Raw genomic sequence first — 115343 nt, forward strand, 5'->3', positions numbered from 1 at the left:
CACGACGCGACGACGCTACGCGTCGTTACCATCGCTTCGCGATGGAGCACTGCGCTCCGCGCAGTGCGGCGGAACTCCATTCCGCCTGCCCGGAATCGCTCCGCGATCCGGACGGCTTCGGTACAGGCCTGCTCCGCAGTCCCGTACCGAAGCTGACGCACCCTCCGGGCGCGTCAGGAAAGAAGCCGACTACATCAGGGGTGACTTGCCTTCCGTCACCGGTTCGCCCAGTTGGAGATCAGTAGGCCGCCGAAGACGGTACCCATGAAAAGCCGGGTAGAGGGCCTGGCCTGTGTCGCCCTCAACTATTCGCCACACCATCCAGGCCAGGCATAAGCCGAGCATCGGCCAGCACGCCCAAGCGACCCAACGGGCCCCTGGCTTGGTCCAGGCCGGCGGGTCGTGCATTTTTGATGATCGGGTCACGGGTGCACCTCCCGCCGTACGGGTGCCCGCATTCACCGCAGGCAGGCCGGAGTTCCGGGTCTCTTGTTGGATTCGGTCACCTCCGAACAGTAATATTCACTTCCGGTCAGACCCTGTGCGTCACTTTCACAAGCGGCTTGGTTCTGGGATAATGGCTCGGTACCGATCCCCTTCGATGAAGGGGCAAAACACCACTCTTACCGGATTCAAGTAATTCGTCATTTTGAGCCTGGATGGAATCTGGGTTAAGGGAACATCATCTCTCCGAATATCGAGAATGTGAGGTCTTGTGACTCAGATGGAATTGCGTCCGCATCAGGCTGAGGCGGTCGATAATGTCGTTCATATTCTCGGTGTGCCGCCCGGTGGTCGTATGCCTCCCGAGGGTCTGCGGACGCAGGTAATCGCCGCTATCGGCTCCGGTAAAACCCTGATCGGTGCGGAGTCGGCGTATCGCAGCCTGGACGCTCGCGCGTCGAAAGCGTGGAATCTCGTGCGCCCCTCTGTCTCCACTTCGCGTCGAAAGCGTGGAATCGGTGCGCACCTGAGAACCGTCGGCCGTCCGGGGCGGGCATTTCCACCCTGACATCTGTCAGGTACCCGCCCGGCAACGCCCCCTGGTAGGCATGCAACATGTCAAAAAGAGCCAGGGCTGAAACGGCCGGACCCCCTACCCACCCGGTGGCGGATCGAATCTCCCGCCGAGGACTTTCGGCGTACGACGAAACCGATTGTCGCCGGAACGCGGCCCAGGTGAGTCTTCTCGGCAGGCCCGGCCCACCCGGCCGGACCACCACCGACAGAGGCGGGGAACTCACCATGCGCACCTCGCGTTCACTGCGGTTGCTCGGCGCGGCGGCTGGCGGCCTGTCGCCCATCGCACCGGACGCGGCCCACCCGGCCGCCGTGGGCCACGGCACCGGCGACAATCCCGACGGGCGGATGTCCCGTGCTGCGCCGGTGTGCGGCGGCAACGTCCTCGACCGTACGAAGCGGTACTGAGCCATGTTCCGATGGAGCAGATGGCGTTCCGTAGCAGTGCTGTGTGCCGTGGTCATGGCCGTGATGACCGCCCTGCTCAGCCCTTCGGCCACGGCGGCAACGAACGCGGCGACGGACGCGGCGTCGTCCGCGCCACGTGACGCGGCCGGTGTCACCGTGCCGGCCGGTGTGACGGCGGGAGTCGCCGTCTTCGACCGGCAGACCGGCACCTTCACCGAGCAGCTGAACCCGAACATGCAGTTCCGGTCAGCCTCCGTGGTCAAACTGCTGATCGCGCTGGACTACCTCTGGAACCGCGGCCCGAACTACCAGATCCCGTCCGGTGACCAGGCCAAGTGGAACTCCATGCTGCGCAGCAGCGACGACGACGCGGCCAGCGAATTCTGGGTGCGCAACGGCGGGGGCTCGATCGTCACCCGGATGGCCCGTGAGCTGTCCCTCTCCAGCAACACGACCCCGCCGCCGGCCAACCAGGACGGCATGTGGGGCTACACAGCCTTGACGGCCGCGGACACGGTGAAGATCTACCGTTACCTGCTGGACACGGCGCCCGCCCGCGTCCGCGAACTGATCATGGGCAATCTGAAACAGTCCACACGCTGCTCCGCCACCGATCACTTCGACCAGCACTTCGGTATCGTGGGCGCCTTCAACAAGCCGTGGGCCGTGAAACAGGGCTGGTCGGGTTTCGGCGACATCGAGCAAGGTACGTGCCGCCCCGCCACGTCGGCCCTCAACGGCAAGGCAGCGTCCGTCGACCTGACGAAACCGGCGCTGCACACGACCGGGACGGTGGGTTCCGGTGACCGCTCCATCGTGGCCGTGTACACCCTGCACGACGTCGGCACCTCGTACGGCAAGGCGTACACCGACCTGGGCAGGCTGACCCGTTCGCTGAACGTTCCCGGTGGCGTACGACCGGCGGGCACGTGGTTCGGCACCTGGAGCTCCGGTGTCAACGTCCGCCCCGAGCCCAACACCACCCGCGACCCGCTCCTCCAGCTCCCCGCCGGGGTCGAGGTGCTGGTCGGCTGCCAGACGCGAGGGGAGACCGTCTCGGTCCCGCCCTACACCAACGAGTGGTGGGCCTACCTGCCTCAGTACGGGGGCTATGTCAGCAACATCTACATGAGCAGTCCGGACAACCAACTGCCCGGCGTCGCGCAGTGCTGAGCAGTGCATCACGGTGCTGCGAAGGGCCTGCGGGAAGAGCCGGGCAGGCACCCGGCACCTTTCGGTCGAACTCGAAAACCAGTGAGAAAAGGACAGGTAGATGACCAGGACCAGGAAGTATCTCTCCCTCTGGATGGCAGCCCTCGCCCTGACGGCGGGCGGTGTGATCGCCGCCCCTTCGGCCAGTGCCGCTGCCAGCGCCGAGTGCGGAGTTCGGGCGAGCGACGGCCGGCTGTGGTGCGGGAACGGAGCCCCCGCCATTCTGCGCTCGGGCGCCTACCACGAAGCGAACATAACGGGGCAGCTCTATTCCACCTTCAGCTGGTTCGACTGCTGGACCTATGGTGGACTGCACGGCGGCGGCAACACCACCTGGTACCACACCAAGGGTGACTGGACCGCTCCTGGCTACGACGGGTGGGGCTACGTCCCGGCGGACTGGGTCAACACACCGTCCTCGTTCGACGCCGATCCGAGCGCGCGCGGTCTGCGGCACTGCTGAGAGCAGCACTGCCGAGCTCGCCGGACCACTCCTTGATGTCGTCGGTCTCATCCACGAGACCGGCGGCATCGTCGTCGTGGCGTCCCATAGCCAACCGTGCGCTCCATCAACTGCGGATCCGCAGGAAGCTTCGCCATAGGGGGACTACCGCAGGTCAGGGCGAGGTACGGCATACGAATAAGGAGCGAGGGCTCAGTAGCCGGCCAGAGCATCGCTTGTCATCGGCAGCGGTCAAGGGCGTCATTCGGGCCGAGGCGGGCAGATGTGTCTCGGCCAGCGCCACACCGTGCGCTCCGAAACACCCACCACCTCAGCGACCGCACGCACATGCCGTGTGGCCAGTTCCCCCGCCTGCTGCCGCTCCAGCAGACGACGCACCACCAGCCCTCTGGACGGCACAGCCCCACGGCCGGCCCTTACCGCTCGATCCACCCCACGATCACACCGACCGAGCAGACCTCACCGCGTGAGAACTCTCGAACCTGAGACAGCATCAACTGACATGCGATAAAGCCCCACGACAGTGATCCCACCCATCAATCTCTCACCCCGCGACAGCGCCAGCCCTACCCTCAAGACCCCACTGACCAGCACCAAAACACCAACCACCAAACCAACACCACCGACCCTCACCACCACCGACCCCACACCGAGAGATCGCAGAAAAGAACCTGACTGAGCCTTTTCCATCATCGGTCTGATCTGGCCAGATGCAGGGCGAGGACGGCCTGGACGAGGGCGGTGATCCGGGTTGTGGAGCACCGGAGCTTACGCAGGAGCCGCCAGCTCTTGAGGGATGCCATAGCCTGCTCGACGAGGGCGCGGATCTTGGCGTGCGAGCGGTTCACCGCCTTCTGTCCTGGGGAAAGCGTCTTCCAGCGTCCCCAGTACGGGACGCGGACCGTGCCGCCGGCGCCCCGGTAGCCCTTGTCGGCCCAGCAGGTGACGTCGGCCTGAGCAAGGGCGTCGATGATGCCGTGTTCGCGGGCCGCGCGGACGTCGTGGACGGCTCCGGGCAGGGCCGGCGAGACCCACAGCAGCCGGCCGAACGCATCGGTGAGGACTTGCACGTTCATGCCGTGTTTCTTGTGTTTGCCGGAGTAGAAGGGCTGGTCCGCGGCGATGCGGTCGATCGGCAGCAGCGTCCCGTCCAGGAGGACGAACGCCTTCGTCGACGCGGTGCGGACGGCATCGGCCAAGGTGGGTGCGAGGGCGGCCAGGAGGTCGACGGCCTCGGTGACGTAGCGGTATGCGGTCGTGGTCCCGACGCCGAATCCGGCGGCGAGCTGGGAGTAGGTGTGCCCCATGCGCAGGTGGACGAGCGCGAGGAGGGCCTGGCGGCCGGCGCTCAGCCTTCGCCAGCGGGAGCTGATCGCATGGCGGTGCCCCCGCAGATGCTCGGCGAGGAAGCGGAGGGTGGAGCTGGAGACGTCCGCGCCGGACGGGTAGACAAGCATGCGAAGCCTCTGGTGGACACGTTTCTCTTGGTCGAAGACTCGTCTACCAGGGGCTTCGCCTGGCTGTCAGCTCAACCAGCGGGCTCGCCACACAGGTTGGGCAATACCGTTCACTGGCACACTGGTTGTCGTGTCCAACTCCTACGCGCAGCCCATCCTGAGAACAGCGGACCTCTCCGAGGGGTTGTGCACCGTCGAGAGGTTGCTTGGAATCGCTGACCTGGGAGGCCTTGAAGTCGATTTCGATGTGCGGATCTCCTCGACTCGCTCGCTTTCGGCGGTGCTGGCCGTGTTGCCGGATGCCGAATGGTGGGCGGAAGGGGGGAGAAGCGGCTCGTCGGAGCGTAGGGATGATCCATCCGCCTTCTTGCCCATCCGGCTGCGAGGCTGGGCTGGGGCACCGGAGACGGTGAAGCCATTCCTCCAGGCGGTTGGCGACAGCCCAGCGACGGTGCGATGGGACTTCAACGCCTGGCCCGAGGCTCCCGAGGTAGGTCTGGGAGTGGGGGGTACCCGCGGAGCATTCGTCACGCTGTGTGTCCGTGCCCGAGACCTCGACCTCGACCTCGACCTCGAGGAGCCTGCGGCCGACTGCATCGTTTTCGTCCACGTCAAGCAGGTCGAGGCCGAACGTGCACCGTGGCTAGCAGCCCAAGTCGGGTTGCGGGTGATCGGCGACTTGGTGATGGCGCCGTACTGAGAAGCTGTGGCAGAACCGGCAATCCGTGACGCTCTGGAGCCGGGGGCAGGATCGCCTGACTGGGCGGTCGGTGATGCTCTGACGGATTACACAGCTCTAGGGAGTGTCCGTCCTCGATCACCCTGGGCCGTGTATCGAAGGCCTTCAGGGGCCGAGCAGGCATGGTGCGGAATTGAGGAGTTGGCCGGAAGGGTTCAGCCGGTGAGGGTGGGGCCGATGAGGGGCAGTAGGACCTGGTCCACCAGGCGGGCTATTCCTTCGGGGTCGAGAACGGTACCGAGCAGGTCCTCCTGCAGGACCGTCACCCCGATAGCTGCGGCGATCTCCATCCTGCCCGGCGCCAGCAGCAGCTCGACTCTCTCCGCGGTGATCTCGCCGCGCTGTTGAGCGCGGTGGAGGCAGGCGGCGATGTCCTGGCGCTGTCCGGCGATGGCCCGCTCGCGCAGGGTGTCGGCGATCTGAGGGTGGGAGGCAGTGGCGGCGGCCAGTACGGCCGAGAAGTTGCGCGCTTGGGGCTGCAGGCACACGGATCTGTGGGTCAGTGTGCCGATGAGGTCCTCGCGCAGTGTCCCGGCGGCCGTCGCCTCGGCCGGGACGGCGGCGGCAAGCATGAGGCTTTCCAGGGCGTCGGCGACCAGGTCCTCGCGCGAGGCCCAGCGACGGTAGACGGTGGCCTTGGCCACCCCTGCGCGTGCGGCCACCGCGGCCATGTTGAGACCTGCGTAGCCGCTCTCGACGATCAGGTCCAGGACCGCTTCGATGATGCGGGCATTCCGCTTCTCGTCACGGACGGGGCCGAAGGCGCCCCTGGGGCGCTGGCGTCCAGAGGGGAGGGTCGACCTGGTCATACGCACGACGGTACTGCATTCGCTTCCCCCGCCATCGGGTTCTCCCGCCCGGCCTGAGGGAAGCCGCGGACCGGGTCGTGGTGCCGTCCGCATAGACCGCGGCGCCCAGCAAGAACCCTCAACCGCACCGACTCACGCTGCTCGTGAAGCGCGGGCTACCGGCCAGTCTTTGCCTGACCAGCAACTAGATACTCACAAGACTCGATACTGTACAGTCTCTACTTGTTGAACGCTTGAGCCCAGATATCGAAAAAATAGAACTAATCGAAGGAGAGGCGTGCTGTGGCACACAACGACAAGGCGAAGGTGCTGATCACCGGGGCGACGGGAATGCAGGGCGGCGCCGCCGTCCAGGCACTTCTGCGCGCGCGACACCCCGTGACCGCGTTCGTGCGCAACCCCTCCTCCGAGCCTGCCCAGGCGCTCGCCCGGCAGGGCGTCGCCCTCGCGAGCGGAAACATGGACGACCTCGCATCCCTGGAGGCTGCCGGCGCCGGACACGACGCGGTCTTCTCCGTGCAGATGCCGGGCCTCGACCCGGCCGACCTTGGCGCCGAGTCGCGCAAGGCCCGCAACATCGCCACCGCAGCCAAGCGGTCCGGCATCACGCAGATCCTCCACACGTCCGTGTCAGGGACCGGATGGCGCAGCCAGCACCCGGGCTACGAGCAGTCCGACCTGTTGAAGGCGTACTGGGACGAGAAGGAAGCCGCTGAGGACGCGATCCGGCAGTCGGGACTGGAGGACTGGACGATTTTCAAGCCCGCCTTCTACATGGACAACTTCCTCTCGCCCAAGCGGGAGTACCTGTCCCCCGACCTGCCTCAGGGCAAGATCTTCACCGCGACGAACCCGCAGACCAGGCTGGCACTCATCAACTCGGACGACCTCGGAGCAGCGGTCGCCGCCGCCGTGGCCGAGCCCGGAAAGTTCCACGAGGCCGAGATCGAGTTCGCGGGCGACGCGCTGACGTATCCCGAGATCGCGGATGCCCTCTCCAAGGCCGCCGGCCGCGAGATCACCGCCGTCTCCGTGTCCTGGGAGGAGCAGGCGCAGCGCCTTGGCGCGCCCTCGGCGGACACCGAGATCTGGTACGACCACGTCGGCTACCCGGCACGCCCCCACGACGCCGCCCGCTACGGCCTGACCACGACTACCTTCGAGCAGTGGGCAGCACAGCAGGACTGGACCATGCCGGCCGCCTGAACTGAGACACCCCTTCGACTTCACCGGCGGGAGGTGGTGTTCCCGGCGGCGACCCGCCGCGCTGCCGGGAACACCATCTCCCGGGCGAAGATGACCGTGTCCGTACGGGCGGCGGCTATGTCAGCGCAGGGCGGTTGGGGCGAGACGGACCGTGTGCGGCCTGGCCCGAATCCGGACAGGGGCGGGCCCGGAGGTCGTCTTCACGGGGGCGAGCGAGTGGGGCACGGTGCGGGGCGGCCGCGGGGGCCGGGTCAGACGGCGGACCATGAGGGTGATGACGGTCCAGGTGAGGTGGGCCTCGCTGTGGGAGATGAGCCGCTCGTAGTCCCGCACGTTCCTTCTGGCCCGCATGATCCAGGAGATAGCGCGCTCGACGCGCCACCGCTTCGCCAGGACGGCGAAGCCGTCCTGGTCCTTGCGGCGGGGCACCGTTTTGAGTGTGAGGTCGAGGAAGGAGTGGGCCCAGGCGATGAGGGGTCCGCCATAGGCGCAGTCGGCCCAGACGACGGTGACCTCGGGATGCGTGAGCCGCAGCCGGAAGAGCAGGTCGCGGGCGGGAACACTGTCGTGCAGTGAGGCGACGCCGACCATCACGGCCAGCGGCATGCCGCGCATGTCCACGACCAGATGCCGCTTGCGCCCGTTGATCAGCTTCCCGCCGTCGAACCCGCGGGTGTCCGCGCCCACCGTCTCCGCTCCCTTGACCGATTGCGAGTCCAGGATCACCGCCACGGTGCGGGGGTTGAGGCCGTCATGGACACGGAGCCGCTCGTGGAGCTCAGCATGGATGCGGGCCAGGTCTCCGCTCGCCCGCCACCTGCGGAAGTACCCGTAGAGAGTGCGCCAGGGGATCTTGAAGTTGGTGGAGCGCACCAACCGTTTCAGGCTCAGACCCGCGGGCCGTGCTTCTTCCAGGGCCCTGCGAACGGCCTCGGCGTGCACATGGGCGGGCTGTCCGGCCGCCCGCCGCGGCATGACTACTGGCCCCGCAGCAGTTCGGCCAGAGCCTCGTCCAGATCGACCCTGCCGGTCGCCACGGCCGATTCGATCCAGTCGGCGGTGGCGCGGATCTTCTCCAACTGCCTTCCCACCAGTTCTACTTGCGACTCGGTGAACTCGCGGCCTCGTAAGCGCGGGACCAGGCGGCTGGCGCCGGCGACGAAGCCCTGACACACCCCGACCAAATCGGTGAATTCCATCGCCCGGTGGAAGCCCCGCACGATCCGGGCCGGATCAGCGCTGCCCCCGTCCTCTGCGGCGTCCCCCTCACGGGGCTCGTCCCACCAGTCCTCCCCGCCTTCCTCGACAAGGTCGGCCCGGTCGAACTGGGCCTGGTTCACCCGCTCCCTGGCCTGCCGGTCTCGCATAGCCCGAAAGGCCACCTCGGGACGCTGAAGCAGCTCACAGGCCGCCAAGGCCGCCACGGTCTCGTCGGCGGCCAGGTCACGGATGCTCTCCACCTTCTCCTGCGCCGTCACCGGCGTGGCCGTCGACCAGCCCGCGACCCGCTTGGCCGCATCCCCGCTCCACTGGCGCCGCCCCGTGCGCTCGTTCAGCGGCGGGTCCTTGATCTGCTCGAACGCATCCGGCGCGGAGGCCAGGATCCGGTGCACCTCGAACGACACGCCCTCCTGACGCTGTTCGGCAGGCCACCGGGCAGCCACCCAGCGATACGTGCGGACCGTATGGAAAGACAGCCCGATCTCCTCCGCGAAGATCCTGAGCGAGGCTTCCACACTCAGCGTGTCCTCGCCCTCGACGGGCTGGTGACCGCCGTGGCCGCGCAACGGCTCGATCTCCAGAGCCATGTCGCCCACCTCGAACTGGCACCGAGTCATTGTGTGCACCAGCTTCACCGACTCCGTCACCAGCTCCTCGAACCGGTCGCGCAACACGCTGCCGATCGTCTGGGACACGGCACTCACCCCCAGCGGGCCAAAACGCCGGCACCTTGCCGAACGGGAGAGGCTCCGGCCCGTACACCGCAGGCTCCGCCGCGCCTTTCATGGTCACCACAGAGGACCGAAAGCGCCCCCATCCACACGCGAAACGTCCCACCTGCGCCCGAACCCAACCCCACCCCGACCTCAAAATGAACGAACCTGCCCAGCCATCACAGCAGGTCACCGATCAAGGGATGTGACACAGCTTCTGAGAAGGCTGTGGCACCGGTGCGTCGCTGCCGGGATCGTCCCAGTGGGGATGCACGGCGGTCGTCAGAAATGCTCAGGCTCTCCTGATGACAGATCGCCAGTCTCGGATGCAGGAAAGGCGCTGAGCAGCCGAAACGACAAGTTGGAAAGGCTCACTGGCTACCCCTGTGGCAGATGAGATGCTGCGCCTACTGGACTGCCATGACGGTCCGTTCTACGGGCCCATCTCCTTCTTCGCTGTCGGCTCCCGTGACCCGCGGCCTCGGAGCTTGGACGAAGAACAGCAGGAGATGCTCCGGGCAGCCCACGAGGTAGCCCTGAACCGAGTTGGCCCGCACTGACCCAACGACATCACGACGCCCATCAATCGTGATACCTACCATTTAGAGTTCCAGGGCCCAAACTCCACATAAAGTGGCGTGCCCAATAGAAGCTTCATACCGCATTCTTCATTACAGACGGATAGGGCACGCGCCATACCACTCAGTCGAGCCCTGGTGAAATGCACCGCTTCCACCTTTGTCTCCGATGCGCGTTGTAGCTGCTGCAGGTAAATTGCAGCGGTATGGGAAACTCGGCAGCTCCTCAGACTCGGAGTGGGATGCTCGCGTTCGGGGTCCAGTTGGGTGAGGAAGTGCATGAGACCAGTGAGAGCCGAGTAGCGGACTTCTCCCTGCTCTCCCGCCCGGTCGGTCAGGTTACTTCCTGTACCGCACAGAATTAGGCCGCCGTCGCTGGAATCGGTAGCTGAGGGGGCGAAGAAGAACGCGCATCCCCAGTTGTTGGAAGCGCCCGAAATTCCAGGTACGACAGATCCATACTCCAGTTCCTGATCAAAATAGAACCACTCGCCTCCGAGCAAGGACGGGTCACCGGAAGCTTTTGCTTTTCTCCGTATTGCTTTGGCAGCTACTGCCAGCATTTGGCCAGCCTGAGTCTCTGTGTCCAACTCAAGATCGGGACCAAGGTGGAACCCTGTCCCGAGCGCTGTGATCTCTACCTCCCGTCGAAGGAAGGGGAACCTCCTGGGCGGGATGTGGAGACCTTTCAACTTGTCACGCGACAGGTACAAGAGATCCCTCATCCGTCCATCAACTCATATCCAACAGCGCGGGCGTTAGACCCTGGGAACGGGTTCGCTCTGCCTGCCGAGGTGGGCGAGCTGGTCGTGCAGGGCAAAGCCTCGGGCCACCGCTTCGGCCATCGAACGGATGAGGTAGCGGGCCGCTGTGTGCAGTGGATTTCAGGCGGCGAAGCCGACGTTGGTGACGTACTCGTACTGGCCCCACTGCGAGCCGAGGTCGACGACCTGGTCCACCCACGCATCGTCGAGCTCCTGGTTATCGTCGGCCGCCCACGCGGCAACGATGCGGTCCCAGCGGCGGACATTCATGGTCCGGAACTCCACCGCGCGCAGGCGGGGCCGGTCGACCTGCGACTGGTTGAGCGGGTGGATTTCCACGCGGGTGCCGCGGCCTTCGCGGTTGAGGCGGGCGGTCAGGTAGCGGGCGACGTTCTCGCGGCGCACGGTGCGGTAGGCGCGCTCGATCGCGGCAAGGTTGCGGCGGGAGGGTGTGCGGGTGCCGGCTTGCCAGGCGCGCAGGGTGCGGTCGGTGACGGTCAGTCCGGCCGCGCGGGCAGCATGGCGGGCGTGGTCGGTGCGTGTGAGGTAGTGCAGGCGGGCGAGCAGGCCTCGCCGTGCGGTGATCGGGGTGGCGATGTAGCCGGCGAGCGCGTCCAGCTGGCGGGCGACCGCTTCGTGGCCTTTGAGGCCGCGGGCGCCGTACTTGCCGAACTCGATGTTCCGCTCAGGCATGGTCTCTTCCGAATCCCTCGGGTTGGTGGATCACGGTACGGGGCTGCGGGCGCCGTTCTCCCGCCCCGGCGGGGAACTTGGCGCCGGGGCGGGAGAACAGCGCTAGGAGGCGCTCTCAGGTGGCTCGTTGGCGGTGCTGGGGTCGATGCCGACGGTGTAGGTGTCCTTGACCTTGACTTCGGTGACGCCCCGGCCTTCGGGGAACACCACCCGCCAGTCGCCGGCCACATGCAGTTCGTCGGTACCCATCGCCCGGACCACCAGCAGGCCCTCGTCATAGGCGCGGTGGGCCTTCCACCACAGGTTGGCGAAGGCCTGGGAACGGATGAGGTGCATCCAGTCGGTGCGGTAGAGCTCCCGGTTGTAGTTCGACTCCCCCAACGTGGACACGAACTTCGAGTACATCGCCTTCACGTACTCCAGCGTCACCTCGTCGCCGTCGGCGATCGCCCGGTCCCGGGCATCCTTCAAGGCAATGCGGAACTTCTCCAGCAGCCCCTCGGTCGCCCCCGACGTCCACGACTCGTGAATCTCCGGGGGGTCGCACAGCCCGTACTTCGGGCCCGACACGCGCAGCAGCAGGCGCAGCGTCGGCTCGGTCACCCACAGCGGGCCCGGTTCGTCGCGGTTGCCGATCGGGTTCGGCAGCACCGCCTCGTGCTCCCATGCAGGTGGGGTGATCAGGTGCAGGCCCGCGCGGCGCCGGTCGTGGTGATTCCCGGTGGAGTGTTCGAGTTGCCCGAGCGGCAGATGCGTCTTGAGGGCGGAGAGGTAGGCGCCGTTGACGTCCAGCGCCGTGATCTCGTGCACGCCCGTCGGGAGCTCCGGCCGGCTCCACTTCGGGCGGGCCTCCCACACCTGGTCGGCGCCGCGGGCACTCTGCTTGCGCAGGATGTCCGGCAGCCACGGGTGGGCGACGACGTCGTAGCGGCCGCCCTTGCGGGTGTCGTCCAGGAGCGCCATCGCATCCGGGATCGCCCGCTTCACCAACGCCGCCGTCGCCGCGTCGACATCACCGGCGTGTTCAGTGAGCGCGGCCGCCACCGCAGCGCCGATCCGGTCGGGGGCATCGGCGGTCTGCAGACGGCGGCCGACGGGGACGACCTTCACGCCGGACGCCGCGGGGCGCGGCTTCCTGGCGGGCGCCGGCTGCCGCGGTGCCGCGCGGGGCGCGGGCTTCTCTGCCTGCGCAGGGACGGGAGCGGGCGCGGCCGGGGCGCACTCGGCAGGGTCCAAGTGCTGGGGGAAGCCTTCGACCTGATGGCGGGCCGGCTGCCCGCACAGCACACACGGCTGCGCGACTGCCAGGACGACAAGGAAGTACGCGTACTTCTCCCGCACCTCCCCGCTCGGGTCCCGCCCGGCCTCCCAGCCCCCGACGGTGGACGGGCCCACTCCGAGGGCCTGCGCGAGCTGCGCGCGGGACAGGTTCAACCCCTCACGCAGGGCGCGCCGTTCCGCGGCGGGCGGCAGCGGGGTCTCCTGCCCGGCCGCGGCGAGGAGGGCGTCGATCGCGTCGAAGTCCGCCATCAGGCCGTCCCGTCCACGGCCGCAGGGCGGGCGCCGGAAGTCGGGGGGCCGGGGATCCGGCGGCGTTCCGCGGGGAGGGCTTCGACGGCGCGGGTGGGGCCGTCCAGGAGGTCGTACGCGGTGATGCCGTAGTGCGCGGCGACCGCCTCGCAGTCGGCCAGGCTCCAGGCGGCGGTGCCGGCCTGACGGCGGCTCACCTGCGCCTGGCTCACTCCCACCGCGGCGGCAAGCGCGGTCTGCGACTCACCGGCCGTTGTCATCACCCACATCGGTGAACCCGCGCCAGACCGCCGTGCGAGCTCCGAACCACTGGGCTGCCCTCGATGCGTTGGGGGGGCACACTGGCAATTGCTTCGTCGGCGATTGCATTGCAATTGAGTTGACGGTTGTTCCCGCGGCTGCTGTTCGTCCTGGACGGCACCGGATCGGCCAGCATCGAGCACCGTGTCCGCGCCCTGAACGCGGCAGCCAAGGACACAGCCGCATCCGGCTTCCCCTACCAGGTCCCCATCCTGTCGGCCCCGTTGACCGATCTGCTGCGCGAGGGGCCGTCAGCGCCCGTCTGGCGGCCCGTCCAGACACCCACCCAGAAAGTGAGTTGGATGCACCCTCAGGCGTGATTCCGCTGACCACCCCTCAGGACCTGGATCAAACTGTCAGCCTGCGTTGTCAGTGAGGGGTGACACGCTGCGGTTATGACTGAACCTGTGAAGGGCCCGGCCAGCTACTTTCCGTCGATCGAGAAGAAGTACGGCCGGCCCATAGCCGAATGGAAGAACCTGATCCGTACATCACCCCTGTCCAAGCACATGGAGCTGGTCAGGTGGCTCAAGACCGAACACGGCCTGGGACACGGCCACGCCAATGCGCTTGTCGCCCACACCCTCGCGGAGACCGACAGAGCGTAGAAACCCGTTGGTCGGCCCCGACAGAAGCCCGACCACGATCTGCGGTGTCCCAGCACTGCGTTTCCTGGGTTCAGGATTCAGTCGAGCGCGTCGAGTGCAGCAGTGTCCGCGTGACCTTCCCCCAGGCTGCGCCGGGCTCTCGGTGGCGCCGGGGGGAAGGCGCCCCATCACCCCGCGGGCCCGAAAAGCTCATCGAGGTCTGTGATGCAAACGCCGGGCAGCGCGTCAAGGAGGTCGGCCTGGGTGGCACGGATACCCGGGGCAGGAGCCTCGGGGCCGGCGCCGAGTGTGCGGCGGGTGGTCACGGAGATCATCGTAGGGGCGCGCCAGGTTCGGTATCCGTTGATTGCCTCGGTCGCGGGCAGCAACCGTCACGCAGCAAGTGAGCTCGCGCCATGACCGGCGGGCAGGCCCCGGCAGGGTGCCGGGTAGGTTCGAGTGTGGGTCCGTGCCTGTCGGAGCAGGCACGGACCCACCGTCGCCTTTTGTAGAGCGGTCAACAGCGTGTCCAGCCGACGACAGCGTCGTTGACGAAGTAGCGCGCACCCGCTTCCTCACAGCGGGTGCGTAGTCTCCGAGGGTCCAACTCCCGTCATGGCGTTGGGCCCTCACTCCATAGGCGTCTCCCCCGACGTGACGTCGGACCCAGATCCGACGGAGGTCGGTTCGGCAACTGGGACAGTGCTGGCCGTCGGGCGGGGTGAAGGCGTCGCTGTCGCCGAACAGTTCGGTGATGGGCAGCCCGCACCGTTCCACACGGGGGCGGGGCCGGTCATTGGGGAATGCAGTACCCAAGGCCGTATGCCAGCTGTGGGGCCGGCCCTGTCGCCGTGGGGCGGGCGGCTGCTGACCGCGGTCGAATGCGAGGACTGCGGTCACGTCATCCGGCGCGGCACGCTTGAGAGCACGGCAGGCCAGCTGGTACATCCAGAACCGGTGCGGCTCGGGGCGTTCCTCGACAGCACCCGCCGCCGGACCGCCACGCTCAGCCCCGAACGCCGTGCGCAACTCCATGAGTTGGGGATGCGCTGGTAGATGATCCCGTGCGGCTGAATGCCCCGTACCCGTCAGGTGGCGGGTACGGGGCGCCCCCGCGCAATGCCGGCTGAGGCAGCAGCCGACAAGGTTGCGCAGTGTCCTCCCCCGGCTCCTGACCCTCCGGAGGGGAGAGAGAGGGTCAGGAGCCGGGGTCCGGGGCCCTGAACCGGCCCCCTCCTTCCTGCAAGGGGGCCGTCCCTGTCCGTGTCTTCCGGTACCGAGTGCGGGCCGGATGCGGCCGTAGGCGCCATCTACGCCTGCCGCAGGGCCACCTGATACGTCGACGGGCAGAAGCGGCCCGGAGCGTTCTGCCGGGCAGCCGCCTGTACAGGGCAGAAGGGGTGTGGATCTTGTAGGGCGAGGGTGCGGTGACGGCCGGTGTCACAGCTGCCGGTCTCCTGCGCACGCAGGCCAGAGGCGGTTCCGGAAACGGTTGCGCCCGGCCTGGTCCATCCGTGCCGCGGGCTCCCACACCGATTGCGGTGTGGGAGCCCGCAGCCCTGGTGACGACGTGATCACGATGGCGGGACGGAGCATTGCCGGGGGGCGGTGCCGGTCGTTGAGATCGGTATGAGGACAGGAGACCAGCAGAACGTGGCGCCGGTGGCCTTCGCCTCGCTGACGGATGCGTACTGGCTGGCCCACGACAATGCCGACTTCGGCGGCTGCCGTGAGTTCCCGGGCGCTGATGACAGCGGCAGCCGGGACGGCCGTCCGGCCGCACCGGACAGCAAACCGCCCGGGCGAATGGAACAGGCCCGGACGATCCTCGTGGCCGTGGCAGCCCTCACCGTGATCGCCGCACTGGTGATGGCCGCGAGTTGACCCGCCCGAACGAAACGGGCGGCAGCCACGCGCACAACGGTCGCGGGTGAAGACATAGACGTGCAAGCGGGCCATGGCCTGGGCTGGGCCGTGTCTCTCTGATCAGATCAGGCCCGGGGCGCCCGGCATCGCAGGCTGATCCGAAGGACACCGTCCCAGGCGGACCGAACGCGCGGGCAAGGGCGCCGAGCCAGCCGTTGACAGCCGATTTTCGTAGGCAAACCGTTGTCGGCGCGTCGTTGCCCGGTGGGCCCGTCACCCGCATCCTGACGGTTGAGCACGATCACGATGAAGAGAATGAGGGTTTCCCGCACATGCAGCAGATCCCCGACCTCGGAAAGAACTCGCTCGGCAAGCCGGATCCGTGGGCCAGGGTCCGGGGGCTCGCCTGGTGGCAGTTGGTCCTCTCGATCGTGCCGATCCTCCTGCTGTCGGTCGGCGGGGCGATGGGCGGGGCCATCGGGACGGCGGGCCTCTTCGCGAACCTCTCCCTCGCCCGTAAGCCGTTCGGGACGCCGGTCAAGCTCCTGGCGATGCTGGGCGTGGTACTCGCCTCTTATCTGGGGTACCTCCTCGTCGGTCTCGCCTACAACCTGCTCAAGGGCTGACCCCCTCCGGCCGGGATTCCTGATCTCGGCGGCCTGGGCGATGGGCCCGGGGCGTCCGGCCCTGATCCGCCGGACCGCCCGTGTCCGACTTGTGGCACAGCCCCAGGGCGTGGCCCAGTTCGTGTGCCGCGGTCTGCCGACGTTTCCGCCAGCGGCGAGGCCGTCACGGCGGCCGCCCACCCGGCTTCGACCGCGAGGCTTACAAGCAACGGAACACCGTCGAACGCTGCATCAACGGCCTCAAGCAGTGGCAGGGCCTGGCCACACGAACCGACGAACTCGCCATCGCCCAACAGGCCGCGCTCCACCGCTCCGGCATCCTCATCTGGACCCGACACTGACCAACGAGACAGAAACCTAGGGCCTGACAGAACCTAGTACTGCAACGGTGCTTGCTCTGAGTGCTGGGCAGTTTTCAGGGCCTGTGTCCACGTCGTTTGTAGTGGCTGGTGCGGGCTTGGTGTTGGCGTCGTCGGCGCCATGCCGACCAGTGCAGGATGTGGTCGACCGGGGTGGGGCGGCGGTGGGTGAGGCGGGTGATCAGGCGTCGGATTTCGGCGAGGCTGAGGTGGATGAGCTGGGAGGATCCGTTTCTGCTTTGTCCGCGTCCAGCTGGCGGGCTCGCAGGACGGTCAGGCAGGCGTGGGCGGCCATGGCCAGGGTCATGTGGCGGTGCCAGCCGGGATAGCGGCGGACCTGGTAGTCGTCCAGGCCGCATTCCTGCTTGGCGCTCTGGAAGCATTCCTCCACCGCCCAGCGGCTGCCCGCGATGCGGATCAGTTCATCCAGCGTGGTGCCGGCCGGGCAGTAGGCGATGTAGTAGGAGATTTCCCCGGGCCGGCTGACGCTGCGGCGGGCGAGAACCCAGTGCCGGCGGTCTTCGCGGTGCCAGGGCCGCACCTCGACGCGGGCCCAGTCATAGATCCGCCGGCCATGAGCTCCCTCACCGCACGACCGGCGCTTCCACTTCTGCCGCGGCAGACCGGGAAACAGGTCATGGACGGGGTGGTCGAGTGCCCAGCGGGTGACGACGGTGTCGTGGCGGGTGGTGGCCAAGACGTGGAAGACATCCGCCTGCTCCAGCTCGAACCGCCAGCCCTTACTGAAGCCATAGGCGGCGTCCGCCGTCACCCACCGGAACGGGACCTTGTCGGCGATGGCCTTGCGGACCATCGCTTTGGCCATGGCCACCTTCGTGGCGAAGGCGACACTGTCGTCGATGCCCGCCCGGCGGCAGCGTTCCCGGTCATCCGTCCAGGACGTGGGCAGATACAGCCGGCGGTCGATCAGCGTGCGCCCGCGGCCACTCGCATAGGCGACGAAGACCCGATCTGGGAGTTTTCCGTCCGTCCCGCGGTGCCGGAGTACTGCCTTTGCACCCCGGCCGAGCGGATGCCCTTCTTCAGGAACCCGGTGTCGTCGACGATCAGGACGGCATCTGGGTCTGCGAGGTGTTCGACGACGTAGTCGCGTACGTCGTCCAGAACCTCGTCAGCGTCCCACTCGATGCGGTTCAGCAGCCGGTGAAGGCGATCTGGACCGCCATGGCCGGCCTCCTCCGCCAGCGTCCAGCCGTTCTTTCGCTCCAGCGGAGCTATCAGCCCTCGCATGTAAGCAAGCGCCGACTGACGCGGCTCCTCGCGGCTGAACCTGTGCACGAACCGCTCATGTACGGCCTCGAGTTCACCCGCCCACACCCTGACATCAGCAAGGTCCCCACCCATGACCACACCAACGACCGAACTGGCCAACAGTCACGCCAAGCACCGTTGCAGTACTAGGGCCTGGCCGACGGAGAGGCAGAGGCAAGCGCTGAAGACGCAGCTGTGGCTGTCGGCCGGCGTGAGCCGCAGGCTGCGTGCGATCGCCGCCCGCACCGGCCTCGCTCCCGGGCAGGTCCTTGCCCAGCTCGCCGACCGAATCCGCATCGACGACGACGCGCCCTGGCCGTCGACGCCTTCACCCCGCACTGACAGGTCGTGCGCATCAGGACGGTGCCCCGCACCCGCGGTCCCAGTGAGGGTGCGGGGCACCGCCGCCAGCAGGTCGCCTGACGGCGCGCGGCCCGGCCGCGCTCACACGACCGGGCTCCCACGTGGCTTTTGGCCGAGCGTCCCGCCAAACCCGCCCGCTGTCGTCACCCACAACGGTGAACCTGGCCGGGTCGTCATCAAAATGCGTCCTTTGCCATCAAAAAGTTCAGGCAGCACAGCCAATGGTGGCGACGTACTCGTACGGGCCCCACTGCGAGCCGAGGCCGACGACCTGGTCCACCCATGCCTCGTCCATTTCCTGGTCGTCACCCGCCGCCCACGCCCCGACGATGCGGTCCCAGTTGCGGACGTTCATGGTGCGGAACTCCACTGCACGCTGGCGCGGCCGGTCGACCCGGGACTGGTTGACCGGATGGACTTCCACACGGGTGCCGCGGCCGTCGCGGTTGAGGCGGGCGAGCAGGTAGCGGGCGACGTTCTCGCGCCGCACGGTGCGGTATGCCTGCTCGATCGCGGTGAGGTTCTTGCGGAAGGGCGTGCGGGTGCCCGGCCTGCCAGGCGCGCACGGTGCGGTCGGTGACGGTCAGGCCGGCTGCTCGGGCGTGGGCGCTGCGGGTGAGGTAGTGCAGGCGCGCCTGGAGGCCTCGCCGGGCGGTGAGGGGGGTGGTGATGCAGCCGACGCGCGCGAAAGGCCGGCGGGCGACGGCTTCGTGGCCCTTGATGCCGTGGGCGCCGTACTTGCCGAACTCGATGTTCCGTTCAGGCATGGAGTCGGGTCCTTCGGGTCGCGTGGATCTGCTTTTCCTGTGCCGGGCGCGGCTGTTGCCAGCAGGCGGGCGTTTGACCGGTCCGGGTTGCTGGTCAGCTCATGGCTGTGAAGAGGTGGAAGGCATGAACACAGGTGTGGGAAGCCTTGACGACTGGCTCAGTGAGATCACCGCGCAGGCCCGCAAGGCGAGGCGGAGTCTCGGGTGTCTCCGTCAGCGTGCCGCTGAACAGCCCTCTCACTCCGCAAGATGCGCCCGAATACCTGGTCGCGGCTGCGATCGAGCATGCCGGAGCCCAGAACTGGCAGCTGGACAGCGTCAGCACGTACGGCTCCACGTACCAAGATCGTGGGATCGGCTCCGTTTCCGATGCCTGGGCGCTCCTGTGGTTGCGGTCAACAGTGCTGGATCGCGGCTGGAACAACAGCACCGCCGACAAAGGAGGCTTCATCCAGGAGGCAACGGGTTGGAAGCCGTCCCCGAAATCGTTCGGGCAGCCGGCCTGTACACACCGGACCTGTAAATGACCAGCGGGTGTCGCCCAGCTGTTGCGTCTTCCGCAACCGGACCAGGGACAGCGCAAGGCCGTCGTACGTCACTGCGGTGACGTACGACGGTTACTGAAGACGTACTCCGGTAAGCGAGCCCTGCTTCGGCTGAGGCAGCACCGTCGGCGCGTACGGGTGCTCACTGGGAGAGGTGATCGGCCAGGGCGAGTCGGTCTCCTTCGGTCATGTGATCCCGGAGGATTTGGTTGATCGTCTGGAGGTTCCCCAGGGGAGACCAGACGTACGGGGCCGGGGGACAGCTGAGTCATCTCCCCTGCCACCCGACGGGTTGGGTAGCCGGGGCGGTCGGGAGCAGGCGGGTGTGTGCAGGTTGGGTCAGCGGTGGATAAACAGTGTTACCCCCGTCGATCCGGCAAGGGTGGCCAGGAAGGTGGCAAAGCGGATGGGAAACCGCTGGAGGGTCAGGTAGAGGGACCCAACGCGTATCTCGATGAGGGGAGCGGGGGCCAGGGGGCGAGGAAGGTGCTTCATGGTGTGCTCCTGTCTGCCGTCTGGACGAGTTGTTCGCAAGCTTCCGCCGCAGGGTCTCTGTCGGGAACGGAAAGACCCGGTGAGGCGGGTCTTTCCGAAGGTGTCATGCAGGGGGCTTTTCGACTTACGTCGCGAAGTTGGACAATTAACCTTCCATGGCCTGCCGCATGACGGGGCAAGGTCGCTCAGCTCCTCAGGGGGACGACGTGTGGAAAGCGGCCGAGAACTGGTTTTCCACCAGCGGGCCAGCAGCGGTCCGATCCGTGACTACGCCGCCGCGCTACAAGAGGCGTGGGCTCCCGCCAGGCAGCGCGGGGCGACCCAAAAAAAACTGGCGCGCTTCAGTCACGTCGCCGAGTCGACGGTGAGCAAGTACCTGTCGGGCGAGCGCATCGCTCCGGCCGAGTTCGTTGACGCACTGCTGGCGTTCAGGGCCATCGTCACGGACGGCGCAGTGGCCGAGCGCGTCGGAGAAACCGCACCGGTACACGCCTTACGGGCCAAGGCAGAAGATGTCGGCTCCGCCAAGACACAGCTGAGGCAGGCCAAGGAGCAGATACAAGAGCTTGAGAAGCAGTTGGAAGCCGCCAAGGCTGCTATCAACGCCGATGCTGCCTATCGTGTGAAAGAGCTTCAGGAACAACTGTCACACAGCAAGAAGGAGATCGACGACCTGTCCAAACAGCTGCACAGGGTGCAGGAGGAACTGCAGGCAGAGCGCGACCGCGGCCGCAAGGCCGCGCTGGCAAACTCCGTGGCGAGTACCGCTCTGGTGGTGAAAGGACTCGATGGCGTCACCCGTGCCGCCCGGCCCACGGAAGAGATCGACGACGAACAGAAGATGGTCAGTGAGCTGTTGGTGCTGGTAACCCAACTACAGCAACAGGCCAGCCGGCTGAGCTCCGACGGGCCCGGGAGCCTAGTCACCCAGGAGCGGGACGCGGTTACGCCCTGGCTACGGGAACGCGACGGACTTCTCTTCCGCCACCTTCTGCCCGTGCGGATCTGCACCGTGTCGGCAACCCTGAGTGCCTGCGTCATCTTGAACGTCGACGTCGCCTCCTTCGTCGTCACCTGGCGCAGCGACGCCGGCCTGACCATCGCCCAGCTCATCGCCTACATCATCCTGGTCTTCCCTCTCACCCTGATCCTGTCAGGGCTGTTGTTCGGCTTCGGAGTGTTCCTTGCTCACGGACACAGTGACGACTTCGGCAAGACCGCCGACAGTCTCGCTCTATGGACTGGTGGGGCGGCCCTGCTGCTGGGGATCAGCGGGCCGTTCTTCCTGCCGCCACTGACATGGGTGGGGCATGCATGGGCCGTCTACATCGGGATCCTCTGACCCGGATCCGCGTCCGTCACAGGGAGCTGCCCCCTACGTGGGCGGCTGCTATGAACTCGTCTGATGTTCTTCTCCCACACCGGGGAGCCGAGGACTTCGCCGACCCGGACAACGCCGCCGTGGGTGCCGGGCGGGTCGGTGCGGATCTCGATGTCAGGGAAGGACCGTCGAACCCGGAGGCCTTGATCCCCTGGGTGACGAGCCGCCATTCCTCGCTTTGAGGGGCACCGCGGCGGCCGCGATGGCGCGGCCGGCCTGGCTCAGGCCGTAGAAGGCCTGAACAGGGCGCGTGACGGCACCCACGACGGCGGCGCGGAACATCTGCTCGGTCCGCTCGGACCAGACCGCCGCCCGGCCGGGCGTGAGGAGCATCGATTTCGGCTACATGCGCGACCTGCTGCGAAGACGTCCGGCGGAACGGCGCGAGGTACGTCTCGGCACCTCGCGGGCCGAGGCCGTGATGGTCCCGCTGTTCACCACGGCAACCGCCGACGCACCGCCCGCCACGCACCCCGAGGCCGACTGCGACCCACTGCGCAACCTCGGAAAACGCCGGCAGCACCCGCCCGCCGCCCTGATGAAGGCCAAGCAGCAAAAGAAGGAGACCGCTCCGGCCTGACCTAGATGTGCCACTGGCAGCGCCGCGACCGGCTCGCCCTCGCCCACGTGAAAGCCGGCGGCACCCTCCCCGCCGGAGCGGAGCGGGCGAGCTGGCCGTCCAGGGCGAGAACCTCGGAACGTGGATCACCGCACAGCGGGCCGGGTGGGAGCGGCTGCTGCCCGCACAGCCGTACCCGCTGGAAACCCTCGGCATCGAACCACCTGCGGACAGGTGGTGCTCAGTAGGCACCGACATAGACGGGGGCCGGCTCCCTGCCTTCGCCGTCGACGCTCACCACGTAGAAGAGCCCGCCGGCCCCCGGGACCCGCACCTCCCCGTCGCGGGGGGAGGAGGCGGCAAGGAAGGACCATGCGTACGGGTCGGGGTCCCGGGCGTAGACACGGTAGCTCTGGCCCATGTCACCGGAGTGCCCGTCCCACGAGACGAGGACCCCGTTCCCGTCGCGCCGAGCCATCAACCCGCTGGGCTTCGGCGCGGTGCCCGGCACGGGCCGCGTGGCGTCGACCGCTCCGGAGACGCCGGAACGCTGCCCCGATGTGTCGACCGCCTCGACGGTGTAGGTGACGGCCACATCCTGCGGAGCCCGCGGGTCGGTGTAGGCGGCACCGCCCACATCGTCCGGCCCGTCTTCACCGCCGCGCCCACCGCCGTCTGGATGACGACCGCCCGCACGGGCCTGGACGCGCAGCCGCGCACGCGCGGCCGACGGCCTGCCCGACCGCGACGTCCAGAACGGATGCCACCACAGGCGGGACGACAGCACCACCAGGCGCCGCCGGAGCTCCGCGGTCCCGGCCGTGGGGCGGGTGGCGGCGAGGGCGGCGTAGGTACGGTCCCATGCCGCTTGACGCTGGATGAGGTCGTGGAGGAAGGGGGTGCGTTCCATACCCACATGTTATCGAACTCGTATTCGAACATGTGAGTAGCGGGGCCTGCTCGGTCCCCTCGGAGCAGGAGCTGTGACTGAGCGCTTCAGTTGGCCCCTGAGCGTTGTACTTGGCCCGGCTGAGCGTGATGGTTGGCCGGACCGTTTTCTCGTCACTCCACAGCGCGGCCGATGACTTTGCGGCCCCCGGCCGGTCCAAGCTCGTGACACCCGAGGAAAGGACACCGCCATGTCGGAGCTTCTCGTCGACTTCATCACCTCCCTCGACGGCTATGCATCGGGAGAGGGGTGGCCCGGGTTCTGGGGCCTTGAGGGCCCGGAGTACCTCGCATGGCTCGGCGGGCAGCCCGAGGCCGCCTATCTGATGGGAGCGAACACCTACCGCCTGATGTCGGGCTTCGCCGCAGGCGAGGTCCCCCATGGCCAAGACGAGTTCAGGCCTGAAGAGGAGGCGTCCGTCGACGAGCTCACGCAGGCTTCCAAGGTGGTGTTCTCCTCCTCTCTCAAGGAGCCACTGGCGTGGGCCAACTCCACGCTCGTCCGCGACGACGCTGTCGAGGCGGTCCGCGTCATGAAGTCGAGTGGCTCAGGGCTCCTCACCACGATCGGCAGCCTCAGCCTGTGCCGGTCCCTGCTACGAGCCGGACTCGTCGACCGTTTTCGGGTCGTGATGTTCCCGGTGATCACCGGGGCCACCGGCGAAGAACGCATCTACGACGGTTATCCGGACGTTGCCCTCGAGATGATCGAGCACCGCACCTTCGACGGCCGCATCCAGCTGGTCGAGTACAAGCCCCGCGTGCTCGATCACCCGCCGCTCGGCGTCCCTGCTTGACGTTGCCCCGCCCGCCGGTCCGAACGGCCGCCAGGCCGACGCCGGCGGACAGCCAACGTCAGGGCGCCCGGCCCACCTGGCCCCGAGCCCTCGCAGATCAGCCCAGGCACGCCCTCCCAGGCCGCGGTCTGCACAAAGAACCACCTTCCGGACACGGATGCGCCGCTGGACGCTTCCCTGGGCAGAGCCTCGCGAGCTGAGCCCTCTCCATGGCCGACGGGACCAACTGAAGCGCTCAGTCATACCAGTCCGTCGGCGGGGAACAGCCGCCCCGTGCGCGCACCAAGGCCCACTAGGGTCCGTCTTCAAACGGATCTTGCCCAGAGCAGGAATGACGCGAGTGTGACCGCTGCTTCGCAGGAGGTGGCGGTCTTGTCGTATCGGGTGGCGAGTCCGCGGAAGCCTTGGAGCCGGTTGAAGCAGCGTTCGACGACGTTGCGTTGACGGTAGACCTGCCGGTCGAACGATGGTGGCCGCCCGCCGCGACTGCCGCGACTGTGCCGGTGTCGCTGCTGGTCGGTCTTCTCCGGGATGGTGCATGCGAGGCCGCGTTTGCGCAGGTAGGCGCGGAACCCGCGGGAGCTGTAGGCCTTGTCTGCGATGACCTGGTCAGGCCTGCAGCGGGGGCGGCCCGGTCCGGTGCGCGGGACATGGATGCGCTCCAGAAGAGGTCGCGCGCAGATGCTGTCGTGGCGTTGCCCTGGGGTCACCAGGACGGCGAGCGGGCGCCCCTTGCCGTCGCAGGCGAGGTGGATTTTGGTGGTCGGTCCGCCTCGGGACCGGCCGAAGGCGTGATCGTCCGGTTCGTCCGGCCTGTTGATCGATCGGCAACCGGGTCTCGGCATCCACCAGCAGCGTCCCGTAGACGTCCGCGTACAGCGCGAAGTCGTCCCCGCCCAGAACCCGCGGGATCGCGGCCGGCGGCAGCGGCAGGCGCATCAAGTGGAACAGCACGCTGGTCCGCGACAGCGGCACTCTCAGGATGTGTAGGAGCCGGGCCCCGCCGCAGCCGGTGAGTAGCACCCCGGCCATCTCCACCCGCTGCTGCAGCAGCGGGCTGCGGCGCTGGTAGCGCACAGTCAGCCCCTCGACCTGCTCTGCAAACGTCCGTCTGCCGCACTCCGGGCTGTCACAGAACAACCGCCGCACCGACAGCCCGGTCATCTCCGGGCGTCCTCCGACAGCGACATCGGCCAGCGCGCGGCCATAGCGACTGTGCACCCGCGCAGAACCGCAACCGCAGTCCGGACAACACCGCCGTCAACTCGCGGATGCAGGCAGCGATGCGGACCACGCCTCCCACCACCCACACTCGTTCCACCCGCACCGCATCAAGGTGCGGAGACAGCATCCGTACGAGGTCACCACACTCGCTGACAGTACCGCTTCCTGTGACGGAGCGTCACCGGCGCACGGTGGCACACCCCGGGGTTACCGAAATCTTGCCAGGTCCACTTCAGCAAGTACGCCGACACCGCCTGCCGGAGTCACTGGACGAGCTGCGCGGGCCGACCCATGGTGGCGTGAAGCTGCCGCTGCACATGGCCCGGTCCGGGATCAGGGCCCCTTGCATGATCGACGTCTGTGCGGATTCATCCGGGCCGGACGGTGACGATCTGCCGCACCAGTGCGCAGAGCTCACCAGCCGGGTCGGTCAGCTCCACGTCGACGACCGTCGATCTTCCGAGGCGAGCAATACGGGCTTCAGCCGTTGCGGCGCCGTGGACGGGCCGAAGGAAGTTGGTCGAGGACTGCATAGTGGCGGGAGCAGCGGTGGGATCACCGCTCGCGAGGACGGCCACAACGGCGGCGCTGATGTCGGCAAGCGCCATCAGCGCGCCGCCGTGCACACCGCCGCCGATCGTGGCGAGGTCGCCGCTCTCGGATAGGCGGGCGACGACGCGGTCGGGTTCGATCGTTGAGAAGGTGACGCCCAGGTACCGGGCGAAGGGCACGAGGTGGTGGATGGTATCGGTGGTGATGGGCGGCGTGATGCTCATGCTCATGTCTCCAGTGCTGAGCCGTGGTCGTTGAGGTGTTGCCGAAGGGTCGGTAAGAGGTCCGCGGTGCGTCGCTGGAGGTAGCCGGCGAAGTCAAGTTGGTCGCGGAGGGATCACCCCTGGTGGACGAGGTCGCCCCTACGCCGTGTCGATGCGTTGGATGCAGCTGGCGAACTAAAAGACTCGGTTGGCCTGCGCTGGTCTGATAAATGTGACGCCGTCGTCGGCGACGACGGCGTCCCCGATGGCAACGGGAACAGGGTCCAGGGTGGAGGTCCGTACCGGCGGGACTACGGGCGGTACCAGCGCGGCCCGGAAAAGGCCGATCCGAGACTCAATAGCGGGAGGCCGGTGTGCCGCAATTGCGCGGTGTCCCGGTGGGCGCCCCACAGCACGATTCCGGCGAGCGCGGCTTCCGCAAGCCACAGATCGGCGATGCGCCTCTCCTCGCGCCTGCCTCCGTTGTCGACGACGAGGACGTCGCCCCTGCCCGACTCAGCGATCACTTCGAGGACCGAGTCCACGCTGCCGAGGTGAGTCACGGACCGCGCGGATCCAGAAAATAGTGCGCCCGGCAGGAGCGGCCGAAGCGACGGCGGCGCCCACCTCACGGGGCGATCCACACGGACGGACACATCCGCGATCGCGGCCGTCGGCACCTGTTCGTCTCCGGCAGCAATGGTGCTCATGACGGGGTCGCTGTGGGGTGGTCGGCGAGCTCTCGGATGACGCCGGCGACATCGTCCAGCAGATCGACGGGGCAGCCCCAGTAGTCGTAGATCCCACCGTGATCACTGTTGCTGCCGCACACGACGAACAGTCCGGTCCCCAGACGCTTCTTCAACTCGGTGGCGAGCCAGCCGACGAAGCCGCTGTTGTCGAGGCCGGGTGGGAAGTGGAAGGACAGCAGACCGAATCGTTCTCTCCCCTTGTCACTCCCGTCGTCCGGGCGAAGGGCGCTCCAGCATTCGTCGTCGCGGATGACCGCGAGGACGTGCTCATCCAAGCGGGGCAGCAGGTACACGCCCGTTGCGTGAATCAACATTCAAGCTCGGCGTTCCAGTCCTGCCAGCAGCGTGAGCCCACCTTCGATCACACGGTCGAACGCTGCCTGGCTCCGGTCTGCGCGAGCAAGAACGTGCGCTCCTTGCACGATGGCAATGATCGTGGCAGCAACGGCCTCGGCGGAGAAGTCGTCTCGCAGCTCCCCTCGCGCTTGCCCGTCGATCAGCAGATGTTCGATGCGTCGGCGATACCAGGCCAGGCTGTCCGCCACCGGCCCCCGCAGCCGCTCGTTCTCCAGCACGGCGTTGTCAAGGGTCATCCGCCCGAACCGGCAGCCTTTCTGGCCGTCGCGCGGCTTGCTCAGATAGCTCTTGACGCTTCCAGCTGGTGATGGCGTCTGCTTCAGGTAGTCGTCCATTGCACGCTCGAGTTCGGCACTGTTGCGGAGCATCGCTTCGGCCGCGACGTCGGCCTTGGTCGGGAAGTGGTGGTACATGCTTCCCTGTCCGACGCCCGCGCGCGCTCGGATCTCCGCAGGGGTGGTCGATGTGTAGCCCTGCTCCCACAGCAGCTCCCGGGTGGCCTCGACGAGACGCTCTCGTGAGCTGGCAGCCGGGTGGTGGCGTTCCGTGCTCTTCACCTGGTCGGTCCCTCCTTGCAGGCCGGCAGCTCTTGCCGTTCTGTACCTACCTGCAGGTACAGTATCAGCATGGCAAGGACGGGACCGGGGGCAACTCCTCGATCGTGCGGGTACCGCGGCTGGACAGGATGAGGCCGGATGCCGTCGCGGGCTTCGGTGGCGGCCCAGCTCTCCAGCAGCTGCAAACGCTCCCGAGCCGACTCGTCGGCCGGGTAGTAGACGAACAGGCTCAGCGTCGTGGAGTCGGGCAGCGCGAGCGCCTCGAACCCGAAGTCGAGGTCCCCGACCACCCGGTGGCGGAGGACCTTGCGGCCCGTGCGGTGGTACTTCACGTCGTGGACGGCCCACCGGCGGGAGAAGTCGTCGCTGCGCGTGACGAGCTCGCCCACGAGATGGGAGAGGCGCCGATCCGCCGGGTTCGCGCCGACGTCGCCACACAGGACGGCAACGACATCGTTGGCGGTCTGCCCCCAGTCGACGTAGAAGTCGCGTGCGAGCGGGTCCAGGAACGCGGACCGGGCATTGCTGCCGTCCGCGATCCGGCTCTGCAAGAGATCGGAGTAGAGGGCTTGCGCGAGCGGGTTAGTTGCAATGATCTCGAAACAGTGGTTGCGCGCCCACGCCGGAAGTCCCTGCATCGAGTCGATGATGGTCCGCAGTCCGGGGCGCAGAGCCGGTCGCGTAGCGCGGGCGCCGGATCTACGCGTCGAGCTGCGGGCCGCCCGCGCCAGGTCGTGCAGGTGAGCGGCCTCGGCGTCGTCAAGTTGCAGCGCAGCCGCGACGGCGTAGAGGACCTCGTCGGAGACGCCGGTGAGGTTGCCGCGCTCGATGCGCACGTACCGGTCCACGGACATGGATGCGAGAACCGCCACCTCTTCGCGCCGCAGCCCCGGCACGCGTCGTCCGCCGCCCGTACCGAGCCCGGCCTGCTCGGGCGTGATCCGGGCCCTGCGCGTGCGCAGGAACTCGGAAATCTCGGTCCGAAGGTCCATGCCCCACCGCACGCGGCGCCGCCGCCTTGTGGGAGGTAGCACCAGTACCCCGATCAACAGCCACTCCCGCACCACCTCACTCAAGAGTCTGATGGAGACATGGACACAATCACTCTCAACAACGGCGTCACCCTCCCGGCCCTGGGTTTGGGTGTCTATCAGAGCTCACCGGAGGAGACCGCCGAGGCGGTGGCGACCGCGCTCGAGCTGGGCTACCGCCACATCGATACGGCCGCCGCGTACTTCAATGAGAAAACGGTCGGAGACGGCCTGCGCCGAGCTGCACTCCCCCGGAATGACGTATTTGCCGAAACCAAGGTGTTCCCGAGCGACTACGGGCTCGATGAGACTGCGGCGGTGCGGAGACCGACTGCTGGGCAGATGCGGCGCCTGCACGGCACTCCGACGCCATGAGGTGCAGGAACGTGACTGCACCGTCCCACGCCCCAGAAGAACACGACCTTCCACAGAGGCTGGCCCGGTACATGTCAGCTGATCGTTCGCACGTCGATTCGGCAGAATTCATGACCGATCGAGTTCATATTGTTCCGTTGCAGGGCGGTCGTTGCGTCCCGGGTTGATCACCGAGGTGCTGCTTTGGCGTGACGGGCAGCAACTCCGCCGCGCCTGCCGGGGTTGGGGCGGGCATGAGCCAGCATCCGCACCAGCGTGACGAATACACATCCGGCGTGCGAGCCGAACTCCTCGGCGCCTACTGGCAGGACAGCCCGCCCTCGTGCACTACCGACTGCCGCTGGTGCACCGAGATGCAAGAAGCCGGTCAAGACGCCGCGCGCGAAGACAGTACCTGCGTTCCCGAGGCCGCCGTCGGGCCGGCTCCCGCCTCCCCTGCCCGGGGCTCCACGGGCATGACCGGCAGTGTCACCGGATCGTGCGCCCCGTCTGCGAACCCTCAACGGGAATGACGCGTCGCACCTGGTGCTGAGGGCCGTGGTTCCAGGAGCCGGTGCGCAGGACGGCCGACACCGTCGCAGCGATGATCCTGACGGTGGCGGAGACGATCAGCACCGCTCTCGCCGCGACCGTCCACCGGCTTGTGCCGGGAACGGCAGCCGTGTTCTGTGCAGTCCGTCTGAGCCCGCTCCTTCAAGCCCGTCTCGCGGAAGAAGTCGGCACTCATCCGGATCTAGTCGCTCTTCTCAGGGCATGGCGAGCGAAACGTCGTCGTAAACGACACGGATCTCTTCCTTTCTACAGAGGTCAGGAACACCCCACAGGGCAGGGTCCCATGATTCCACCCTCCCTACGATCGACCACTTCCCGCAAATAAGTCCAAGGTCACCGAACCTGCAAACCTTGATGGCGGCACTCGGATTAAGCAACCCTTGCGGCGGGACTTCAGGTGTTTCCAAGCGCGGACCGAAGAAGTACACGAGCACGATACCCTTACCGTCCGCCCTGGCCGCCACACCCAACGCGTATCCGTGATCGCGAAGAGACACTGCGAAGGTATCCCCCGGGGGGTATGGCAACTTTCGGGTCACACCCAGCCACATTGCCCTGGGTACCATTTGGCAAAGAATTTGCCAGCGACATCCATGTACTTGTTGTAGTTCCGATTCCTCACATTAACTCCGGATGCCCTTCTCACACCGGGCAGCGTAGGACGCCTATTCTGAATCCAAACGATCTAGGCGTGTCGTTCAGACGAAGGCCAAGGGCAACGTCACTTCCATCATCAAGCCGACCCGCCTGAAGCGCGTCCGTTAACTCCGTCGGCTCCCGGTGATTGGCGCTGCACCTTCTCGTGCAGCGCCAATGTCGTACGTGCTGCACGGACTGCAACAGCCGTGCGTAGATCTCGCCCGGAATGTCGCAGATCTGCGATGTCATGCAACCGCCGTTGCCTCGGCGCTGACCTCGGTGTAGCAGCTGCTGCACTCGCGGTTGCTGCACGACAGGGCTGGCCTGCTGCCCGTGCCTAATTCCGGGGGGCACGAGGCCCCCCCGGTGCCGTTCAGGTGTGACCGTCGGCGTCATTCGGCCCAATTGTTGCCGCAGGTGGGGCTGGTGACCCAGCGGTGCGAGCTGATGGCGTTGTTCACCGTGACACCACTGCTGAATTCGTCGTCGGAGAGGTTGGACGCGAACCACTCGCTGCGGGCCAGGCAGATGTAGCCTCCGGTCCACGTGCTGGTCCCGTTGAAGAACTGGACTTCGAGATCGGTGCCCGCGTTGAGGATCGACGTGGCCTTGTTGGTGTCTCCGCCCTGAAAACTCCCTGAGCTGTCGCCCCAGTTGGAGTCCGAACCCTTGGCCTTTCCGAGGAATCCGATGCAGTTGGCGGAGTCATAGGCGTACATGTAACCGGCATCCGGTTCGCCGTACCACGCGTCGTAGCAATCCGCGGCCGCGGCCGCGTGCGCGGTAGAGACGGGGAGCGCAGTTCCGAAGGCGGCCATGGCCATGACGGTCAGGGCGGCGGCGAGGTTTCTCATGGGGACTCCTTGTAGATTGATGCTCTCCGTGACCGTCCGGTCACGGGCGTCTGGGCAGGGGTATGAGTAAGCTTCAAAGGCTCCGTGCCCGCGCGAGGGCGGACATCCTCATCTGCCGGTACGCGGTGAATTCCGCCGCGTAGTCGCGTGCCATTTTGTTTCGGTATTCCATCTCCAGGGCACGCGCGGTCTTCCCCAGGGATGTCCGTTGGGCGCACGTGGCCTCTGTCACGGCCAGAGCGGATTCGGATCGCAGGGCCTGTGACTCGCTCATGCCGCGAATCAGGTTTTCCCGTTCGCGACGGATCGCGTCGGGGCTCTGGAAAGGCCGGCCAGCTGCCTTCATGCAACGTGACCACGCTGCCACCGTGTTGGTCAGACGTTTGTCCCGGAGGATGCGCGGAACGTACAAGGGCGTCAGCGAGGTCACGGCCTTCTTGGCGCGGAACCAGGTTGGATAGTCGCCGTAGAGTTCTTCCCTGGCCTGGGCGTAGCAGCCGTCGCGCGGGGTGCGGACCGAACCGCCGGACGGCAGTTCGGCAGTGATGGTGCCGGTGAAGTTCCCGTCAAGCGCCCTGGAGTATCGGACGCGTTCCTTCTTGGGGAGCGCGTTGGCGTAGGTGATGTTGGGGTGATCGCTGTGGGTCTTCATGGCTGCGGTGTCGAAAGGCCGACCGTAGCCGTACTGGCGCGCCCAGCTGATGTCGTCCACGACGTAGGCGCCGACTTTGCGTTCCGCGACGCTCGCGACTGGGACGGGCCAGTAGCGGAAGCCCTGGCGCTGCATGCACTGCAGGACGAGGTCCTGCTCCGCGCGGTCTATCTCCACTTCTTCTGCGGAGGTCAGGTCCCGGAGTGGTGCTCCCCGCGCGGAGGCAGCGTCTTTCTGGTGTGGCCGGCCGGCGTCCGCAGGGCTTCCAATGTCGGTGCTGCTGCACCCGGCAGCCAGACAAGAAAGGAAGGCAACTGAAAGGAGCATTTTTTTCTTCCTGCGCACTCCGTGCCCCTCATTCCTTCGGAATGACTTCTGATTTCTTCTAGGACTTTCTCTGCGGGCGTTCCGCGTTTTCGTTTCAGAAATGTAGAGGGTGGCGAGGGGGCTAACTTTGTCGTCCGTGCAGGGAACTTGGTCAGTCGTGCATCACCCTGCGGGTGAGGTCACCGCCACGGCCGGTGTCAGCCCCGCACGACGGGGACAGTAGCCCGGCCCGGTCGCTGAGTGTGCCGGTCGTTTGACCCACAAAGAACAGCCGCCGGAATACGGGCAAGGCGGCGGTCGAGACCGCCTCTGGTTTACTGCCGCGACCTTGTTGAGCTCGACTGCCGCTGCCGCGGAAACCACGAGAAGCCGCCCTACGAGTCCGTCAGATCCGTGGCTCGCAGCGAACTCACAGGTCACCGCAGAGCGCGCGATGTTATGCAGCCGCTGGGACGGTCCCACGGACGTACTGCTGGCCGCGAGCAGCAAGTGTCGGGGAGGCAGTACCGTCCGAGCAGTGTGCAGCAGCTGCCCGTCGCTGCGTGGCCGAGGCCGGCCTGCTGCCCGTGCAGCACCCGTGTGCCGCCTGGCCCATGCAAATACTGCGCCCCAGTCGCAGCACCACCCCAACCACCATCAGGGATCAGCTCCGCGACGTCGTCGCGGAGCTGGAGATGGCGATCAGGGCGCGCTGAGGCAGGCCGTAGTCGGGCGCAGCTGCGCCCGGACAGGTATTTCGCGTGCGAGACAGCCCGTGCCGGCGTCGACGGCGCCGTGGATCGCGGCCCGGGCGCAGGCGACCTCCAGGAACCAGTACGCCTGCGCGCGGGAGATACCGAACTCCCTGTCGCAGTACGCCTCCCAGCTCGGGTAGCCGAGGGGTGCCCAGACGCGGGCGGCGAGCACCGCCACAGAGCGCCGTATGTCGTCCATCGCCTCGCGCAGCCCGGTCGTCATATCCCGGGCGCGGGCCGCGGTGAGCGGCGGTCGCGCCGGTTCGGCAACGTGCTCCTGCTCCTCGTTGTGCTCGCCCACGACTCCATCGTCCTCGGGGACGGCGGGAGGACCGGGGCGTGCGGAAGCGCGGGCGCGAGTTCCACTGTCATGTTGCCCCAGACCAGCACCACCGACTCTCACCATTACTGACCCCTGACCGAGAGATCGCAGCCACGGGAACAGACGTCACCACCGCGACCGGCTCGAACCGGACTCGCCGCCGTGTTCTCCCAGGTACGGAGTCTCTGAGCATTTTCAGTACGACCACCGATCAGGTCACGCCAAGGGGATGCGCAACGCACGAGGCTCCCGTGCCGTTGGGGGAGGTGTTCGAAGTCTCAACCCACAGGCACAGGAGCTGCGTTGGTTCCCTATTCTGCCGCACTCGACCTGTCCCATGCCCTGGTCGAGTGGGCCACGATGCTCATCGTCACCCGCGAGGGTGACCGCCGCTGCAAGCTCCCGCCGCAACGGGCCGTGTGCCCCCGGCTGAGGAACGCACAGTTCGCGCTCTCTCGGATACTGGTGTCTTCGCGGGTCGGTTACATGTCGCCTGAATCGTAGGGGCGCAGTGCGTCGGTGTTTTTGTAGGCTCCGAGGGAGACGCAGCCGGCCCGGTCGTTGAGGTGCAGCGTCGTGGTGGTGACACCCCAGCGCTTCGACTTGGACCACTTGCCGTTCTTGTAGAAGTAGCCGTACCGCTTTGCCTGGCCGCTTTGGCTGTTGAGGGAGTTGTAGGGGTTGTTGCGCCGGAAGGAAAGGCCTTCCGTTTCCCGGTTTCCCGCGTAGCCGCACTGGTCGTTGTCAGTGAACAGGTAGGCGGTCCAGCCCAGGTTGGGGGCCCTCATGTAGGCCGAGGAGGGCTTGTCCCGTGCGGCGTGGTTGCGCAGCGGGTGGTCAGTGCGGGCCTCGGTGATGGGGAAGACCCAGACCCTGGCGTCCTTGCCCTTGTTGAGGCTGACGTCCTCGTACAGGCACAGACTCATGCTCGGACAGTCTTCCGATCCCTGCCCGAGCAGTTCCTTCACTTCCGGGGCCGCTTGTGCGGTGGCCGGCTCCTGGCTTTCGGCGATGCCCGGCAGGCTGAGCGCGAGGACAGCAGCAGCGATGGCCGTGGTGACCGTGACTCTCTTCATGATCCACTCAACGTTCCGGCCGCCGACCAGTCACCGCGCAACCGGATGTACCGCAGGTCCCTCATACGGTTAAGACCGCGCCATGACCGGCAGGAATACCCGGCAACGGCAGGCGCAGCGGGAGGCGTCCCAGGAGAAGACCAGACGCATCGTGGCCTCGCGGCGGTAGTCGCGTTCCACACGGACGGCGCCTGCCGGGATGCCGCGGCTGGCGAGTTCCTGGTCGACTGCTTGGGCGTAGGGCCAGTGCGGCAGCGAGGCAGGATCCAGCATTCCGGGTGGATGGGGCAGCACCAACTTCTCGCTTCCAGAGCAGATCGGGCCGGTGTAGCCGATGGGCGGAGGTGGGGGGTCAGGAGGCGCGGCGAAAGGTAGCAGCCGGGCCGATCGCACCGGGCCCGAACTTCCTGCGGATGCGGTCGGTTATGGACCGGAGATCGGGGATCGCTGCCGGGCTGCGAAGATTCCTGATCTGCGGGAGTTCGCCATCAAGGGCGACCTCGCAAAAGCGATGGTCACCCGTTGCCTGGCCGGAGGTTCGCCGGCAGCGTGGGTGACAGCGGAGGATCCTACGGCTAGAAGGCGCTGGCCACTTCGATGAACTGGTCGAGCAAATCGTGCACTCACACGTGATCGGCTTCGAGAAATCGGAGTCCTCATAGCCGAGAAGCCGGGGCATAGAGCCGCGATGGACAGGCGTCGCCAGAAGATGATTCGTTGCTACCAGTGCTGCCGGTTCAGCTGGTCCAGCAACGCGCTCTCCGCCCGGCCCGGAGTGCGCCGCACGCCCGCTATCACCGGTGCCGAGAGGGCGGGGTGCAGGGGGCGGGTCAGCCGTTCGAAGCCGTCGGGGATGGCGGACGACGGCGCGATGGTGACACCCAGGCCTTCCGAGACGAGCCTCACCGCGGTCGAGATCTGCGAGGCCCGGCCGACCGTTGCTGGAGCGAGCCCGTGGCCGGAGAGCAGGCCTGCCAGATATTCGTCGAGTTTGCTGGTGCGTTTGAAGCGCACCCACCCCTCGGCGGCGAGGTCTTCGAGGAGGAGCGGCTCGTGCCGGCGAAGTAGCGGGTGGTCCTGCGGCAGGACTGCGACGTACGACTCCGTGCCGAGCGTGTGGATGTCGAAGGTGCATCCCGGTGGAACGTCGTGCACCAGGAGCATGTCGAGGGTGCCCTGGCGTGCGAGTCGCTCCATGTCCGCGGGATCGGGTTCCTCGTGGATCGTGACCTGCAGGTGCGGGTGTCGACGGCGTAGCTCGCCGAGCGCGCGAGGCAGCTGACGGGTCCCGAGTCCCATGTGGACAGCGATGATCATCTCGCCTGTCAGGTCACCGTCGGCGGCGCGGGCCGCAGTGAACGCGCGCCGGGAGGCGGTGGTGGCGATCTCTGCCTCCGCGAGGAAGGCCCGCCCCGCCACCGTCGGCGTCATTCCCTGCCGGGTCCGCGTGAACAGACGCACTCCCACCTGCTTCTCCAAGGCGCCGATCTGCTGGGACAGAGAGGGCTGGGTCAGTCCCAGACGCTCGGCCGCCACCGTGATGCTGCCCTCCTCGGCCACGGTCAGCGCGTACTCGTACTGCCGCACGTTCATTCAGCACCGCCTCGTCACATAGAAGCTTCCTATAGGGAACATACCAAGAAGCTCTTTGCGCCTATGTCTGGCGCATGACTACCTTCTGGACCGCAAGCGGCATGTGTGTACCGACGTGAAGGAGAGAAAATGCGTCTCGCCGACAAGGTCGCCCTGGTCACGGGCGGAGGAGCGGGCCTCGGCCTGGCGATCGCCGAGAAGTTCGCCGAAGAAGGTGCCCATGTCTACATCACGGGGCGGCGTAAGGAAGTTCTCGACGACGCGGTGGCTTCCATCGAAGGCCGTGTCACGGCGGTCGCCGCCGACTCCACGTCGTCGAGCGATCTCGACGGTCTGATCGAGACGATCCGCGGGGACCGAGGACGCCTTGACGTGCTCGTCGCCAACGCGGGCATGATCGAGCGGGTCGACTTCGGCGACGTGACCGAGGCTCACTTCGAGCGCACGTTCGGCATCAACGCGCGCGGGACGATGTTCACCGTCCAGACGGCGCTCCCCCTCATGCCGGTCGGCGGCTCGATCATTCTGGTGGGCTCGATCCAGGGCTTCAAGGGTCTCCCCGGATCCACTGCCTACAGCGCCGCGAAGGCGGCGGTGCGCTCCTACGCGCGCGTATGGGCGGCCGAGTTCGGCGACCGCGGCCTTCGGGTCAACGTGCTGACCCCAGGACCGTTCGACACAGCCATCATCGACGGGCAGGCCGCGTACTTCGGGCAGGACCCGGCGGTCCTGCGAGCCGGGATGGCCGCACACGTTCCCCTGGGACGCCTCGGGCGCCCCGAGGAACTCGCCAGTGCGGCCCTGTTCCTCGCCTCGGACGACAGCAGCTTCATGACAGGGGCCGAGCTCTGCGTCGACGGCGGCATGGGGCAGGTATGACCATCGCCATGCACATCCCATATCAGGGGCGCGCAAGGCCGCCCGTAACCAGTTTGCCTCTGCCCGGGCAGCACCGAGGACTCGTGCCACCACCCGTGATCCGCTCAATGAACAGGAGCAACAAGCATGACAAGTAGGCCAGGGGTTCGCCACGGTGACGCAGCGCCGCGAAGGAACGCCGACGCGAGACTGGCGGGAAAGGTCGCGCTCGTAACGGGCGCGTCCAAAGGCATCGGGGCGGCCATCGCGCGGGAGTTCGCTACGGCCGGAGCGTCGGTCGTCGTCAACTATGCCTCCAGCCCTGCTGACGCCGAGCGAGTGGTACAGGACATCCAGGATCGAGGAGCGAGCGCAACCGCCGTGCAGGGGGATGTATCGGTGCCGGCGGACGTCGAACGCCTCTTCGCCAAGACCATGGACGCTTACGGCCGATTCGACATTCTCGTCAACAATGCCGGCGTGTACTACCCACAGCCGCTGGAAACCGTCACGCAACAAGAGATCGACCGACAGCTGTCGGTCAACCTGACCGGGCCGATCCGTACGATCCAGGAGGCTCTCAAGTACTTCGGGCCCGACGGTGGCTCCATCATCAACATCGGATCACTGGACAGCGCCCGCGCGGTACCGGGAATGGCGGTGTACGCCGCGACGAAGGGGGCCATCGACGCCTTGACACGCGTCTTGGCCGCCGAGCTCGGCCCTCGCGGCATCCGGGTGAACACCCTGGCTCCAGGCGGTGTTGAGACAGAGGGTATCCACGCGGTCGGCTTCATCGGCAGCGACGCCGAGACAGGCATGATCGAACGCACTCCCCTGGGCCGTATCGGCCAGCCCAGAGATCTGGCACAGGTGGCGGTCTTCTTCGCCTCCGACGAGGCCGCATGGGTCACCGGAGAGCGCCTCACCGCCTCCGGAGGCCTGCGAACCTGATACACCCTCGACGCAGGCCATAGGCCCGTGCCGCGAAATCCAGCGGCGCACATCCCTCGTGTCGAACTCGCACTGAAATGACGTCAAAGCCGGAACGTACCAGCACTGCCAGATGGTGCGGGTTCGGCAAGCGAGACGAAGAGGAGTACGCAAGGAACCGACGTAACTACGTCCTTCAATCCCGACACCTGACCAGATCCGCCAGTGGCTCTGTCGATGACGAAGAGCAGCACTTCTCTGGCAGGTCAGGAGGTGCTGCCCGCGCCGAACGTCCACGGCATCGGACAGCAAATCGGTGGTGACCGGCGAGACTCCGTCGACCGCCCCGTCCGGAGCTCGGGGGAAAAGCGGTGGCTACGGGCGCAGGTGACAGCCGGTACGGTCCGTCGCCGGGTACCGGCAGGTGCCTCCCGTTCTTGTCGACAACGACATCCCGGCGAAGTAGGTGCCATCCGCGGTCGTCAACAACCGCTGTGTGAGACGTCGATAAAGCCAGCCTCGGCCTGGGCACCGGGCCAAGGCCGACGCGTGCTGGTCGAGCCTGAGACCCCTGCGGCCTCGCCGGCCGGCCGTGTCGCGCCGAACTCGGCGGAGGCGAGGACAGAGTCCAGTCGGGCTCGCGTGGTGGCAAGGTCCCGCATGTGCTCGTCGAGGCGGTCCCGCTCCGCACGAAGCCGGGCGATCATCTCCGGGCCGGCGATACCGGTGTGCACGCACGGCAGGAACTCCACGATCGTCCGGCTGCTCAGCCCGGCAGCGTAGAGGAGCTGGATCCACCGCACCCGCTCGACCGTGTCCGGGGGGTAGAGGCGCTGCCCGCCTGCGCTGCGGCTCGACGCGATGAGCTGCTGCTGCTCGTAGTAGCGCAGCGCCCGCGTGCTCACTCCCGCGGCCGATGCCACCTCGCCGATACGCATCCCGTCGCTCCCTCTGCTCCGCATGCCGCTGGGTCCCGATTGCTGCCGGGCCGTCCCGGGGTTCGTCACCCGACTTGCCTTTGACGTTAACGTCAACTTTTACACTCCGGAAGCCGGGCATCAGCACCGGCGGAACCGACCATGACGGAGTAGGACCTCATGAGCACTGACGACACGACACCCGACGGCCTCATCCCCGCCGCCATCCTCGCCTCGGACACGCCGGTCGCGGTATATGGATACGCCCGGGCCAAGGCGGGCGAGGAGGGCCGGATGCTGGGCGAGATCCAGGCGATCATCGGCCTCACCCGTAAGGAGGACGGATGCGAGCAGTACGTGGTGCACACCACGCCGGACCGGCCGGGCGCCTTCGCCTTCTACGAGCGCTGGTCCTCCGGCGCCCACCTGCTGGCGCACGTTTCGCAGCCGTTCATGCAGACGTACTTCGCCGCCATCGCGGACCTGGTCGAGGGGGAACTGGAGGCCCACTGGCTGCACCCCCTCTCCTGACCCACGGCACACGGCTGGCCCCGCGCCACGCGGGGCCAGCCGCATCCGGATCGCCGTCCGCGGTGGCGCGGCATGCGGGCAGAGTATGGCTGCTGGCTGGGCGTACGAAAATGCCCCGCCCCCCGGTCGTGCGGGGTAGGGCGGGGCTGTTCGGCTATCTGGTCCACCACCCCGGACGACTGCACCGGAGGGGTGGCGGACTGCCGCGAGAATTCCACGTCAGCCGGGCGCGGGCACTACGTCGCGCAGAGCACTTGGATCACGAAGTCCTTGTTCTGACGGATGTCGTACTTTTCGTCTCTGACGTCGCCCCAGTGCGGCCCGTCCTGGTGGTGGTACAAGCCGATCTTGTAGGTGCCACACGTCTTGATCCGCATAAGGTCGCCTCCACGGCGGTGCCAGGCCCCGATGTCGTCGCCGTTGGCGAGAGCACCGGTGAGGGTCTGCCCCTCGCGGTGGCCGCACCGCCACCACACCGGCCCGAGCGGCCCCTCGCCCCGTCACGGGCCAGCACACCGCGCTCCTGCAGATTACGCAGGTGGTAGGCGACCGTGCCCTTGCTGCGCAGCCCCACCGCCGCGCCGATCTCCACCATGGTCGGACCCTCACCGCGCTCCGCGATCGGCAGGCCAGGATCTGCTCCTCCCGCTCAGTCAGGCACCCAGGACGCCCGCTCACCACTACGCATCCCCGTGCAGTGCGCGGGCCTGGATGCGCAGCTGCGCACGCGCGGCCGACGACCAGCCCGACCGCGACGTCCAGAACGGATGCCACCACAGGCGGGACGACAGCACCACCAGGCGCCACCGGAGCTCCGCGGTCCCGACTGCGGGCGGGAGTGCGGCGAGGGCGACGTAGGTGCGGTTCCAGGCCGCCTGCAACTGGATCAGGTCGTGGGGGAAGGGTGTGGACTGCACGCCCGCACGTTATCGAACTAGAATTCGAATACGCGAGTGGTCAGCCTGTGCCGCCCGCCGGATCAGGAGCGAGAATATGTTCGATGACCTACCCGCTGACCTGAGCCGACTACTTGCGCTGAGGACCTGGCACGCCATGTGGCTGGAGCGCATCGACGCAAAGATCGCTGCTGTCCGGCAGCGGGAAGCCGAGCGGGAACACCGTCGGCTTACCCGGCCCCCGGGGCCGGAGTGGGTGGTCGAGCTGGGTATCGGTGACGGCCGCCCGCCCGTGGAAGTTCACGCCGGGCACTGCTACACCATCGGTAAGCGGCGTAAGCCCGTCAGCCGTGACGAAGCCCGCCGGCTCCTCGATGCCGGACTGCGCGTGTGCAGCCACTGCACCCCAGACACCCTGCTCGACATCCCCTTATCCAGCCGCCCGGCCCTTGCCGCCGCGGCGCACTGACGGCTTCCCGCACCTTCACGGCCTGCCACGCTGCACCGCGGTGTCCACCCACTTCCCCGCCCCCGGACAGGACACCCCCGCGATGACCAGCACTCCCCCGCCACCGATCACCGAACCCGACCCGTCGACCTTCACCATCTCCAGCAGCTACGTCGAGCCGTGTTCCGGCTGCCAACGATCCACGCACAAGTACGGCTCCGGCGGACTGCCCCTGTGTCAGTGGTGCCTGGCTACCGCCCGGGACAACTGGGGGCCGGCCGTGCGCTTCACCAACACCCGCGCACTGCCGGGATGACAGCCGGGGCGCGCCATCGTCCGGTCGTGTGTGATGGACAGGCGTCACGCCGTGACGCATACCGCAACGATCGCGCCCACGCATCGCGGGGTGCCAGGAGTTGCTTCGCGGCGCTGTCTCCAGGCCTTCGTGCAGCACTTGGCAGCCGTCAACCGTCTTCATCCGCACCCAGATCTGCCCGCATCGCCGTGTGTACGAGTTGCATGGCCTCCAGGTACTTCCGCATGCGCTCCCCGCCCTGGCTTTGGATGTTCGTGCCTTCGATGACGATGTCTCGTAGATCCCGAGCGCGCTTGTCGAAGTCCCTGGCAGAAATCAACACTGCCTGAGGGGCCAGCACTGCGAGCTCGTAACGCGGGGCGTAGCAGGCGGCGTACGCGGTATAGGCCCGGTACCCGCGCTCCTCATCGGTCAAGGCTGCGGCAACTGAGAGGACCCGCAGTTGGGTGCGAGTCTCGGCATGGGCGGCGAGATAGCGCGCATACACCTCTTGCTTGGTCTTGCGGCGTTCGATGCGATCTTCCCGGCGTTCTCGGCGCCGCTCGACAAAAAGGGTTGAGCCAAGAGCGATGACACACCTAGAAACGTTGCTAACGAGCTCGTGCACCACAAGCGGTGAGACGTCGAGAACCTCGGTGGGGCCCGTGCTCACGTCTGCCGTGTCGAGTGCAGGTCCGCGGTCTGCTGGTGAGAGAGCAGGCCGGCGATGGCCTGGACGATGTCGCTCATGTGCTCGCGGCGGCCGAGGTGCCGGGCCAGAGCCCGCCAGTTCTTCAGATGGACGATGCCGTGCTCGACCCGGATACGACGCGAGGAATGTGCCTTGCGCTGACGCTCGTACATCTCCTCATACCAGTCGGGGGCGTTCTTCTTGAACTTGCGATGCGGGGGCGTCACCACCCGGCCGCCGGTCTGCGCGCCCAGGCCCTGGTAACCGGCGTCAGCGAGGATCTCGAGCGCGGGCGCGTCGGCCAGGAGCGTGACCAGCTCCAACTGGCGGACGTGGGTGATGTCCGCGCAGCTCGCGGGACGAGCGGGGCTGCACCACAGCACGCGCCCCGCGTGGTCCGTGACCACCATGGATTTGACGGCATTCTGCTTGTTCTTGCCAGAGATGAACTTGTCCCGGTCCTTGCGCCCTGCGGCCGGTCGCCGGACACGGATCTCGGTGCCGTCGATGATGCCGGTCGTCCCGCTCGAGCCGAGGTGATCGACGACCTCGGCCAGGGTTTGCAGCCGCACGTCGGTGCTGACGGTGCAGCCTCGCTCGGCGAGCAGCGGCCGCACCTCGTTGACAGCTCGTGTGATGGTCGAGCGGTCCACTCCGAACCAGCAGGCCAGTACGTCGTGAGTGACTCCGTGCCGAAGATGGACGAGGGTGGCCAGCAGGCGGTCGACGAACACCAGGCGGTGTTTCGGCCCGCCGCCCACGGTCCGCTTCCGTGGCCGGGAGGCCAGCTTGGTCTGGTGCCGCTCATGCCACAACGGGCCTATCTCGGCTACGAGTTTAGCGATCAAATCGCTTGTCAGCCCCGTGATCCGACGGTTGCTGATGATCACTGCGCGAGCCCTGTTCTCCACCACCCGACCATGATCAACCATCGCGAGCTCGAGGTCTCACCGCTTGTCGTGCACGAGCTCGTTAGCCACCGGCCGACGGAGCTCCACTCCCGGGCCCTCACTCGAACTGGGCACGCGCGGGCGCCTGTACCGCCACGTTGTTCAGTCGAGTGCGTCGGGCGAGGCAGTATCCGCGTGACCTGCACCTAGGCTGCGCCGGGCTCTCGGTGGCGTGGGGCGAAGACTCCCCACGACCCCACGGGCCCTCAGCGCATCGAGGTCTGTGATGCGGGCACCGGGCAGCGCAAGCAGGTCTGGGTGGGAGTGTCCAACAGACGGCCCTGTCTCACATCCGATAGTAACGCAAAGTGAACTTGGGAGCACCGGGTAATATCTGCAGGTCAGGCAGTAATCGAAACTGCCCGAAGGTCCTCGATGACCGTCACGCCGTGCCCCACTGCCCTGGAGAATTGCCTCTGCGCTGCGAAATCGGCCAGGCCGTGGGCCCTCCTGACGTTATGACAATCAGTTACCACCGGATGTGAGACAGGGCCGTTGACTGGACAGACCCCCCGGCCGGGGCTGCAGCGCTTGGCCGGGGGGATACCTTGTGGGCTCAGGGAGACGGCGGCTTCAGGAGCCCGGACGCGTTCGCCCATTGGCTCGCTCGTTCGAGGATGTCTTCCTCGGTAGAGTCGAAGAGTGTGCCGTCGTCGTAGTGAAGGTAGTTACCTTCCTCGAGCCACCCGAACGATACTCTGGTCATCTCCAAGCGGTTAAGCGCGTCAGCGTCTGTGGGGCCTTTGAGCTGATCCCAGTAGATGAGCCAGCCGGCGGTGCGAGCGATGTCCGAGGCTGCGCCCCAGTTGTTGTTCTGTTCGCCTTGCTGCCGAATGTCCTTTAACAGCGCGTCCACCGGCGTCGTGAGCTTCTTATACATCCCCGATTGCAGGTTTTTCAGGACATCCGGGACAGTTGTGCGTACGGGGCGATAGTTCCTGTCGAGGATGTCACCTCGCCTTATCAATCTTTCATAGAAGTCGTCAACGGCCTTCTTCATCGTCCGTGACGTCTCACGGAGCTTTGCTGCCGCTCGCGGCTCCATGAAACCCACAATTGCATCCAGGACTTCCGGGGCCATTTCTTCGAATGCTGGCTCTGGCATGTCGGGCCTTTCTTGTAGATCGCTTCAGCTCATCCGGGTCGCACAACATGCATCCGGTGGGAGTACGCCCCGGAAAGACGGTGACGGTGTGGGGTGCGGGTGGTCAGTCGGCTGCGGGGATGGTGACGGGGAACTTGTAGGTCCACGTCCAGGGCTTGCGCAGGACGTCGGGCTTGACGACGAAGAGCTCGAAGGTCTTCTCGATGCGCACGAAGTGGCCGGTGACGGTGACGGCGAGATTGACCGTCGAGGGGCCCAGGATCTTGTCGGTGGCGAAGATGCCGGTGCTCATCAGCGGCATGTTCGCCAGGGACAGGTCCGGTACGTGGAACAGCGGACAGCCCTCGACCTGCCCCTTGGCGCTCATGTCGATCAGGTCCGTGGGTGTCTCGTAGGCGGCGCCTTCGGAGGCGGCCATGCGGTAGCTCTGGTTCATCCTCTTGCCGTCGGAGAGGTTGACGGCCTTCCAGTCCTCCAGGCTGCGGCTGAAGGAGGTACCGATCACCAGACCGGTGCTGACCCCGGTGGTGGGGACAGGACCGAAGGTGCCGGCGCTGACGTCGAGCTGGAACTGGGAGCTGGAGGTCACCGACGAGACACCCGATGTGGTCTGCGGACTGTCCGTGCGCAGCGTGAACGCGGAGCTGTCCAGGGACATCGTCACGTCGACCTGGTCGCAGAAGTAGCCCCGCAGGTCGTCCTTGTCGTACTGCATCGTCCCGTCGATGCTGGCCGCGACGTTCGAGCCTTCCAGGCTCACCGACAGGAAGGTGCGCTTCATGCTCTTGATGTTGGTGACGACGGCCTCGCCGTTCAGCCGCAGGGCCGCGACCTGCGACTCGTAGCCCTTCTTGTCGTACCTGGCGAACGACGTCGTTTCCTGCGCCATGTCAGTTCCCTTTCACTCTCATGACCTGACAGCCGCCCCTGCGGCAGCCACTGGTCCAGGAACGTAACGAGAGCCGATAAACAAAAAATGAAAGGACCCGACAGGGAGAAAGAAGCGCAAAACCACCAATAAGATCATGTGTTGGCACACGCGATACAGGATGTATAACGAATAGGCTCTCCATTCCGTTTATCACCGGATCGCCCTTTCTCAAAAAAAGCTCAAGCAATAGGTTCCGACCCTTCGGGCGCCATCACATTCCGGCCGGCCCTTACCCACATGAAGGGCAGCGGCGCCTTCCCAGCGCGCTGAGTGGGCGACGAGCTGGTACTCCAGGGCCAAGGCATCGAGGTGCAGATCACCGCGAAGCGGGCCGGGCGGAACAAGCTGATCCCCGCGCGCAGCGGGCAGAGGCAGTAGCCGGCGAGTTTGCGCGGCGGTCCTCCCCCGGCTCCTGACCCTCCGGAGGGGAGAGGGAGGGTCAGGAGCGGGGTCCGGGGCCCTGAACCGGCCCCCGTCCTGCAAGGGGCCGTCCCTGTCCGTGTCTTCCGGTACCGGCCCCAGGCCGGATGCGGGCGCAGGCGCCATCTACGCCTGCCGCAGGACCATCTCGTACGCCGACGGGCAGAACCACTCCGGAGCCCCCGCACAGGCACCAGCCGGAACGATCTCGAAAACCAGGCCCTGAAGCCTTCCCGTCGCCAGCGCTGCCGGCTTCACTTCGCAGTCTCTTCGCGATACGACCGGCGAGCACGGATCCGTCCACATCCAGGACCCGGGGCTGGACACGCAGCTGCGCACACGCAGCCGACGCCCGGACCGGGCCCGAACGGATGCCCTCTCAGGCTCGCCGACAGCACCCGCAGGAAGCGGCCCGTTCATAGTAGGACGGGGCGTGGCCGGCGGGCCCGGGCGAGGAATACAGCGAGATCGCCGACCGCTTCGGGCGCCGGCGCGGACTGTTCTCCTACCGCCTGGAGTTCATTGGCTCGGGCGGCGATTCGGGTGGCTTCGCGCAGCTCCGCTTGCCGGACGGCCGAGGCCGCGGCGTCCGTAGCCCGACCTGACGATGCCGTCGGTGCCTGGGGCGTAGACAGTGCCCGGCGGCGTAGCGACGAGCAGCTGGGACAAGGCGGTCGCCTTTCCACAATGGACGACCGCAGTTGCCACATCATGGTCTGGGCGAACATGCTCGCCTTGACTGTGGTCAGTCCTGGTCCGTGCCTCCTTGGCGTAGGGCCCGCAGGGTCGTGCCCCGGCGGCGGCGGACCAGATTCCGCAGAGTGCTGGTGTTGCGGTAACCGACACGGTCAGCGATGGCGTCAGGGCTCAGGGATGTGGTGCGCAGCAGGAATGTCGCCTCGTCGAGGCGGATTTCCTGGAGGAAGTCCAGAGGTGACATGCCGATCACCGACTGGGTGGTGCGCTGCAGTGTCCGTTCACTTATGCCTAGAGTCTGGGCAGCTGTCCTGAGTGAAGGTGGGTCGGACATGTGATTGCGTGCCCAGCGCTCGAACGCGGCTACCACAGGATCTGCTTGGGCCAGCAGGGTCGGAGCGGCGAAAGCGGCTTGCGAGGGACGGTCCCCGATCAGGAGATGTCGGGCAACTGTATCGGCCAGGGTGGGGCTGTGGCGGTGCACTACGGACAACGCAAGGTCGATGTGCGCAAAGGCCGCGCCGGCTGTGGTGACGGAGCCGTCGTGGACCAGGGTTCGCGAGTCGTCCAGGTGCACCTTCGGATAGCGGGTGCGGAAGGCCGACCCCGCCCACCAACTGGTGGTGGCACGCCTCCCGTCAAGAACTCCGGACTCCGCCAAGAAGAAGCTGCCCGTACACGCAGCTGCGAGTTCAGCCCCGGTCGCGTGTGCCTCGCGTGCGAGCGCCGGAACCCACGCGTTGGCGTCTGATCGCACACTCGCGGTGATCCGGTCGACGCTTTCGAGCCCGACCGCAGGCAGCAGCAACAGATCTGGGCTGTCGGCCAGTTGAGCAACGGGCCGGGTTGTCAGGAGCAGTCCATTGCCCGTGCGGAACCTGAGAACCGACGCCCACCGTGGTTACGGTGAACGGGACAGAAGCCGGCCCATGCTCCCTCACCAGCATGTTGGCCGCTGCAAGCACATCAAGGACGGCACAGAGTCCGGAGTCGAAAATTCCGTCAACAACAGCAACAGCAATCCGCATGACGGAAACAGTACTCAAGGAGTCGCTTCCGCCACTTCAAGACGTGTCACGCTCCCCATACCTTCATCAGCAAGCGGTGCGGAACGACCATCTATCCCTGATCCGCCCACCCTGAACCAAACCCTCCGGACGAGACGTCCGGGCAGAACGAAGGACAACGACATGACGCTCAAACTGGGTGTGCTGGCACTGCTGAAGGCCAAGCCGGGCAGCGAGAACGAGCTCGCGGCATTCCTGGAAGGCGGGAGCAAGATCGTGGCCGACGAACCCGCTACCCGCACCTGGTACGCATTCCAGATCGACGACCACACCTACGGGATCTTCGACACCTTCGAAGATGAAGCCAGCCGCCAGGAACACCTCAACGGGAAGATCCCCGCCGCCCTCAGCAAGGTCGGCGACTCCCTGCTCGCCGACGCCCCCGACATCCGCCTCACCACCATCCTCGCCACGAAGAACGACTCCTACTGAAGCCTGCAGAGCGGAGCCGGCGGTGTGAGGGGGTGCTGTTACAGGCTCGGGGTGGGGGCTGTCCGACCTCTCGTAGATGACTCCGCCGGTCAGCGGGCCAGCGCCGGAGACCTCCTCGGTGGCCCGTCCCTCGTCGTGCGCGCACCTCTGTGGGTACCTAATCTTAATGCTTTGAGCTGGGATGATTGAGCTCTGGGTACCCCGGCAGTACGCTGGCCGTATGGCAGCACTCAATGTGGATTTCTCCGACGCGGAACTCGAAGACCTCCGGGCTGCCGCCCGGGAGCACGGCATGACCTTGAAGGCTTTTGTGAAGGCTTCGACGACCGACGCGATCGCACGTCAGCGGAGCCTGAAGAGGGCGGCGACGGAGTTTCAGCGGGTCTTCGCGGATCCCTCGCTGGCCGAAGCTATCGAGGCGGCAGGCATCGACGACGGCCCGGTGGCGAACACGACGGGCAGGGCTGCCTGAAGCCATGGCGCCTTCCTTGCACATCGACGTGCGCTGGCTCCTGGAGCAGCATGAGACAGCTCTTCCCGACCAGCCCCACATCAGCGACTTCTCCGCCATGGTCGCGGCCGTGGCGCGCCATCGTGCCGATCAGCCCCGCCTCGGCGTCGACCCGGACGCGTCCTGGCGTGCTGCCGCGCTGCTGCACACCCTGCTGCTGCTCAAGCCCCTGCCCTCGCTCAATGTCCGGTTCGCGTGTGCCGTCACCATCGCCTACATGCACGCCAGCGACGAGGGCCTCGACGTCCCCTACGGCGAGCTGGTCGAACTCTGCAAAGATCTCCTGGCGGGCAAGGACAACGTGTTCGGTGCCGCCGACCGGATCCGTTCCTGGCGCCTCTGACCGTCCCAGCTCAGAGCTGCAGCAGCGCATCCTGCGCGCAGATCCGGCATTGTTCAAATCCGAGATGTTCCGGGACACTGAAGCCGCTGCGGCTACGGGTATTCGACCGGCGCAACTTCCGCCAGGCATTCCGGACTTCACGGGACGTGCGGCTGTGGCTGTGGCTGTGGCTGCGGAGCTGGTCGGCGTACTCAGCGCCGCCACGAACGGGAACATGCCGCTCGTCGCCGTCCCCGGGGCCCTTCGACGCTGAGGCGTACAAGCAGCGCAATGCCGTCGAACGGTGCATCAACCGACTCAAGCAGTGGCGCGGCCTGGCCATGCGAACGGACAAGCTCGCCATCGCCTGCCAGGGCGCACTCCACCTCGCCGCCATCCTTATTTTGGACAGCCGCATGACTGCTGAAGCACCTTGCCCGCGAAGATGGCCACATGGACGACCTTGTGGAGTTCCTCATCGCACGCATCAGTGACGGCAACCACGCCTACGCCTACGTGGCTGGCACCCTGGGCGGCGAAGCCCTTCTCGACAGGCACCTCCCCATGCTCGACCTGATCGAGTAACTGGCGAACGACCACAAAGCCACGGACCCCTCGGACTCCCGCTCGGCCGGCTTGGCATACGCGCTGCGAGTCCTTGGCCAGTCATACGCCGAACACCCCGCCTAGCAGCAGGAATGGCGCCCGTGGCCTTTCAAGGCGACAGGCCCTAGGGCTGGCCTAGGGCACTCCTAACCCAGCCTTTCGGAGTCAACACCAGCACCCTCACCAGGGTCGTTCACCAAGTCCAGCCTCTCCTGGCTGAGCACGGCTGCACGATTCCACCCTCGACAGCCAGGTTCCGCACACCCGCTGACGTCACCGCGTTCCTCGCCAACAGCAACCCCACAAAGATCGATCCAGCATGTTGATTTTCTGCGGGCCCTTGTCAAAGAGGTGTGCCCGGCCGCACGGCGATCAGCCGATGGGCTCGGCCACGATGAGCTGGAACCGCTCGAAGGACAGCTCCACGGTGTTGTGCTGAGCAGTGGCAGTTCCGAGTGACTTGCCGGTGAACGGGTCGGTCAGGCGGTACCGCGTGCGGCCCAGACCGCGCAGCTCGACTGTCCCGTCCCACTGGTCGGCGTAGAAGGCGTAGTGGAGGGTCCGCTTCTTGGCCACGACATGTGCCTCGGGCTTGTCGAAACCGATGTCGTACAGCTCACCGCGGTACTCGCCGGTGGGCAGCATGTTCTTCTCGTACAGCGACACCCACTTGCGCCACAGGACCTCCTTCTCCGGGGTGAGGTCGGTCGCCTTGTCCGGGGCTCCGGTTCCGGGGAGGGTGAACTTGGTCGACAGGACCGCTCCGACCCCGTAGGAGGACGCGAAGTCGTCGCCGTTGTCGCTCAGTTCGACGTGGTCGCCGGCGTAGCTGCTGCCCTCACCCATCAGCGCCTTCACCGACTTGCCCTTGCTGCGGACCTGGTAGGAGGACTCCGGGTCCGAGCCGGGGTACTGGTCGACGTAGGGCAGGTTGTGGAAGGCGAAGGCGGTGCCGCAGGGACAGAGCTCGACGAGGGCGTCGGGGTTCGCCACGTGCGCGGCTTCGTGGATCGCCTTCCAGAACCGGGCCACGCCCTCGGTGGATTCCTCGGGGCGGGCGTGCCGGTGCCTCGGGTTGTAGCAGGGCGCGACGCTGTTGAGGTGCTGGCCGTCGATCTTGAGCCCCTCGTAGCCCCAGTCTCCGATGAACCTCTTCGCCTGCTCCACGAAGTAGTCCACAGTCGGCTGGTAGGCCGGGCAGAGCGTGTAGGCGTCCCACCAGGTGACGTCCTGTTTGTTGCCGTCGCGGTCCAGCAACAGCATGTCGGAGTGGTCCCGGATCAGGTTGCTGTCGGGGTCCGCCGCCAGCGGGGCCCACCACAGGCGCGGTCGCAGGCCGGCGTCCCGTATCTCCTTGGTGAAGGCCCGCATGTCCGCTTCGCCGCGCGGGAATTTCGCCGTGTCGATTTCCCAGTCACCCTCATTGGTCTGCCAGCCGTCGTCGAGCGCGGCCCAGCGCAGGCCGACCTCGCGCGCCTTCGGCAGGGCTGCGGTGATCTGCTCGGTGGCGAAGTCGCGCTCGTAGCCCCAGGCACACCAGATGGGCTCGAAGGCCGAGGCGGGGACCTCGGGGGCGCGCTGGCCGATGTCGCTCATGTAGTCGCGGTACCGCTGGAGCGGCACGAAGTGGTCGCCCGGGAGGGCGGTCAAGAACGTGGTGCTGGTGCTGAGCCGACGGCCCGGCCTCAGGGTGCGGGCGGTGTCGTCCTGGATGGCGATGCTCGCTCCGGCGGCCGTTCTGCGGACCGGCATGCGCAGGATCGTCGCCACGGGCTCGACGTGTCCGACGGAAAGGCCCGCGCCCCGGCGCCAGACGGTCGCCAGCGGGGTGCCGCCGCCGTAGTCGGAGGAGTCCATCCCCAGCGAGTTCTCCTGGACGTAGCCGTCCTTCACCGGCATCACCCAGTCGCGTCGGTCCGTGTGCGTGGTGCCGGAGAAGGTGTAGAAGCCGCTGGGATCTTCCAGGAGTTCGTGGGCTGCGTTGCGCCATCCGGTGACCTTGAGCGCGGTGGAGGACCTGTTGATGTAGGTCACCTTCATGACGATCATGCCGGCAAGACGCTCGAAGGAGGTCAGCTCGACCGTCTTGTGCACGCCTTCCTTGGACGTGCCCTCGATCGTCACCCGGATGCCCGCGCCGTGGCGGGTGTGCCGGGTGGCGCGGGTGCGGTGTCCGCGGTAGGCGAACGCCTCGATGGTCCTGTCGCCCACCAGCAGGGCTTCGCCGGCGTCGAAGCGGGTGAGGTCGACGCCCTTCAGCGCCACGCGGCTGCGCAGTTGGTCGTCGAACTCCAGGGTGATGGAGGTGTCGCCGACTCCGACGACGTCAGGATCCGAGTTCGGTGCGGCGGCCGCGGGTGAGGCGCCCATGGCCACGGCGGGGAAGGCGGCCAGGCCGGCACCTCCCAGCGCCACCTTCAGTACGCTTCGCCGGTTCATGTCCGTCATGTCGAACTCTCTTTCGGTCGTGCGTGCCCGCTTGGGGCAGCCGCCTTTGGTCCGTCGTCGTGGATCGTCGGAGTCGAGCAGCGTGCTCGCGACGAAGCGACCGCCTGCAGGGCTGGTCGATGCCTGGTCTGCTACCGGTTGTCGCAGGGGGTCGGATGAGGTTTGGGGGAAGGCATGTCGTCCGACGGCCACCCCGGTGCGAGGTCGCCTCCGGCGGCAGTGCGCGGCCGTCCTCGGTGAGCTGCGCCAACGCTGCCTCGATCACCGGACGGTGCCCCGGGGTGCGACGAAACGGAAGGTCACCCAGGGGCGACTTCCTCATCGCTGGGCGGTCTGCATCGAGAACGTAAGTGGTATTCGAGTGGCATGTCAACGGGTGGGCGGCCTGGACGAAGGATTCGCGCCGTCGATCGGATTGGTATCTTTCTGGTATGACCGATGCGAGAACGCCGATGCCCAGAGGCCTGTTCGGGGACGACGTCCTCCCCTTGTACGAGCGCACCGCCACGCAACTGCTCGACGACCTGCGCGCCGCTGCCGCCCGCCCGGGTGACCGGCTGCCCTCCGAACGGGCTCTGGTCGACCGGTACGCCGTGTCGCGCGTGACGCTGCGAGCGGCCCTCGCGCAATTGCAGTCGCGGGGCGTCGTGCGGCCGTCGTCGTCGCGCGGGTGGTTCGTCGCCGAGCTCGGTCTGCTCCCCGAGGCGACCGTGACGCCCGCCTCGACGGCCCCGCAGGTACAGGGGTTCGCCGATTACGCCCAGGCCAACGGCTTGACGACAGCCGGCAACGTGCTCTCCTCCACCGTCCGCCCGGCCACCGTGTACGAGGCCGAGCAGCTCCGGATCGCTCCGGGCGCCGACCTCTTCGACCTCCACCGGCTGCGTTTCCTGGACGGCCTGCTGGTCGTGCTTGAGCACAACCGGCTCCCCTTGGCGGCCTGCCCGGCCCTGGCCGAAACCGACTTCACCACGGCCTCGCTGTACGCCACCCTGCGCGCCGCCGACCCGCCGCAGCTGCCCCGCGTCGCCGACTATTCGGTCGAGGCCCGCCACCCGACGCCACGGGAGATCGAGCTGTTCGAGATCGGGGAGACCATGCCGATGCTGGTCGCGACCCAGCTGACGTCGAACCAGGATTCACGCCCGATCGAACTGACCGTCCAGGTCTACCGGGGGGACCGCTATCGGTTCCGGGCCTCCATCACCAACCAGACGTAAACGCCCACCAACCGGTCTTGAACGATCGCCGCGGACCGCCCGTCGGCAGCTCAATACCAGATGCATACCAGAATAAGACTATTGACGACCCTAAATAAGACCAGTACTGTCCGAAATGAGCCATAGGCCATGACGGCACATGGGCTTGAGATGCGCGTCGAGTGAGGGGTTGGCAATGCAGAGCCCATTGAGCGAGGTGGTCCGGCGCCAGAAGGCCGGACAACCGCAGGGCATCACCTCGGTGTGTTCGGCTCATCCGCTGGTCATCGAGGCAGCCGTGGTGCAAGCACGGGAGACCGGCGGTCATGTACTGGTGGAGGCGACCTCGAACCAGGTCGACCAGTACGGCGGTTACACGGGCATGCGGCCCGCGGACTTCCGCGACCTCGTGCACGGCATCGCCGCCGAAAGTGGTCTGTCACTGGACCGCGTGATCCTCGGCGGCGACCACCTCGGACCGAACCGGTGGCAGTCCCTGACGCCCGACGAGGCGATGGAGCGGGCCGACGCCCTGGTCGCCGCCTACGTGGCGGCAAACTTCACCAAGATCCACCTGGACTGCAGCTTCGCATGTGCCGGAGAACCCGCACCGCTGACCGACGACGTGGTCGCCGAACGCGCCGCGCGGCTGATCCGGGTGGCCGAGGAGACGGCCGGCCCCGAGCGGGCCGAGCGGATCCGGTACGTGATCGGTACCGAGGTGCCCACGCCCGGCGGCGCGCACGAGACGCTCGGCGCCCTCGCCCCGACCACTCCCGAGGCGGCACGCACCACTCTGGAGCAGCACCGCAAGGCGTTCGCCCGACACGGCATCGACGAGGTCTGGCCGCGTGTCATGGCCCTCGTCGTCCAGCCGGCCGTGGAGTTCGACCATCTTCAGGTCGTCGACTACCGGCGGGAGCTGACCGAGGAACTGCGCAAAGTCCTCGACGACGAGCCCACCATGGTCTACGAGGCCCACTCGACCGACTACCAGACCGCCGAGGCGCTCAGCGCGCTGGTCGAGGACCACTGGGCGGTCCTCAAGGTGGGCCCCGGGCTGACCTTCGCCCTGCGCGAGGCGCTGTTCGCCCTGGCCGCGATCGAGGACGAACTGGTGCCGGCCGCCGAGCGGTCGGGGCTTGCCGAGGTCGTCGAGCGGCGGATGCTCGCCGAGCCGGCCAAGTGGGAGGGCTACTACCCGGGCGGCGCCGCCGAGCAGCGCCTCGCGCGCCGCTACAGCTACAGCGACCGGATGCGCTACTACTGGCCCGACCCCGAGATCGAAAAGGCCCAGGCCCGGCTGCTGGACAACCTCTCGGCCGTGGACGTCCCCCTGCCGCTGCTCAGCGCACATCTCCCGCTCCAGTACGCCCGCGTCCGCCACGGCGAGCTCGCCGCCCGGCCGCGCGACCTGGCCGTGGACCACGTCCGCGATGTTCTGCGCGACTACGACCGCGCCTCCCACCCGCACCAGAAGGAGCACGTGTGACCACGCCCTTTGGCACGCTGTCCTCGGACGACGGCGCTGCCCACACCGTCCGCGAGATCGCCCAGCAGCCCGCGCTGTGGCGCGAGGTCGACAAGATCGTCGCGGCCTCCCGGGACTCGCTGGACGCCTTCCTGCCTCCGCTCCTCGCCCGCGGCGACCTGCGCGTGGTGCTCACCGGCGCCGGCACCTCCGCCTTCGCCGGCCAGGTGCTCCAGCCCGCCCTGGCCCGGAGGCTGGGACGGCGCGTCGACGCGGTCCCCACCACGGACCTCGTCGCCGACCCCCGCGGTTGTCTCGCCGAGGACCTGCCCACGCTGTTGGTCTCCTTCGCGCGCTCGGGTGACAGTCCCGAGTCCGTGGCCGCCACCGCCTTGGCCGACCAGGTTCTCTCCGAGGTGCACCACCTCGTGATCACCTGCAACGAGCAGGGCCGCCTGGCGCGCGAACACGCGAAGCTGCCGAAGTCGCACGTGCTGCTGATGCCGCCCGAGTCCAACGACCACGGCTTCGCCATGACATCGAGCTTCACCTGCATGACGCTCGCGGCACTGCTCGCCCTGGGCGGCAGCGCCTACGACGGCGTCGCCGAACGCCTGGCCCGGGCAGCCGAGTCGATCACCGAGAGCAGCGCTGTCGACCGCACCGTCGGCGCCCTCCTGGAGAGCGCGCCCGAGCGGATCGTCTTCCTCGGCAGCGGCCCGCTCAAGGGCCTCGCCGAGGAGTCGGCGCTGAAGGTGCTTGAGCTGACCGGTGGGACGCTCATGGCCGTCGCGGAGTCCGCGCTGGGGTTCCGGCACGGTCCCAAGGCGGTTCTCAACAACCGTTCAGTCGTAGTGGTGTACATGTCGAACGACCCGTACACCCGCAAGTACGACCAGGACATCTACGCGGAGCTGTGCGGAAATCTGCCCGCCGGCAGCGTCGTCACGGTCTCCGCGGACTCCGGCGCGGGAACGCAGGGCACAGACGCCGACGCCTGGCCGCTGCCGGGCCTCGACGGCGTCGAGGATGTCGCCCTGGCACTGTCCGCCGTGGTGTACGCCCAGCTCATCGCCCTGCGCGCCTCCCTGGCCCGAGGTCTGCGGCCCGACAACCCGTTCCCCTCGGGGGAGATCAACCGCGTGGTGCAAGGCGTGACCTTGCACTCCTTGCACCACTGATCAAAGGCATCAACGGCGCGGATCGAGGGCGCCGGACGGAGGTACAACGATGTTCCTAGGTGTCGACGGTGGCGGTACCAAAACCGCATTCTGCATGGTCGACCGGTCCGGACAAGTCGTGGCGCGAGCGCAGGCGGCAAGTTCGTACTACTTCTCCCACGGCATCGAGCTTGTCGAACGTGTGCTCAAAGAAGGCGTCGAAGCTGTCTGCACAGCGGCTGATCTGGCCCCCGCCGACATCGAGTACGCCTTCTTCGGACTGCCCGGCTACGGGGAGGCGGCCCGCGATCTGCCCGTCCTGAACGCGACCCCACGAGCGGTGCTCGGGCACGACCGCTACGCCTGTGACAACGACATGGTCTGCGGCTGGGCGGGTTCGCTGGGCGCGGTCGACGGCATCAACGTCATCAGCGGCACCGGCTCGATGACCTACGGCGAGCGGCTGGGCCGAGGCGTGCGCATCGGTGGCTGGAGCGAGATGTTCGGCGACGAGGGATCGGCGCACTGGATCGCGATCCGGGGCCTCAACGCCTTCTCGCGGATGGGCGACGGGCGGCTCCCCGAGGGCCCCCTGGCCGAGGTGCTGCGGCGCCACCTGCGTCTCGCGTCCGACCTCGACGTGATCGACGTCGTCCACAACCAGTGGCAGGGCGACCGGAGCCGGATCGCCGCGCTCAGCCGCTCGGTGGCCGACGCTGCCGCTCTGGGCGACGCGGTCGCCACGGAGATCCTCACCGACGCGGGCCGGGAACTCGCCCTGCTCGTCGACGTCACCCGCGAGCGGCTGGAGTTCGGCCCGGACGAGACCGTACCGGTCTCCTACTCCGGCGGCACCTTCGGCGCCCACATGGTTCTGGAGGCGTTCACCTCCGGACTGAGAAATCGTCCTACCCACTACGAGCTGCGACACCCTCTCTACGAGCCTGTCGTAGGTGCTGCTCTGTACGCGGCAAAACTCGCTGGAACCGCGCTCGACCAGCCCGCGCTCGACGCGCTGCGGCTGGCCTCCAGGACCCCTGCCTCAGGAGAGGACGACCGATGAACAGAGGTACGAAGAGCTGGATCGTGTACGCGTCGCTACTGGTCCTGTTCTGGGGTGTGTGGGGTGCCTTCTCCAGCGAGCCGAACAGCAGGTACGGCTATCCCAACGAGATGATCTACATCATCTGGGCCTGCACGATGCTCATCCCCGCGTACTTCGCGATGCGCGGCAACACGTTCGACCGCCGGCCGATCGCCGCGGGGTACGGTTTGATCGCGGGACTGACCGGCGCCGGCGGACAGCTGCTGCTGTTCCACGCGCTCGCCAACGGCCCGGCGTACCTGATCTTCCCCCTGGTCTCGCTCTCCCCGGTGATCACCGTCCTCATGGCGATGGCGCTGCTGCGTGAACGGATCAACCGGCTCGCCCTCATAGGTGTCGTCGCGGCGCTGGCGGCGATCGTGCTGTTCAGCATTCCCAGCAGCAAGGACGACTCGAACTCACACGGCCCGTGGCTGCTGATGGCCATCGTGATCTGCGTCGCCTGGGGCGTGCAGGCGTTCTGCATGCGCAAGGCCGCTGTGGTCGGGGTCAACGACGCGACGACCTTCGGCTGGATGACCATCAGCGGACTGCTGCTGGTGCCGGTGGCGTTCGTGATGATGGGCGATTTCCCGTCCGACGCCCCGTGGCAGGCGCCCGCGCTCACCGCGGTGACGCAGGTCCTCAACGCGGTCGGCGCGCTGTTCCTGGTCATGGCGTTCAGCCGGGGCAAGGCCACGGTGGTCGCCCCCGTCACCAACGCACTGGCGCCGGTGCTGACCATCGTGCTGTCCCTGGCGGTCTACCAGAGGCTCCCCAATGTGTGGGGCACCCTCGGCATCGTGCTGGCCCTCGCCGGCTCCACCCTCATGGTCTACAGCGACGAGAAGAGCGGCGAGAGTGCCGTGGCCCCGGGGGCCGCGGACGGCGGCGCGCACGTGAGTCCGGCCCCGCAGAAGTCCTGATCGCCCGTATATCCGTACCGGCCGAACCACGTATCCGTAGCGGCCGAACCACATGGTGGTACCGGCCGAACCACATGGCGGTACGGGCCGACACCGGCCCGTACCCACCGAACCGACATGAAAGCGAGGGGACACCCTCATGCCCCTGGTTCCCACGCGCGAACTCGTCTCGCAGGCCGCCGCCGCGGGCCGGGCCGTCGCCGCCTTCAACGTGATCACGCTGGAGCACGCCGAGGCGATCACCACCGGCGCAGCCGCGGCGGGCGCCCCAGGGGTGATCCTGCAGATCAGCGAGAACGCCGTACGGTTCCACGGCGGCCGGGTCGAGCCGATCGCGCGGGCAGCGGCCGAGGTCGGCAAGGCCTGCGAAGTCGACATCGCACTCCACATGGACCATGTGACGGACATGCGGCTGCTGCGCACGGCGGCCGACGCGGGGTTCTCCTCCGCGATGTTCGACGCCGGGGCGCAGCCGTACGCCGAGAACCTCGCCGCCACCCGCGCCGCGGTCCAGTGGGCCCACGGTGCGGGCCTGTGGCTGGAGGCCGAACTCGGCTATGTGGGCGGCAAGCCCGACGCCCCCGCGAGCGCCCACGCGGCCGGGGTGCGCACCGACCCGCAGGAGGCGGCGCGCTATGTCGCGGACACCGGCGTGGACGCCCTGGCCGTCGCCGTCGGCAGCAGCCACGCCATGACCGAACGCTCCGCGACCCTGGATCACGCGCTCATCGAACGCCTGCGGGAGGCCGTCCCCGTACCTCTGGTGCTGCACGGTTCGTCGGGCGTCGGCGACGACGATCTGCGACAAGCCGTTCGAGCGGGCATCGCGAAGATCAACATCGGTACCGCTCTCAACGTCGCGTTCACCGGCGCGGTCCGCGAGGCGCTGGCGGAGCGCCCCGACCTGACCGACCCCCGCCCCTACATCGACAGGGGTCGGCAGACAATGGCGGAGACGGTCCGGGTCCTGCTCGGTGTGGTGAGTGGCTCAGCCGGGCCCGAAGCTTTCCCCGCACCCGAGGTCGCCCACCGAGCTGGTCCACAGTAGGCAGTGAGACGTCGTGGACCTCAGCGGCGCTTGGTGATCACACTTGCCGTACTGGAATCAGGTCCGCGGGCAGCTGATGGACAGCAGCCCGGCGACAGCCTGGACGAGGCTGGGGATGCGGGTGGTTGAGCACCGGAGCCTGCGGAGGAGCCGCCAGGCTTCGAAGGTGGCCATGGCTTGCTCCACGAGTGCGCGGATCTTCGCGTGGGACCGGTTGCCAGCCTTCTGACCGGTGGAACGGGTTACCCAGCGGCCCCAGTACGGGGTGCGGACGGTTCCGCCGGAACCCCGATATGCCTTGTCCGCCCAGCACTTGATGCCGGCCGCGGCAAGGGCGTCGACGATGCCGTGCTCGCGGGCCGCGCGGACATCGTGGACGGCGCCGGGCAGGGCCGGTGAGACCCACAGCAGCCGGCCGAAGGGATCCGTGAGGACCTGCAGGTTCATCCCGTGCTTCCCGGAGTAGAAGGGCCGGTCCGCGGCGATGCGGTCGATCGGCAGGAGTGAGCCGTCGAGGATCACGAACGCCTTCATCGACGCGACCCGGATCGCGTCGGCCAGAGTGGGCGCGAGACCTGCCATGAGCTCGACAGCCTCGGTGGCGTAAAGGTAAGCGGTCGTTGTTCCTATACCGAATCCGGCCGCGAGCTGGGCATACGTGTGTCCCATCCGCAGGTGGGCGAGTGCGAGCAGGGCCTGACGGCCGGCGTTCAGGCGCCTCCAGCGGGAGCCGATCGCCCGACGGCGCCGGCGCAGACGGGCGGACAGGAAACGCAGGACGGAACTGGACACCTCGACGCCCGACGGGTAAACAAGCATGCGAAGCCTCTGGTGCAGACGCTTCTCTTGGTCGAAAACCCATCTACCAGGGGCTTCGCCACGTTGTCAGCCCAACCGGCGTGCTTCTGCTACAAGTTGGAAAGGGCTCACGGTAGAGGTTGTCCCGTATGGGGGTTAACCCGTGAGGGCTGGCGGCGGCCACTGGAAATTCCCCACGTACGGCCAGATGTGGATCTAACCGTTTGTGATCATTCACAAGACTGGGGCCGTACTCGAAGGCTGGTGCGTGGTGGGCGAGTTCAGTAGACGTCAGCCCTATGCGGCCTGAGTGTGGTGGGGCGCGGGAGGTGTGCCGATGCCGGTGGTATCGGTGAGGTCCGCGCCGGTGAGGTTCGCGTCGGTGAGTGTGGCGCCCGTCAGGTTGGCGTTCTTCAGGCTGGCGTCGGCGAACGTCGTGTGGGAAAGGTTGCAGCCGGTGAGGTTGGCTCCGTCGAGGTTGGATCCGGCGAAGCAGAACCTGCTCAAGTCGCGGTCGACCAGCTCGGCGCCGCGCAGGTCGACCTTCTCCAGCTCGATGTTGTCTCCCGGCAGAATCATGCTGCGTCGGCTCAGCGCCGCAATGGCTCCGCCGACGTCGTCACGGAGCCCTCCGGTGTAGCGCGACCGTTCGGCATCCACCTCACCGGGCGGACGGGTCGGTGGCCAGGGGGCCCGTTGCCTGACGAAGGAGGCCAGGAGTGCGGCCACGTGGCCGCGGTAGTGCGGTGCCGCGTCGGCGATCTGCTCCATGGCATACACGCCGCCGTGCCGAACGGACACCTGCTCGCTCGACAGTTGCTCGATGGCCCGCGCGAACAGCTCGATGAACTGCCCCTCCCTGCTCGCGGATCTGCCGCAGCGTCATCACCGCACCCAGGCCGATGCCGCCCACCGCAATCAGGCCTGCCGCACCTTGCAGAAGCACCACGCGTACGTCGTTCACCGTTCTGAGCCGGTCGGCCGCCGATATCTGGAACCCGCCCTGGACGCCGACGTCGTGCCGCACGATCCACGCGGGCGCAAACACCACGCACCAGCCCAGCAGCACACCAAGCCCCACCGTGATCACCACTGCCAGCACCACAGTTCGCCGCATGCCCAGAGCATGAAGGCCGTACCCAGCTGCTGACAAGAACGGGGCCGACTGACAGTGCGCCGTATCGATCACACGTTGTGACACTCACCGCCAGATAGTTCCCCACTAATCTTGCCCTTTACCTTCGGACGTCACGCAGGGCAATCGATTGCTCGTCTGCGTCAGGCACATGGTTTGTCGCCGCCGGAACGGGCCGGATGTCGCACACGAGCCGTGTGCGACGGGGGTTCAGAAGGTACCGACATGAGTTCTGGCACCTCTTCGAGTGTCCGGTCAGCAACGAGACGAGACGAGTCGTATTGCATCACTCCGGAGGTATGCGTCATGATGACGACACAACATGACGAGACGGCTCGTCTCGTCATCGAGTCGTGGATGTGGAGAACGGTTCCATGAATCAGCGGTTTGTCCAGGTTGACCCGGCGGTGCGGCTGTGGTCCGAGGTGCGCGGCGACCCCCGGGATTCCACCCTGTTGCTGATCATGGGGGCCGGGGCGTCCGGGCTGGGCTGGCCGGAGGGACTGGTTGATGCGTTGGCCGTGCGCCACCGCGTCATCCGCTACGACCACCGGGACACCGGCCGCTCCAGCTTCAGTTTCGACACGCACCCGTACCGCATCGTCGACCTCGCCTCGGACGCGCTCGCCGTCCTCGACGCGTACGAAGTGGAGCGGGCGCACATCGTCGGCCACTCCCTGGGCGGCATGCTCACCCAACTGCTGATCGCCGATCACCCCGAACGACTGCTCAGCGCGACAGTGATGGGCACCGGCGCTCTCAGCAGCACCCCACTGGCGCACCTGGACGGCTCCCGAACTCCCGTAGACCAACTCCCGTCCATCGACGCACGGGTGCTCGAATTTTGGTCCCGACCCCACGAGGACCGCGGCCTGGAGGGCGAACTGGACCACCGCGTGGAGCACTGGCGGCTGCTCAACGGCGATCAGATCCCCTTCGACTCCGAGGAGTTCCGGGCCTCGGAGCGCCGCATCATCGAGCACGCCGGGCGCTACGAGGCGCCCATGACCCACGGGCGCGCGGACCACTCCAGCATGGACCGCACCGAGGAACTCGCGCGCACCGAGGTGCCGACCCTGGTTATCTCCGCCCCGGCCGAGCCCGTCTTCCCACCGCCGCACCCCGAACATCTCGCCCAAGTGATCGCCGGGGCACGGCTGGTGGAGGTACCGGGCATGGGGCACGCCCTGCCCCGCGCCGTCCACGCACCCCTGGCCGCGGCCGTTCTCGACCACACCCTGGCCACGGACGCCGGCGCCCGACCCGAGGCGGGGACGTAACCTCGATCTGCGGGTCGGCCAAGCGCGGCACCGGGCGAGGAAGGCCTGGAAGTGGCGCTTGCCTTCGGCGCACTCGCGTTCGTGAAACCGGCGGGACTCATCGCAGTATCGGAGGCTGAACAAGGCGGAGATGCAGAAGACGCGTTGAAGTGGGCGCTTGTAGCGCCGCGGCCGGCGAAGATTGCCGCTGATCTTGCCGGAGTCGCGGGGAACAGGTGCGACGCCGCCGAAGCCGGCGAAACGGTCTGCGGTCCGTTCACACCTTGGCGCACGCCCCGCCCCCTTCCCCGCGTGTCCCCCACGCATCATGGGCAAAGTACCGAACTACTGTTCGCCGTAACGCCGGGGCAGGCTTTCAACGCTGATCGAACCGAGCCCCTTCTCATCAGCAAGCACAGCCGAGGAAACGGAACACGGTGACAGGCACCCAGGAACCAGCTCGCCCCGGCCGGCTAGCAGCCGACCACACCACCCTCAACGGCATCCTGGTGGTCACCCTGAGCGGCGAGATCGACCACACCGTCAAAGACCAGTTCAGTAACGCCCTGCTCTCCCGTGACGGTGCGGCGCCCTTGCGGATCGTGGCAGACCTCAGCGAGGTGACCTTCATGGACTCCAGCGGCATCAACATCCTCCTCACCACCCACCAGAAGGCCGTCAGCAAGCAGGGATGGCTGCGCATCGCCGGCGCCCAACAAGCCGTCCAACGCGTCCTGCACATCGTCGGCGTGGACCAGTTCATCGGCTGCCACCCCACCCTCGAACAAGCCCTGACCAGGTGACGAAGGCGCGGGACAACTCACCGCACCGACAGTGCCGCGTACCGCCGGTAGAGAGGAAAAAACGTCCCCCGGTCACAACGGCGCGCTGCCCTGCCGCGCTCACACGCCGGGTCCCAACGTGGCTTTCTGCCGAGCGTCCTACCGATCCCACCGACTGCCATCACCCCCACGGGTAACACCGCGCCATGCCGGCAAGATGCCCGGCGAAGGCCCGGGTACATGCGCCACATGCGCCCGTGTCCCCGGCACTCCGACTGAAGCGTAAAACCAGGCCGGCAGCTCGGTCTCTTCGTCCGGCACCGCTGAAATGACCTGCCCAAACGTCAGGCGACGTGCACTCGACAGATCGGTCACGGACAGGTTGGCCTTCGTGAGCGTCGCCCCGCGCAGGTTGGCCCCCGTGAACGTCGCCCGGCGTAGGTCGGCCTTCGTGAGCGTCGCCTCGCGCAGGTTGGCCTCCGTGAACGCCGCACCGACCAGGTCGGTCTCCATGAACGTCGCATCGCGCAGGTTGGCCCCCGTGAAGATCGCCTTGTGCAGGTTGGCCTCCGTGAACGCCGCCCCGCGCAGATAGGCCTCCGTGAACGTCGCGCCGACCAAGTTGGCCCCCGTGAACGTCGCTCTGGGCAGGTGGGCCTCCGTGAAGGTCGCCTTGTACAGGTGGGCCCCTGTGAACGTCGCCTTGTACAGGCGGGCTTCCGTGAAGGTCGCCTTGTACAGGTAGGCCCCTGTGAAGGTCGCCCCGGACAGGTCCGCTCCCGTGAGGTCGGCTTCGTTAAGTTGGACGCCGGCCAGGTGGAGGCCGTTGAGGTCGAGGCGTTCACGGCGGTCGACATGGGTGCGGGACTCGCGGCGGGTGAGAGCTGTAAGCGCGGCCTGTACATCGGCAGCCGGCTTGGGGGGCAGCGGGTCGGCGTGCGGACCGCGGTGGGGATCGTCAGGGTCGGGCGGGGGGACGGCGTGAGGGGCCCGGTGGCGGATGAAGTGTCCGAGGACGTGAGCGGCGTCGGTGGCGGCCTGTTCAGGAGCGTCCTGCACGATCTGTTCGAGGGCGAGGATGCCGCCGATGCGGACGTAGATCTCGCCGGAGCCGAGGCGTTCGAGGGCTTTGGTGAAGCGGTCGGTGATCTGCCCGCGGCGGGTGAGGCGGTAGGTGCGGGCGGTGTAGAGCAGAGCGATGCCGGCCCCGAGGGCGGCCGTGAACGCGACCACGGCGGTACGCAGGCCGGTCACGAGGGCCGCCGACCCCTTCCTCGCCTCAGCCTTGTCGATGGGGTCGGGGCCAATGACGTAGGGACCCCACCAGATCAGCCAGGGCAGCACCATGAACAGCACGAAGGCTCCGGCCACCATCAGAGCAGTCGTTGCCCATCGCCGGTTGCGTGCCTTCTGCCGGACCCGCAACCGACACTGATCCAGCTCGGTCATGGCCTCCCATGCGGCCTGACGCTGCAGACGGCGCTCTCGCTGCTCCTGGAGGACGCGCAGGGGGTGGAGTGTTCTCATGCCCTATATATATGCCGGTCGGACAGCATGCAATTGCAACCGAACATCCGACGGACCAAGCCGCGAGCAGCGAGCTGCTGAATTGAATTCGTCGAGCCGGTCACGGAACTGTTCCTGTGCTTCGTCGAAGCCGTCCCGAGCCTGCGGTTTCGTCTGGCCGCCGACGACACCGAACTCACTGCCCTCCACGACATCGCCGACGGTTGTTCGCTGGCGACCGTGACGTAGGAACCTGTCGTGTAGCTCTGGCCGTGAGGCGCCGAGTGGTGCGTCTCGTGCAGTGGGAAGGCGAGGCGTCTGCCCCGCGCGTTGGTTGGTCAACCGCTGGAACCGCCGAAGAAGCCACTGTCGTCTCCGCCGTTGCCGCCTCCGTTGGCTCCGTTCGCTCCAGTCATGGGTCAGGATCCGCCGATGGTTGGAGAGCAATGCCGCTGCCAGTGCGCAAGCACTCAACTCCCCGGCCGCCGACGCGGACATCCAGCATCTGAACGACTCACTCGACTTCCGCATACCCCACGGTCGGGTGATCTGGGACTGACCGGCATTCGTTGCCGTTCGGAGTAAGCCGCTCATGCAGCGACGCTCGTTGTTGGCCTTGGCTTCGCCGCGTTGGGAAACACTGGCCGCCGGGTGAGCCGACGAGTCATGAGCGTGACGGTGAGGGTGAGCATCGCTTCGGAGTGCTCGGGCCGGGTTTCGTAGTCGCGCACGTTCCGGCGGGCGTGAAGCCACCACGCCAGCGATCTCTCCACCACCCACGGACCCTTACACGGTCCGGAAGGGGGACAGTCCTGCGGCAGCTCCCGACGGTCATCGGTCTCCGGTGTCCGGCCGTTTTCAGGTGGTGCGGATCGGCGCCGGGTTCTCGGGGAGTTGCCAGCTGCCGCCGCGGTCCTCCTTCGAAAAGCGCGCGGCGAGATCGGGGACGTGCAGGAAGCAGGCCAGTGCGGTGGCGGCTTGGAAGGCGTCGATCGCACGCTGGGTCATCGGCATGCCCAGGCGTAGGAGACGCGGATTCACCTGGCCGTGGATCTCGTCGACGAAGGGCCGCAGCACGCTGTCGTAGTTCGCCAGTGCGGTCGGCAGGTCGCCCGGGTGCCGGTTGATCTGGCCGGCCAGGACGTGGGCGCCCACCAGGCCCCCGGAGATGCCCATGCCGCTGTACGGGGAGGCACAGTGGGCTGCGTCGCCGGCAAGGACCACGCGGCCCTTGGACCAGGTGTCGGTTCGGACCTGGACGATCTCCTGGGAGTAGAAGAAGGGGCTCGTCCGCATGCCCTTGATGAAGCGCTCGGTCTGCCAGCCCGCGTCGCGGAACCTGCTCGCCCAGAACTCCTGCTGGCGCCCGACGGGTTCCCGGTGGATCGCCGAGGCTTCCTCGGACTCCTCCCGCATCACGAAGTACACCTGCGTCTCGGTCGGGTTGTGGCTGCGGCGCATGATCTGACGGCCACCCGGCACCATGTAGGTGTCCCGGATGTTGCTGTCGGACGCGATGCGAGGGATGAACCAGTAGGCCATGTGGATGCCGACCCGCCAGTACGGGTCGCAGCCTGCGGGGAGGATCGCCCGCCGGATGCGCGATCCCTGCCCGTCCGCGCCGACCAGGAGGTCGAACTCGCCGGAGGACCCGTCGGAGAAGTGCGCGATGACCTTCTGTTCGTCCTGCTCGAAGCCGTCCACGCTCACGCCGAAGACGTACTCGGTGTCGTCCTTCGACGCGTCGTGCAGGATGCGTACCAGGTCACCGCGCATGATCTCGTACTCGGAGGTGAGGGTCTGCCGGCCCCGGCCGGAGGTGTTGGCCATGAGCGTCGCCTTGGCCCTGCCGCGAGCGTCGACGAACGCGACACCCGCCTCGTCCACCAACTTGCCGCGGACGGCGTCAAGAAGCCCCATCCGTTCGACGGCCTCGATGCCCTGTCCCCTGAGGTCGACCTGTGCCCCGGCGGCCCGCAGCACCGGAAAGCGTTCGACGACAGTCACCCTGTGGCCGCCCCGCGTGAGCCAGAAAGCCAGCGCCTGGCCCGCTATCCCGCCGCCGGCAACAAGGACCCGCAGGGGGCGCGCCCCCGATCTGTCGGCCATGCCCATCACCCCAAAAATCTATCAGTGAATGATTCCTTTTTCAGGGTCATCTATCAGTGATAGATTTGTCAACGTGACCAAGGTGAACCGTGAGATCGTCGTCTCCGAAGCGCTCGACCTGCTCGACGAGGTCGGGCTGGACACGGTCAGTACGCGGCGGCTGGCGAAGCGGTTGGGCGTCGAACAGCCGTCGCTCTACTGGTACTTCCGCACCAAGAAGGACCTCCTCGCCGCCATGGCGGAGGCGGCGATGGCACCGCATGCGGCCGCCCCGCTGCCGACGCCCGACGACGACTGGCGCGACTGGTTCCTGGACAACACGCGAAGCTTCCGGCGCACCCTGCTGATGCGCCGGGACGGCGCACGCCTCCACGCGGGCAGCACCCCGGCCAACGACCTCGACCGGATCCGTCGCAAGATGGACTTCCTGGTCAGCTCCGGAGTGCCCGAGCGGGACGCGCAGATGGCGATGCTGGCCGCCGGCCGTTTCACAGTCGGCAGTGTTCTGGAGGAACAGGCGGACGTCGGCTCCGGTGACGGCTCGGATCCGGCGGCGGACATGCCTGTGATCGACTACGAGTCGGCATTCGAGGCCGGCCTGACCCTCATCCTGGACGGCTTGGTGCACCGCACCGCAGTGCGGGCCGCGTCCCTGTCGTCAAGCGATGGCACCCTCAAGTGATCAACGCACCACCTACCGGGTCGGCCCGTGGACCTCCATGTCCTGGCAGACCTCCAGTACGACCCCGCGGAAAGTGGTCCGGTTCCGCGTGAGGCACTGCAACGTATGCCGAGCAGAATCGAGAGGGTGCGGGTGAGGCCATCCATCGGTGACCGCAAGTTGGACGCGGCCCTGGTTGTACGGACCGACTACGGACACGAGCCCATTTGGCGGGCCATAGTGACAGAACTGACGCAGCCGTGGGGTGAGGACGACGAGCGTGAGGCCCTCGTGCACATCGTCGACGATCCGGCCTGGTCCGATGCGACGGTGGAGGAGATACGGGCGGCGGCACAAACCGGGGACAGAACCGTCTTCATCGTCGACTCCACAGCCATTCGCCACTCGCACTTCGCCATGCTGGCGGTCGACCTCGACACCACCGAAGAGACCATCCCGGGGCAGGGTACGTTTCGCCTGGAACCCGCGGCAGTACAGGAAGTACACATGCAACGGTTCATCGACAACGTCAGCTTCACCGACTACATCGATCAAGCCGCACGCGACCCGGACAACATCGTGTGGTCTCCCTACTGACTCTTCAACCGCCAGCGGGCCTTGGCCTCCGATGATCCGCACCCGGTCACCCGGACCGTACTTTGAGGGAGCCGACGAGTATGTCGACGAGTTCCTCACCGCTGATGTTCCAGTCTCCGCAGCGAGATGCCCGCTCAGCTCCATGCCGGCTATTCCGTGCGCACTCGACAGCAGGAGCGCGCCGTACCCGCGGGCCTCGTCCTTGCCGACGACATCGGCGACCATGCCGAGGAGAAGGCCATGTGCCTCCGCCACCGCATCGAACAACGCGGCGGTGACGCTTTCCGGCGCGCGAAACATCAGTGCATACAGGTGAGGTCGTTCGCGTTCGGCCTTGATGAGCGCCGGCAGGGGGTGCTTGAGCCTGGTGACCGACGCGATCCGGGGATCGTCTTTTGGCCGCCTGTCAGGAGACGTGGCTCCGCGCCGCCCTTGCGCGGCTGGGCTGTCAGCGGTACTGCCGTGACCCGACAGCGGTGTCCGTCCCCCTGGGTCACGTGTTTCCGTCCCTGTGGGAGGGACAGCATGGCAGACGTGGTCTGCCGTAGCGTGTGGTCGTGACGGACCATTCGTATGACGCGGCCGACATCGAGGTGATCGGGTTCGATGTGGCCGTCCGTAAACGGCCGGGTATGTACTTCGGGGTGGGACCTGCAAGCCCGAAGCTGCCAGCCAACCTGCTGTGCGCGGTGGGGCGCCATGTGCTTCATCCAGCGACAGGCGTTGCCGGGGACCACACACTGCGTGGTCTCCTCGCGATCACCAGCGACAACAGCTTCACGATATCCATGGACCAGCCTCATGCCTGGACAGGCCCCGATGCTCCGGTTCTCGGATACTTCGGCTCCCTCCTCGGGCCTGAGTGGTGGTTATTGGCCGCTGCTGCCACGCTGTCCGAGCGGATGGCTGTTGAGATGTGGTGCGCAGGGCGCGGGTTGCGCCAAGTCCACACCGGCATCCGGCCTCTCACCGCTCCCCGAGCGTTTCATTCACCGCAAGGCAGCGGCACGAGCGTAAGTATCACCTTCGACCCGGCGTATGTCGGGCCGCACTTCGTTCTTCCCGCGGAACTTGAGGACCTCGATCTCCACGGTCCGCACTGCGCGGAGCCAGCAGGCTCCGGCCACGTCCTGTTCAGGGACGTCCGCGGGGGGCGGGCAGTACGGGAAGTCTTGCACCGCTGACTCACCCGTCTGATCAGAGACGTCCCTCAAGGAGATCCCAACCCCCGATCTAGACAGACGGAGACCGAGTGCCGCGTATCGGCTGGAGCTTGGAGCAACGCGCCATGATTCAGGGGACTGGTCGATCTTCTGCGCGACGTTGGGCACTTGCTTGGACATCGGGCAGGTCGACGCCGACGGGCCCGACCGTTCTGAACGCGAGCGGCGCCCGCCCCTCGCCCGGGCCGCGCACAATGCCTCCGCCACCCCGGCCGGACTTCTCATACCGGCCTGGCGGCTTCATGTCATCGAGGAGCTTCGCCGGCTGCCTGGCATGACACGAGCAGGTCGGGCCGATGCGGGGCGGATGCCTCATGCGCCTGGGCATGCGGGCGGCCAAAAGTGATCTCACGCCCGGCAAGCGGGCGAAGAAGAACCGAGATCACTGGAGCAACTCATGCCGCAGGCAAAGGAATTGAACATCACCGAGGCGGACTTCGACGACCTCATCGCCCGGGTGGCCGAGGAAGGTGGTGACCCTCAAGTCGTCGAGACGATCAAGTCCGCGTTCCTCGGCGACGCACGTCTGGCCGAGGTGGATGTACAGGGTGCGACACGCCGACTCATCATCTACGCGCTGCGTTACGGGGGCCGCGGGCTGGTCTGGCTGCTGAAGTTCTTCAGCGCGGATGCCGCCCAGTACGTGGAGCGGGTGCGGGTCGAACTCGCCGCCTATCTGGAGCGCCACCGGGTCTGGGTCGTCGGCCAGCTCACGACCTTCCTCGTCGTGACGTGCGGTGTGCCGCGTCCCCAGGCCGCGAAGATCGCCGCAAAGCTCGTGGATCTGGTCTGACGTACGACTCCCACCGGTGCGGGGACGGCGCCCGCCACCCCGCACCGGTCACCGCCGGAGGGCAGGCGCGGCCCCGGCGCCCGGTCGCCGGGGCCGCGCCTCCTCGTGTCCCTTTCCCGTGCCGGACCGTTCACAGAATGTGAGTCAGCCATGAAGTACCTCATCTCTCTGTTCCTCGCCCCGTGTCTCGTCCTCGCGGCCGTCTGTCCCTCGCACGCTTCGGGGACCGCTGAACCGGTTGCCATCTGCGGACAGATGCCGAGAGGGACCGGCTACACCCTCAAGTACTCGGGAAACGACCAGAAGGTCTGTTGCAACGAAGGGAAGAAGAGGGGCTACAAGGACTACTACTGCAAGAAAAGCGCCGGACGCTTCGATCCTGGATCCTTCGATTTCCTCGACCCCAGGAGCACGTGGCTGCTTTACGCAAAGCCCTGAGCCGTGACGGATACCAACCCTGTGCGCAGTGACCATGCGCTGCGCACGGCCGCCGCCGTTGCTCTGCTGCTGGTGCTGCTCCTGGCCTGCTGGTCGGCGGCACTCGCGGCCGCCGACGACGCCTGGGTGGCTTTGCTCTATCCCGGCGCGCGCGTGATCACTGTCGCCTCCCGGTTCACAATCGGCATCTCGATGATCGTGCTCGGGGTGCTGCTCGTGGCACGTCCGGCCGCACGGCAGCTGGGGATGCTGCTGGTCACCGTGAGCACGATCTGGTTCCTGCCCACCCTCACCGCCGACCTGCTGGCCATCGGCGGACGGAACCCGTTCGAGGCAGCCGCCACCATGGGCGTGTCGGCGGTCGGCTTCGCCTGCCGCGCCCCGACCGTGCTGCTGCTGCCCATGCGGCTGATCCCGCTGCGCGCCTGCCCACTGCGCTGGATCCGCGCTGCACTCACCGTCTGGGTGATCGGCTACTACGCAGGTCACGGAGCACTGTGGCTACTTGCCTCTGCCGAGACCGAGCCCGCCATGGACCGGCCCGTCGGCAACCCGCTGTTCGACACCGCGCTCAGCCCTTCCGCTGTCGACCACGTCAACGCCTACCTGAACGCCGAAACCGGTGTGCTGGCCGCCGCGTCCGCGGCAGGCACCTTCGTCCTGGCCCTGGCCGCCGCTCGCACTCCGGGCTCCGGCCGCCGGATCCTGCTGCTCGTGGCTGTGCTGTATCCGCTGGGCGCGCATCTGCTACTGGCGGAACGGTGGAATTCGAACGTGCGGGCGGTGGCTGCGCTGTCGGCCGGTAGCGCCCTGTGGGCAACGGCCATCAGCATCGGCATCGCGGGCACCGGGGCCTGGCGCCTGGACCGCTCGGCCCGCCACCGCGTCGCTCAGGCCTGCGTCGTCATGGTGCTGACCGCCGCCGTCATCCTCGTGGCCACCGCCGCCTGGGCCGTTTTCCCGGCCCTTCGCACTTCCGGGACCTTCACCGCGGCCGTCGGCGCGCTGTGCCTGGGCCGGGTGCTGCCGCCGGCTGCGCGGCGGGCCACCGGGTGGGTCGAGCGTCTCTTCTACGGGCCGCGTGCGGGCGCCCACGAGGCGGCCCGCACCCTGGCCACCCGTCTGCAGCAGGCCCCGCACCCGGGCGACGTACCCGAGCAGATCTGTCGCAGCGCGGTGGAGGACATCGGGGTGGCGGGAGCGGCCGTGACAGTGGACCTCCGCTCGGGTCCTCGCCAACTCGCCGTGGCAGGCCGGCCGCCCGACGGCACCGGAACGGTGCAGGTCTTCCCGCTGCGTCACCATGGTCGAATCGTGGGCCGGCTGCAGGTCACCCGCGACGGCGCGAGCACACCCGCCGAGCGGGACAGTGGTCTGCTCACCCTGCTGACGGACCAGGCCGGGCCCGCCCTCGCCGCTCTTCAGCTCACCGAGGAAGCCCAGGCTGCCCGCGAGCGACTGGTGCTCACCCGCGAAGAGGAACGGCGGCGGCTGCGGCGCGAGATCCACGACGGCCTCGGCCCGCTGCTGGCCTCCGTACGCCTGCGCATCGACCTCGCCCAGGCCCGCCGCCCCACCGGTGACACCGGCGCCGACGAACTCCAGCTCGCCCTGGACGGACTGGGCGAAGCCCTTGTGGAGGTGCGGCGCATCACCGCCGGCCTGACCCCCGCAGCTCTCGTCGAACGTGGCCTCGCCGACGCCCTACGCGACCTCGCCCACCGCCTCGCCCATCCCGGACTCGACATCCGCCTCGACGCCCCTGCCCACCGGCTGGCCGGCCTGGCCCCGGCCGTGGAAACCGCCGCCTACCGCATCACCGCCGAAGCCCTCACCAACGCCGTACGCCATGCCGCCGCCCGCCGCATCCACATCACCCTCGCGGCCACCGAGGCCGGTGCTCTCACCGTCACCGTGACCGACGACGGCACCAGCCCCGCCGCGGGCGCACCCGCCGGAACCGGCCTCGCCTCGATGGCCGAACGCGCCGAAGAGATCGGTGGAAGCTGCACCGTCACCAGCACACCCACCGGAACCACCGTCAGCGCCCGCTTGCCCGCCCCACCCGGCACACCCGAGGAAAGAGACGACCACACGTGAGCACCCCGCCTCCGTGGCGGGTCCTCCTTGTCGAGGACCACCCGATCTTCCGCGAAGGACTGGCCGCCACCATCGGCCTCGACGCCGACTTCGAAGTCGTCGCCCAGGCCGCCACCGCCGACGAGGCCCTCATCCACGTACGCACGACCGGCTGCGACCTCGCCGTCATGGACCTCGGCCTGCCCGGCCGCTCCGGCATCGACGCCACCCGCGACCTCCAACGCACACATCCCGAGGTGAAGGTCCTCGTCATGACGATGTCCGAGGACGACGACAGCCTCCTCGCCGCGATGCGCGCCGGCGCCCGCGGCTACCTCCTCAAGGGAGCCGGCCGGGAGGAGATCCTGCGCGCCCTGCACACCATCGCCACCGGCGGGGCCGTCTTCAGCCCGCGCATGGCCGACCGCCTCGGCTGTCTGCTGGCCTCCTTCGGCACGACTGCGGCCAAGGAGGCCTTCCCCACCCTGACCCCGCGCGAGCGGGAAATCCTCAACCTGCTCGCCACCGGACTCACCTACCGGCAGATCGCGTGCAGCCTCTACCTGTCAGAAAAGACCGTCCGCAATCACGTCGGCTCGATCTTCAGCAAACTGCAAGTACGCGATCGCGCCGAAGCGATCCTCCGAGCCCGCGACGCAGGCCTGGGCACCTGAACCCCGCGAGGGGGGGGAGCCGCCCGGCCTGATCGGTGAACCGTCGCAGCAGCAACTGAGGGGGGAGGTGGTGCTTCCTGGGATGTCCGGGCATCCCAGCCCCAACTCTTCGGCGCCTCGGCGACCTTGCGGACGTCACTGCGTCCCTCGATGACGTAGACGACCAGAGTGGTCGCGTCCTGGCTGCCGAACTCGACCTGGATGCCGCCGGCGTGGAGGTAGGCGTACGCGATCTGGGCGGCGAACAGTTCGTCGGAGTGCTCCAGGGCAGCAATCCGTGCGAGTGCGTGCAGCAGTGCGTGCGACGCCCCGGTGGTGTGCGGCCCGGTGGACCAGGGTCCTCATGGCCTCGTATCGGTGACGGGCAACAGGCGATCCACCTCGTCGTCGACGCGACCACGAAGACGCCACCGGTGCCGGGCTTGAGCGCCGGCTCGGTCAGCTCCTGCTCGAAGGTGGTGAGGAGTTCCTCGGCGAGCCAGGAGGCCCGGGGCAACCGGCGGCACTGGGTGCAGTACTCGATCCGCACGCGGTGCGGCTGCCCGGCGGGGGGCGCGGGCGCGGTCGTGGGGGCGTGACGTAGTGGCTCGCTGTGACTGCCGTCAGCGTCTTCCCGGGTCACCCACTGCTTCAACCGTGCGATCGACGACGACCGTCGAACGGACCCACTCGTGCCGGAGACCGGACACCGGCGGCAAGGGGCGATCCGCCGTCGACGGACTGCTCGGGGAGCAGGGAGGACGGCGTACCGGCCGACGCTTCCATAGCAACCGTGGGTGATCACCGTCGGTCGGCCCGTGGGCCGAGCCAGGGGCACGACGGGCTCCCCGGGTTCCGCCACGAGCGCTGCACGGGTGTGTGCCGGGACGGGTGGCCGACCTGCGGAAACCGGCCTGGGGAAGCCGACCTATAGAAAGGGCATAGGGCTTCCTCAAGGGGCCGAATCTAGGATCCCGCGCAGCGCAGTCGTCAGCTGAAGAGGGGAAACTCGTATGTCTCCAAAGCCGATCAGTCGCAGGACCGCACTCCGATCGTCCTTGGGTGTGGCCGCCGCCGCAGGGCTCTCCGTCTCGGGAATGACGGTTGCGACATCCGCGGCAGCCGCGGAGCGAAGGATCGTGACGGAGTTCCCGGATGTTCCGGGCATGTACGGAAGCCGGCGTGCCAACGAACTCTGGTACCAGTTCGACGAGGTCACCATGTACAAGTCCGACCGAGAACTCACCGACGCGTACATCGCCCTCGGTGAACTCTTCGGCGGAGACCTGGAGCGCAGGGCGCTGGTGACGTGGCAGGAACTCAGCGCGGCTCCGGAATACCCGCACAACTACGCCGAGTTCGTCGCCCCCGCCAGGGAGGCGTTCGCAGTCCTGTCCCGGGCGCAGCTCGGTGTCTTCGACACGTACTACCGAAAGTGGGGGCCGGGGCTCGCCTCGGCGTTCGTCGACTTCGGCCAGGGCGTCCTCTTCGACCCGCGCAGGGCGGACGTCAGGTCCGAGGTGCACTCGATGAACGGCAACCCGCCCCGGGGCTATCACGTCTGGCACGCCTATATGCGCGCCATGATGCTGCTGGACGTCGACGCTCGGCGCTGGCGGTCGATCGCCAGGTACAACGCCCTCGCCTGGGCCGTCCAGACGGTGGCGAAGCCGAACCTGCGCACGGTCAACCCCGAGCTGCCGAAGGCCACCGTGGCAGGGCTGGCGGCCACCTGGTTGCCGCGCAGCCCCGCCCAGCTCGACGCGGAGTTCCAGTCGTTCCCCTACCCTCGGTAGAGCGGGTGCCCGGGTCCGCCTCGGGCACGGCGCGCGAGGCCGTCGAAGCGCTCACGGCCGGCCCGGCGGACTTCCGCGGACCCGCCCGGCCCGGGACACCCGGCGCACACGTCGGGGGCCCGGGGTCAGCGACCCGCTGCCGTGACCGGGTGGAGTGCGAGAGGTGATGCCGCGTCCCTGAAGGCGAGTTCGCCGCTGAGCACCGCCTGGTGCGTGAGCATGAGCGAGCGGCCGGGCGAGACCCCGAGCTCCTCGTCGAGAAGACGGCGGGCACTGTGGAAGACGGCCAGCGCGTCGCCCTGTCGCTCGCTGCGGTACAACGCGGTCATCAGCTGGGCACGGAACCGTTCCCGCAACGGGTAGCGGGCCACCAGATCGGTCAGTTCCGACACGACCCCCGCGTGCTCCCCCAGTGCCAGGTCCGCGTCGATGCGGCACTCCAAGGCCGCCATCCGCGCCTCGTTCAGCCCGGGCTCGGCGGCTTCGCGCAGGAACGTGGTGACGTCGGCGAGCGCCGGCCCGCTCCACACGGCGAGGGCCGAGCGCAACCGCTCGGCGGCGGGCCCGTACCGCCCCGCCCGGAAGGCGTCCTGCCCGAGCCCGGCCAGCCGTTCGAACTCGTACAGGTCGACGGGGCTCTGCCCGGTGTGCAGCACATAGCCGGGGCGCCGGCGCACCAACTGGATCCCGGGGCCGAGCCGCCTGCGCAGCCGGGACACGTAGGTGCACAGCTGCGCGGTCACCGTCGCCGGGGCGTCGTCGCCCCACAGCAGCGCGATCAGCCGGCTGTCGGGCACGACCGAGCCGCGTCCCAGCACCAGCGTGGCCAGCAGCGCCCGCGGTTTGGTTCCTTCGAGTGCCGTCTCGTCGCCCCCGGCGCAGATGCGCACCGGACCGAGAACGCGGACCTGCATGATCTCCCCCAGACGTCGGTGAAGCGGTCCCGCCGGTTGTACGCGTGCCGGTACGGGCGGGTCAGTCGGTGCGCGAGAAGCGGCGCGCCGCCACGGTCAGCGCTCCCACGGCGAGCAGCGCGAGGAGTGCCAGTTCCAGGAGCACCGGCGGTGTCCATCCCCACCACTGGGGCCCCGCGTCCTCGCCGGCCCATGCCGTACCCCCGGGGATGACCCGCCGCAACGCGTCCACTCCGTAGGTGAGGGGGTTCACCAGGACCGCGGCGTTCAGCCACCCGGGCAGTTGGTGGACGGGGAACAGCGCGCCCGACAGGAACAGCAGCGGCATCGCGCACAGGCCCATCACGATGTCGAACGTCTCCGGCTTCTTGATGCAGACGGCTCCGAGGACGCCCAGCACGGTGAAGGAGAACGCGACCAGGACCAGGACCGCCAGCGCGAGAAGGAGGTGGAATCCGTACGGAACGCCCACCACACCCGCCATCAGGAGCATCGGCACCGCATAGGCGGCGCCCGACGTCGCGCCGCCCAGGCATATCCCGCCGAGCAGCGCCTCCCGTCGTACCGGGGCCACGAGCATCTGGCGCAGGAAGCCCGCCTGCCGGTCCCACACGATGAGCGCGCCCACGGTCATCGCCGGCCCCTGCACCACCATCAGCAGCACACCGGGAAAGAGATACGTCCGGAAGTCGCCGGAGCCCGGTCCGGCACTCGGACCCGCGCCGGGCTGGTCGAGCGCGGAGTTCAGACCCGAGCCCAGGATCAGCAGGAACAGCAGTGGCATGACGAGGCTGGTGGCGATCCGTACGCGGTTGCGTACGAACCGGAGCATCTCCCGGCGCCACAGCACACGAAGGGTGCGCAGGTCCCTGACCACGGCGGCACGTCGGGGCGGTGCCGGCACCGCTACCGCGGGCCGCTGGGTCAGGTCGGGCAGCGCATCGGCACGAGTCATGGGCTGACTACCTCCTGGGGCCGGCCGTGAGAGTGGGGCCGAGGCCGCCGGTGTCCCGGATGGGGCGCCCGGTGTAGTGCAGGAAAACGTCGTCCAGAGTCGGCGGAGTGACCGTCACCGAGTGGATCGGCACCGTCAGTCCGGAGCACAGCCGCGGGACGAACGCGGCACCGTCCGCCACTCTGAACCGCAGACCGGCCGCGCTCGCCGTGGCGTCGAGGCCGAAGCGGGTACGGATCGCCTCCGCCGCGGCCGTGTCGTCGCCGGTTCGGATCTCGACCAGGTCGGAGGCGATCACCGCTTTGAGGAGCGCGGGGGTGTCCTCCACCAGGAGTTTTCCGTTGTCCATGATGGCCAGCCGGCCGCAGTGCTCGGCCTCCGCGAGGTGATGGGTGGTCAGGAAGATGGTGACGCCGTCCTCGCGGGGCAGCCGGAGCAGGTACTCCCAGATCGCTCCGCGGGTCTGCGGGTCGAGACCGGTGGTCGGCTCGTCCAGGAACAGCACCCGCGGGGAGTGCAGCAGGCCCCGGGCGATCTCCAGGCGCCGCTGCATGCCTCCGGAAAGCGTGCGCACCACGGCATTCCTGCGGTCGGCCAGATCCACCAGTTCGAGCAGGTGCCCGATCCTGTCCCGGGCCGTGCGGCGCGGCATATCGAAGAGGTCCGCCTGGAACCTCAGGTTCTCCTCGACGGTCAGCTCCCGGTCGAGGGTGGTCTCCTGGAACACCAGACCGATACTGCGCCGCACTGCGGCGGGTTCCCGGACGATGTCGTGCCCGGCCACCTCGGCCCGGCCCGAGGTCGGCCGCGACAGGGTGCACAGCATGCTGATCGTGGTGCTCTTGCCCGCTCCGTTGGGGCCCAGGAATCCGAAGATCTCCCCGGCCGGAACGGCGAGGTCGAGACCCGCCACGGCCTCGATGTCACCGTACGCCTTGCGCAGGCCCTCGGTCCTGATGACGGCCCCGTTGTCGGAGGGCGTCACCGGGGAAGCCCTCGTACGGGACGTCGCACACTCATCAGCGTGTGGTAGAGCCGGACGTCGTCGCTCTCGCCCACCGGCTTTCCGCCCACTTCCACCCAGGCGTGCGCGATGAACGGCTGGGTGCGCACCCCCGTGCACCAGTCGGGCCGCACCCCGCGCAACTGGCACAGCAGCACCGTGGCCACCGAGCGCTGGAGGCAGCCCTGCCCCGCGCAGCGGGAGCTGACCGTGACCACCGCCGCCCGTGCCGCCAGCGCCTGTTCCTCCGTGGCGGGGCGGGTACCCGCCCCCGTCACCTCCAGGAACCTGCGGAGTCGGCGCGGCGGCAGTCTGATCAGCAGGCGGGCCGTGCCCGCGGCGGCGCGTGCGGTGAGGTGACGGTGCCAGGTCAGTTGGGTGGAGTCCCCGGAGGCGACCGACATGCTCATGGGGTCACCACCAGATGTGCCGACCTCAGAGCGCCGACCAGGGTCCGGACATCGGCCAGGGCGACGTCGGCGGTCAGGGGAGCGCTGTTCGCGAGGCGGGCGGCGGCCTGCTCGGGCGACAGTCCCTCCAGCAGCAGCCGCAGCGTGGCCGCGCCGGTCCGGTTGAGCTGCCAGTAGCGGCCGTTGCGCTGATCGAGCAGGACCAGCCCGTCCTCGGTTTCGGCGGTGGAGACGTCGGGCGGCAGGGATAGGGTCACTGCGATTCTCCTGCGGGGAGTGGGTGCTGGGCCCGGTGGGCGTCGAGGGCGCGGAGCCACCCCTCCACGGCGAGGGTGGGCTCGAAGATGCCGAGCTGTCGTGCCAGGGGGCCGGGGGTGAGCAGCCGTGTGCGCAGCACCGCGGGGTCGACCAGGCCGCCGCGGGCGAGACGGGAGTCCTCGCAGAATTCGAGCAGCCTGCCCCGGTTCTGCCGCAGCCCGTCGTAGACCTCCGCGCTGAACTCGCCCTTGCTGCGGCGCTCCAGGACGTCGGAGGGAACCACACCGCGCATGGCCGTGGCGAGGAGGGGCTTGTAGCGTCCGCGCAGGACCCGGTCCTCGATCCGGACGCCGAGCGCGGCCTCCACGACCCGGTCGTCCAGGAACGGTGCTTCCCAGCCGACCCCGCTCCCGGACGGCAGCGAGTTCAGCTCCCGCAGAGCACTGCCGGTCAGGGCCACGCTGTCGAGCAACTGGTGGCGATCCCGGGCGGGATCGAGGGGCGGCGGATGGGAAGCGGCGGCCTCCCGCAGCAGTCGGCGTACGGTGCCGACCGCGTCCTCGGTCGCCCAGGGCGGCAGGTGTACGTCCGCGTTCCAGGAGAGCGGTGGCCCGGACGACCGGACCGGTGGGCCGCCGATCGAACGGGCCGCCGAGGCCAGCCACTGCGGGAAGGCGGACCGGTCGGCGAGTCCGCGCACCATCGGCAGCAGAGGCCAGCGGTTGCCGACCCGGATGCGGTGCAGCAGGGGAAGGCTGGTCAGCGGATGGCGGTGGAAGAGCGCCCACAGCTGCGTCGGCAACGTGCTGAACAGCTCGTCGCCGCCCACGCCCAGGAGGTGTGTCGTGGAACCCTCGGCCGCCATCCTCCGTGCCAGCGAGGCCATGTGGGCGTGGTTGCGGAACCAGGTGAGTGGTGCGTCCGCCCGGCCGAGGGCTGACACGTCCAGGTCGGTCGTGGCCGTGAACCAGGGGGCGCCCCGAGGCGTGGAGAGGTGTCGGGCGTCGGGCAGTTGCCGGGCGGCCCGCTCGGCCCAGACCCCGTCGTCGTTGCCGCCGTCCAGCGGTTCCCAGTGATGGGTGAGCAGATCCCCGCCGGCCTCGGCGGCGAGGAAGCAGAGACTGGTGGAGTCCATTCCGCCGGACAGGTCGGCGCTGATCACGCCCTCGTCCCCGATGCGGGCGGCGACGGAGTCGGCCAGCGCCTGCCGTACGGAGCGCGCGGCTTCGGCGAGCGGCTTGTCGGACGGTGGCGGTTCCCACCAGCGGATCGGCCGGCCGCCCTCCGGGCCCATGTCCAGCCAGGAGCCGAACGGCAGTTGCTCGACACCGGACCACACGGACCTGTTCCACAGGGGCCAGGGCGCCGCGGGCGTCAGCAGCCGCAGCGCCAGGGTGTCCTGGTCGACCTCCGCGTCGGAGAGTTCCGCGAGGGACCGGGAACGGTCGGATGCCACGACCTGGCCGCCGATCCTGGCATACGAGATCTGCCGCGCCGTGGAGAGCGAACCCTGGGCGCGGACCCGCCCGTCGAGTACGGCGAGGAAGTGGAAACTGCCCGGCAGCGTCCGGACGAGCACGTCCAGGTCGCGCAACGAGGTCGCGCGGGCCAGGGCGCGACGCGCGACGTCCGTGTCGACGCGGGAGCGTCCGACGATTGCGATCCGGCGGGGGCCGACCTCGACGAGCGTCATGTCGCTCTCCGGCCAACTGCCGATCAGCCAGGGGCGTCCCGAGTCGTACGTGATGATCCGGGAACCCACATGGTCCAGCACGCGGTCGGCGAGCGCGGCGCCGTCCTCGGTGTCCTCCAGGACTACAAAGCCCATGTCGCCTTCCCCGTTGTGACTGTCACGACCGGTGGTGCGAACGCGGAGGCCGCGAAGACCCGAAGGTCTCCGCGGCCGTTGGATCAGCCCCAGATCGGGGTGCTGGCGCTGAACAGGTCCGTGTTGCCGCCGAAGGGAAGACCCAGCGTGAGCTCGGAGAACTCACCGACCTCGACCAGGGTGGGGATCTCGTAGGTGTCCTGGATGTCCTGCTGCTCCATGTGAAGCCACCGTCCTCGGGTAAGGAATGAGGGAGGGAGACCCGCGGTGGCGGGCGTCCCTTGATCTCTTGGACGGCTTCACACTAGGTTTCCCAGGGTCCTGGGTTCATGGGACCGGGAGCCCATTCCGGCCCCAGAACAGGGGTCACGCGTCACGCTGCCGGAGCACGAGATAGCCGCCCAGGAGCGTCGCCGCGTTCCAGGCGAGCAGCACCAGGAGGCCGGTGCCGGGGCCCAGGACCGACTCGCCGTCGGGCACGACCTCGATCATGCGGGTGCCGGCCTGGTCGGGCAGGAACTGCGCCACGGGCTGCAGCGCCGAGACGTTGTTGAGCATCGGGGAGATGAAGAAGAAGAGCGGGATCATGATGATCAGCGACGAGACCGAACTGCGCAGTATCGCCGCGACGCCCATGGCGAACGAACAGACCAGCGTCATGTAGAGGCAGCCCCCGACCGTCGCGCGCAGCACCCCGTCGTCCGTGATCGTGGTGCCGTGCGGACCGAGTGCCGACTGGGCCAGGAAGAAGCTGGGGAACACCGTGACCGCCGAGACCGCGAAGGCCGCCAACGTGCCCGACAGCCACTTGGCGAGGTAGAGGACACCGCGTTGCGGCACCGCGGCCAGCGAGGCACGGATCGTGCCCGAGGTGTACTCACCGGTGACCAGCAGTACGCCGAAGGCGAGCAGGATGATCTGACCGAAACCCAGTCCGGTGAAGCCCGAGTAGACCGGGTCGAAGTTCCGCTGCTCCTGCGGGGGCATCCGGTCGAAACTGCCGCGGACGGCGAAGGCGAACGCCACGTTGGAGCCGACGGTGACGACGAATGTCGCCAGCAGCAGCCAGGGCGTCGACCGGACCGTGCGGGCCTTCGTCCACTCCGAACGCAGCACCGCACCGGACATGGCCGGACTCATGCGCCGCCCTCCGTTCCCTGTCGCCGGACCGGGACCTGGTCGGAGGCGCGGTATTCGACGGCGCCGGCGGTGAATTCCATGAACGCGTCCTCCAGCGAGGCCGACTGGGTGCTGACCTCGTGCACGGTGAGCCTGTGGGCCGAGATCAGTTCACCGATGACCGCGGCCTGCGCCCCGACCGCTTCCAGCGCTCCGTCCGGGCCGGTCAGTACCGGGATGCCCGCACGCGACAGGGTCTCCCGCATCCGTTCGGGCTCGGGTGTCCTGATCCGTACGAAACTGCGTGAGTTGGCCTCGATGAACCGGGTCACCGACGTGTCCGCGAGCAGCCGCCCGCGGCCGATGACGATCAGGTGTTCGGCCGTGAGGGCCATCTCGCTCATGAGATGGCTGGAGACGAACACGGTGCGTCCTTCGGCCGCCAGTTTCTTCATCAGGTCGCGGATCCACCGGACACCCTCCGGGTCCAGGCCGTTGACCGGTTCGTCGAGCAGCACGATCGCGGGGTCTCCCAGCAGTGCGGCGGCGATGCCGAGCCGTTGTCCCATCCCCAGGGAGAAGGTGCCGGCGCGTTGGTCGGCCACCCCTTCGAGGCCGGTGAGCCGCAGCACTTCGCTCACCCGTGACTCGGGGATGCGATTGCTCTGGGCCAGGTACCTCAGGTGGCCGCGGGCGGTGCGTCCGCCGTGGAAGGCTTTGGCATCCAGCAGTGCGCCGATCGTCCGGAGCGGCTCCTTCAGCCGACGGCAGGGTCGGCCGTCGACGAGGATCTCACCGGTGGTGGGCCGGTCAAGGCCCAGCGCCATCCGCATGGTGGTGGACTTGCCCGCCCCGTTGGGGCCCAGGAAGCCCGTCACCTGGCCGGGGCGCACCTCGAAGGAGAGACCGTCGACGACCGTGGCCCGTCCGAAGCGCTTTGTCACTTCTCTCGCGTGGATCACGCCTCCCACGCTTCCGCAGGGCACCCCTTCGCGGCATCGGGCCGGGGGGTGAACTCCGGTGTCGGCCCAGGGGCGCACGGACGGGGCGTGCGCCGGTCGGCCTCAGACCTGGGTATGACCTCCCCAGGTCTGAGGCGGGGCCGTGCGGCGGTCGAGTACGGTCGGGGAGTGCCATCGCGCTCCCCACTCCCCCTGTTCACCCGAAGCCTCGGCCGCGGCTCGCTGGTGGCTCTCGACTGCGTGGCGGCGGGGACGTACACCGCGCTCCTGGTGGGGACGACGGTAGTCGGGAACCGGTCCGCGGCGTCGGGTGCCGTGCTGTCGGCAGGCGCGGAGTGCGTGCTCATCGCCGCGACCGCACTGCCCGTCGCGGTCCGGCGGCTGTGGCCGGTCCCCGTCCTGGGCGTGGTGCTCGTGATGACCACGGCGTCGATCCTCCTCGACGCCGTACGGGACCCGTTCGTCGCGAGTGCCTGCGCCCTGTACACGGTCGCGCTCGCGAGCCGTGGTGGGTTGCGTACCTTCACCGCGTCGGTGGGGCTGCTGGGCCTCGCCGGTGTCTTCGCCCGGCCCCTGACCACCGCCCCCTACTGGTGGATGAACGGGCCGGGCCTCGTCCTGTTCGGCTGGGCGACGATGGGCGCCGCGTGGGTGGTCGGCCGGGCGGTCGCCGAGCGGCGGGCGTACGCGGCCGTGCTCGCCGAGCAGTCGGCGCAGCGGGCGGTGGCCGAGGAACGGCTGCACATCGCGCGGGAGGTGCACGACATCGTGTCGCACAGCATGGGCCTGATCGCGGTCAAGGCGTCGATCGCCAACCATGTGGCGCCGTCCAGGCCGCAGGAGGCGCAGGACGCGCTGCGGGTCATCGAGTCGATCAGCCGTGGCGCGCTGGACGATGTGCGGGCCCTGCTCGGCGTGCTGCGGTCGGGGACGTCCGGCGGTGCCCCGGTGGTCGCCGAGACCGCCCCGGCGCCGGGGGTGGAGGCCCTGCCGGAACTGGCCGAGCGGGCGCGTACCGCGGGTGTGGAGGTGGAGTTGCGCGTCATCCACGCGGACCGGGTGCCGGAGGGGGTGGGGCTCTCGGTCTTCCGGATCGTGCAGGAGGCGCTGACCAACGTCGTCAAGCACGCGGGGTCCGCCCGGTGCAGGGTCACGGTCGAGGCGGTCGAGGACGCGGTGAGCGTCGAGGTGACCGACGACGGGGGGCCGGGCGCCGCCGTACGGACCCGTCCGGGCGGACAGGGCCTGGTGGGGATGCGGGAGCGCGTGGAGGTGTACGGCGGCAGGTTCTTCTCCGGCCCGATGCCGGAGGGAGGGTTCAGGGTGGCGGCCCGTATCCCCTTCGAGCGTGTCCATGGCGTTGCCGGAGGAGTGCTGTGAGCGAAGAAGGCGATGTCCGCGTCGTGGTGGCGGACGACCAAGCGCTGCTGCGCGGCAGTTTCCGGGTCCTGGTGGACAGCGAGCCCGGACTCCGGGTGGTCGGTGAGGCGGGGACCGGGACGGAGGCGGTGGAGGTCGCCCGGCGCGAACGCCCCGACGTCCTGCTCATGGATGTGCGTATGCCGCGGATGGACGGCATCGAGGCGACCCGCCTCATCCGGGAATCCCCCGAGTGCGCCGATACCCGGATCCTCATCCTGACCATGTTCGACCTCGACGAGTACGTGTACACGGCACTGCGGGCCGGGGCCAGCGGGTTCCTGCTGAAGGACACCCAGCCGGACGACCTGCTGCGGGCCGTCCGCGTGGTGGCGGACGGCGAGGCGCTGCTGGCGCCCTCGGTGACGCGCCGTCTGATCGCGGAGTTCGCCGCCCGCCCCGAACCGCCGAGGATGCACACACCCGATCTGGTGGCCGCGACCGAACGCGAGCGGGAGGTGCTCCTGCTGATCGCCCGCGGTCTGTCCAACACCGAGATCGCCGGTCGGATGTGCGTGACCCTGGCCACCGTGAAGTCCCATGTGGGCCGGCTCCTCGCCAAGCTGGACGCGCGCGACCGGGCCCAACTCGTCATCGCCGCCTACGAGTCGGGGCTGGTCACCGCGGAAGGCCCGGCCCTCACCCCAGACCGGCGTCCCGCGCCCGGACGGCTGCCGCCACACGGTCGGTGACCCTCAGTTTGGCGAAGAGACTGGTGATGTGGTTGCGCACGGTCTTGTGCGACAGCACGAGGGTGCTGGCGATGAGCCGGTTGTCCATGCCCCGTGCGATCAGCGCGAGTATCTCCCGTTCCCGGTTGGTCAGTTCGGGGAAGGCGGCCTGGGCGGGGATTCCGTGTACGGCGGAGAAGAACGCACCCAGGCGCTCGGCCACCGGCGGGCTGAAGACCGCGCCGCCGTCCGCGGCGATGCGGATCGCGCGAACCAGTTCCTGCGCGTCCACGCCCTTGAGCAGATAGCCGCGCGCTCCGGCCCGCAGTACCGCCACGACCAGGTCGTCGTCCGGCGAGGCGCTGATCGCGACGACGTGGGGCGGTTCGGGGGACGGGCCGCCTGCGGAGCGTTCGAGGATCGTTCGCGTGATGTCGACTCCCGCGCGGTCGGCCATCTGAAGGTCGACGAGGACGACGTCGGGCTTGACGCTCCGCCGGAACAACAGGTCGAGGACCTCGGCCCCGCTGGACGCCTCGGCGACCACGCTGAGGCCGTCGGCGCCCTGTAACGCGAGGCGCACCCCGTCCCGGAAGAGCGGTTGGTCACCGACGAGCAGAATGCGCGTCGTCGCCCCGCCCTCGGGTTCGCGCGACATGTCCAATACATTTAAAGCGAACGATGATGCCCTTTGTGCCGGCACTGTGTCTCCCGTTTCGTCGTGCATCTGTTTCTGCGGCGATGGAGGTCGTCTGTGGCGTACCGGCCGCCCGGGGAGCGAGGACGATCACCCGGTCGGCTCGGACTTCCCGTACGGCACCCGGTCTGCCTGTGAGGCACCTCGGGCAGCCGGGGCCATGCCCTCGCGGACTCGTCCTCCGAGGGGACGGAGGGGAACGGATGGTGTGCGATTCGGGCGCCGTCCCCTGTCGCGGCCCGGCCGGGACACCGGGCACACGCTCACCGGCGGCGTCGGGCCGTCCCTCCGCGACCGGCCGAACACACACCGGCCCCGGCGGGGGCCGCGGCGGTCTCGCCGGTCACCCCGTGCCGACACAGCCGGCCGTGCCCGGCCCGGACTTCACGCCTCGCGGCCCGGACTGTCGAGGCCGGCGTACACGGTGCACACGGGGGCGGCGGGGTTCTTGTAGGCGACCCAGCTCAGCCTGCGCAGACCGCGCGGCTCCGGGCCGCAGATCGCGGCTACGGTGGCCCGGTACAGCGCGGGATCCGCACCGGCCATGTCCATGATCAGGGAGACGCGTTCCGCGGAGACCTCGTCGTTGACGATGTTCGGTTCCAGCGGACAGTACAGAGTCACCGACGCCGGTACGGAGCGCCCCGGCTGGAAGGCCAGGCAGGTCATGGGCGCCTTCTTCCAGCGCTGCACCGAGACATCGCCGGCGATCGCGCCGATCACCTCGGTGAACACTCCTTCCCGGTGGTCCGCCGCGACGGCGCCGGCCCGGTCGACGCCCTCGGCGTCGACGCCCGTGTGCCGCAGGTAGACCTTGACCCGCGCGTCCGGGGACTCGGACAGGTCCAGCCCGACGAGGGCGACCTCGTGCTCGGGAGCGTCGAGGTCACCGCCCCTGAAGTGGTTGACGACCGCCTCCCACTGCTCCGCCAGGCCCAGACGGCGCAGCACCTCGGCGGTCACGGCCGCCGGCGAGGCACCTGTGACGCCGGGATTCAGATATAACTTGAACAGCGGTGGCTCCCCCTTGGGCGAGAGTTCCGCGGCATGCATCGAGGAGAACGGGCCGCGGGGTTCGTCCTCGCACCGGAAGAGGTCCTCGATCTCCCGGTAGCGGCCCAGGTGTACGCCGAACTCCTCGGCCAGCCGCAGCGTGAACGCGTGCCCCTCCCGCTGCCGCGACCGCGGTGTCACCGGTTCCCGCAGTGCCTCCAGCAGCACCCGGACCCCGGCGACCCCCGATGCCGAGTGGGCGAAGGAGAACTCCAGCGGCGCACCGTTGTTCGCCACCCACGAGGTGTAGTTCTCGAAGTGCGACAGGGGCGCGGCCGCCCAGTCGCCGAGCACCGAGGTCAGGGCTCTCACCTGCGGCACCATGTCCGCGGTGGAGAGGCCGAGATGCCGGCAGGCACCCTCGAAGTAGATGTTGATCAGGTCGCCGTAGGAGGTGGGCGTGCGGTCGGCCGCGAGGGGCCAGGGGCGGAATCGCAGGGTTGTCATCGGGTGTCGTTCCTTCCGGGGTCAGCTTCCTCCGATGTGACGGGTGATGAGCTCCGCGAGCCGCGCGACCGGTTGCGGGGTGAGCATGTCCCGGTGCGCGCAGGGGATGTTGTGGTTGAGCACCCTCCCCGTCACGTGTTTCTGCCAGGACTCGGCGACGGCGGTTCCCTCACCCGCCGTGAAGAACAGGACGTCGCCCTCGATCCGGCCCGGCACGAACGTCCGTAGCACCGCGTTGTTGTGGACCGCGGCGCGGGCGATGCCCCGTTCCCGGCGCAGCATGCGGTCCCGTACGGCTGGTTCGAGACCCGCCAGGTAGCGGTTGAGCGCGTCCTCGTCGAGGCCGGCCCGCCGCATCTGCTCCGCCAGCAGGCTGTCCTCGTCGTGCCCCGGGTCGGGCAGCGAACCCGAGGGCACGCGTGAGTCGAGCATCACCAGCAGGTCGACCCGCTCCCCCAGCTCCTGCAGTCGCGCGGCCATGGCGTGGCAGACCACTCCGCCGAACGACCACCCGAGCAGGGAGTACGGCCCGGTGGGCTGCACCCGTCGGAGGGCCTCGACGTAGTCGTCGGCCATCTCCTCGATGGAGGCCGGAGCCCGGTCCGCCTCCGTGATCGCACGCGCCTGCAGCCCGAAGACGGGGAGTTCGGGGTCGAGGTGCGCGAGCAGCCGGGAGTAGACCCAGCTCAGGCCCATGACGGGGTGGACGCAGAACAGTGGCGGGCGGGTGCCTCCGCGGCGCAGCGGCAGCAGCACGTCGAAGTCGGTCTCGGGGGTGCTGCCGGACTCCGTGTGCTCGGCCATCAGGGCGACGGTGGGTGCCTCGAACACCTGGCGCACGGACAGGGTGACGCCGGTGGCCTCGCGGACGCGCGCCGCCAGGCGCGCGGCCAGCAGCGAGTGGCCGCCGAGGGCGAAGAAATCGTCGTCCACCCCCACCCGCGGCAGGCCGAGTACCTCCGCGAACAGGCCGCACAGCAGCTCCTCCACCGGCCCCCGGGGTGTCCCGCTGCCTGCGGCCCCCGCGAAGTCGGGCACCGGCAGCGCACGGCGGTCGACCTTGCCGTTCGGCGACAGCGGCACCGTGTCCAGTACCACCACGGTGGCCGGCACGAGGTGATCAGGCAGCCGGTCGCGCAGGAAGTCCCGCAGCAGGGCCGGCGCCGAGTCGGGGGTCAGCCCGGAGTCGGGCACGGGTATCGCGTAGGCGATCAACCGCCGTTCACCGAGCTGGTCCTCCCCGGCGGTCACGACCGCCTGCGCCACCAGGTCGTGCCCGGCCAGGACGGTCTCCACCTCGCCGGGTTCGACCCGGAAGCCACGGATCTTGACCTGGTCGTCCGTACGGCCGAGGAATTCCAGGTCGCCGTCGGGACGACGGCGCACGAGGTCACCGGTCCGGTACATCCGGCCGCCGAAGGGACATGCCACGAACCGGCCCGCGGTCAGCGCCGGACTGCCGAGGTAGCCCCGCGCGAGGCCGACACCGGCCAGATACAGCTCGCCCGGGACGCCTTGCGGTACCGGCCTAAGCCGGCCGTCCAGCACGTACACCCGCATGTTGTCGATCGGCTTCCCGATGGGCGGCGTCCGGGCGCCGTCCGAGGGGAGGCACTCCCGTGCCGTCACGTCGATCGACGCCTCGGTCGGGCCGTACAGGTTGTGCAGCGGTGCCGGAACACGGGCGAAGAAGTCGGCCTGGAGTCGGCCGGGCAGCGCCTCTCCGCTGCAGAACACCTGGCGCAGACCGGCACCGGCACCGGCGCCGCCCCGTTCCAGGAACGAGCGCAGCATGGACGGGACGAAATGCGCCACGGTCACGCGGTCACGCCGGATCGCCTCCGCGATGGCGACGGGATCCCGGTGCTCGTCGGGCCCGGCCAGTACCAGCGTGGCCCCGGCGGACAGGGTGCAGAAGAACTCCCAGACGGAGACGTCGAAATCGTACGGCGTCTTCTGCAGCACCCGGTCGCCTGCCGAGAACCCGTACCGATCCCGCATCCAGGCGAGCCGGTTGGCCACCCCGGCGTGCGGGACGACGACTCCCTTGGGGCGGCCGGTGGTCCCAGAGGTGTAGATGACGTAGGCCGGATTCCGGACGTCCAGGCGAGCCCGGCGTTCGGTGTCGAGCACGTTCGCGGACGAGTACCCGGCCAGGACGCCGGCCAGTTCCGGGAGGTCCAGCGCGATGCCGGTCGGCCCGAGGTCCCGCGGCGGGCCGGTCACCACGCAGACCGGCTCGGCGTCGGCGAGCATCAGCCGCACGCGCTCGGCCGGGAGGTCCGCGGCGATCGGCAGGTAGCCGGCGCCCGCTTTGAGGATCCCGAGCAGTGCCACGACCAGCTCGACCGAGCGGGGAAGCAGCAGGGCCACGAGCCGTTCCGGGCCGGCTCCGCGGTCGATCAGGTACCGGGCGAGGCGGTTGGCCCTGGCGTTCAGTTCGGCGTACGTCACCGAGTCGCCGTCGCACATCACCGCCGGCGCGTCCGGGGTGCGCGCGACCTGGTCCTCGAACAGGGCGGGCAGCGTGGCGGGCGCCCGGTCGAGGTCGGTGTCGTTGTCCTCGACGAGCAGTTGGTGCAGCTCCTCCGGGGTCAGCACGTCGACCTCCGCGAGCGGGCGGTCCGGATCGGTGGCCACGACGCTCAGGGTGCGGACGAGGCGCCGGGCGACCGCGTCGACGGCGTCGGGGCCGAAGGCGTCCGGGCGGTAGCCGAAGCGCAGGGTGAGGCGCCGTCCGGGGAGCACGAGCAGGCTCAGTGGGTAGTGGGAGGCGTCGCCGCCGTGGCCGCCGCCGTTCCGGACACGGAGTCCGGTGCCTGTTCCTGTGTCGTCGGCCGGTACGGGATAGTTCTCGAACACCACGAGGGTGTCGAAGAGGTCGCCCGTCCCCGTCGCCCGCTGGATCTCGCCCAGCTCCAGGTGCTGGTGGCCCAGCAGCGCGCTCTGCGCCTGCTGGAACCCGGTGAGTGCGGCGGCGACCGATTCGCCGGGCGTGAGCGTGACGCGTACCGGCACGGTGTTGATCAGCAGGCCGATCACGTGCTCGCTGCCGGGCAGCTCCGGTGGCCGCAGCGACACCGTCGTGCCGAACACGGCGTCGTCGGAGCCGGTCATCCGGCCGAGCAGGACGCCCCAGGCGAACTGGACGACGGAGTTGAGGGTGACGCCCCGGCTCCTGGCCAGTTCGGAGAGCCGGTCGGTCAGCTCCACCGGCAGTTCCACCTGGAGGGGGGCGGGCTCGGCGACGAGGTCCCGCGCCGCACCCCCGTGGGCCAGTCCGGTCGGACCGCCGACTCCGTCCAGCGCCTTCTCCCAAGCCTTCCGCGCCAGGTCCCGGTCCCGCCCCCGGAGCCATTCCAGGTAGGTCCGGTACGAGGGCACGCGCGGCAGCGCGCAGGGGTGCCCGTCCGCCTCCGCCCGGTACAGGGTCAGCAGCTCCCGGACGAGCAGGCCGATCGACCAGCCGTCGAGGAGCAGGTGGTGATAGGTCATCACGAGACGGACCTCGGCGGGCGATGTCCGCACCAGGGTGAAGCGCAGCAGCGGCGGACACGCCGGATCGAAGGGGACGGCGCGGTCCGCGGCGAGGATCCCGGCCCACTCACGCGCACGCTCGTCGTCGTCCCGCCCGGACAGGTCGGTCTCCTGCCAGGGCAGGGCGATCGTGGCGGGCACGACCTGGACCGGCGACGCGAGGCCGTCGTGGTGGAATCCGGCGGCGAGGTGCGGATGCCGCGCGAGCAGGACCTCCGCGGCCCTGTGCAGGGCCGTCGGCCGGACGTCGCCGGACAGGTCAAGGACCTGCTGGACCAGATACACGTCGGTGGAGCCGGAGGCGTAGCGCGCGTGGAACCAGAGCCCCTGCTGGAGCGGGGACAGCGCCAGTACGTCGGCGACACCCTCCGGGCGGCGCTCCCACTTCTCGATCATCCGCTGCGGGACGGGAACCATCAGGTCCGAGGGGGTCAGCCCGCCCGCGGTGAGGCCGGCGAGTTCGCGAAGGACGGCGAACCACGTGTCGGCGAGGCGGGCGATCTGTTCCTCCGTGAAGAGGTTGCCCGCCCACGACCAGTGCGCGGACAGCTCGGGGCCGTCCGTGCGGTCGTAGGTCACGGCGTTCAGATCGATGAAGTGGCGCAATGGGGTCTCTGCGCCGCCCGCGACCGGGATGAGGAAGAGTTCGGCGTCGGCGCCCCGCTCGCTGTCGTCCCCGGCGGTGGCGGCGAACCGCCCGAGGTAGTTGAAGCCGAACGGCGGACCGGGCCGGTCGGCCAGCACACCGGCCGTCTCCGGGTTGAGGTGGCGCAGCATGCCGTACCCGATGCCGTTGTCCGGGATCCTCCGCAGCTGTTCCTTGACCTGCTTGACGGCCTGCCGCAGGTCTCCGTCGCCGGGATCGAGCCGCACCGGGTACACGCTGGTGAACCAGCCCACGGTGTCGGACACGTCGACGTCGGGGCCGATCGCGGCGGACTCCCGGCCGTGTCCCTCCAGTTCGACCAGGACCGCCGAGCCGGCCCCGCCGAGCGTCTCCCGCCACCGTGCCACGGCCACCGCGAACGCGGTCAGCAGCACGTCGTTGACACCGCCGTTGAACAGCGACGGCACCGTCGACAGGACCGGTCCCGCCACGTCCGCGGGCAACGACACCCGCAGCGACCGCGCCGAGGACGAGGTGTCCACCGCCGGGTCGAGGGGCCGGACCGGGAGCGGGTCCGGGGTCTCGGTGATCTTGGTCCACAGAGGCAGTTCCGCGAGCCGCGGCCCGCTGGACGCCTGCTCGGCCAGCAGCTGGGACCAGCGCCGCCATGACGTGCCGCGGGTGGCACGCCGCCAGGTCCGGCCTTCGGCCGCCACGTCCCAGGCCGCGCGCAGGTCCGGCACCAGCACCCGCCAGGACACCCCGTCCACCACCAGGTGATGCAGCACCAGCAGCAGTCGGCCGGGACGAGTTCCCCGGTCGAACCAGACGGCCCGCAGCACGGCCCCGGAGCGGGGATCCAGACGCCCGACGGCGGCGGCACCGGCCCGTGCGATCTCCTCGTCGTCGTCCGCGCCGGACAGCTCGACCCGCTCGAAGCAGGCCGCCGCCGGGACCGAACCCGGGCCGGTGATCTGCACGGTGGATCCGGTCAGCCGCATCCGCAGCGCGTCGTGCTGGTCGAGCACCGACTGAAGGCCCGTCACCAGATCCCGCTCGGTGATGCCGGAGCGGCATCCCAGCAGCATCGCCTGGTGGATCGAGTCGACAGCGGACTCGCCGCTGGTCAGGAGCCAGTTCATGACCGGCGTCGGGGTCGCCTCTCCCACACCGTCGTCATCCGCCGGCAGGGGGCCGGGGGCCTCCGCCCGCACCGCCGCACTCGCCAGTCCCGCGACCGTGGGGTGTTCGAAGACGTCCCGCGCGGTGGCGGTCAGGCCCGCCTCCCGCATCCGCGACACCAGGCGCAGCACGGAGATCGAGTCGCCGCCGAGGTCGAAGAAGTCGTCCTCGGTACCGGCTTCGGCCACTCCGAGGACCGCCGCGAACAGCTCGCACAGGAGCTGCTCCGCCGGACCGCGCGCCGGACCGCCCCGGGCCTCGCGTGCCAGGACGCCGGGGGCGGGGAGCGCGTGCCGGTCGACCTTGCCGTGCGGGGTCAGGGGCAGCGCGTCCAGCACCACCACGGCGGCCGGGACCAGATGGTCCGGCAGCCGGTCACGCAGCCAGGCGCGGGAGGAGTCCGGCAGGCCGTCGGCGGGGTGGCCGACGGCGGGTACGACGTAGGCGACCAGGCGACGCGCCGTGTCGGGTGTGTCCTGCCGCGCGATCACGACGGAGTGGGCGACCGCGGGATGAGTCGACAGGGCGGACTCCACCTCGCCGGGCTCGATCCGGAAGCCCCTGACCTTCACCTGGTCGTCGGTGCGGCCGAGGAACTCCAGTTCGCCGTCGGCCCGCAGCCGGACCGCGTCGCCGGTCCGGTACATCCGGTCGCCCGGGCCGCCGAACGGGCACGCGACGAACCTGCCCGCCGTCAGCCCCGCGCGGTCCCGGTAGCCCCGGGCCACCCCGACGCCCGCGACGTACAGCTCCCCCGTCGTCCCGGGCGGCACCGGACGCAGCCAGCCGTCCAGGACGTACACCCGGGTGTTGTCGAGGGGCCTGCCGATGGGGACCAGCCCGTCCTGCGCGCCCAGCGGGCCGCTCGTCGTGGCGCACACGGTGATCTCGGTCGGGCCGTAGGCGTTCACCAGGTCGCGTCCCGCCGACCACTGGGCGGCCAGTCCGGTGGAGATCTCCTCGCCGCCGGCGACGAGGCACCGCAGCGCGGGCAGTCCGCCGGCCGGCAGGGTCGCCAGGACGGTCGGCGACAGCATCGCGTGCGTCACGCCCCGGTCGGTGAGGAACGCGGCGAGATCGTCGCCCGCCAGTCTCCGCTCCGGGATGACGAGGCACGCCCCCGCTCCCCAGGCCATCGCGAGCTCCAGCACCGACGCGTCGAAGCTCGGCGAGGCGAGGCGCGACACCCGGCTCGTCGTCCCCAGCGCGCACGACGCGCGAATCGCCTCGGCGAGGTTCGGCACTCCCGCGTGCGGCACCACGACGCCCTTGGGACGGCCGGTCGTGCCGGATGTGTAGATCATGTAGGCGGGGTGCGCGGCGGACAGCGTGCCGTGCCGCTCGGCGTCGGTGATGTCGGCGTCGGAGAACGCGAGCAGGGCGCGGCCCGCCTCCTCGCCGTCGACGGCGATCACCGGGCCGCCGATGCCGGCCGGCCCGCCCTCCAGGCCGAGGATCAGGGCCGGCCGGGCGTCGGCCAGCGTCCACCGGATCCGCTCCTCGGGGTAGTCCGGGTCGATCGGCAGGAAGGCCGCGCCCGCCTTGGCCACGGCCAGCTGCGCCTCGACCAGCCCGACCGAGTTGCGCATGACCAGCGCGACGAACCGCTCCGGTCCGGCCCCCTGGGTGATCAGGTACCGCGCCAGCCGGTTGGCCCGGGCGTTCAGTTCGCCGTAGCTCACCGCCACGCCGTCGGCGAGCACCGCGACCGCGTCCGGTGTGCGGGAGGCGTGCCGCTCGAAGAGCGCGGGCAGTGTCCTGGGCTCGCGTGGCCTGTCGGTGTCGTCGGCCTCGGTCAGCAGCCGGTGGCGTTCGTCGCCGGAGAGCAGGTCCAGGTCCGCCTGGCGTCGTTCCGGGGTGCGGACCGTCGTTTCCAGCAGCCGGACGAATCGTTCGGACAGGGCGGTGACCGCGGCGCGGCCGAGCACGTCGGGGTGGTGGCTGAAACGGAGGGTGAGTTCCCGGCCGGGCGTGACGACCAGGCTCAGCGGATAGTGCGAGGCGTCGCCGCCCCGGCCGCCGCGCCTCGCCAGCCGGAATTCCGGGCCGGCTTCCGCGGTCCGGGCATCGACGGGAAAGTTCTCGAACACCGTCAGGGTGTCGAACAGGTCTTCCGTTCCCGCCAGTCGCTGGATCTCGCCGAGGTCGAGGTGCTGGTGGCCCAGAAGGGCCGTCTGCTCCCGCTGCACACGGATCAGCAGGTCGCGGACGGACTCCGCGGGGCGCAGCCGCACCCGTAGCGGAACCGTGTTGATCATGAGGCCGATCATGCGGTCGCTGCCCGGCAGCTCCGGCGGGCGTACGGACACCGTCGTGCCGAAGACGACGTCGTCGTTGCCGGTGACGCCGCCGAGCAGGACCGCCCAGAGCCCCTGGACGACCGTGTTCAGGGTGATGCCCCACTCCCGCGCACGGGCGAGCAGTCGCCCGGTCAGCTCCGCGGTCAGGCGGATCTGCACGGCCTCCGGCACCGTCGCGACGTCCCGCGTCGGCAGTCCGGGCGCCAGCCGGGTCGGCCCCGGCAGTCCGGCCAGCGCCGTACGCCATGCCTCCCGCGCGAGGTCGCGGTCCTGTCGGTGCAGCCACTCCAGATAGGCGCGCAGCGGCGGGACGTACGGAAGGGCGGCGGTGTCCCCGTCGGAGTGGTAGAGGGCGAACAGTTCCTTCAGCAGGAGGGGTACCGACCAGCCGTCGAGCAGGATGTGGTGGTTGGTCACCACGAGCCGGACGTCACGGGCCGACAGGCGGATCAGTGTGAACCGCAGCAGGGGCGGACGCGTCGGTTCGAACCGGCGGCGCCAGTCCGCGTCCAGGATCGCCGTCAGCCGGTCCGCACGGTCCGGCTCGGGGAGCCCGGACAGGTCGAAGCTCTGCCACGGCACCCTGATGTCGGAGGGGATCACCTGCACCGGGGCGTCCAGGCCGTCGTGGAAGAAGCCCGCCGCGACGTGAGGGTGTCTGCGCAGCAGGGCGTGCGCGGCGGACCTGAGCCGCTCCTCCGCGACGTCGCCGTCCAGTTCGAGCACCTGCTGGATCACGTACACGTCACCGTCGGCCACGCCGGACTCGAACCCGTACCAGGCGTGGAACCACAGTCCGCGCTGCAGCGGGGAGAGAGGCAGGATGTCGGCGGGCTTGGCCATCACAGGTCCTTCCACACGTTCTCGATCAGGTCGATCTGTGCCTGGTCGAGCGGGACGATCAGATCCGACGGGGTGAGGCCGCCCGCGTCGGTACGACGGGCGTGGTCGACGAGGCCGGTCAGGGCGGTGAACCACAGCTCGGCCAGCTCGGCGGGGCGGCCGGCGGGGAAAAGGTTCCCGGCCCACGACCAGTGGGCCGTGAGCTCGGGGCCGTCCGGTCCGTCGTGGGTGACCGCGGTGAGGTCGATCAGGTGGTGCAGGGGTGTGGCCGGGGCGTTCGGGGCGCCGGCCGGGAAGAGGGCCGCCCCGCCGTCCGCGGCGGTGGCGAACCGGCCGAGGTAGTTGAAGCCGAGGAGCGGACCAGGTGCTTCGGCCAGCACGGGTGCGGTCTCCGGGTTCAGATGGCGCAGCAGGCCGTAGCCGATGCCGTTGTCCGGGATGTCGCGCAGCTGTTCCTTCACCCGCTTGACCGCGCGGTCCAGGTCCGTTCCCGAGCCGAGGTCGACGGCCCCGGGGTCGAGCCGTACCGGGTACATGCTGGTGAACCAGCCCACGGTGTCGGACACGTCCAGTCCGGTGCCGATCGCGTCGGCCTCACGGCCGTGTCCCTCCAACTCGACCAGCACGGCCGTGCCCGTGCCGCCGATCGACGCCCGCCACCGGGCCACCGCCACCGCGAACGCCGTCAGCAGCACGTCGTTCACGCCGCCGTGGAACAACGCCGGCACCTCGGAGAGCAGGGGGCGCGTCACCGCCGGGGGCAGCGACGCCGTCAGCGACCCCGCCGACGAGGTGTCGTCAACCGAGGGGTCCAGCGCACGCACCGGCCAGGGATCGGGCCGGTTCAGGATCGCCGACCAGCGCGGCAGCTCCGCGACCCGCTCCGGGCTCAGGGCCTGCTCGGACAGCAGCCGGGACCACCGCAGCCACGACGTGCCGCGTCCCTCCCGCCGCCAGGCGCGGCCCTCGGCCGCGGCTTCCCAGGCGGCGCGCAGGTCCGGCAGCAGCACCCGCCACGACACCCCGTCCACCACGAGGTGGTGCAGGACCAGCAGCACCCGGCCCCGGCCGAACCACACCGCCCGCACCATCGCTCCGGCCCGGGGGGCCAGCTTGTCCACCGCCGCCGCGGCCCCGCGCCGCACCGCCTCGTCCCGGGCCGCCCCGTCCGTCGCGGGCAGCTCGATCCGCTCGACGCAGGTCTCGGCGCGCACCGAGCCGGGCTCGGTGATCTCGACGGTCCGGGGCTCCGTCCCGCCGATCCGCATGCGCAGGGCGTCGTGCTGGTCCAGGACAGCCTGGAGGCCGGCCAGGAACGCGTGCTCGGAGATGTCCGCCGGGCAGTCCGTCAGCATTGCCTGGTTGGCCGAGTCGACCGCCGGGCCGCCACCCTCGAACAGCCATCGCATGATCGGTGTCGGCGGGGCGGTGCCCACGGCGTCGTCGGTGTCGTCCGTGCCCGCGACCTCGGCCGCCGCGGATGCCAGGGCCGCGACCGTCGGGTGCTCGAACACCTGGCGGACGCTCACCACGAGTCCCGCCGTCCGGATCCGGGTCACCAGGCGCAGTGCGGAGATGGAGTCGCCGCCCAGGTCGAAGAAGTTGTCCCCGACGCCGACCGCGGGCAGGGCGAGCACCTCGGCGAACACCGCGCACAGTGTCTCCTCGCGGGCGCCGCACGGTGCCCCGCCCTGACCGGAGGCGGCGGCGAAGTCCGGGGCGGGCAGCGCGCGTCGGTCGATCTTGCCGTGCGCGGTCAGGGGCAGCGCCTCCAGCACCACCACGGCGGCCGGGACCAGGTAGTCCGGGAGCCGCTCGCGCAGGAACCGGGTGACGGCCTCGGCGAGACCGTCACCGGCCCCGGCGGCGGGCACCACGTAGGCGACCAGGCGGTCGTCCCGCGCGATCACCGTCGCCGAGGTGAGCGCGTCGTGACCGTCCAGAGCCGCCTCGACCTCGCCCGGTTCGACCCGGAAGCCGCGGATCTTCACCTGGTCGTCGGCACGGTCGAGGAATTCGAGTACCCCGTCGCCGTTCCAGCGCACGACGTCGCCGGTCCGGTACATGCGCTCGCCGGGGTCCCCGAACGGGCAGGCGACGAAGCGGCCCGCGGTCGATCCGGGGTGTCCCAGGTACCCGCGCGCCACACCGGCGCCCGCCAGGTACAACTCGCCCGGAGTGCCGGGGGGCACCGGCGCGAGTCCGTCGTCGAGGACGTGGGCCCGCACTCCGGACAGCGGGGTGCCGACGGGGATCCGGTCGGGGACCTCGCCCGTCATCGGATGCCGGGTCGCGAAGGTGGTCGTCTCCGTCGGGCCGTACCCGTCGACCACCACCAGCCCCGGGCAGGCGGCCAGCACACGGCGGACGGCGGAGGCCGGGACCACCGCGCCGCCGGTCCAGACCTCCCGCAGTGCGGCGAAGCACTCCGGCGCCTCTTCGGCGAAGGCCTGGAACAGGCCGGCGGTCAGCCACATCGCGGTGACGCCGTGCCGGGCGGTCACCGACCGCACGGTGTCGGGATCGAGGTCGCCCTGCGTGAGGACCACGCATCCGCCGGAGAGCAGCGGGACCCACATCTCGTAGGTCGACGCGTCGAAGACGGACGGTGAGTGCGCCAGCACCCGCCGATGGGCCCCGGTGCGGAAGCACGACGCCAGCGCGAGGGCGGTCACATCGGCGTGCGTGACGACGACGCCCCTGGGGGTGCCGGTCGATCCGGAGGTGTACATCACGTAGGCGGGATGCGCCGGACGTGACGGGGCGAGCCGTTCCGTGTCGGTGACGTCGTCACCGGACCGTCCTCCGTCGCCGGCCTCCGTCACGGGGACGAACGGCAGGTCGACGGCCTCCCGCAGCACGGTGTCGCGGGGGGCGACGACGCAAACCGCCCGGGTGTCCCGCGTCATCAGCCGCACGCGGTCCGCGGGATAGTCCGGATCGACCGGCAGATGGCCCGCGCCCGTCTTGAGCACCGCGAGCACGGCCACGATCCGGTCCGCCGACCGCGGGAGCGCCACGCCGACGAAGCGCTCGGGACCGGCTCCCGACGTGATCAGCCGGCGTGCGAGCCGGTTGGCCCGCACGTTCACCTCGCGGTAGGTCAGCGACTCGTCGTCCCCGACGACGGCGACGGCGTCCGGGGTGAGAGCCGCCTGACGCTCGAACAGTGCCTGGACGGGCTCCGTCCGGGCGGCCTGCGCGTCGCCGGTCCCCCACACCGGCAGGGCACTGCGTTCCTCCGCGGACAGCAGGTCGATCACGCCGACGCGCAGGCCGGGTTCGGCCGTCGCCGCGTCGAGCAACCGGACCAGTCGACGGCCCAGGGCTTCCACGGTCTCCCGGTCGTAGAGATCGGTGCTGTACTCGACGTGCGCGGACATCCCGCCGGGGCCGCCGTCGGCGGACCGCAGTTCGCGCAGGCTGAAGGTGAGGTCGAAACGGGCCGTGCGCCCGGTGACGGCAAGCGGCTCCACCCTCAGGCCGGGCAGCGTCAGACCGGCACCGGCGTTGTTCTGAAGCACCAGCATGATCTGGAAGAGCGGATGGTGGGCCAGTGTCCGGTGCGGGTTCAGCGCGTCGACGAGGTGCTCGAACGGCACGTCCTGGTGCGCGTACGCGGACAGCGCGCGCTCGCGCACCCGGCTCAGGAGTTCGGCGAAGGTCGGGTTGCCGCCGGTGTCGGTGCGCAGCACCAGGGTGTTGACGAACAGGCCGACCAGTTCGTCCAGGTCCGCGTCGGTGCGGCCGGCCACCGGGGTGCCGACCGGGATGTCGGTGCCGGCGCCCAGCCGCGTCAGCAGCGCCGCGAGCGCGGCCTGGAGGACCATGAAGACGGTGGCGCCCGCGCCCCGCGCGGTGTCCACGATCCTGGCGTGCACCTGGGGGTCGATCTCGAACGCCAGCTCGCCGCCGCGGTGGGAGGCTACGGCGGGCCTCGGCCGGTCACCGGGAAGCCCCACCTGTTCGGGCAGTTCCCGCAGGGTCTCCCGCCAGTACGCGAGCTGGCCCGCGATCGCGCCGCCCGGATCGTCCAGGTCGCCCAGCAACTCCCGCTGCCACACCGCGTAGTCGGCGTACCTCACGGGCAGGGTCGGCCAGACCGGTGGCCGGCCGGCCACCCGTGCCGTGTAGGCCAGCCCCAGGTCGCGCAGCAGCGGTCCCATCGACCAGCCGTCGCTCGCGCTGTGGTGCAGGACCAGGACGAACACCCACTCGTCGGCGGTCCGCAGCAACTGGGCGCGCAGCGGCACCTCGGCCGACAGGTCGAAGCCGTGGCGGGCGGCGCGGGCCACCAGGTCGGGCACGTCCTGCGGCTCGACCGTGCTGACCGGCAGCGGAACGGCCCGGCGCGGGGGGAGGATCCGCTGTACGGCCTCCCCCCGCCTTTCCACGATCATCGTGCGCAGCGGCTCGTGCCGGTCCACCACGTCCGCGAGTGCGGTGCGCAGCGCGTCGGGGTCGAGCGCACCGCTCAGCCGCAGGACCACGGGCATGTTGTAGACGGGGTTCGGGCCGTCGAGCCGGTGCAGGAACCACAGTCGCCGTTGCGCGAAGGACACCGGCACCAGGTCGGCGCCCGCGACCGGACCCAGCGGGGGCCGGGAGGTCGCGGAGGCCTGCCTGAGCCGACGCGCCAGACCGGCGACGGTCGGTTCCTCGAACACGGACCGCACGGACAGTTCGACCCCCAGCGCCGCGCGGATCCGGGAGACCAGACGGGTCGCCAGCAGCGAGTGCCCGCCCAGGTCGAAGAAGCCGTCGTCCACTCCGACGTCCGCCAGCCCCAGCACCTCGGCGAAGAGTCCGCAGAGCACCTCCTCCTCGGGCGTGCGTGGCGCGCCACTGAGCGCGGCGGCGAAGTCGGGAGCGGGCAGCGCGGACTGGTCGACCTTGCCGTTGCGGGTCAGCGGCAGCCCGTCGAGCACCACCACGGCGGCCGGTACCAGGTAGTCGGGCAGCCGCTCCCGCAGGTACTCCCGCAGCACGGCGGGGTCGGCGCCCGCGGCAGCGTCGGCGGGCACCACGTACGCGACGAGCCGGGGGTCGCCCGGCCGGTCCTCACGGAGGACCACCGCGGTCTGCGACACGGTCTTGTGGGTGGACAGCACCGCCGCGACCTCGCCCGGCTCGATCCGGAAGCCGCGCACCTTGACCTGGTCGTCGGCGCGGCCGAGGAACTCCAGGTTCCCGTCCCGCCACCAGCGCACCACATCGCCCGTCCGGTACATCCGGCCGCCGAACGGGCAGGCCACGAACCGGCTCGCGGTCTGCGCGGGCCGCCCGAAGTATCCGCGGGCCAGGCCGGCGCCCGCGAGATACAGTTCACCGGCCACGCCGGGCGGCACCGGCCGCAGCCGGTCGTCGAGCACATACACCCGCATGTTGGCGAGGGGGGTCCCGATGGGAACCTGCCGGGCGTCCTCGGCGAGCGGCGCGCTCATCGTGGCTCCGACGGTCGCCTCGGTCGGACCGTAGCCGTTGAGCACCGTGCGGCCCGCCGCCCACCGTCCGACCAGTCCCGGCGACACCGACTCGCCGCCGACGAGAACGCAGTCCAGGCTGGGCATGCCGTCCTCGGGCAGGGTCGCCAGCACGGTCGGCGGCAGTGTGGCGTAGGTGACGCCGCGCCGGTCGATGAACGCGGCCAGTTCGTCGCCCGCCATCCCGCTGTCCGGCAGTTCCAGCCGGGCACCGGAGGTCAGGGCCATCAGGATCTCCCACACCGTGATGTCGAAGCTCAGTGAGGCGAACTGGAGCACCCGGGCGCCCGGCCCGGCCCCGCACCGCTGCGCGGCCGAGGCGGCGAGGCTGGGCAGACCTCCATGGGTGACCACCACGCCCTTGGGCCGACCGGTGGTGCCGGAGGTGTAGATGACGTAGGCGGCGGTGGCCGGGGTCAGCGGGGCCGTGCGGTCGGTGTCGGCGAGGTCGTGGGACGGCAGGGCGGCCACCGCGGCGCGCAGGTCCGGGTCGTCGAGCCGGAGGACGGGCACCTGGGGCAGACCGGCCACCGCGTCCCCGGCGGTCACCAGGCAGACCGGACGGATCTCCTCGGCGATGAGGCGGATCCGCTCCGCGGGCAGGTCGGGGTCGATCGGCACATAGGCGGCACCGGACTTGAGTACGGCGAGCAGCGCCACGATCATGTCCGCCGACCGGGGGACGGCCAGCGCCACGAACCGCTCCGGACCCGCGCCCCGGCCTGCCAGATGGCGGGCCAGCCGGTTCGCGCGGAGGTTCAGCTCGGCATAGGTGACGGTCTCCTCCTCGAAGGCGACGGCCACCGCGTCCGGCGTACGGCGGACCTGACGCTCGAACAGCCCCGGGGCGGGCACGTCGGGTAGGGCGAGCGAGGTGTCGTTCCACTCCTCCAGCAGGCGGATCCGCTCGTCTCCACCGAGGATGTCGATCGCGCCGATACGGGTGCGCGGGTCCGTGACCGCCGCGTCCAGGAACCGTACCCAGCGCTCCAGCAGCGACTCGACGGTGACGGCGTCGTAGAGATCGGTGCGGTACTCCACCCAGCCCCTGATCCCCTGCGCGTCGCCGTCGCCGGGGCGTTCCCGAAGGCTGAAGGTGAGGTCGAACCGTGCGTCGTTGGCGGTCGCCGCCGCTTCCCGGGTCACCCGGACCCCCGGCAGCTCCGGGGTGGCCTCCGCGGCGTTCTGGAGCACCAGCAGGATCTGGAAGAGCGGATGGTGCGACAGCGAGCGGCGAGGGCTGAGGGCGTCCACCAGCCGCTCGAACGGTACGTCCTGGTGGGCGTACCCCGACAACGCCGTCTCGCGTACCCGGTCCAGCAGTTCGGCGAAGGTCGGGTCGCCGGAGGTGTCCGTGCGCAGCACCAGCGTGTTGACGAAGAAACCGACGAGATCGTCCAAGGCCTCGTCCGTACGGCCCGCCACCGGCGCCCCGATCGGGATGTCCGTGCCCGCGCCCAGCCGGGTCAGCACGCCCGCCAGCGTGGCCTGCAGCACCATGAACACGCTGACGCCCGCGGTCCGCGCCGTGCGCAGCAACCCGGCGTGCGTCTCGGGACCGATCTCGAAGGCCTTACCCGCGCCCTGCGAGGAGGCCGACGCGGGCCGCGGCCGGTCGCCGGGCAGCCCGACCTGCTCGGGCAGTTCGGCCAGCGCCCGCTTCCAGTAGGCGAGTTGCGCGGTGACCGGACTGTGCGGGTCGTCCAGCGCGCCGAGCAGGTCGCGCTGCCAGAGCGCGTAGTCCGCGTACTGCACGGGCAGCGGGGCCCAGGCCGGCGGTTCCCCGGCGGCCCGCGCAGCATAGGCGCGGGACAGGTCGCGCAGCAGCGGCCGCGTGGACCAGCCGTCATGGGCGACGTGGTGGACGACGACGCTCAGGACCCGGGTCCCCGAGTCGGTCACCCGCAGCAGTGCCGCCCTGAGCGGCAGGTCGGTGGCCAGGTCGAAGCCCTGTTCGGCGACGCCGGCCAGCGCGTCGGACAGGCTCGCCTCGGTCACCTCCGTCACGGGCAGCGGCACGTTTACGCCGGCGGGCAGGATCGTCTGCACCGGTGTGCCGTCGATCTCGGTGAAGACCGTCCGCAGTGCCTCGTGCCGGGCGACGACATCGGCCAGGGCCGCACGCAACGCGTCCTCGTCCAGTTCTCCGGTGAGCCGGAACACCATCGGAACGCCGGTGGCGGGGGTCTCGCCGTCCATGCGGTTCATGAACCACATACGCTGCTGGGCGAAGGAGACCGGCACGCGCTCCGGCCGCTCCGCGGGCACCAGTGCGGGCCGGGTCGCGTCCGATGCCGCCGTGGCACGTCGTACGAGGGCCGCGACCGTGGGTGCCTCGAAGACCGCCCGGACCGAGACCTCGGCGCGCAGCGCCGTGCGGATCCGGGAGACCAGACGGGTCGCCAGCAGGGAGTGCCCGCCCAGCTCGAAGAAGTTGTCGTCCGGGCCGACCGCGGGAAGTCCCAGCACGTCGGCGAACAACTCGCACATCACCTCTTCCGGGCCGGTGCGCGCGACCGTGCTCGTCCCCGCCATGGCCGCGTAGTCCGGTGCGGGAAGCGCCCCGTGGTCGACCTTGCCGTTGGGGGTGAGGGGCATCTCGGTGACGGCCACGACGGCGGCGGGCACCAGGTAGTCCGGCAGGCGCTCGCGCAGGAAGTCCCGCAGCACACGCACCGGATCGTCCTGGGCCACGGCCGGGACGACGTACGCGACCAGGCGGTGGTCGCCCGGGCGGTCCTCCCGCACCGTGACGACGGCCCGGGCGACCCGCTCGTGGCCGGACAGTACGGCCTCGACCTCGCCGGGCTCGATCCGGAACCCGCGGATCTTCACCTGGTCGTCCGCGCGGCCGACGAACTCCAGGTCGCCGTCCCGCCGCCACCGTACGACGTCTCCGGTGCGGTACATGCGCTCGCCCGCCGATCCGAACGGGCAGGCCACGAACCGGTTCGCGGTCAGCGCGGCACGCCCCAGGTAGCCCCTGGCCAGGCCGCGGCTCGTGACGTACATCTCGCCCGCCACGCCCGGGGCGACAGGCCGCAGCCGGCTGTCGAGGACGTACACCCTGGTGTTGTCCAGGGGGCGTCCGATCGACACGGGTCCGTCCGTGGCACCGAGGGTTCCGCTCAGCGTGGCGCCGACGGTGGTCTCGGTGGGCCCGTATCCGTTGAGGATCCGGGTGCCGACCGACCACCGGGACACCAGTCCCGGCGGCGCCGCTTCGCCGAACAGGACGACGCACTCCAGGTCCGGCAGGTCGTCGGGCGCCAGCGTGGACAGCACGGACGGCGGCAGGGTCACGTGGGTGACCCGGTGTCCGACCAGCAGATCGGCCAACTCGGCACCGGTCAGGCCGCTGTCCGGCAGCACCAGGCAGGCACCGGACAGCAGGGCCAGGAAGGTCTCCGCGATCGCGGCGTCGAAACTCGGCGAGGCGAGCTGTGCCACCCGGCTGCCCGCGGTGACGTGGGCCCGTCGCGCGAGTGTCTGTACGAAGTTCGGCAGACCGCGGTGGGACACCACGACCCCCTTGGGCATGCCGCTGGTCCCGGACGTGTAAATGACGTAGGCCGCGTGGTCGGCCGTGACGGCAGGCGGGGCGAGGTCGCCGCCCGCGAGGTCCGGCATCGCGGTCCCGTCGCCCTCCTCGTCGAGGAGGAACACCGGGGTGCCGCCGATGTCGGCCGCCGGTGGGCGGGCGTTCGCGGTGGTGACCAGGCAGCAGGGTCCGCTGTTCTCGATCATGAACCGGATGCGCTCGGCCGGGTAGTCGGGATCGAACGGAACATAGGCCGCCCCTGTCTTGAGCACGGCCAGCAGGGCGACGATCAGGTCGGCCGAGCGCGGCAGCGCGACACCGACGAAGCGTTCGGGTCCGGCGCCGTACCCGGTCAGCGCACGGGCCAGCCGGTTCGCCCGTGCGTCGAGTTCGGCGTAGGTGACCGACTCGCCGCCGGATGCCACCGCCACGGCGTACGGCGTCCGGGCCGCCTGCTGTTCGAAGAGCGTGGCGACGGAGGTGTCGGGAAGGTCGCGCGCGGTGTCGTTGCGCACGGTGAGGATCTCGTGCCGTTCCTCGGCGGTGAGCAGGTCGATCGCGCCTAGCCGGCGGCCGGGCAGAGCGGCGGCCTCGTCCAGGAATCGCGTCCAGCGCCGGACGAGCGTGGTGACGGTGTCCTCGTCGTACAGGTCCGTGGTGTATTCGACCCAGCCGGTGATGCCCTGCGGGGCTCCGTCGGAGCCGCGCTGTTCCCGGAGGCTGAAGGTCAGGTCGAAGCGGGCCCGTTCGCCGGGTATCCGTTCGCGGGTGGTGTCGATGCCGGGCAGGTCGAGGACGGCCTCCGCGTTGTTCTGGAGCACCAGCATGATCTGGAACAACGGATGATGCGCCAGCGACCGGGTGGGGCTGAGTACCTCCACCAGCCGTTCGAACGGAATGTCCTGATGCGCGTACGCGGACAACGCCCGCTCCCGCACCCGCTCCAGCAACTCGGCGAACGTCGGATCCCCCGACGTGTCCGTACGCAACACCAGCGTGTTCACGAAGAACCCGACCAGATCATCCAGCGCCTCATCCGTACGACCCGCCACCGGCGACCCGATCGGAACATCCGACCCCGCACCCAACCGCGTCAACAGACCCGCCAGAGCCGCCTGCAACACCATGAAGACACTCGCACCCCCCGAACGCGCCGCCTCCACCACCCGCACATGCGTCCCCACCGGAATCTCGAAAGCAACCCCCGCACCCCGCCGCGAAGCAACCGCCGGACGCGGACGGTCACCCGGCACACCCACCTGCTCCGGCAACCCCGCCAACGCCTCCCGCCAATAACCGATCTGCGCCGCCAGAGCACTGCCCGGATCACCCGGATCACCCAGCAACTCCCGCTGCCACACCGCGTAATCCCCGTACTGCACCGGCAACGGAGCCCACCCCGGCACCCGCCCCACCACCCGCGCCGCATACGCACACGACAGATCCCGCAACAACGGCCGCATCGACCAGCCATCACCCGCCACGTGATGCACCACCAACACCAACACCCACACCACACCACCCACACCAACCCCGACATCGGAATCGGAATCGGCATCGGCATCGGCACCGGACACCCGCAGCAACACCCCACGGACCGGAATCTCACCCGCCAGATCGAACGGACGCCGCGCAACCCCCGACAACGCCCCACCAACCGCACCCGGCACCACATCCACCACCGGCAGCGGCACCTCCCGACCGGGGGCGAGAATGGTCTGCACCGGGGCACCGTCGACCTCGGTCAGCACCGTCCGCAACGCCTCATGGCGGTCGATGACGTCGTTGAACGCCGCGCTCAGCGCGTCAGGATCGACGTCGCCTGTCAGCCGCAGCGCGATGGGGAGGTTGTACAGCGAGCCGACGTCCTCAAGCTGGTGCAGGAACCACAGCCGCTGCTGGGCGAACGACGCGGGGGCCCCGTCCGGGCGCGGGACGGGCGTCGGCGCGGGCCGCCCGACACCCGAGGTGCGCTCGATCCGCCGGGCCAGACCGGCGACCGTGGGTGCCTCGAAGACGGCCCGGACCGAGAGCTCGGCACCCAGTACGGCGCGGATCCGGGAGACCAGGCGGGTTGCCAGCAGCGAGTGCCCGCCCAGATCGAAGAAGCTGTCGCCGACCCCCACCTCGTGCAGGTGCAGGATGTCGGCGAACAGGGCGCAGAGCAGTTCCTCCTGCGGAGTGCGAGGAGCCCGGTCCGTCCCCCGCACGGCGGAGAATTCCGGTGCGGGCAGTGCACGCCGGTCCACCTTGCCGTTGCGGGTCAGCGGCAGAGCGTCCAGGACCACCACCGCCGCCGGCACCAGATGATCCGGCAGCCGGTCGCGCAGGAACTCCCGCACCTCACGCTCGGCCGCCTGTCCGGGAGCCGCGGGCACGACATAGGCCACGAGCTGGGCCGCCCCGTCACGGTCGGCCTTCGCCAGCACGACGGCCTTCGAGACCGCCGGATGTTCGGCGAGCACGGCCTGGACCTCGGTGGGCTCGACCCGGAAACCGCGGATCTTCACCTGGTCGTCGGCCCGCCCGAGGAACTCCAGAGCGCCGTCACGGCGCCACAGCGCCAGGTCGCCGGTCCGGTACATGCGCTCGCCCCGAGTGCCGAACGGGCATGCCACGAACCGCCCCGCCGTCAGCCCGGGCCGCCCCAGATACCCCCTGGCCAGACCGGCCCCGGACAGGTACAACTCACCCGCGACACCCGGCGGAACCGGACACAGACGGTCGTCGAGCACATAGACCCGCGTGTTCGCGATCGGCGCGCCGATCGGCACCCGCTCGGGCCACTCCGACACGTCGTCGGGCAGCGCGAACGCGGTGACGACATGCGTCTCGGCGGGTCCGTAGTGGTTGGTCAGGCGCACGTCCCCCGCTCGGAAGAACTCGCGCAGCCGGGTACCGACGACGAGGGCCTCACCCGCCTGCACCACCTGGCGCAGGGCCGGCAACGGCTGCCGGTCCGTCTCGGCGGCCTCGCACAGCGCGTCGACGACCGGAGTGGGGGCGTAGAGCTCCCCCACGTCGTTGGTCCGCAGCCACGCCACGAACGCGGTCATGTCCCGCCGGGTCTCCTCGTCCGGCACGCACAGGGTCCGGCCCGTCAGCAGGGCGGAGAGGATCTCCTGCGCCGAGACGTCGAAACTCAGTGAGGTGAACTGGGCCGTGCGGACGGCGGCGGGCTCCGCGTGGGCGTCCGCGATCAGGTTCGCCAGCGCACCGTGGGGCATGGCGACGGCCTTGGGCCTGCCGCTGGTTCCGGAGGTGTGGATGACGTACGCGGGATGTGCGGGCGTCAGCGGTGCGTCACGGTCGGCGTCGGTGACGTCATGTGCGTCGTACGCGTCGAGCACGCCTGCCAGTCCGGGGTCGCCGAGCGGCAGCGCCACCTCGCCGCCGAGCGTGCCGGCGGTGCTGATCAGGCGGACCGGCCGGGCGTCGTCCAGCAGGAACCTGATCCGCTCCGCGGGATATCCGGGATCGACCGGCAGGTAGGCGGCCCCGGACTTGAGGACGGCCAGCACAGCCACGATCATGTCGACCGAGCGGGGCAGGGCCAGTGCCACGACTCGTTCGGGTCCGGCGCCGAGCTGGATCAGATGCCGGGCGAGGCGATTCGCCCTGGCGTTGAGCCCGGCATAGCTCACGGACTCGTCGCCGAAGACCACCGCCACCGCGTCGGGGGTCCGCACGACCTGCTGTTCGAACAGGGTGGGCAGCGTCGCCACGGGAAGGTGGCGCGCGGTGTCGTTCCACTTCACCAGCAGTTGACGGCGTTCGGCTCCGGTGAGCAGGTCCACGGCGCTCAGCCGGTGTCCCGGGTCGGCGGTGACGGCGTCGATCAGCCGCACCCAGCGGGACAGCAGGGCTTCCGCGGTGGCCGGATCGTAGAGGTCGCTGCTGTATTCCAGCTGCACCGTGATGCCCCGCGGAGCACCGTCCGCGCCGCGGGTCTCGCGCAGCCCGAAGGTCAGATCGAATCGGGAACCGCGGCCGGCGACCTGCTCGCGGGACACCGTCGCCCCGGGCAGCTCGACGGATGCCTCGGTGGTGTTCTGGAGCACCAGCATGATCTGGAACAACGGGTGGTGCGCCAGCGAACGGGTGGGGCTGAGTATCTCCACCAGCCGTTCGAACGGCACGTCCTGGTTGGTGTAGGCGGACAGCGCGGTCGTGCGTACCCGGGAGAGAAGCTCCTCGAAGGTGGGATCGCCGGAGGTGTCGGTGCGCAGCACCAGGGTGTTGACGAAGAACCCGACGACGTCGTCCAGTGCCTCGTCCGTGCGACCGGCCACCGGCGACCCGATAGGGATGTCCGTGCCCGCGCCCAGCCGGGTCAGCAGGCCGGCCAGCGCTGCCTGCGCCACCATGAACACACTCGCCCCCGACGCCCGGGCGAGACCCACGATCCGGGCGTGGACGTCCTCAGGGATCTCGGTCCCGGCGACCGCTCCGCGGCGGGACGCCACGGCGGGACGCGGCCGGTCCCCGCGCAGGCTCACCTGCTCGGGCAGTTCCTGAAGCTCCCCCACCCAGTACGCGACCTGAGCGGCGACGGCGCTGTCCGGGTCGTCGAGGTCGCCCAGCAGGTCCCGCTGCCACACCGCGTAGTCCGCGTAACGCACCGGCAGCGGCGTCCAGGCCGGCGATCGGCCCGCGGCCCGCGCGGCGTAGGCGCGGGACAGGTCCCGCAACAGCGGAGCCATCGACGAACCGTCCGTGGCGATGTGGTGCGCCACGAGTGCGAGCACCCATTCGCCGGTGTCGGTGACCCGCAGCAGCGAGACGCGCAGCGGGATCTCGCACGCCAGGTCGAAGGCGTACCCGGCAGCCCGCTCGACGGCCGTCCGCACCTCGGTGGACTCCAGCTCGGCCACGGACAGCGGCACGTCCACGTCGACAGGCAGGACCGTCTGCACCGGCGTGCCGTCGATCTCGGTGTACACCGTCCGCAGCACCTCGTGCCTGCCCACGACGTCGGCGAGCGCGGCCCGCAGCGTGTCCACGTCGAGCTCGCCTGCCAGCCGCAGCACGACGGGCACGTTGTAGACGGGGTTCGCGCCTTCCAACTGGTCCAGGAACCAGAGCCGTTGCTGCGCGAACGACAACGGCACCCGCTCGGGCAGGGGCGAGAGCCGCAGGGCGGGACGCGTCTGCCCGGAGGCCTGCCGTACGAGCCGGGCCAGCTCGCCGACGGTCGGCGCCTCGAACACGGCACGTACGGACAGTTCGACGCCCAGCGTCGTGCGGATGCGGGAGATGAGGCGGGTCGCCAGCAGCGAGTGGCCGCCCAGGTCGAAGAAACCGTCGTGCACCCCGACCGCGGGCAGGCCGAGCACCTCGGCGAACAGGTCGCACAGCAGTTCTTCCTGCGGAGTGCGCGGCGCACCGTCACCAGGAGTGAGGTCCGGGACGGGCAGAGCCGACCGGTCGAGCTTGCCGTTGGGGGTCAGCGGGATCTCGTCGAGGAACAGCAGCGCCGCGGGGACGAGATGGTCCGGCAGGCGCTCCCGCAGGAAGTCCCGCAACGCGGTCGCGTCGGTGTCCCCGGTTGCGGCGACGACGTACGCCACCAGGCGGACGTCACCGGGCCGGTCCTCGCGGGCGACCACCACGGCCCGGGACACCCCTGGGTGGCCCGCCAACACGGCCTCGGCCTCGCCGGGCTCCACCCGGAAGCCTCGGATCTTCACCTGGTCATCGGTCCGCCCGAGATACTCCAGGTTGCCGTCGGCCCGCCACCGCGCGAGGTCTCCGGTCCGGTACATACGGGTACCGGCCGGACCGAACGGGCAGGCCACGAACCGCCCCGCCGTGAGCACGGAGCGGCCCAGGTAGCCCCGGGCGACACCGGCGCCGGCCATGTACAACTCCCCCGGCACCCCCGGCGGCACCGGACACAACCGGTCGTCGAGCACGTAGGCCCGGATGTTGGTCATCGGCTTTCCGATGGGCACCGGGCCCGTCGTCAGATCCGCGTCCGGCGGGACGACGTAGTCGGTGCACCCGACGGTCACCTCGGTCGGACCGTAGTGGTTGACGATCGAGACGCCCGGACGACGGGCACGCCATGTCCGCAGTTCGTGGCCGGCGACGGCGGCGCCGCCCACCATGAGCTGCTGCGTGGGCCAGAAATCGTCCGGGAACTCGCTCATCGCGAACGAGAGGTGCGCCGGGGTCATCTTCAGGAAGTCGTACGACAGCCCCTCGCTCCGTGTCCGCTCGGGAAGCGTGCCGTCGAACGCTGCGACGTGGATGCGGCCCCCGTGGACCAGCGCGCCGTACAGGCCGGTCACGATCGCGTCGAAGGCGAGGGAGGCGTGCACCAGAGTGGTACCGGCGAGGCCGGGGTAGGCCCGCGGACAGCGCAGCACGTAGTTCGTCAGCGAGCGGTGCTCGACGACGACGCCCTTGGGGCGTCCCGTCGTGCCCGAGGTGTAGATGACATAGGCGGGGACCTCGGGTGTCAACGCCGCGATCCGGTCGGCGTCGGTGAGGTTCCCCGGCGGGTACGCCCGGACCGACTCGGCCGTCCCGGGGTCGTCCAGGACGATGACGGGCCGTCGGCTCACGGGCAGGGACGCCAGCACACCGGCGGTGGTGACCACGCAGACCGGCCCGGTGTCGTCGAGCATGAACCGGATCCGCTCGGCCGGATACTCGGCTTCGACCGGCAGGTATCCCGCGCCCGTCTTGAGCACCGCCAGCAGCGCCACCACCATGTCGGCCGAGCGCGGCAGCGCGAGCGCCACGAAGCGCTCGGGGCCGGCGCCGTACCCGATCAGCGCACGGGCCAGCCGGTTCGCCCGTGCGTCGAGTTCGGCGTAGGTGACCGACTCTCCCTCGGCCACCACCGCCACGGCGTCCGGCGTCCGGGCCGCCTGGCGTTCGACGAGCACCGGCACGGGAGCGGCTGCCGGGTCCTCGGCGGCGGTGTCGTTCCACGTGACGAGCAACCGGTGCCTCTCGGCGTCGCCGAGCAGGTCGATCGCGCCTAGCCGGCGGCCGGGCAGAGCGGCAGCCTCGTCCAGGAACCACGTCCAGCGCCGGACGAGCGTGGTGACGGTGTCCTCGTCGTACAGATCCGTGTCGTACGTGATCCAGCCGGTCATGCCCTGCGGGGTCCCGTCGGAGCCGCGCTGTTCCCGCAAACTGAAGGAAAGATCGAAACGTGAGTGGACGATGTCGAGGTCTTCGCGGGTGGTGTCGATGCCGGGCAGGTCGAGGACGGCCTCCGCGTTGTTCTGGAGCACCAGCATGATCTGGAACAACGGATGATGCGCCAGCGACCGGGTGGGGCTGAGTACCTCCACCAGCCGTTCGAACGGAATGTCCTGATGCGCGTACGCGGACAACGCCCGCTCCCGCACCCGCTCCAGCAACTCGGCGAACGTCGGATCCCCCGACGTGTCCGTACGCAACACCAGCGTGTTCACGAAGAACCCGACCAGATCATCCAGCGCCTCATCCGTACGACCCGCCACCGGCGACCCGATCGGAACATCCGACCCCGCACCCAACCGCGTCAACAGACCCGCCAGAGCCGCCTGCAACACCATGAAGACACTCGCACCCCCCGAACGCGCCGCCTCCACCACCCGCACATGCGTCCCCACCGGAATCTCGAAAGCAACCCCCGCACCCCGCCGCGAAGCAACCGCCGGACGCGGACGGTCACCCGGCACACCCACCTGCTCCGGCAACCCCGCCAACGCCTCCCGCCAATAACCGATCTGCGCCGCCAGAGCACTGCCCGGATCACCCGGATCACCCAGCAACTCCCGCTGCCACACCGCGTAATCGCCGTACTGCACCGGCAACGGAGCCCACCCCGGCACCCGCCCCACCACCCGCGCCGCATACGCACACGACAGATCCCGCAACAACGGCCGCATCGACCAGCCATCACCCGCCACGTGATGCACCACCAACACCAACACCCACACCACACCACCGACCTCGGCATCGGCACCAGCACCGGCACCGGCACCGACATCGGCATCCGCATCCGCATCCGCATCGGCGCCACCCGACACCCGCAACAACACCCCACGGACCGGAATCTCACCCGCCAGATCGAACGGACGCCGCGCAACCCCCGACAACGCCCCACCAACCGCACCCGGCACCACATCCACCACCGGCAGCGGCACCTCGACGTCCTCCGGCAGGACCGTCTGCACCGGGGCACCGTCGACCTCGGTCAGCACCGTCCGCAGCGCCTCGTGCCTGCGCACCACGTCCCCCACGGCGGCCCGCAACGCGTCCGGATCCACGTCTCCGGCCAGCCGGAAGGCGATCGGGAGGTTGTACGCGGCAGTCCGGCCCTCAAGCTGGTGCAGGAACCACAGCCGCTGCTGGGCCAGCGACGCCGGAACACGCTCCGGTCGTGCCTGCGGCACCACGGCGGGACGGACCGCCCCGCCGGCCGCCCGCACCCGCCGGGCCAGGCCCGCGACGGTGGGGGTCTCGAAGACCGCGCGGACCGAGAGTTCGGCACCCAGTACGGTGCGGATCCGCGCCAGCAGCCGGGTCGCCAGCAGCGAGTGCCCGCCCAGCTCGAAGAAGTCGTCGTCGACCCCTACCCGGCGAACGCCGAGGATCTCGGCGAACAGCGTGCAGAGCAGTTCCTCCTGCGGATCGCGGGCGAGGCCGCCCCGCCCCGCGACGTCGGCGAAGTCCGGTGTGGGCAGTGCCCGCCGGTCCACCTTGCCGTTGCGGGTCAGCGGCAGAGCGTCCAGGACCACCACCGCCGCCGGCACCAGATGATCCGGCAGCCGGTCGCGCAGATACCCCCGCAGCACGAGCGGGGCGGCGTCGGCCGACACGGCGTAGGCGACCAGGCCGGGCTCGCCCGCCGCGTCCGCGCGGACGGTCACGACGGCCTGGGTCACCTGCGGGTGGCGGACCAGTGCGGCTTCGACCTCGGCGGGCTCGACCCGGAAACCGCGGATCTTCACCTGGTCGTCGGCCCGCCCGAGGAACTCCAGGTTCCCGTCGGCCCGCCACCGTACGATGTCGCCGGTCCGGTACATGCGCTCGCTCGGGTCCCCGAACGGGCACGCCACGAACCGCCCCGCCGTCAGCCCGGGCCGCCCCAGATACCCCCTGGCCAGACCGGCCCCGGACAGGTACAACTCACCCGCGACACCCGGCGGAACCGGACACAGACGGTCGTCGAGCACATAGACCCGCGTGTTCGCGATCGGCGCGCCGATGGGTGGCGGGGACGCGCCGTCCGCCGTCCCCGGCAGGCACTCCCACGCCGTCACGTCGATCGACGCCTCGGTCGGGCCGTAGAGGTTGTGCAGCCCCGCCCCGCACCGCTCGTGGAACTCCTGCACGGCGTCGCCGGACAGGGCCTCGCCGCTGCTGATCACCTGCCGCAGCCCGGCCAGTTGCGCCGGTTGCGCCTCGCCGAGCAGCGAGCGCAGCATCGAGGGCACGAAGTGCGCGACCGTGACGCGCTCGCGCCGGATCAGCTCGGCGACGCGGCCGGCGTCCCGGTGCTCACCGGGAGGCACCACCACGAGGGTGGCGCCCGCGAGCAGGGTGGCGAAGAACTCCCAGACCGACACGTCGAATCCGTAGGGCGTCTTCTGCGCCACGCGGTCCTCGGCGGACAGTCCGTACCGCTCGATCATCCACGCCAGCCGGTTGACCACACCCGCGTGCGGGACCACCACGCCCTTCGGCGTGCCCGTCGTCCCCGAGGTGTGGAGGACGTAGGCGGGGCTGGCAGTCCGCAGCGGCGAGTGGCGCTCGCAGTCGTCGACGTCCGTGCCGGGGTAGCCGGCCAGCACCTGGTCCAGAGCGGGGCCGAAGGTCAGGACGGCCGGTGTCGGACCGGTGGGGATGCGGACGTCGTCCGCGGCGACCGCGCACACCGGGCGGGTGTCGTCCAGCAGGAACCGTATCCGCTCGGCCGGGTGGTCGGGGTCGATGGGAACGTACGCCGCCCCGGCCTTGAGCACGGCCAGCAGGGCCACCACCAGCTCCACCGAGCGCGGCAGCAGCAGGGCCACCGCCCGCTCGGGTCCGGCGCCGTGCGCGATCAGGTGCCGCGCCAGCCGGTTCGCCCGCGCGTTGAGTTCCGCGTAGCTCACCGCCAGGTCACCGTCGACGACGGCGCTCGCCGCGGGTGTCCGCGCGACCTGCGCCTCGAAGAGGTCCGGGAGCGGCCGGGTGGGCAGGGGCCGTGCGGTGTCGTTCCACTCGTCGAGCACCTGCCGGCGCTCCGCCGCGGACAGGATGTCGATGTCGCCGATCCGCCGGTCCGGGTCCGCGACCGCCGTCTCCAGGAGGCGGATCCACCGGTGGATCACGGTGTCGACCGTCCGGGGGTCGTAGAGGTCCGTGCTGTACTCCGCGCGCCCCCTCATCCCGGAGGGCGTGCCGTCGGGGCCCCGGTGTTCACGCAGCGAGAGGGTGAGGTCCAGCCGTGCGCCGGCCGACGGCACGGTCTCCTCGGTGACCTGCACGCCCGGCAGGTCGAGCGTGCCCTCCGCGGTGTTCTGCAGCACCAGCATGATCTGGAACAACGGGTGGTGCGCCAGCGAGCGGTGCGGACGGAGCGTGTCCACCAGTCGCTCGAACGGCACGTCCTGGTTCGCGTAGGCCGTCAGGGCCGCTTCCCTGGACGAGGCAAGCACGTCGGCGAAGGTGGGGTCGCCGGAGGTGTCGACCCGCAGGACGAGGGTGTTCAGGAAGAGGCCCACGAGGTCGTCCACCGCGTCATCGGTGCGCCCGGCGACAGGCGTGCCGATCGGGATGTCGGTTCCCGCGCCCAGCCTGGTCAGCACCGTCGCCAACGCGGCGTGCAGCACCATGAACACGCTGGCGCCCGCGGCGCGCGCGGTGTCCGCGACACGGGCGTGCAGGTCGGGACCGATGTCGAAGCCCGTGCTCGCGCCGCGGAAGGAGGACACCGCCGGGCGCGGCCGGTCGGCCGGCACGCCGACCTGCTCCGGCAGGCCGTCCAGCGCCTCCGTCCAGTACCGCACCTGCCGGCCGATCGCGCTGTCGGGGTCGTCCGCCGTGTCGAGCAGCGCGCGCTGCCACATCGCGAAGTCCGCGTACCGCACCGGAAGCCGGGGCAGGGACGGCGCCGCACCGGCCGCCCGGGCGGTGTACGCCTGGGACAGGTCGCGCAGGAGCGGGGCCAGCGACCAGCCGTCGGCGGCGATGTGGTGCACGACCAGCACCAGCACGTACGTCCCGTCGCCCGCGATCCGCAGCACCCTGGCGCGGACGGGGATCTCGGTGGCGAGGTCGAAACCGTACGCCGCGGCCTCGGCGACCGCCGCCGACAGCCCTTCGGGCTCCACCTCGACGATGGGCACCGGGACGGTCACGTCCTCGGGGAGGATCCGCTGGACCGGCTCTCCGTCCGTTTCGGGGAACACGGTGCGCAGCGGTTCATGGCGGCCCACGACGTCCCCGAGGGCGCTCCGCAGCGCGTCCAGGTCCACGTCGCCGTCCAGCCGCAGCGCGAGCGGGATGTTGTACACCGGCCCGGGGCCCTCCAGCCGGTGCAGGAACCACAGCCGCTGCTGGCCGAAGGAGACCGGGGCCCGGTCCGCGGGCGCCACGGGCACGAGCGGCGGGCGCACCGTTCCGTCCGCCCGCTGGATGCTGCGCGCCAGGCCCGCCACCGAGGGCGCGTCGAACACCGACCGGACCGACAGTTCCACGTCCAGTTCCGCACGTACGCGTGCCACCAGCCGCATCGCCAGCAGCGAGTGCCCGCCCAGGTCGAAGAAGTCGTCCTCGACGCCGACGTGGGGCAGCCCGAGTACCTCGGCGAACAGTCCGCACAGCAGCTCTTCGCGCGGGTCGCGCGGTGCGCCGGTGCCCGTGGCCGACCGGGCGAAGTCGGGTACGGGCAGGGCCCGGTGATCGATCTTCCCGTTCGCCGTCAGCGGGATCCGGTCGATGGGCAGCAGCGCCGCGGGGACCAGATGGTCCGGCAGCCGCTCCCGCAGGAACTGCCGCAGCGTGCGCGGCAGGTCGGCGGTCCCCCGGCCGGGGGCGGCGACGACATGAGCGACGAGGCGGACGCCGTCCGGCTGCTCGCCCTGCGCGCTCACGACGGCGGTGGCCACGGCGGGGTGTTCCGCCAGGACGGATTCGACCTCGCCGGGCTCGCTGCGGTAGCCGCGGATCTTGACCTGGTCGTCACCCCGGCCGAGGAATTCGAGGGTGCCGTCGGTGCGCAGGCGGACGAGGTCGCCGGTGCGGTACATGCGCTCGCCCGCCCCGCCGAAGGGGCTGGCGACGAAGCGGCTCGCGGTCTGCGCCGGGCGTCGTAGATAGCCGCGTGCCAGGCCGGCACCGCTGAGGTGGAGCTCTCCCGGTGTGCCGGCCGGTACCGGTCGCAGCCACTCGTCGAGGACGTGGACGCGGACGCCGGACAGGGGGGTGCCGATGGGGATCCGGTCGGGCACCGGGGCGGTGAGACGGTGACAGGTCGCGAAGGTGGTGGTCTCGGTGGGCCCGTAGCCGTCGACGACGACCAGATCGGGGCAGGCGGCCAGCACGCGGCGGACGGCCGCGGCCGGGACGACCGCCCCGCCGGTCCACACCTCGCGCAGTGCGGCGAAGCAGTGGGGTGCCTCGTCGGCGAAGACCTGGAAGAGCCCGGCGGTCAGCCACATGGCGGTGACCTGGTGCCGGACGGTCAGTGCCCGGAGCAGCCCGGGGTCGAGGTCCGCGGGTGCGAGGACGACGCTCCCGCCGGAGAGCAGCGGAACCCACAGCTCGTAGGTGGAGGCGTCGAACGCCGAGGGCGAGTGGGCCAGTACCCGCCGGTGGGCTCCCGTGGCGAAGCAGGACGCCCCGGCCAGGGCGACGATGTCGGCGTGGG

91 protein-coding genes and 12 pseudogenes (1 of these 103 running past the window's edge) are annotated in these 115343 nt (G+C 69.2%); 49 read left to right on the plus strand and 54 right to left on the minus strand.

Annotation, left to right across the window (positions count from 1 at the left end; all coding sequences use genetic code 11):
* The first annotated feature begins 724 nt into the window (after positions 1-724).
* From OHS59_RS44395 to OHS59_RS00015, 4 genes are all read left to right on the plus strand, one after another.
* Positions 725-1012, plus strand: a complete 288-nt coding sequence (locus tag OHS59_RS44395) for a hypothetical protein (protein ID WP_328499585.1) — start codon at positions 725-727, stop codon at positions 1010-1012.
* Between the two features lie 233 nt (positions 1013-1245).
* Positions 1246-1428 carry a hypothetical protein gene (locus OHS59_RS00005; RefSeq protein ID WP_189845655.1) on the plus strand — a complete coding sequence of 61 codons (183 nt, stop codon included), beginning with the start codon at positions 1246-1248 and terminating at the stop codon, positions 1426-1428.
* Between the two features lie 54 nt (positions 1429-1482).
* Complete coding sequence (locus tag OHS59_RS00010) at positions 1483-2601, plus strand: hypothetical protein (protein WP_443061354.1); 1119 nt, start codon at positions 1483-1485, stop codon at positions 2599-2601.
* A gap of 100 nt (positions 2602-2701) precedes the next feature.
* A complete protein-coding gene (locus OHS59_RS00015) occupies positions 2702-3103 on the plus strand; it encodes a hypothetical protein (protein WP_225890818.1) in 402 nt (133 codons plus the stop codon).
* A gap of 689 nt (positions 3104-3792) precedes the next feature.
* Here the strand turns inward: OHS59_RS00015 and OHS59_RS00020 are convergent.
* Positions 3793-4560: an IS5 family transposase gene (locus OHS59_RS00020; RefSeq protein ID WP_328491298.1), complete on the minus strand. Its 768-nt coding sequence runs from the start codon at positions 4558-4560 to the stop codon at positions 3793-3795.
* Between the two features lie 130 nt (positions 4561-4690).
* On the opposite strand from OHS59_RS00020, the gene OHS59_RS00025 reads away from it, so the two are divergent.
* Positions 4691-5260, plus strand: coding sequence for a hypothetical protein (locus OHS59_RS00025; protein ID WP_328491299.1), 570 nt, complete (start codon positions 4691-4693; stop codon positions 5258-5260).
* Positions 5261-5454: 194 nt separating this feature from the next.
* Here the strand turns inward: OHS59_RS00025 and OHS59_RS00030 are convergent, their stop codons facing one another.
* Entirely contained in the window at positions 5455-6108 is a 654-nt protein-coding gene (locus OHS59_RS00030; RefSeq protein ID WP_328491300.1) for a TetR-like C-terminal domain-containing protein, read from the minus strand.
* A 282-nt stretch (positions 6109-6390) separates the two neighbouring features.
* Between OHS59_RS00030 and OHS59_RS00035 the strand changes: the two genes are divergently transcribed.
* Complete coding sequence (locus OHS59_RS00035; RefSeq protein WP_328491301.1) at positions 6391-7314, plus strand: NmrA family NAD(P)-binding protein; 924 nt, start codon at positions 6391-6393, stop codon at positions 7312-7314.
* A gap of 120 nt (positions 7315-7434) precedes the next feature.
* On the opposite strand, the gene OHS59_RS00040 is transcribed toward OHS59_RS00035, so the two are convergent.
* The 6 genes from OHS59_RS00040 to OHS59_RS00065 form a co-directional block, all read right to left on the minus strand.
* Positions 7435-8289: an IS5 family transposase gene (locus OHS59_RS00040; protein WP_328491302.1), complete on the minus strand. Its 855-nt coding sequence runs from the start codon at positions 8287-8289 to the stop codon at positions 7435-7437.
* 2 nt (positions 8290-8291) lie between these two features.
* Positions 8292-9230, minus strand: coding sequence for a DUF6192 family protein (locus tag OHS59_RS00045; protein ID WP_328491303.1), 939 nt, complete (start codon positions 9228-9230; stop codon positions 8292-8294).
* 613 nt (positions 9231-9843) lie between these two features.
* Positions 9844-10551 (minus strand): SAVMC3_10250 family protein, encoded by a 708-nt coding sequence (locus tag OHS59_RS00050; protein WP_328491304.1) that lies wholly within the window; start codon positions 10549-10551, stop codon positions 9844-9846.
* Positions 10552-10710: 159 nt separating this feature from the next.
* Positions 10711-11283 carry a transcriptional regulator gene (locus OHS59_RS00055; protein ID WP_328491305.1) on the minus strand — a complete coding sequence of 191 codons (573 nt, stop codon included), beginning with the start codon at positions 11281-11283 and terminating at the stop codon, positions 10711-10713.
* Between the two features lie 102 nt (positions 11284-11385).
* Positions 11386-12813 carry a helix-turn-helix domain-containing protein gene (locus tag OHS59_RS00060; RefSeq protein ID WP_328491306.1) on the minus strand — a complete coding sequence of 476 codons (1428 nt, stop codon included), beginning with the start codon at positions 12811-12813 and terminating at the stop codon, positions 11386-11388.
* Positions 12813-13073: a helix-turn-helix domain-containing protein gene (locus OHS59_RS00065; protein ID WP_328491307.1), complete on the minus strand. Its 261-nt coding sequence runs from the start codon at positions 13071-13073 to the stop codon at positions 12813-12815. Before OHS59_RS00065 ends, OHS59_RS00060 begins: the two co-directional genes overlap by 1 nt.
* Positions 13074-13199: 126 nt before the next feature.
* On the opposite strand from OHS59_RS00065, the gene OHS59_RS00070 reads away from it, so the two are divergent.
* From OHS59_RS00070 to OHS59_RS00095, 6 genes and pseudogenes are all read left to right on the plus strand, one after another.
* Positions 13200-13433 (plus strand): hypothetical protein, encoded by a 234-nt coding sequence (locus tag OHS59_RS00070; RefSeq protein ID WP_328491308.1) that lies wholly within the window; start codon positions 13200-13202, stop codon positions 13431-13433.
* A gap of 75 nt (positions 13434-13508) precedes the next feature.
* Positions 13509-13721 (plus strand): DUF4287 domain-containing protein, encoded by a 213-nt coding sequence (locus OHS59_RS00075; RefSeq protein WP_328491309.1) that lies wholly within the window; start codon positions 13509-13511, stop codon positions 13719-13721.
* 801 nt (positions 13722-14522) lie between these two features.
* Positions 14523-14756, plus strand: coding sequence for a helicase associated domain-containing protein (locus OHS59_RS00080; RefSeq protein WP_328491310.1), 234 nt, complete (start codon positions 14523-14525; stop codon positions 14754-14756).
* Positions 14757-15329: 573 nt separating this feature from the next.
* A complete protein-coding gene (locus OHS59_RS00085) occupies positions 15330-15584 on the plus strand; it encodes a hypothetical protein (protein ID WP_328491311.1) in 255 nt (84 codons plus the stop codon).
* Positions 15585-15898: 314 nt separating this feature from the next.
* The gene (locus tag OHS59_RS00090; RefSeq protein WP_328491312.1) at positions 15899-16192 is read left to right on the plus strand and encodes a hypothetical protein; all 294 of its coding nucleotides are present in this window, start codon (positions 15899-15901) and stop codon (positions 16190-16192) included.
* 146 nt (positions 16193-16338) lie between these two features.
* Positions 16339-16533, plus strand: a pseudogene (locus OHS59_RS00095) (IS5/IS1182 family transposase); the annotation flags it as partial.
* A 199-nt stretch (positions 16534-16732) separates the two neighbouring features.
* Here OHS59_RS00095 and OHS59_RS00100 read toward each other — a convergent pair.
* Both OHS59_RS00100 and OHS59_RS00105 read right to left on the minus strand, forming a co-directional pair.
* Positions 16733-17916, minus strand: a pseudogene (locus tag OHS59_RS00100) (IS701 family transposase).
* Positions 17917-18391: 475 nt separating this feature from the next.
* A pseudogene (locus OHS59_RS00105) lies at positions 18392-18953 on the minus strand (transcriptional regulator).
* A 218-nt stretch (positions 18954-19171) separates the two neighbouring features.
* Here OHS59_RS00105 and OHS59_RS00110 point away from each other — a divergent pair.
* The 3 genes from OHS59_RS00110 (at position 19172) to OHS59_RS00120 (ending at position 21954) form a co-directional block, all read left to right on the plus strand.
* On the plus strand, positions 19172-19480 hold the full coding sequence (locus tag OHS59_RS00110; protein WP_328491313.1) for a hypothetical protein: 309 nt from the start codon (positions 19172-19174) through the stop codon (positions 19478-19480).
* A 721-nt stretch (positions 19481-20201) separates the two neighbouring features.
* Positions 20202-21335, plus strand: a complete 1134-nt coding sequence (locus OHS59_RS00115; RefSeq protein ID WP_328491314.1) for a hypothetical protein — start codon at positions 20202-20204, stop codon at positions 21333-21335.
* Between the two features lie 289 nt (positions 21336-21624).
* Positions 21625-21954, plus strand: coding sequence for a hypothetical protein (locus tag OHS59_RS00120; protein ID WP_328491315.1), 330 nt, complete (start codon positions 21625-21627; stop codon positions 21952-21954).
* 220 nt (positions 21955-22174) lie between these two features.
* On the opposite strand, the gene OHS59_RS00125 is transcribed toward OHS59_RS00120, so the two are convergent.
* Positions 22175-22843, minus strand: a complete 669-nt coding sequence (locus OHS59_RS00125) for a hypothetical protein (RefSeq protein ID WP_328491316.1) — start codon at positions 22841-22843, stop codon at positions 22175-22177.
* A 229-nt stretch (positions 22844-23072) separates the two neighbouring features.
* Between OHS59_RS00125 and OHS59_RS00130 the strand changes: the two genes are divergently transcribed.
* Positions 23073-23678, plus strand: a complete 606-nt coding sequence (locus OHS59_RS00130) for a dihydrofolate reductase family protein (protein WP_328491317.1) — start codon at positions 23073-23075, stop codon at positions 23676-23678.
* 305 nt (positions 23679-23983) lie between these two features.
* Here the strand turns inward: OHS59_RS00130 and OHS59_RS00135 are convergent.
* The 6 genes and pseudogenes from OHS59_RS00135 to OHS59_RS00160 form a co-directional block, all read right to left on the minus strand.
* A pseudogene (locus OHS59_RS00135) lies at positions 23984-24469 on the minus strand (IS5 family transposase); the annotation flags it as partial.
* Between the two features lie 801 nt (positions 24470-25270).
* The gene (locus OHS59_RS00140; RefSeq protein WP_328491318.1) at positions 25271-25678 is read right to left on the minus strand and encodes a PaaI family thioesterase; all 408 of its coding nucleotides are present in this window, start codon (positions 25676-25678) and stop codon (positions 25271-25273) included.
* A gap of 290 nt (positions 25679-25968) precedes the next feature.
* Positions 25969-26367 (minus strand): hypothetical protein, encoded by a 399-nt coding sequence (locus tag OHS59_RS00145; RefSeq protein WP_328491319.1) that lies wholly within the window; start codon positions 26365-26367, stop codon positions 25969-25971.
* Positions 26364-26723 (minus strand): DUF6196 family protein, encoded by a 360-nt coding sequence (locus tag OHS59_RS00150; RefSeq protein WP_328491320.1) that lies wholly within the window; start codon positions 26721-26723, stop codon positions 26364-26366. Before OHS59_RS00150 ends, OHS59_RS00145 begins: the two co-directional genes overlap by 4 nt.
* Positions 26724-27323, minus strand: coding sequence for a TetR/AcrR family transcriptional regulator (locus tag OHS59_RS00155; protein ID WP_265651981.1), 600 nt, complete (start codon positions 27321-27323; stop codon positions 26724-26726).
* Positions 27320-28315, minus strand: coding sequence for a helix-turn-helix transcriptional regulator (locus tag OHS59_RS00160; protein ID WP_328491321.1), 996 nt, complete (start codon positions 28313-28315; stop codon positions 27320-27322). The genes OHS59_RS00155 and OHS59_RS00160 overlap by 4 nt, the downstream gene beginning before the upstream one ends.
* A gap of 99 nt (positions 28316-28414) precedes the next feature.
* Between OHS59_RS00160 and OHS59_RS00165 the strand changes: the two genes are divergently transcribed.
* A complete protein-coding gene (locus OHS59_RS00165; protein WP_328491322.1) occupies positions 28415-28729 on the plus strand; it encodes an aldo/keto reductase in 315 nt (104 codons plus the stop codon).
* Positions 28730-29475: 746 nt separating this feature from the next.
* On the opposite strand, the gene OHS59_RS44400 is transcribed toward OHS59_RS00165, so the two are convergent.
* The 4 genes from OHS59_RS44400 to OHS59_RS00180 form a co-directional block, all read right to left on the minus strand.
* Positions 29476-29847, minus strand: a complete 372-nt coding sequence (locus OHS59_RS44400) for an Imm26 family immunity protein (RefSeq protein WP_443061355.1) — start codon at positions 29845-29847, stop codon at positions 29476-29478.
* A 465-nt stretch (positions 29848-30312) separates the two neighbouring features.
* Positions 30313-30774: a hypothetical protein gene (locus tag OHS59_RS00170; protein WP_328491323.1), complete on the minus strand. Its 462-nt coding sequence runs from the start codon at positions 30772-30774 to the stop codon at positions 30313-30315.
* Between the two features lie 73 nt (positions 30775-30847).
* Positions 30848-31603 (minus strand): hypothetical protein, encoded by a 756-nt coding sequence (locus OHS59_RS00175; protein WP_328491324.1) that lies wholly within the window; start codon positions 31601-31603, stop codon positions 30848-30850.
* Between the two features lie 831 nt (positions 31604-32434).
* Positions 32435-32788: a hypothetical protein gene (locus tag OHS59_RS00180; protein WP_328491325.1), complete on the minus strand. Its 354-nt coding sequence runs from the start codon at positions 32786-32788 to the stop codon at positions 32435-32437.
* Between the two features lie 324 nt (positions 32789-33112).
* On the opposite strand from OHS59_RS00180, the pseudogene OHS59_RS00185 reads away from it, so the two are divergent.
* Positions 33113-33229: pseudogene (locus OHS59_RS00185) on the plus strand (IS5/IS1182 family transposase); the annotation flags it as partial.
* A 62-nt stretch (positions 33230-33291) separates the two neighbouring features.
* Here OHS59_RS00185 and OHS59_RS00190 read toward each other — a convergent pair.
* Together OHS59_RS00190 and OHS59_RS00195 are read right to left on the minus strand one after the other, a co-directional pair.
* Entirely contained in the window at positions 33292-33885 is a 594-nt protein-coding gene (locus OHS59_RS00190; RefSeq protein WP_328491326.1) for a hypothetical protein, read from the minus strand.
* A gap of 69 nt (positions 33886-33954) precedes the next feature.
* A complete protein-coding gene (locus OHS59_RS00195; RefSeq protein WP_328491327.1) occupies positions 33955-34158 on the minus strand; it encodes a hypothetical protein in 204 nt (67 codons plus the stop codon).
* A 169-nt stretch (positions 34159-34327) separates the two neighbouring features.
* Between OHS59_RS00195 and OHS59_RS44405 the strand changes: the two are divergent.
* Positions 34328-34454, plus strand: a pseudogene (locus tag OHS59_RS44405) (IS701 family transposase); the annotation flags it as partial.
* A 151-nt stretch (positions 34455-34605) separates the two neighbouring features.
* Here the strand turns inward: OHS59_RS44405 and OHS59_RS00200 are convergent.
* Positions 34606-35478 carry a LysR family transcriptional regulator gene (locus OHS59_RS00200; RefSeq protein WP_328491328.1) on the minus strand — a complete coding sequence of 291 codons (873 nt, stop codon included), beginning with the start codon at positions 35476-35478 and terminating at the stop codon, positions 34606-34608.
* A 129-nt stretch (positions 35479-35607) separates the two neighbouring features.
* Here OHS59_RS00200 and OHS59_RS00205 point away from each other — a divergent pair, with 129 nt between their 5' ends.
* Both OHS59_RS00205 and OHS59_RS00210 read left to right on the plus strand, forming a co-directional pair.
* Complete coding sequence (locus OHS59_RS00205; RefSeq protein WP_328491329.1) at positions 35608-36357, plus strand: SDR family NAD(P)-dependent oxidoreductase; 750 nt, start codon at positions 35608-35610, stop codon at positions 36355-36357.
* 126 nt (positions 36358-36483) lie between these two features.
* A complete protein-coding gene (locus OHS59_RS00210) occupies positions 36484-37290 on the plus strand; it encodes an SDR family NAD(P)-dependent oxidoreductase (RefSeq protein ID WP_328491330.1) in 807 nt (268 codons plus the stop codon).
* Positions 37291-37751: 461 nt separating this feature from the next.
* On the opposite strand, the gene OHS59_RS00215 is transcribed toward OHS59_RS00210, so the two are convergent.
* Positions 37752-38207, minus strand: a complete 456-nt coding sequence (locus tag OHS59_RS00215; RefSeq protein ID WP_328491331.1) for a MerR family transcriptional regulator — start codon at positions 38205-38207, stop codon at positions 37752-37754.
* A 159-nt stretch (positions 38208-38366) separates the two neighbouring features.
* Between OHS59_RS00215 and OHS59_RS00220 the strand changes: the two genes are divergently transcribed.
* Entirely contained in the window at positions 38367-38717 is a 351-nt protein-coding gene (locus OHS59_RS00220; protein WP_328491332.1) for a putative quinol monooxygenase, read from the plus strand.
* A 236-nt stretch (positions 38718-38953) separates the two neighbouring features.
* Here OHS59_RS00220 and OHS59_RS00225 read toward each other — a convergent pair whose 3' ends face one another.
* The 3 genes and pseudogenes from OHS59_RS00225 to OHS59_RS00230 all read right to left on the minus strand — a co-directional run bounded on the left by OHS59_RS00225 (position 38954) and on the right by OHS59_RS00230 (position 39634).
* Positions 38954-39193, minus strand: a complete 240-nt coding sequence (locus OHS59_RS00225) for a hypothetical protein (protein ID WP_328491333.1) — start codon at positions 39191-39193, stop codon at positions 38954-38956.
* 20 nt (positions 39194-39213) lie between these two features.
* Positions 39214-39345 (minus strand): annotated as a pseudogene (locus OHS59_RS44410) (hypothetical protein); the annotation flags it as partial.
* Positions 39346-39397: 52 nt separating this feature from the next.
* On the minus strand, positions 39398-39634 hold the full coding sequence (locus tag OHS59_RS00230; RefSeq protein ID WP_328491334.1) for a hypothetical protein: 237 nt from the start codon (positions 39632-39634) through the stop codon (positions 39398-39400).
* 76 nt (positions 39635-39710) lie between these two features.
* On the opposite strand from OHS59_RS00230, the gene OHS59_RS00235 reads away from it, so the two are divergent.
* Both OHS59_RS00235 and OHS59_RS00240 read left to right on the plus strand, forming a co-directional pair.
* A complete protein-coding gene (locus OHS59_RS00235) occupies positions 39711-40082 on the plus strand; it encodes a DUF6233 domain-containing protein (protein ID WP_328491335.1) in 372 nt (123 codons plus the stop codon).
* Between the two features lie 82 nt (positions 40083-40164).
* Complete coding sequence (locus OHS59_RS00240; RefSeq protein ID WP_328491336.1) at positions 40165-40377, plus strand: hypothetical protein; 213 nt, start codon at positions 40165-40167, stop codon at positions 40375-40377.
* Between the two features lie 148 nt (positions 40378-40525).
* Here the strand turns inward: OHS59_RS00240 and OHS59_RS00245 are convergent, their stop codons facing one another.
* The 5 genes from OHS59_RS00245 to OHS59_RS00265 form a co-directional block, all read right to left on the minus strand.
* Positions 40526-41029, minus strand: coding sequence for a hypothetical protein (locus OHS59_RS00245; protein ID WP_328491337.1), 504 nt, complete (start codon positions 41027-41029; stop codon positions 40526-40528).
* Entirely contained in the window at positions 41026-41937 is a 912-nt protein-coding gene (locus tag OHS59_RS00250; RefSeq protein ID WP_328491338.1) for a transposase family protein, read from the minus strand. The genes OHS59_RS00245 and OHS59_RS00250 overlap by 4 nt, the downstream gene beginning before the upstream one ends.
* Before the next feature lie 616 nt (positions 41938-42553).
* A complete protein-coding gene (locus OHS59_RS00255; protein WP_328491339.1) occupies positions 42554-43102 on the minus strand; it encodes a hypothetical protein in 549 nt (182 codons plus the stop codon).
* 103 nt (positions 43103-43205) lie between these two features.
* Positions 43206-43991, minus strand: coding sequence for a hypothetical protein (locus OHS59_RS00260; RefSeq protein ID WP_328491340.1), 786 nt, complete (start codon positions 43989-43991; stop codon positions 43206-43208).
* A 1207-nt stretch (positions 43992-45198) separates the two neighbouring features.
* Positions 45199-45957: a GlxA family transcriptional regulator gene (locus OHS59_RS00265; protein WP_328491341.1), complete on the minus strand. Its 759-nt coding sequence runs from the start codon at positions 45955-45957 to the stop codon at positions 45199-45201.
* 382 nt (positions 45958-46339) lie between these two features.
* On the opposite strand from OHS59_RS00265, the gene OHS59_RS00270 reads away from it, so the two are divergent.
* The 6 genes and pseudogenes from OHS59_RS00270 to OHS59_RS00295 form a co-directional block, all read left to right on the plus strand.
* Positions 46340-46648: a putative quinol monooxygenase gene (locus OHS59_RS00270; protein ID WP_328491342.1), complete on the plus strand. Its 309-nt coding sequence runs from the start codon at positions 46340-46342 to the stop codon at positions 46646-46648.
* A 220-nt stretch (positions 46649-46868) separates the two neighbouring features.
* Positions 46869-47120 (plus strand): hypothetical protein, encoded by a 252-nt coding sequence (locus OHS59_RS00275; protein ID WP_328491343.1) that lies wholly within the window; start codon positions 46869-46871, stop codon positions 47118-47120.
* 4 nt (positions 47121-47124) lie between these two features.
* Positions 47125-47502 carry a toxin Doc gene (locus OHS59_RS00280; protein ID WP_328491344.1) on the plus strand — a complete coding sequence of 126 codons (378 nt, stop codon included), beginning with the start codon at positions 47125-47127 and terminating at the stop codon, positions 47500-47502.
* A gap of 218 nt (positions 47503-47720) precedes the next feature.
* A pseudogene (locus OHS59_RS00285) lies at positions 47721-47975 on the plus strand (hypothetical protein); the annotation flags it as partial.
* Positions 47935-48066, plus strand: coding sequence for a hypothetical protein (locus OHS59_RS00290; protein ID WP_328491345.1), 132 nt, complete (start codon positions 47935-47937; stop codon positions 48064-48066). The pseudogene OHS59_RS00285 and the gene OHS59_RS00290, both read left to right, overlap by 41 nt.
* A gap of 158 nt (positions 48067-48224) precedes the next feature.
* A pseudogene (locus OHS59_RS00295) lies at positions 48225-48413 on the plus strand (ISAzo13 family transposase); the annotation flags it as partial.
* A 46-nt stretch (positions 48414-48459) separates the two neighbouring features.
* Here the strand turns inward: OHS59_RS00295 and OHS59_RS00300 are convergent.
* On the minus strand, positions 48460-50535 hold the full coding sequence (locus tag OHS59_RS00300; protein WP_328491346.1) for a glycoside hydrolase family 36 protein: 2076 nt from the start codon (positions 50533-50535) through the stop codon (positions 48460-48462).
* Positions 50536-50966: 431 nt separating this feature from the next.
* On the opposite strand from OHS59_RS00300, the gene OHS59_RS00305 reads away from it, so the two are divergent.
* The 6 genes from OHS59_RS00305 to OHS59_RS00330 all read left to right on the plus strand — a co-directional run bounded on the left by OHS59_RS00305 (position 50967) and on the right by OHS59_RS00330 (position 57423).
* Entirely contained in the window at positions 50967-51755 is a 789-nt protein-coding gene (locus OHS59_RS00305; RefSeq protein WP_328491347.1) for a GntR family transcriptional regulator, read from the plus strand.
* 175 nt (positions 51756-51930) lie between these two features.
* Positions 51931-53226 (plus strand): D-tagatose-bisphosphate aldolase, class II, non-catalytic subunit, encoded by a 1296-nt coding sequence (locus tag OHS59_RS00310; RefSeq protein WP_328491348.1) that lies wholly within the window; start codon positions 51931-51933, stop codon positions 53224-53226.
* Entirely contained in the window at positions 53223-54386 is a 1164-nt protein-coding gene (locus tag OHS59_RS00315; RefSeq protein WP_328491349.1) for an SIS domain-containing protein, read from the plus strand. Before OHS59_RS00310 ends, OHS59_RS00315 begins: the two co-directional genes overlap by 4 nt.
* A 49-nt stretch (positions 54387-54435) precedes the next feature.
* On the plus strand, positions 54436-55428 hold the full coding sequence (locus OHS59_RS00320; protein ID WP_328491350.1) for a BadF/BadG/BcrA/BcrD ATPase family protein: 993 nt from the start codon (positions 54436-54438) through the stop codon (positions 55426-55428).
* Positions 55425-56375, plus strand: coding sequence for a DMT family transporter (locus tag OHS59_RS00325; protein WP_328491351.1), 951 nt, complete (start codon positions 55425-55427; stop codon positions 56373-56375). Before OHS59_RS00320 ends, OHS59_RS00325 begins: the two co-directional genes overlap by 4 nt.
* Positions 56376-56514: 139 nt before the next feature.
* Positions 56515-57423: a class II fructose-bisphosphate aldolase gene (locus OHS59_RS00330; protein WP_328491352.1), complete on the plus strand. Its 909-nt coding sequence runs from the start codon at positions 56515-56517 to the stop codon at positions 57421-57423.
* A 57-nt stretch (positions 57424-57480) separates the two neighbouring features.
* On the opposite strand, the gene OHS59_RS00335 is transcribed toward OHS59_RS00330, so the two are convergent.
* Positions 57481-58242 (minus strand): transposase family protein, encoded by a 762-nt coding sequence (locus OHS59_RS00335; protein ID WP_328491353.1) that lies wholly within the window; start codon positions 58240-58242, stop codon positions 57481-57483.
* Positions 58243-58518: 276 nt separating this feature from the next.
* Complete coding sequence (locus OHS59_RS00340) at positions 58519-58992, minus strand: pentapeptide repeat-containing protein (RefSeq protein ID WP_328491354.1); 474 nt, start codon at positions 58990-58992, stop codon at positions 58519-58521.
* Positions 58993-59044: 52 nt separating this feature from the next.
* Here OHS59_RS00340 and OHS59_RS00345 point away from each other — a divergent pair, with 52 nt between their 5' ends.
* Positions 59045-59371 (plus strand): hypothetical protein, encoded by a 327-nt coding sequence (locus OHS59_RS00345; RefSeq protein WP_328491355.1) that lies wholly within the window; start codon positions 59045-59047, stop codon positions 59369-59371.
* A gap of 359 nt (positions 59372-59730) precedes the next feature.
* The gene (locus OHS59_RS00350; RefSeq protein WP_328491356.1) at positions 59731-60636 is read left to right on the plus strand and encodes an alpha/beta fold hydrolase; all 906 of its coding nucleotides are present in this window, start codon (positions 59731-59733) and stop codon (positions 60634-60636) included.
* Positions 60637-60660: 24 nt separating this feature from the next.
* Here OHS59_RS00350 and OHS59_RS00355 read toward each other — a convergent pair.
* Positions 60661-60888, minus strand: a pseudogene (locus OHS59_RS00355) (transposase); the annotation flags it as partial.
* Positions 60889-61052: 164 nt separating this feature from the next.
* On the opposite strand from OHS59_RS00355, the gene OHS59_RS00360 reads away from it, so the two are divergent.
* The gene (locus OHS59_RS00360; protein ID WP_328491357.1) at positions 61053-61418 is read left to right on the plus strand and encodes an STAS domain-containing protein; all 366 of its coding nucleotides are present in this window, start codon (positions 61053-61055) and stop codon (positions 61416-61418) included.
* Positions 61419-61556: 138 nt separating this feature from the next.
* Here OHS59_RS00360 and OHS59_RS00365 read toward each other — a convergent pair whose 3' ends face one another.
* Both OHS59_RS00365 and OHS59_RS00375 read right to left on the minus strand, forming a co-directional pair.
* Positions 61557-62846: a pentapeptide repeat-containing protein gene (locus OHS59_RS00365; RefSeq protein ID WP_328491358.1), complete on the minus strand. Its 1290-nt coding sequence runs from the start codon at positions 62844-62846 to the stop codon at positions 61557-61559.
* Positions 62847-63761: 915 nt separating this feature from the next.
* Positions 63762-65012 carry an FAD-dependent monooxygenase gene (locus OHS59_RS00375; RefSeq protein WP_328491359.1) on the minus strand — a complete coding sequence of 417 codons (1251 nt, stop codon included), beginning with the start codon at positions 65010-65012 and terminating at the stop codon, positions 63762-63764.
* A gap of 73 nt (positions 65013-65085) precedes the next feature.
* Between OHS59_RS00375 and OHS59_RS00380 the strand changes: the two genes are divergently transcribed.
* Both OHS59_RS00380 and OHS59_RS00385 read left to right on the plus strand, forming a co-directional pair.
* Positions 65086-65694 carry a TetR/AcrR family transcriptional regulator C-terminal domain-containing protein gene (locus tag OHS59_RS00380; RefSeq protein ID WP_328491360.1) on the plus strand — a complete coding sequence of 203 codons (609 nt, stop codon included), beginning with the start codon at positions 65086-65088 and terminating at the stop codon, positions 65692-65694.
* A gap of 105 nt (positions 65695-65799) precedes the next feature.
* Positions 65800-66270, plus strand: a complete 471-nt coding sequence (locus OHS59_RS00385) for a DUF6924 domain-containing protein (RefSeq protein ID WP_443061356.1) — start codon at positions 65800-65802, stop codon at positions 66268-66270.
* Positions 66271-66396: 126 nt separating this feature from the next.
* Here the strand turns inward: OHS59_RS00385 and OHS59_RS44415 are convergent.
* Positions 66397-66927: pseudogene (locus OHS59_RS44415) on the minus strand (TetR-like C-terminal domain-containing protein); the annotation flags it as partial.
* Here OHS59_RS44415 and OHS59_RS00390 point away from each other — a divergent pair.
* The 5 genes from OHS59_RS00390 to OHS59_RS00410 all read left to right on the plus strand — a co-directional run bounded on the left by OHS59_RS00390 (position 66828) and on the right by OHS59_RS00410 (position 71477).
* Positions 66828-67454, plus strand: coding sequence for a hypothetical protein (locus tag OHS59_RS00390; protein ID WP_328491362.1), 627 nt, complete (start codon positions 66828-66830; stop codon positions 67452-67454). The pseudogene OHS59_RS44415 and the gene OHS59_RS00390 sit on opposite strands and share 100 nt — an antisense overlap.
* A 436-nt stretch (positions 67455-67890) precedes the next feature.
* Positions 67891-68286: a hypothetical protein gene (locus tag OHS59_RS00395; protein WP_328491363.1), complete on the plus strand. Its 396-nt coding sequence runs from the start codon at positions 67891-67893 to the stop codon at positions 68284-68286.
* 150 nt (positions 68287-68436) lie between these two features.
* Positions 68437-68724, plus strand: a complete 288-nt coding sequence (locus tag OHS59_RS00400; protein WP_328491364.1) for a hypothetical protein — start codon at positions 68437-68439, stop codon at positions 68722-68724.
* Between the two features lie 21 nt (positions 68725-68745).
* Positions 68746-70824 (plus strand): ATP-binding protein, encoded by a 2079-nt coding sequence (locus OHS59_RS00405; RefSeq protein ID WP_328491365.1) that lies wholly within the window; start codon positions 68746-68748, stop codon positions 70822-70824.
* Entirely contained in the window at positions 70821-71477 is a 657-nt protein-coding gene (locus OHS59_RS00410) for a response regulator transcription factor (RefSeq protein WP_328491366.1), read from the plus strand. Before OHS59_RS00405 ends, OHS59_RS00410 begins: the two co-directional genes overlap by 4 nt.
* A gap of 394 nt (positions 71478-71871) precedes the next feature.
* Here OHS59_RS00410 and OHS59_RS00415 read toward each other — a convergent pair.
* A pseudogene (locus OHS59_RS00415) lies at positions 71872-72006 on the minus strand (SelT/SelW/SelH family protein); the annotation flags it as partial.
* Between the two features lie 589 nt (positions 72007-72595).
* Here OHS59_RS00415 and OHS59_RS00420 point away from each other — a divergent pair.
* Positions 72596-73252 carry a hypothetical protein gene (locus OHS59_RS00420; RefSeq protein WP_328491367.1) on the plus strand — a complete coding sequence of 219 codons (657 nt, stop codon included), beginning with the start codon at positions 72596-72598 and terminating at the stop codon, positions 73250-73252.
* Positions 73253-73377: 125 nt separating this feature from the next.
* Here the strand turns inward: OHS59_RS00420 and OHS59_RS00425 are convergent, their stop codons facing one another.
* From OHS59_RS00425 to OHS59_RS00465, 9 genes are all read right to left on the minus strand, one after another.
* Positions 73378-74166, minus strand: coding sequence for an AfsR/SARP family transcriptional regulator (locus OHS59_RS00425; RefSeq protein ID WP_328491368.1), 789 nt, complete (start codon positions 74164-74166; stop codon positions 73378-73380).
* 61 nt (positions 74167-74227) lie between these two features.
* Complete coding sequence (locus OHS59_RS00430; RefSeq protein ID WP_328491369.1) at positions 74228-75121, minus strand: ABC transporter permease; 894 nt, start codon at positions 75119-75121, stop codon at positions 74228-74230.
* A gap of 7 nt (positions 75122-75128) precedes the next feature.
* The gene (locus tag OHS59_RS00435) at positions 75129-76106 is read right to left on the minus strand and encodes an ABC transporter ATP-binding protein (RefSeq protein ID WP_328491370.1); all 978 of its coding nucleotides are present in this window, start codon (positions 76104-76106) and stop codon (positions 75129-75131) included.
* A complete protein-coding gene (locus OHS59_RS00440; protein ID WP_328491371.1) occupies positions 76103-76534 on the minus strand; it encodes a lasso peptide biosynthesis B2 protein in 432 nt (143 codons plus the stop codon). Before OHS59_RS00440 ends, OHS59_RS00435 begins: the two co-directional genes overlap by 4 nt.
* Positions 76531-76791, minus strand: coding sequence for a lasso peptide biosynthesis PqqD family chaperone (locus OHS59_RS00445; RefSeq protein WP_328491372.1), 261 nt, complete (start codon positions 76789-76791; stop codon positions 76531-76533). Before OHS59_RS00445 ends, OHS59_RS00440 begins: the two co-directional genes overlap by 4 nt.
* Positions 76788-78620 carry an asparagine synthase-related protein gene (locus tag OHS59_RS00450; RefSeq protein ID WP_328491373.1) on the minus strand — a complete coding sequence of 611 codons (1833 nt, stop codon included), beginning with the start codon at positions 78618-78620 and terminating at the stop codon, positions 76788-76790. Before OHS59_RS00450 ends, OHS59_RS00445 begins: the two co-directional genes overlap by 4 nt.
* A gap of 83 nt (positions 78621-78703) precedes the next feature.
* Positions 78704-78841, minus strand: a complete 138-nt coding sequence (locus OHS59_RS00455) for a lasso RiPP family leader peptide-containing protein (protein WP_107019216.1) — start codon at positions 78839-78841, stop codon at positions 78704-78706.
* A 145-nt stretch (positions 78842-78986) separates the two neighbouring features.
* Positions 78987-79760, minus strand: coding sequence for an ABC transporter permease subunit (locus OHS59_RS00460; protein ID WP_328491374.1), 774 nt, complete (start codon positions 79758-79760; stop codon positions 78987-78989).
* Positions 79757-80701 carry an ABC transporter ATP-binding protein gene (locus tag OHS59_RS00465; RefSeq protein ID WP_443061357.1) on the minus strand — a complete coding sequence of 315 codons (945 nt, stop codon included), beginning with the start codon at positions 80699-80701 and terminating at the stop codon, positions 79757-79759. Before OHS59_RS00465 ends, OHS59_RS00460 begins: the two co-directional genes overlap by 4 nt.
* A gap of 168 nt (positions 80702-80869) precedes the next feature.
* Between OHS59_RS00465 and OHS59_RS00470 the strand changes: the two genes are divergently transcribed.
* Positions 80870-82081 carry a sensor histidine kinase gene (locus tag OHS59_RS00470; protein ID WP_328491376.1) on the plus strand — a complete coding sequence of 404 codons (1212 nt, stop codon included), beginning with the start codon at positions 80870-80872 and terminating at the stop codon, positions 82079-82081.
* Positions 82078-82812 carry a response regulator transcription factor gene (locus tag OHS59_RS00475; protein ID WP_328491377.1) on the plus strand — a complete coding sequence of 245 codons (735 nt, stop codon included), beginning with the start codon at positions 82078-82080 and terminating at the stop codon, positions 82810-82812. Before OHS59_RS00470 ends, OHS59_RS00475 begins: the two co-directional genes overlap by 4 nt.
* On the opposite strand, the gene OHS59_RS00480 is transcribed toward OHS59_RS00475, so the two are convergent.
* The 4 genes from OHS59_RS00480 to OHS59_RS00495 all read right to left on the minus strand — a co-directional run.
* On the minus strand, positions 82760-83449 hold the full coding sequence (locus OHS59_RS00480; RefSeq protein ID WP_248780579.1) for a response regulator: 690 nt from the start codon (positions 83447-83449) through the stop codon (positions 82760-82762). The genes OHS59_RS00475 and OHS59_RS00480 overlap by 53 nt on opposite strands.
* Before the next feature lie 423 nt (positions 83450-83872).
* A complete protein-coding gene (locus OHS59_RS00485) occupies positions 83873-84988 on the minus strand; it encodes a tryptophan dimethylallyltransferase family protein (protein ID WP_328491378.1) in 1116 nt (371 codons plus the stop codon).
* 21 nt (positions 84989-85009) lie between these two features.
* Positions 85010-93457, minus strand: a complete 8448-nt coding sequence (locus OHS59_RS00490) for a non-ribosomal peptide synthetase (protein ID WP_328491379.1) — start codon at positions 93455-93457, stop codon at positions 85010-85012.
* Positions 93457-115343: the 3' portion of a non-ribosomal peptide synthase/polyketide synthase gene (locus tag OHS59_RS00495; RefSeq protein WP_328491380.1), read on the minus strand. The gene runs 5386 nt beyond the window's last position; 21887 of the gene's 27273 nt are visible here — the last part of the coding sequence; its start codon lies beyond the right edge, outside the window; it ends in the stop codon at positions 93457-93459. The genes OHS59_RS00490 and OHS59_RS00495 overlap by 1 nt, the downstream gene beginning before the upstream one ends.

The organism is Streptomyces sp. NBC_00414 (assembly GCF_036038375.1).
GTDB lineage: Bacteria > Actinomycetota > Actinomycetes > Streptomycetales > Streptomycetaceae > Streptomyces.

Bases quoted from the DNA above. Each gene is read 5' to 3' on its own strand.
- OHS59_RS00450 (WP_328491373.1), bottom strand. From the start codon at position 78,620: ATGGGCTTTGTAGTCCTGGAGGACACCGAGGACGGCGCCGCGCTCGCC.
- OHS59_RS00425 (WP_328491368.1), bottom strand. From the start codon at position 74,166: ATGCAGGTCCGCGTTCTCGGTCCGGTGCGCATCTGCGCCGGGGGCGAC.
- OHS59_RS00430 (WP_328491369.1), bottom strand. From the start codon at position 75,121: ATGACTCGTGCCGATGCGCTGCCCGACCTGACCCAGCGGCCCGCGGTA.
- OHS59_RS00010 (WP_443061354.1), top strand. From the start codon at position 1,483: ATGGCCGTGATGACCGCCCTGCTCAGCCCTTCGGCCACGGCGGCAACG.
- OHS59_RS00485 (WP_328491378.1), bottom strand. From the start codon at position 84,988: ATGACAACCCTGCGATTCCGCCCCTGGCCCCTCGCGGCCGACCGCACG.
- OHS59_RS00455 (WP_107019216.1), bottom strand. From the start codon at position 78,841: ATGGAGCAGCAGGACATCCAGGACACCTACGAGATCCCCACCCTGGTC.
- OHS59_RS00015 (WP_225890818.1), top strand. From the start codon at position 2,702: ATGACCAGGACCAGGAAGTATCTCTCCCTCTGGATGGCAGCCCTCGCC.
- OHS59_RS00205 (WP_328491329.1), top strand. From the start codon at position 35,608: ATGCGTCTCGCCGACAAGGTCGCCCTGGTCACGGGCGGAGGAGCGGGC.
- OHS59_RS00480 (WP_248780579.1), bottom strand. From the start codon at position 83,449: ATGTCGCGCGAACCCGAGGGCGGGGCGACGACGCGCATTCTGCTCGTC.
- OHS59_RS00490 (WP_328491379.1), bottom strand. From the start codon at position 93,457: ATGGCCAAGCCCGCCGACATCCTGCCTCTCTCCCCGCTGCAGCGCGGA.
- OHS59_RS00125 (WP_328491316.1), bottom strand. From the start codon at position 22,843: ATGGAACGCACCCCCTTCCTCCACGACCTCATCCAGCGTCAAGCGGCA.
- OHS59_RS00195 (WP_328491327.1), bottom strand. From the start codon at position 34,158: ATGCTGGATCCTGCCTCGCTGCCGCACTGGCCCTACGCCCAAGCAGTC.
- OHS59_RS00330 (WP_328491352.1), top strand. From the start codon at position 56,515: ATGCCCCTGGTTCCCACGCGCGAACTCGTCTCGCAGGCCGCCGCCGCG.
- OHS59_RS00005 (WP_189845655.1), top strand. From the start codon at position 1,246: ATGCGCACCTCGCGTTCACTGCGGTTGCTCGGCGCGGCGGCTGGCGGC.
- OHS59_RS00305 (WP_328491347.1), top strand. From the start codon at position 50,967: ATGACCGATGCGAGAACGCCGATGCCCAGAGGCCTGTTCGGGGACGAC.
- OHS59_RS00340 (WP_328491354.1), bottom strand. From the start codon at position 58,992: ATGGAGCAGATCGCCGACGCGGCACCGCACTACCGCGGCCACGTGGCC.
- OHS59_RS00275 (WP_328491343.1), top strand. From the start codon at position 46,869: ATGGCAGCACTCAATGTGGATTTCTCCGACGCGGAACTCGAAGACCTC.
- OHS59_RS00350 (WP_328491356.1), top strand. From the start codon at position 59,731: ATGAATCAGCGGTTTGTCCAGGTTGACCCGGCGGTGCGGCTGTGGTCC.
- OHS59_RS00255 (WP_328491339.1), bottom strand. From the start codon at position 43,102: ATGCCAGAGCCAGCATTCGAAGAAATGGCCCCGGAAGTCCTGGATGCA.
- OHS59_RS00220 (WP_328491332.1), top strand. From the start codon at position 38,367: ATGAGCACTGACGACACGACACCCGACGGCCTCATCCCCGCCGCCATC.
- OHS59_RS44400 (WP_443061355.1), bottom strand. From the start codon at position 29,847: ATGGTACCCAGGGCAATGTGGCTGGGTGTGACCCGAAAGTTGCCATAC.
- OHS59_RS00190 (WP_328491326.1), bottom strand. From the start codon at position 33,885: ATGAAGAGAGTCACGGTCACCACGGCCATCGCTGCTGCTGTCCTCGCG.
- OHS59_RS00310 (WP_328491348.1), top strand. From the start codon at position 51,931: ATGCAGAGCCCATTGAGCGAGGTGGTCCGGCGCCAGAAGGCCGGACAA.
- OHS59_RS00215 (WP_328491331.1), bottom strand. From the start codon at position 38,207: ATGCGTATCGGCGAGGTGGCATCGGCCGCGGGAGTGAGCACGCGGGCG.
- OHS59_RS00165 (WP_328491322.1), top strand. From the start codon at position 28,415: ATGGACACAATCACTCTCAACAACGGCGTCACCCTCCCGGCCCTGGGT.
- OHS59_RS00325 (WP_328491351.1), top strand. From the start codon at position 55,425: ATGAACAGAGGTACGAAGAGCTGGATCGTGTACGCGTCGCTACTGGTC.
- OHS59_RS00160 (WP_328491321.1), bottom strand. From the start codon at position 28,315: ATGGACCTTCGGACCGAGATTTCCGAGTTCCTGCGCACGCGCAGGGCC.
- OHS59_RS00365 (WP_328491358.1), bottom strand. From the start codon at position 62,846: ATGACCGAGCTGGATCAGTGTCGGTTGCGGGTCCGGCAGAAGGCACGC.
- OHS59_RS00075 (WP_328491309.1), top strand. From the start codon at position 13,509: ATGACTGAACCTGTGAAGGGCCCGGCCAGCTACTTTCCGTCGATCGAG.
- OHS59_RS00460 (WP_328491374.1), bottom strand. From the start codon at position 79,760: ATGAGTCCGGCCATGTCCGGTGCGGTGCTGCGTTCGGAGTGGACGAAG.
- OHS59_RS00020 (WP_328491298.1), bottom strand. From the start codon at position 4,560: ATGCTTGTCTACCCGTCCGGCGCGGACGTCTCCAGCTCCACCCTCCGC.
- OHS59_RS00375 (WP_328491359.1), bottom strand. From the start codon at position 65,012: ATGGCCGACAGATCGGGGGCGCGCCCCCTGCGGGTCCTTGTTGCCGGC.
- OHS59_RS00200 (WP_328491328.1), bottom strand. From the start codon at position 35,478: ATGAACGTGCGGCAGTACGAGTACGCGCTGACCGTGGCCGAGGAGGGC.
- OHS59_RS44395 (WP_328499585.1), top strand. From the start codon at position 725: ATGGAATTGCGTCCGCATCAGGCTGAGGCGGTCGATAATGTCGTTCAT.
- OHS59_RS00065 (WP_328491307.1), bottom strand. From the start codon at position 13,073: ATGACAACGGCCGGTGAGTCGCAGACCGCGCTTGCCGCCGCGGTGGGA.
- OHS59_RS00270 (WP_328491342.1), top strand. From the start codon at position 46,340: ATGACGCTCAAACTGGGTGTGCTGGCACTGCTGAAGGCCAAGCCGGGC.
- OHS59_RS00060 (WP_328491306.1), bottom strand. From the start codon at position 12,813: ATGGCGGACTTCGACGCGATCGACGCCCTCCTCGCCGCGGCCGGGCAG.
- OHS59_RS00320 (WP_328491350.1), top strand. From the start codon at position 54,436: ATGTTCCTAGGTGTCGACGGTGGCGGTACCAAAACCGCATTCTGCATG.
- OHS59_RS00050 (WP_328491304.1), bottom strand. From the start codon at position 10,551: ATGAGGGATCTCTTGTACCTGTCGCGTGACAAGTTGAAAGGTCTCCAC.
- OHS59_RS00395 (WP_328491363.1), top strand. From the start codon at position 67,891: ATGCCGCAGGCAAAGGAATTGAACATCACCGAGGCGGACTTCGACGAC.
- OHS59_RS00145 (WP_328491319.1), bottom strand. From the start codon at position 26,367: ATGAGCACCATTGCTGCCGGAGACGAACAGGTGCCGACGGCCGCGATC.
- OHS59_RS00335 (WP_328491353.1), bottom strand. From the start codon at position 58,242: ATGCTTGTTTACCCGTCGGGCGTCGAGGTGTCCAGTTCCGTCCTGCGT.
- OHS59_RS00385 (WP_443061356.1), top strand. From the start codon at position 65,800: ATGCCGAGCAGAATCGAGAGGGTGCGGGTGAGGCCATCCATCGGTGAC.
- OHS59_RS00235 (WP_328491335.1), top strand. From the start codon at position 39,711: ATGTTCGATGACCTACCCGCTGACCTGAGCCGACTACTTGCGCTGAGG.
- OHS59_RS00260 (WP_328491340.1), bottom strand. From the start codon at position 43,991: ATGGCGCAGGAAACGACGTCGTTCGCCAGGTACGACAAGAAGGGCTAC.
- OHS59_RS00400 (WP_328491364.1), top strand. From the start codon at position 68,437: ATGAAGTACCTCATCTCTCTGTTCCTCGCCCCGTGTCTCGTCCTCGCG.
- OHS59_RS00210 (WP_328491330.1), top strand. From the start codon at position 36,484: ATGACAAGTAGGCCAGGGGTTCGCCACGGTGACGCAGCGCCGCGAAGG.
- OHS59_RS00150 (WP_328491320.1), bottom strand. From the start codon at position 26,723: ATGTTGATTCACGCAACGGGCGTGTACCTGCTGCCCCGCTTGGATGAG.
- OHS59_RS00440 (WP_328491371.1), bottom strand. From the start codon at position 76,534: ATGAGCATGTCGGTCGCCTCCGGGGACTCCACCCAACTGACCTGGCAC.
- OHS59_RS00280 (WP_328491344.1), top strand. From the start codon at position 47,125: ATGGCGCCTTCCTTGCACATCGACGTGCGCTGGCTCCTGGAGCAGCAT.
- OHS59_RS00085 (WP_328491311.1), top strand. From the start codon at position 15,330: ATGAGGACAGGAGACCAGCAGAACGTGGCGCCGGTGGCCTTCGCCTCG.
- OHS59_RS00090 (WP_328491312.1), top strand. From the start codon at position 15,899: ATGCAGCAGATCCCCGACCTCGGAAAGAACTCGCTCGGCAAGCCGGAT.
- OHS59_RS00040 (WP_328491302.1), bottom strand. From the start codon at position 8,289: ATGCCGCGGCGGGCGGCCGGACAGCCCGCCCATGTGCACGCCGAGGCC.
- OHS59_RS00345 (WP_328491355.1), top strand. From the start codon at position 59,045: ATGGCCCGCGCGAACAGCTCGATGAACTGCCCCTCCCTGCTCGCGGAT.
- OHS59_RS00140 (WP_328491318.1), bottom strand. From the start codon at position 25,678: ATGAGCATCACGCCGCCCATCACCACCGATACCATCCACCACCTCGTG.
- OHS59_RS00170 (WP_328491323.1), bottom strand. From the start codon at position 30,774: ATGAGAAACCTCGCCGCCGCCCTGACCGTCATGGCCATGGCCGCCTTC.
- OHS59_RS00240 (WP_328491336.1), top strand. From the start codon at position 40,165: ATGACCAGCACTCCCCCGCCACCGATCACCGAACCCGACCCGTCGACC.
- OHS59_RS00080 (WP_328491310.1), top strand. From the start codon at position 14,523: ATGCCAGCTGTGGGGCCGGCCCTGTCGCCGTGGGGCGGGCGGCTGCTG.
- OHS59_RS00030 (WP_328491300.1), bottom strand. From the start codon at position 6,108: ATGACCAGGTCGACCCTCCCCTCTGGACGCCAGCGCCCCAGGGGCGCC.
- OHS59_RS00055 (WP_328491305.1), bottom strand. From the start codon at position 11,283: ATGCCTGAGCGGAACATCGAGTTCGGCAAGTACGGCGCCCGCGGCCTC.
- OHS59_RS00290 (WP_328491345.1), top strand. From the start codon at position 47,935: ATGGACGACCTTGTGGAGTTCCTCATCGCACGCATCAGTGACGGCAAC.
- OHS59_RS00300 (WP_328491346.1), bottom strand. From the start codon at position 50,535: ATGACGGACATGAACCGGCGAAGCGTACTGAAGGTGGCGCTGGGAGGT.
- OHS59_RS00130 (WP_328491317.1), top strand. From the start codon at position 23,073: ATGTCGGAGCTTCTCGTCGACTTCATCACCTCCCTCGACGGCTATGCA.